Source organism: Pseudomonas cerasi, from assembly GCF_027983475.1.
In the GTDB taxonomy this organism is placed as follows: domain Bacteria; phylum Pseudomonadota; class Gammaproteobacteria; order Pseudomonadales; family Pseudomonadaceae; genus Aquipseudomonas; species Aquipseudomonas cerasi.
The window spans coordinates 1433056-1548398 of the sequence record NZ_JAQJVM010000001.1; the positions used below are offsets into that span (position 1 = coordinate 1433056).

General features: G+C 59.8%; 103 protein-coding genes and 3 pseudogenes (2 of these 106 only partly in view). 65 read left to right on the plus strand and 41 right to left on the minus strand.

Annotated elements, in window-relative coordinates; translation table 11 throughout:
- From PI739_RS06160 to PI739_RS06195, 8 genes are all read right to left on the minus strand, one after another.
- A protein-coding gene (locus PI739_RS06160) for a 2Fe-2S iron-sulfur cluster-binding protein (protein WP_058396789.1) crosses the window boundary here: on the minus strand, positions 1 to 387 show its 5' end (the start). The gene continues 2520 nt to the left of window position 1, outside the view; 387 of the gene's 2907 nt are visible here — the first part of the coding sequence; its start codon is at positions 385 to 387; the stop codon falls past the left edge of the window.
- Positions 384 to 689: a sarcosine oxidase subunit delta gene (locus PI739_RS06165; RefSeq protein ID WP_003367099.1), complete on the minus strand. Its 306-nt coding sequence runs from the start codon at positions 687 to 689 to the stop codon at positions 384 to 386. Before PI739_RS06165 ends, PI739_RS06160 begins: the two co-directional genes overlap by 4 nt.
- A 13-nt stretch (positions 690 to 702) precedes the next feature.
- Positions 703 to 1944, minus strand: coding sequence for an FAD-dependent oxidoreductase (locus tag PI739_RS06170; protein WP_248680618.1), 1242 nt, complete (start codon positions 1942 to 1944; stop codon positions 703 to 705).
- Complete coding sequence (gene folD, locus PI739_RS06175) at positions 1926 to 2828, minus strand: bifunctional methylenetetrahydrofolate dehydrogenase/methenyltetrahydrofolate cyclohydrolase FolD (protein ID WP_271351565.1); 903 nt, start codon at positions 2826 to 2828, stop codon at positions 1926 to 1928. The genes PI739_RS06170 and folD overlap by 19 nt, the downstream gene beginning before the upstream one ends.
- On the minus strand, positions 2825 to 3691 hold the full coding sequence (purU, locus tag PI739_RS06180) for a formyltetrahydrofolate deformylase (RefSeq protein ID WP_003407853.1): 867 nt from the start codon (positions 3689 to 3691) through the stop codon (positions 2825 to 2827). Before purU ends, folD begins: the two co-directional genes overlap by 4 nt.
- Positions 3692 to 3987: 296 nt before the next feature.
- Positions 3988 to 4443 (minus strand): hypothetical protein, encoded by a 456-nt coding sequence (locus PI739_RS06185; RefSeq protein WP_024663487.1) that lies wholly within the window; start codon positions 4441 to 4443, stop codon positions 3988 to 3990.
- A 361-nt stretch (positions 4444 to 4804) separates the two neighbouring features.
- Positions 4805 to 5533 carry a DUF4198 domain-containing protein gene (locus PI739_RS06190; RefSeq protein WP_003367111.1) on the minus strand — a complete coding sequence of 243 codons (729 nt, stop codon included), beginning with the start codon at positions 5531 to 5533 and terminating at the stop codon, positions 4805 to 4807.
- A 53-nt stretch (positions 5534 to 5586) separates the two neighbouring features.
- Positions 5587 to 7698: a TonB-dependent siderophore receptor gene (locus PI739_RS06195; protein WP_003432952.1), complete on the minus strand. Its 2112-nt coding sequence runs from the start codon at positions 7696 to 7698 to the stop codon at positions 5587 to 5589.
- Positions 7699 to 7937: 239 nt separating this feature from the next.
- On the opposite strand from PI739_RS06195, the gene PI739_RS06200 reads away from it, so the two are divergent.
- Entirely contained in the window at positions 7938 to 8687 is a 750-nt protein-coding gene (locus tag PI739_RS06200; protein WP_003432950.1) for a carbon-nitrogen hydrolase family protein, read from the plus strand.
- 6 nt (positions 8688 to 8693) lie between these two features.
- Here PI739_RS06200 and PI739_RS06205 read toward each other — a convergent pair whose 3' ends face one another.
- The 3 genes from PI739_RS06205 to PI739_RS06215 all read right to left on the minus strand — a co-directional run bounded on the left by PI739_RS06205 (position 8694) and on the right by PI739_RS06215 (position 10609).
- Positions 8694 to 9947 carry an MFS transporter gene (locus PI739_RS06205; protein ID WP_003432948.1) on the minus strand — a complete coding sequence of 418 codons (1254 nt, stop codon included), beginning with the start codon at positions 9945 to 9947 and terminating at the stop codon, positions 8694 to 8696.
- A 105-nt stretch (positions 9948 to 10052) separates the two neighbouring features.
- The gene (locus tag PI739_RS06210) at positions 10053 to 10235 is read right to left on the minus strand and encodes a DUF1289 domain-containing protein (RefSeq protein WP_003315517.1); all 183 of its coding nucleotides are present in this window, start codon (positions 10233 to 10235) and stop codon (positions 10053 to 10055) included.
- A gap of 2 nt (positions 10236 to 10237) precedes the next feature.
- The gene (locus tag PI739_RS06215) at positions 10238 to 10609 is read right to left on the minus strand and encodes a hypothetical protein (protein ID WP_060707650.1); all 372 of its coding nucleotides are present in this window, start codon (positions 10607 to 10609) and stop codon (positions 10238 to 10240) included.
- Positions 10610 to 11112: 503 nt separating this feature from the next.
- Here PI739_RS06215 and PI739_RS06220 point away from each other — a divergent pair.
- The 8 genes and pseudogenes from PI739_RS06220 (at position 11113) to PI739_RS06250 (ending at position 17755) form a co-directional block, all read left to right on the plus strand.
- Positions 11113 to 11613 (plus strand): Hcp family type VI secretion system effector, encoded by a 501-nt coding sequence (locus PI739_RS06220; protein WP_271351567.1) that lies wholly within the window; start codon positions 11113 to 11115, stop codon positions 11611 to 11613.
- 133 nt (positions 11614 to 11746) lie between these two features.
- Positions 11747 to 12127 (plus strand): DUF2778 domain-containing protein, encoded by a 381-nt coding sequence (locus tag PI739_RS06225; protein ID WP_271351733.1) that lies wholly within the window; start codon positions 11747 to 11749, stop codon positions 12125 to 12127.
- Between the two features lie 34 nt (positions 12128 to 12161).
- On the plus strand, positions 12162 to 12473 hold the full coding sequence (locus PI739_RS06230) for a hypothetical protein (RefSeq protein ID WP_032631694.1): 312 nt from the start codon (positions 12162 to 12164) through the stop codon (positions 12471 to 12473).
- 115 nt (positions 12474 to 12588) lie between these two features.
- Positions 12589 to 13680, plus strand: coding sequence for an SMP-30/gluconolactonase/LRE family protein (locus tag PI739_RS06235; protein ID WP_003367125.1), 1092 nt, complete (start codon positions 12589 to 12591; stop codon positions 13678 to 13680).
- Positions 13681 to 13788: 108 nt separating this feature from the next.
- On the plus strand, positions 13789 to 14625 hold the full coding sequence (locus PI739_RS06240) for a DUF1206 domain-containing protein (protein WP_003423890.1): 837 nt from the start codon (positions 13789 to 13791) through the stop codon (positions 14623 to 14625).
- Positions 14626 to 15790: 1165 nt separating this feature from the next.
- A pseudogene (locus tag PI739_RS24825) lies at positions 15791 to 15961 on the plus strand (HAMP domain-containing protein); the annotation flags it as partial.
- A 96-nt stretch (positions 15962 to 16057) separates the two neighbouring features.
- Positions 16058 to 16816, plus strand: coding sequence for a methyl-accepting chemotaxis protein (locus tag PI739_RS24830; RefSeq protein ID WP_371857160.1), 759 nt, complete (start codon positions 16058 to 16060; stop codon positions 16814 to 16816).
- An 18-nt stretch (positions 16817 to 16834) separates the two neighbouring features.
- Positions 16835 to 17755 carry a substrate-binding domain-containing protein gene (locus PI739_RS06250; RefSeq protein ID WP_003367134.1) on the plus strand — a complete coding sequence of 307 codons (921 nt, stop codon included), beginning with the start codon at positions 16835 to 16837 and terminating at the stop codon, positions 17753 to 17755.
- A 97-nt stretch (positions 17756 to 17852) separates the two neighbouring features.
- Here PI739_RS06250 and PI739_RS06255 read toward each other — a convergent pair whose 3' ends face one another.
- Positions 17853 to 18797 carry a DNA/RNA non-specific endonuclease gene (locus PI739_RS06255; protein WP_003432935.1) on the minus strand — a complete coding sequence of 315 codons (945 nt, stop codon included), beginning with the start codon at positions 18795 to 18797 and terminating at the stop codon, positions 17853 to 17855.
- A 208-nt stretch (positions 18798 to 19005) separates the two neighbouring features.
- Here PI739_RS06255 and PI739_RS24835 point away from each other — a divergent pair.
- From PI739_RS24835 to PI739_RS06265, 3 genes and pseudogenes are all read left to right on the plus strand, one after another.
- Positions 19006 to 19761 (plus strand): annotated as a pseudogene (locus tag PI739_RS24835) (MCP four helix bundle domain-containing protein); the annotation flags it as partial.
- Positions 19762 to 19893: 132 nt separating this feature from the next.
- On the plus strand, positions 19894 to 20619 hold the full coding sequence (locus tag PI739_RS24840; RefSeq protein ID WP_371857161.1) for a methyl-accepting chemotaxis protein: 726 nt from the start codon (positions 19894 to 19896) through the stop codon (positions 20617 to 20619).
- Positions 20620 to 20780: 161 nt separating this feature from the next.
- Entirely contained in the window at positions 20781 to 22577 is a 1797-nt protein-coding gene (locus PI739_RS06265) for a methyl-accepting chemotaxis protein (protein WP_054081831.1), read from the plus strand.
- Positions 22578 to 22622: 45 nt separating this feature from the next.
- On the opposite strand, the gene PI739_RS06270 is transcribed toward PI739_RS06265, so the two are convergent.
- Positions 22623 to 22994 (minus strand): PH domain-containing protein, encoded by a 372-nt coding sequence (locus PI739_RS06270; RefSeq protein WP_003367147.1) that lies wholly within the window; start codon positions 22992 to 22994, stop codon positions 22623 to 22625.
- A gap of 205 nt (positions 22995 to 23199) precedes the next feature.
- Here PI739_RS06270 and PI739_RS06275 point away from each other — a divergent pair, with 205 nt between their 5' ends.
- A complete protein-coding gene (locus PI739_RS06275; protein WP_032609388.1) occupies positions 23200 to 23511 on the plus strand; it encodes a DUF6482 family protein in 312 nt (103 codons plus the stop codon).
- 6 nt (positions 23512 to 23517) lie between these two features.
- On the opposite strand, the gene PI739_RS06280 is transcribed toward PI739_RS06275, so the two are convergent.
- The 3 genes from PI739_RS06280 to PI739_RS06290 all read right to left on the minus strand — a co-directional run bounded on the left by PI739_RS06280 (position 23518) and on the right by PI739_RS06290 (position 26957).
- On the minus strand, positions 23518 to 23919 hold the full coding sequence (locus PI739_RS06280) for a RidA family protein (protein WP_003367150.1): 402 nt from the start codon (positions 23917 to 23919) through the stop codon (positions 23518 to 23520).
- Positions 23920 to 23982: 63 nt separating this feature from the next.
- Positions 23983 to 25959 carry a DNA topoisomerase III gene (locus tag PI739_RS06285; RefSeq protein ID WP_058416759.1) on the minus strand — a complete coding sequence of 659 codons (1977 nt, stop codon included), beginning with the start codon at positions 25957 to 25959 and terminating at the stop codon, positions 23983 to 23985.
- A 170-nt stretch (positions 25960 to 26129) separates the two neighbouring features.
- Positions 26130 to 26957 (minus strand): HDOD domain-containing protein, encoded by an 828-nt coding sequence (locus PI739_RS06290; RefSeq protein ID WP_271351734.1) that lies wholly within the window; start codon positions 26955 to 26957, stop codon positions 26130 to 26132.
- A 333-nt stretch (positions 26958 to 27290) separates the two neighbouring features.
- On the opposite strand from PI739_RS06290, the pseudogene PI739_RS24845 reads away from it, so the two are divergent.
- The 16 genes and pseudogenes from PI739_RS24845 to PI739_RS06365 all read left to right on the plus strand — a co-directional run.
- A pseudogene (locus PI739_RS24845) lies at positions 27291 to 28322 on the plus strand (HAMP domain-containing protein); the annotation flags it as partial.
- A gap of 93 nt (positions 28323 to 28415) precedes the next feature.
- Positions 28416 to 29180: a methyl-accepting chemotaxis protein gene (locus PI739_RS24850; protein ID WP_371124460.1), complete on the plus strand. Its 765-nt coding sequence runs from the start codon at positions 28416 to 28418 to the stop codon at positions 29178 to 29180.
- 241 nt (positions 29181 to 29421) lie between these two features.
- Positions 29422 to 30255, plus strand: coding sequence for a phosphonate ABC transporter ATP-binding protein (phnC, locus tag PI739_RS06300; protein ID WP_103735542.1), 834 nt, complete (start codon positions 29422 to 29424; stop codon positions 30253 to 30255).
- Between the two features lie 44 nt (positions 30256 to 30299).
- Positions 30300 to 31310 carry a phosphonate ABC transporter substrate-binding protein gene (phnD, locus tag PI739_RS06305; RefSeq protein ID WP_003432929.1) on the plus strand — a complete coding sequence of 337 codons (1011 nt, stop codon included), beginning with the start codon at positions 30300 to 30302 and terminating at the stop codon, positions 31308 to 31310.
- Positions 31311 to 31338: 28 nt separating this feature from the next.
- Positions 31339 to 32127, plus strand: a complete 789-nt coding sequence (phnE, locus tag PI739_RS06310; RefSeq protein ID WP_003367163.1) for a phosphonate ABC transporter, permease protein PhnE — start codon at positions 31339 to 31341, stop codon at positions 32125 to 32127.
- 36 nt (positions 32128 to 32163) lie between these two features.
- A complete protein-coding gene (gene phnF, locus PI739_RS06315) occupies positions 32164 to 32913 on the plus strand; it encodes a phosphonate metabolism transcriptional regulator PhnF (protein WP_032609385.1) in 750 nt (249 codons plus the stop codon).
- 14 nt (positions 32914 to 32927) lie between these two features.
- Positions 32928 to 33392 carry a phosphonate C-P lyase system protein PhnG gene (gene phnG / locus PI739_RS06320; protein ID WP_003367168.1) on the plus strand — a complete coding sequence of 155 codons (465 nt, stop codon included), beginning with the start codon at positions 32928 to 32930 and terminating at the stop codon, positions 33390 to 33392.
- Positions 33392 to 33988, plus strand: coding sequence for a phosphonate C-P lyase system protein PhnH (gene phnH, locus PI739_RS06325; RefSeq protein WP_060707655.1), 597 nt, complete (start codon positions 33392 to 33394; stop codon positions 33986 to 33988). Before phnG ends, phnH begins: the two co-directional genes overlap by 1 nt.
- On the plus strand, positions 33988 to 35067 hold the full coding sequence (locus PI739_RS06330; RefSeq protein WP_003432923.1) for a carbon-phosphorus lyase complex subunit: 1080 nt from the start codon (positions 33988 to 33990) through the stop codon (positions 35065 to 35067). Before phnH ends, PI739_RS06330 begins: the two co-directional genes overlap by 1 nt.
- Before the next feature lie 11 nt (positions 35068 to 35078).
- Positions 35079 to 35951, plus strand: coding sequence for an alpha-D-ribose 1-methylphosphonate 5-phosphate C-P-lyase PhnJ (locus PI739_RS06335; protein WP_003432920.1), 873 nt, complete (start codon positions 35079 to 35081; stop codon positions 35949 to 35951).
- Positions 35948 to 36769: a phosphonate C-P lyase system protein PhnK gene (gene phnK / locus PI739_RS06340; protein WP_032609383.1), complete on the plus strand. Its 822-nt coding sequence runs from the start codon at positions 35948 to 35950 to the stop codon at positions 36767 to 36769. Before PI739_RS06335 ends, phnK begins: the two co-directional genes overlap by 4 nt.
- A 41-nt stretch (positions 36770 to 36810) precedes the next feature.
- Complete coding sequence (gene phnL / locus PI739_RS06345) at positions 36811 to 37527, plus strand: phosphonate C-P lyase system protein PhnL (protein ID WP_003367180.1); 717 nt, start codon at positions 36811 to 36813, stop codon at positions 37525 to 37527.
- Positions 37521 to 38666: an alpha-D-ribose 1-methylphosphonate 5-triphosphate diphosphatase gene (locus PI739_RS06350; RefSeq protein WP_003432916.1), complete on the plus strand. Its 1146-nt coding sequence runs from the start codon at positions 37521 to 37523 to the stop codon at positions 38664 to 38666. Before phnL ends, PI739_RS06350 begins: the two co-directional genes overlap by 7 nt.
- Positions 38666 to 39232, plus strand: a complete 567-nt coding sequence (gene phnN, locus PI739_RS06355; RefSeq protein ID WP_003367184.1) for a phosphonate metabolism protein/1,5-bisphosphokinase (PRPP-forming) PhnN — start codon at positions 38666 to 38668, stop codon at positions 39230 to 39232. The genes PI739_RS06350 and phnN overlap by 1 nt, the downstream gene beginning before the upstream one ends.
- Positions 39223 to 39972: a phosphonate metabolism protein PhnP gene (phnP, locus tag PI739_RS06360; protein WP_054081826.1), complete on the plus strand. Its 750-nt coding sequence runs from the start codon at positions 39223 to 39225 to the stop codon at positions 39970 to 39972. Before phnN ends, phnP begins: the two co-directional genes overlap by 10 nt.
- A gap of 207 nt (positions 39973 to 40179) precedes the next feature.
- Positions 40180 to 42555, plus strand: a complete 2376-nt coding sequence (locus PI739_RS06365) for a glucose/quinate/shikimate family membrane-bound PQQ-dependent dehydrogenase (protein ID WP_271351573.1) — start codon at positions 40180 to 40182, stop codon at positions 42553 to 42555.
- Positions 42556 to 42617: 62 nt separating this feature from the next.
- Here the strand turns inward: PI739_RS06365 and PI739_RS06370 are convergent, their stop codons facing one another.
- From PI739_RS06370 to PI739_RS06405, 8 genes are all read right to left on the minus strand, one after another.
- Positions 42618 to 44141, minus strand: coding sequence for an amidase (locus PI739_RS06370; protein WP_054081824.1), 1524 nt, complete (start codon positions 44139 to 44141; stop codon positions 42618 to 42620).
- 122 nt (positions 44142 to 44263) lie between these two features.
- Positions 44264 to 45415: a M20 family metallopeptidase gene (locus tag PI739_RS06375; RefSeq protein WP_271351574.1), complete on the minus strand. Its 1152-nt coding sequence runs from the start codon at positions 45413 to 45415 to the stop codon at positions 44264 to 44266.
- The gene (locus PI739_RS06380) at positions 45412 to 46839 is read right to left on the minus strand and encodes a M20 family metallopeptidase (protein ID WP_003367195.1); all 1428 of its coding nucleotides are present in this window, start codon (positions 46837 to 46839) and stop codon (positions 45412 to 45414) included. The genes PI739_RS06375 and PI739_RS06380 overlap by 4 nt, the downstream gene beginning before the upstream one ends.
- Entirely contained in the window at positions 46836 to 47858 is a 1023-nt protein-coding gene (locus PI739_RS06385; RefSeq protein WP_003367197.1) for an ABC transporter ATP-binding protein, read from the minus strand. The genes PI739_RS06380 and PI739_RS06385 overlap by 4 nt, the downstream gene beginning before the upstream one ends.
- Complete coding sequence (locus PI739_RS06390) at positions 47855 to 48856, minus strand: ABC transporter ATP-binding protein (protein WP_054081822.1); 1002 nt, start codon at positions 48854 to 48856, stop codon at positions 47855 to 47857. The genes PI739_RS06385 and PI739_RS06390 overlap by 4 nt, the downstream gene beginning before the upstream one ends.
- A gap of 16 nt (positions 48857 to 48872) precedes the next feature.
- Positions 48873 to 49781, minus strand: coding sequence for an ABC transporter permease (locus PI739_RS06395; protein ID WP_003367201.1), 909 nt, complete (start codon positions 49779 to 49781; stop codon positions 48873 to 48875).
- An 8-nt stretch (positions 49782 to 49789) separates the two neighbouring features.
- Positions 49790 to 50707 carry an ABC transporter permease gene (locus tag PI739_RS06400; protein WP_002553855.1) on the minus strand — a complete coding sequence of 306 codons (918 nt, stop codon included), beginning with the start codon at positions 50705 to 50707 and terminating at the stop codon, positions 49790 to 49792.
- Positions 50708 to 50809: 102 nt separating this feature from the next.
- Entirely contained in the window at positions 50810 to 52330 is a 1521-nt protein-coding gene (locus PI739_RS06405) for an ABC transporter substrate-binding protein (RefSeq protein ID WP_003367204.1), read from the minus strand.
- Between the two features lie 208 nt (positions 52331 to 52538).
- Between PI739_RS06405 and PI739_RS06410 the strand changes: the two genes are divergently transcribed.
- From PI739_RS06410 to PI739_RS06425, 4 genes are all read left to right on the plus strand, one after another.
- Positions 52539 to 53447, plus strand: coding sequence for a LysR substrate-binding domain-containing protein (locus tag PI739_RS06410; RefSeq protein WP_054081821.1), 909 nt, complete (start codon positions 52539 to 52541; stop codon positions 53445 to 53447).
- A 174-nt stretch (positions 53448 to 53621) separates the two neighbouring features.
- Positions 53622 to 54527 (plus strand): GTP cyclohydrolase FolE2, encoded by a 906-nt coding sequence (folE2, locus tag PI739_RS06415; RefSeq protein ID WP_054081820.1) that lies wholly within the window; start codon positions 53622 to 53624, stop codon positions 54525 to 54527.
- Positions 54528 to 54538: 11 nt separating this feature from the next.
- Entirely contained in the window at positions 54539 to 55099 is a 561-nt protein-coding gene (locus tag PI739_RS06420) for a gamma carbonic anhydrase family protein (protein WP_003367212.1), read from the plus strand.
- A gap of 51 nt (positions 55100 to 55150) precedes the next feature.
- Positions 55151 to 56317: an acetyltransferase domain-containing protein gene (locus PI739_RS06425; RefSeq protein ID WP_003432906.1), complete on the plus strand. Its 1167-nt coding sequence runs from the start codon at positions 55151 to 55153 to the stop codon at positions 56315 to 56317.
- 48 nt (positions 56318 to 56365) lie between these two features.
- Here PI739_RS06425 and PI739_RS06430 read toward each other — a convergent pair whose 3' ends face one another.
- Entirely contained in the window at positions 56366 to 56971 is a 606-nt protein-coding gene (locus tag PI739_RS06430) for a helix-turn-helix domain-containing protein (protein ID WP_003423969.1), read from the minus strand.
- A gap of 289 nt (positions 56972 to 57260) precedes the next feature.
- Between PI739_RS06430 and glnT the strand changes: the two genes are divergently transcribed.
- From glnT to PI739_RS06455, 5 genes are all read left to right on the plus strand, one after another.
- The gene (gene glnT, locus PI739_RS06435) at positions 57261 to 58595 is read left to right on the plus strand and encodes a type III glutamate--ammonia ligase (RefSeq protein ID WP_054081819.1); all 1335 of its coding nucleotides are present in this window, start codon (positions 57261 to 57263) and stop codon (positions 58593 to 58595) included.
- A gap of 117 nt (positions 58596 to 58712) precedes the next feature.
- Positions 58713 to 59633: a class II glutamine amidotransferase gene (locus tag PI739_RS06440; RefSeq protein WP_003319399.1), complete on the plus strand. Its 921-nt coding sequence runs from the start codon at positions 58713 to 58715 to the stop codon at positions 59631 to 59633.
- Positions 59630 to 60313 (plus strand): GltB/FmdC/FwdC-like GXGXG domain-containing protein, encoded by a 684-nt coding sequence (locus tag PI739_RS06445; protein ID WP_003432904.1) that lies wholly within the window; start codon positions 59630 to 59632, stop codon positions 60311 to 60313. The genes PI739_RS06440 and PI739_RS06445 overlap by 4 nt, the downstream gene beginning before the upstream one ends.
- A gap of 15 nt (positions 60314 to 60328) precedes the next feature.
- On the plus strand, positions 60329 to 61669 hold the full coding sequence (locus PI739_RS06450; protein ID WP_003367224.1) for an FMN-binding glutamate synthase family protein: 1341 nt from the start codon (positions 60329 to 60331) through the stop codon (positions 61667 to 61669).
- Between the two features lie 703 nt (positions 61670 to 62372).
- Positions 62373 to 63698: an ammonium transporter gene (locus tag PI739_RS06455; RefSeq protein ID WP_054081818.1), complete on the plus strand. Its 1326-nt coding sequence runs from the start codon at positions 62373 to 62375 to the stop codon at positions 63696 to 63698.
- Between the two features lie 291 nt (positions 63699 to 63989).
- Here the strand turns inward: PI739_RS06455 and PI739_RS06460 are convergent, their stop codons facing one another.
- Both PI739_RS06460 and PI739_RS06465 read right to left on the minus strand, forming a co-directional pair.
- The gene (locus PI739_RS06460; protein WP_054081817.1) at positions 63990 to 65027 is read right to left on the minus strand and encodes an LLM class flavin-dependent oxidoreductase; all 1038 of its coding nucleotides are present in this window, start codon (positions 65025 to 65027) and stop codon (positions 63990 to 63992) included.
- Positions 65028 to 65234: 207 nt separating this feature from the next.
- The gene (locus tag PI739_RS06465) at positions 65235 to 65570 is read right to left on the minus strand and encodes a hypothetical protein (RefSeq protein WP_054081816.1); all 336 of its coding nucleotides are present in this window, start codon (positions 65568 to 65570) and stop codon (positions 65235 to 65237) included.
- 323 nt (positions 65571 to 65893) lie between these two features.
- Between PI739_RS06465 and sfnG the strand changes: the two genes are divergently transcribed.
- Together sfnG and PI739_RS06475 are read left to right on the plus strand one after the other, a co-directional pair.
- On the plus strand, positions 65894 to 66994 hold the full coding sequence (gene sfnG / locus PI739_RS06470; protein WP_058416646.1) for a dimethylsulfone monooxygenase SfnG: 1101 nt from the start codon (positions 65894 to 65896) through the stop codon (positions 66992 to 66994).
- A 319-nt stretch (positions 66995 to 67313) separates the two neighbouring features.
- Positions 67314 to 68906 carry a sensor domain-containing diguanylate cyclase gene (locus PI739_RS06475; RefSeq protein ID WP_054081814.1) on the plus strand — a complete coding sequence of 531 codons (1593 nt, stop codon included), beginning with the start codon at positions 67314 to 67316 and terminating at the stop codon, positions 68904 to 68906.
- Between the two features lie 21 nt (positions 68907 to 68927).
- Here PI739_RS06475 and PI739_RS06480 read toward each other — a convergent pair whose 3' ends face one another.
- Both PI739_RS06480 and PI739_RS06485 read right to left on the minus strand, forming a co-directional pair.
- Complete coding sequence (locus PI739_RS06480; protein ID WP_054081813.1) at positions 68928 to 72071, minus strand: multidrug efflux RND transporter permease subunit; 3144 nt, start codon at positions 72069 to 72071, stop codon at positions 68928 to 68930.
- A gap of 33 nt (positions 72072 to 72104) precedes the next feature.
- Complete coding sequence (locus PI739_RS06485; protein ID WP_003367240.1) at positions 72105 to 73265, minus strand: efflux RND transporter periplasmic adaptor subunit; 1161 nt, start codon at positions 73263 to 73265, stop codon at positions 72105 to 72107.
- A 179-nt stretch (positions 73266 to 73444) separates the two neighbouring features.
- On the opposite strand from PI739_RS06485, the gene PI739_RS06490 reads away from it, so the two are divergent.
- On the plus strand, positions 73445 to 73999 hold the full coding sequence (locus PI739_RS06490) for a TetR/AcrR family transcriptional regulator (protein ID WP_003367243.1): 555 nt from the start codon (positions 73445 to 73447) through the stop codon (positions 73997 to 73999).
- A gap of 17 nt (positions 74000 to 74016) precedes the next feature.
- Here the strand turns inward: PI739_RS06490 and PI739_RS06495 are convergent, their stop codons facing one another.
- A complete protein-coding gene (locus PI739_RS06495) occupies positions 74017 to 76515 on the minus strand; it encodes a TonB-dependent receptor plug domain-containing protein (RefSeq protein ID WP_054081812.1) in 2499 nt (832 codons plus the stop codon).
- A 390-nt stretch (positions 76516 to 76905) separates the two neighbouring features.
- On the opposite strand from PI739_RS06495, the gene PI739_RS06500 reads away from it, so the two are divergent.
- From PI739_RS06500 to PI739_RS06540, 9 genes are all read left to right on the plus strand, one after another.
- The gene (locus PI739_RS06500) at positions 76906 to 77511 is read left to right on the plus strand and encodes an SCO family protein (RefSeq protein WP_003367246.1); all 606 of its coding nucleotides are present in this window, start codon (positions 76906 to 76908) and stop codon (positions 77509 to 77511) included.
- Positions 77505 to 77999, plus strand: coding sequence for a copper chaperone PCu(A)C (locus PI739_RS06505; protein WP_072364780.1), 495 nt, complete (start codon positions 77505 to 77507; stop codon positions 77997 to 77999). Before PI739_RS06500 ends, PI739_RS06505 begins: the two co-directional genes overlap by 7 nt.
- Before the next feature lie 393 nt (positions 78000 to 78392).
- Positions 78393 to 79226 carry an energy transducer TonB gene (locus PI739_RS06510; protein ID WP_054081810.1) on the plus strand — a complete coding sequence of 278 codons (834 nt, stop codon included), beginning with the start codon at positions 78393 to 78395 and terminating at the stop codon, positions 79224 to 79226.
- Between the two features lie 130 nt (positions 79227 to 79356).
- Positions 79357 to 80085 (plus strand): MotA/TolQ/ExbB proton channel family protein, encoded by a 729-nt coding sequence (locus tag PI739_RS06515; RefSeq protein ID WP_054081809.1) that lies wholly within the window; start codon positions 79357 to 79359, stop codon positions 80083 to 80085.
- Between the two features lies 1 nt (position 80086).
- Positions 80087 to 80488 (plus strand): ExbD/TolR family protein, encoded by a 402-nt coding sequence (locus PI739_RS06520; protein ID WP_003432892.1) that lies wholly within the window; start codon positions 80087 to 80089, stop codon positions 80486 to 80488.
- A 281-nt stretch (positions 80489 to 80769) separates the two neighbouring features.
- Positions 80770 to 83172, plus strand: coding sequence for a TonB-dependent receptor plug domain-containing protein (locus PI739_RS06525; RefSeq protein ID WP_054081808.1), 2403 nt, complete (start codon positions 80770 to 80772; stop codon positions 83170 to 83172).
- 594 nt (positions 83173 to 83766) lie between these two features.
- A complete protein-coding gene (locus tag PI739_RS06530; RefSeq protein WP_003367253.1) occupies positions 83767 to 84582 on the plus strand; it encodes a class II aldolase/adducin family protein in 816 nt (271 codons plus the stop codon).
- Between the two features lie 70 nt (positions 84583 to 84652).
- On the plus strand, positions 84653 to 85561 hold the full coding sequence (gene glsB / locus PI739_RS06535) for a glutaminase B (RefSeq protein ID WP_054081807.1): 909 nt from the start codon (positions 84653 to 84655) through the stop codon (positions 85559 to 85561).
- A gap of 87 nt (positions 85562 to 85648) precedes the next feature.
- Positions 85649 to 86719: a DUF1615 domain-containing protein gene (locus tag PI739_RS06540; protein ID WP_044308382.1), complete on the plus strand. Its 1071-nt coding sequence runs from the start codon at positions 85649 to 85651 to the stop codon at positions 86717 to 86719.
- 7 nt (positions 86720 to 86726) lie between these two features.
- Here PI739_RS06540 and PI739_RS06545 read toward each other — a convergent pair whose 3' ends face one another.
- Complete coding sequence (locus PI739_RS06545; protein WP_054081806.1) at positions 86727 to 87152, minus strand: DUF1810 domain-containing protein; 426 nt, start codon at positions 87150 to 87152, stop codon at positions 86727 to 86729.
- Between the two features lie 88 nt (positions 87153 to 87240).
- Here PI739_RS06545 and PI739_RS06550 point away from each other — a divergent pair, with 88 nt between their 5' ends.
- The 5 genes from PI739_RS06550 (at position 87241) to PI739_RS06570 (ending at position 93835) form a co-directional block, all read left to right on the plus strand.
- On the plus strand, positions 87241 to 89052 hold the full coding sequence (locus PI739_RS06550) for an ABC transporter ATP-binding protein (protein WP_003367258.1): 1812 nt from the start codon (positions 87241 to 87243) through the stop codon (positions 89050 to 89052).
- Positions 89053 to 89149: 97 nt separating this feature from the next.
- Positions 89150 to 90187 carry an NADP(H)-dependent aldo-keto reductase gene (locus tag PI739_RS06555; protein WP_003367259.1) on the plus strand — a complete coding sequence of 346 codons (1038 nt, stop codon included), beginning with the start codon at positions 89150 to 89152 and terminating at the stop codon, positions 90185 to 90187.
- 66 nt (positions 90188 to 90253) lie between these two features.
- Complete coding sequence (locus PI739_RS06560) at positions 90254 to 91054, plus strand: SDR family oxidoreductase (RefSeq protein WP_054081805.1); 801 nt, start codon at positions 90254 to 90256, stop codon at positions 91052 to 91054.
- Entirely contained in the window at positions 91047 to 92873 is a 1827-nt protein-coding gene (locus tag PI739_RS06565) for a glycoside hydrolase family 15 protein (protein WP_003367261.1), read from the plus strand. Before PI739_RS06560 ends, PI739_RS06565 begins: the two co-directional genes overlap by 8 nt.
- Before the next feature lie 737 nt (positions 92874 to 93610).
- Entirely contained in the window at positions 93611 to 93835 is a 225-nt protein-coding gene (locus PI739_RS06570; protein WP_054081804.1) for a DUF6555 family protein, read from the plus strand.
- 22 nt (positions 93836 to 93857) lie between these two features.
- Here PI739_RS06570 and PI739_RS06575 read toward each other — a convergent pair whose 3' ends face one another.
- Positions 93858 to 95276: an MFS transporter gene (locus PI739_RS06575; RefSeq protein ID WP_054081803.1), complete on the minus strand. Its 1419-nt coding sequence runs from the start codon at positions 95274 to 95276 to the stop codon at positions 93858 to 93860.
- Positions 95277 to 95591: 315 nt separating this feature from the next.
- Between PI739_RS06575 and PI739_RS06580 the strand changes: the two genes are divergently transcribed.
- A complete protein-coding gene (locus PI739_RS06580; protein WP_161420650.1) occupies positions 95592 to 96899 on the plus strand; it encodes an Nramp family divalent metal transporter in 1308 nt (435 codons plus the stop codon).
- A 61-nt stretch (positions 96900 to 96960) separates the two neighbouring features.
- Positions 96961 to 98412 (plus strand): MFS transporter, encoded by a 1452-nt coding sequence (locus tag PI739_RS06585; protein WP_003367265.1) that lies wholly within the window; start codon positions 96961 to 96963, stop codon positions 98410 to 98412.
- Positions 98413 to 98418: 6 nt separating this feature from the next.
- On the opposite strand, the gene PI739_RS06590 is transcribed toward PI739_RS06585, so the two are convergent.
- The 3 genes from PI739_RS06590 to PI739_RS06600 all read right to left on the minus strand — a co-directional run bounded on the left by PI739_RS06590 (position 98419) and on the right by PI739_RS06600 (position 99526).
- Positions 98419 to 98616, minus strand: a complete 198-nt coding sequence (locus PI739_RS06590; protein ID WP_003367267.1) for a hypothetical protein — start codon at positions 98614 to 98616, stop codon at positions 98419 to 98421.
- A 154-nt stretch (positions 98617 to 98770) separates the two neighbouring features.
- Positions 98771 to 98974 (minus strand): hypothetical protein, encoded by a 204-nt coding sequence (locus PI739_RS06595; RefSeq protein WP_003367271.1) that lies wholly within the window; start codon positions 98972 to 98974, stop codon positions 98771 to 98773.
- A 63-nt stretch (positions 98975 to 99037) separates the two neighbouring features.
- On the minus strand, positions 99038 to 99526 hold the full coding sequence (locus PI739_RS06600) for a DUF3828 domain-containing protein (RefSeq protein ID WP_003317876.1): 489 nt from the start codon (positions 99524 to 99526) through the stop codon (positions 99038 to 99040).
- 210 nt (positions 99527 to 99736) lie between these two features.
- Between PI739_RS06600 and PI739_RS06605 the strand changes: the two genes are divergently transcribed.
- Positions 99737 to 100321: a LysE family translocator gene (locus PI739_RS06605; protein ID WP_003367275.1), complete on the plus strand. Its 585-nt coding sequence runs from the start codon at positions 99737 to 99739 to the stop codon at positions 100319 to 100321.
- Positions 100322 to 100330: 9 nt separating this feature from the next.
- On the opposite strand, the gene PI739_RS06610 is transcribed toward PI739_RS06605, so the two are convergent.
- From PI739_RS06610 to PI739_RS06620, 3 genes are all read right to left on the minus strand, one after another.
- Positions 100331 to 101164, minus strand: a complete 834-nt coding sequence (locus PI739_RS06610) for an AraC family transcriptional regulator (RefSeq protein WP_003367277.1) — start codon at positions 101162 to 101164, stop codon at positions 100331 to 100333.
- A 168-nt stretch (positions 101165 to 101332) separates the two neighbouring features.
- Positions 101333 to 101641, minus strand: coding sequence for an RcnB family protein (locus tag PI739_RS06615; protein WP_003367279.1), 309 nt, complete (start codon positions 101639 to 101641; stop codon positions 101333 to 101335).
- A 97-nt stretch (positions 101642 to 101738) separates the two neighbouring features.
- On the minus strand, positions 101739 to 102596 hold the full coding sequence (locus PI739_RS06620; protein ID WP_054081802.1) for an SDR family oxidoreductase: 858 nt from the start codon (positions 102594 to 102596) through the stop codon (positions 101739 to 101741).
- An 88-nt stretch (positions 102597 to 102684) separates the two neighbouring features.
- Here PI739_RS06620 and PI739_RS06625 point away from each other — a divergent pair, with 88 nt between their 5' ends.
- The 7 genes from PI739_RS06625 (at position 102685) to PI739_RS06655 (ending at position 111606) form a co-directional block, all read left to right on the plus strand.
- The gene (locus PI739_RS06625) at positions 102685 to 103149 is read left to right on the plus strand and encodes a winged helix-turn-helix transcriptional regulator (protein ID WP_072364800.1); all 465 of its coding nucleotides are present in this window, start codon (positions 102685 to 102687) and stop codon (positions 103147 to 103149) included.
- Positions 103150 to 103287: 138 nt separating this feature from the next.
- Positions 103288 to 105177 (plus strand): penicillin-binding protein 2, encoded by a 1890-nt coding sequence (gene mrdA, locus PI739_RS06630; RefSeq protein WP_044308376.1) that lies wholly within the window; start codon positions 103288 to 103290, stop codon positions 105175 to 105177.
- Positions 105178 to 105333: 156 nt separating this feature from the next.
- A complete protein-coding gene (poxB, locus tag PI739_RS06635; RefSeq protein ID WP_054081800.1) occupies positions 105334 to 107052 on the plus strand; it encodes a ubiquinone-dependent pyruvate dehydrogenase in 1719 nt (572 codons plus the stop codon).
- A 372-nt stretch (positions 107053 to 107424) separates the two neighbouring features.
- Positions 107425 to 109386 carry a methyl-accepting chemotaxis protein gene (locus tag PI739_RS06640; RefSeq protein WP_054081799.1) on the plus strand — a complete coding sequence of 654 codons (1962 nt, stop codon included), beginning with the start codon at positions 107425 to 107427 and terminating at the stop codon, positions 109384 to 109386.
- Between the two features lie 618 nt (positions 109387 to 110004).
- Entirely contained in the window at positions 110005 to 110322 is a 318-nt protein-coding gene (locus PI739_RS06645) for a hypothetical protein (protein WP_003367294.1), read from the plus strand.
- Positions 110323 to 110536: 214 nt separating this feature from the next.
- Positions 110537 to 111055 (plus strand): chalcone isomerase family protein, encoded by a 519-nt coding sequence (locus tag PI739_RS06650; RefSeq protein WP_054081798.1) that lies wholly within the window; start codon positions 110537 to 110539, stop codon positions 111053 to 111055.
- A gap of 17 nt (positions 111056 to 111072) precedes the next feature.
- Entirely contained in the window at positions 111073 to 111606 is a 534-nt protein-coding gene (locus PI739_RS06655) for a DUF3833 domain-containing protein (protein ID WP_003367296.1), read from the plus strand.
- Between the two features lie 39 nt (positions 111607 to 111645).
- Here the strand turns inward: PI739_RS06655 and moaA are convergent, their stop codons facing one another.
- The 3 genes from moaA to PI739_RS06670 form a co-directional block, all read right to left on the minus strand.
- Entirely contained in the window at positions 111646 to 112644 is a 999-nt protein-coding gene (moaA, locus tag PI739_RS06660) for a GTP 3',8-cyclase MoaA (protein ID WP_003317890.1), read from the minus strand.
- Positions 112645 to 112909: 265 nt separating this feature from the next.
- The gene (locus tag PI739_RS06665) at positions 112910 to 114256 is read right to left on the minus strand and encodes a cation:proton antiporter (protein ID WP_054081797.1); all 1347 of its coding nucleotides are present in this window, start codon (positions 114254 to 114256) and stop codon (positions 112910 to 112912) included.
- A 149-nt stretch (positions 114257 to 114405) separates the two neighbouring features.
- On the minus strand, positions 114406 to 115343 hold the 3' portion of the coding sequence (locus PI739_RS06670) for an ABC transporter substrate-binding protein (RefSeq protein WP_003367301.1). 115 nt of this gene lie beyond the right edge of the window; the window shows 938 of its 1053 coding nt (coding positions 116-1053); its start codon lies off the right edge, out of view; the stop codon is at positions 114406 to 114408.

Here is a 115343-nt window from a genome sequence, read left to right on the forward strand (position 1 = left end):
GTAGAACGAGCGGTAATAGAAACCCACCGGCATGAACTTCGAGAACTTGCCCAGGTACGCGTCCCGGTCGTTGTCCAGCGAGCCGTTGAAGTTCTGGCCGGTGGCCTGCAAGCCTTCCTGCAGGGCAACGGTGTCGGCCATCACGTTGGGCTCGTGAGGCAACTGGATCAGGCTGTTGGCGTCCTGCCCGGCCATGGTCAGGGGGCCGCGCGGGCGATGGTACTTGAACGACCGCGAAAGCAGGAAGCGACCGTTGGCCAGCAGAGCACTGGCGATACTGTCGCCCTGCAGGCCCTGATAGGTTTTGCCATCGAAGCTGAACGTGAGCGGCCGGGTGCGATCGATCAGCAGGCCCATGGGCGCGGGCAGGCGGGCGGGGGTGGTCATCCTGCGATCTCCTTGGAGGCGAGGGGGGCGAAGTCGATACGTGCGGTAAACAGGTCGCGTGGGTCGAAGGTGCGGATGATCTCGTCGCTGCCGGTGTGGCGCTCGGCCAGGAACCAGTAGCTGGAGGGGTTGTGCATCCACCACTCGCACACCACGCCCAGTGTGTCTTCACTGTTGAACACGTAATCGGCCCACTCGCTGTCGCTGCAGGTTTGCGGGTCGGGCATGTGTTTGAATTCCCCGCCGTAGGTGAACTCGCTGATGTTGCGCGGCCCGTTGAGCGGGCAGGTCATGATTTTCATGTGTCGCTCTCCGTCAGTGGCTGGCCGCTGTTGCGCCCATTTCGTTGACTTGCTGGAAGGTTGAGAAGCGTTCGAGCGCGAATGGCCTGATCAACTCGGGCACCTTGCCGCCGCTGGCCACCAGTTCTGCCATGGTCTTGCCGCAGATCGGCGTGGCCTTGAAGCCCCAGGTGCCCCAGCCCGCATCGAGGTAGTAGTTCCTGACGGGGGAAAGGCCCATGATCGGGCTGTAGTCCGGGGTCATGTCGGTGATCCCGGCCCATTGGCGCATCAGTTTGGCGTTGGCCAGAAACGGAAACATCTCGATGGCGTGGGCCAGCAGGCTTTCCTTGAGGTCCAGCGTCGAGCGGCTGTTGAACAACGGGTACGGATCAGAACCGCCGCCAAACACCACTTCGCCACGGCTGGTCTGCTGCACATAGCAGTGCAGGGCGGACGAACTCACCAGCGGGTCGAGAAAGGGTTTGAAAGGTTGAGTGACCATCGCCTGCAGCGGGAAGGTCTGGATCGGCGAGCGAATCCCGGCCTTCTTCATCATCTGCGAACTCATGCCCGCCACCGCCTGTACGGCGCAGCCGCACTGGAGGGTGCCGCGATTGGTCTTCACCGCAGTGATGGTGCCGTTCTCGATCACCAGTTCCTGCACTTCGGTCAGTTGATGAATCTCCACACCGCGCTTGGCCGCCTGCTTGGCGTAGCCCCAGGCAACCGCATCATGCCGGGCGGTGCCGCCGTCGATGTGCCACAGGCCGGCGAGCACCGGCAGATGACCGGGGTCCAGATTGAGGCTCGGCACCAGTTTGCGGATCTGCTGGCGGTCGATCATCTCGGTGCGGCCGCCGAAATGCTTGTTGACCTCGGCGCGCTGGCGGAACGAACGGACCGTGGCATCGGTATGCGCGAGGGTCAGTTGGCCGCGCTCGGAGTACATAATGTTGAAGTCGAACTCGTTGGACAGGCCCTGAAACATCTTCACCGACTCGGCATAGAACTTCACACCTTCGCTGGTCAGGTAATTGGAGCGGATCACCGCCGTGTTGCGCGCCGTGTTGCCGCCGCCCAGGTAACCTTTTTCCAACACGGCGATATTGGTGATGCCGTGGTATTTCGACAGGTAGTAGGCGGTGGCCAGGCCATGCCCGCCGCCGCCGATGATCACCACGTCGTAGGAGGACTTCAGTTCCTTCGGCGCAGGCAGATCTACCTCGACCGGGTACTCCGAACTGAGCCCGTATTTCAACAGGTTGAAAGGCATACGGCCTCCGATTGGCTGCGTTGCGCGTGGGCCTGCTGCCGGGCAGCAGTCACGGTGTTTTTCATCAGAAAAGCGATGGTCATCGGTCCGACCCCGCCGGGAACGGGCGTGATCGCAGAGGCGACTTCGATGGCGCTGTCGAAGTCCACATCGCCCACCAGGCGGCTACGGCCGTGGTCGTCGATGCGGTTGATACCGACATCGATCACCACCGCGCCGCGCTTGAGCCAGCTGGCATCTATCAGGCGCGGGCGGCCAACCGCTGCCACGACGATGTCGGCCAACTGACACAAGGCCCTGGCATCATTACTGCGCGAATGCACCACCGTCACCGAGCAGTGCGCTTGCAGCAGCAGGGCGGCCATGGGTTTGCCGACGATGTTGGAACGACCGATTACCACCGCATGCTTGCCGCTCAGATCGCCGCAGGTTTCTTCGAGCAAGTGCAGGCAGCCGCTGGGGGTGCAGGGCGTCAATACGTTGCGCCCCTGGCTCAGACCACCGACGTTTTCACTGTGAAAGCCGTCTACGTCCTTGCCCGGATCGATAGCCTGCAGGACGCGGTTTTCTTCTATGTGAGCGGGTAAGGGCAGTTGCAGGAGAATGCCGTGTACCGTGTTGTCGGCATTCAATTCGGCAATCAGCGCCAGTAAGCGGGCCTGGCTGCTGTCGGCCGGCAGGCGGTGTTCCAGCGAGCGAATGCCGGCTTCCTCGGCACGCAGGATCTTGTTGCGTACGTAAACCTCACTGGCCGCGTCATTACCGACCAGAATGACCGCCAGTGCCGGTTCGATGCCTTCGACCTTCAAGGTGTTCACATCGTGTCTGAACTGTTGCAGAACGCGAGCGGCGGCGGCCTTGCCGTCGATGATGTGTGCGCTCATCGGAACACCACCGTTCGATCCGTGTTGAGAAACACGCGGTGCTCCAGGTGATATTTGACGGCCCGCGACAGCGCGATGGTTTCGTTATTGCGTCCCGCCGCGACCAGGTCGGCAGGCAGGTAGACGTGATCGACGCGCTGCACTTCCTGCTCGATGATCGGACCTTCGTCCAGGTCACTGGTGACGTAGTGCGCGGTGGCACCGATCAGCTTCACACCGCGCTCGTAAGCCTGATGGTAGGGCTTGGCGCCTTTGAAACCCGGTAGAAACGAGTGATGGATATTGATCGCCCGGCCAGCCAGTTGCTGGCACAGGTCGTCGGAGAGAATCTGCATGTAGCGCGCCAGTACTACTAGCTCGGTGCCGGTTTCATCGACCACCTTCATCAGTGCGGCTTCCTGCGCGGCCTTGGTTTCTCGGGTCACGGGCAGGTAGATGAAGCGAATCCCCTCACGTTCGGCCATCGGTCGCAGGTCAAGATGATTGGACACGATGGCCGTGATGGTCATGTCCATTTCGCCCTTGTGGTAGCGGTACAGCAGGTCGGTCAGGCAGTGATCGAACTTGCTGACCATCAGCAGCACACGCATCGGCCGGCGCGTGTCGTGTAGCTCCCACTGCATGGCAAAGTCGCTGGCAACGGCGTCGAAGCCGGCTTTCAACTGCTGGATGTCGCCCTCATGACCATCGTTGAAGCGAAACACTGCACGCATGAAAAAAGTGCCGCTGTACTCATCGTCGAACTGGGCCATTTCACCGATGTAGCAGCTGTTGCCAGCCAGGTAGGAAGTCACCGCCGCGACAATCCCGGAGGTCGCCGGGCAGCTGATCTTCAGGATGAAATGGTTCTTCTCGTGTTGCATGGCGTGTCCTCTGAAGGGTAGCGGCAGTTTGGCGCAGGGCGAAAAAGGTCAGGTGCAGAGGTTTTTCGTCGATGAATAAAATTCTCTACAGGAATTTAATATTCTTGAAGGCTGTTTTATAGGCGAAAGGAAATCCAGCGTCCAGAGGTTTCTGGAAACTTTGTTTACTAAAGGGAATATTGCAGGTTTCTTGCGGGGGGGGCGGGATCGCCGGATTTCACTGTAGTGGCAAGCTGCTATTCCGGCGGAGCGTTGCGCCCGCTGGAAATATTCACGGCCCGGTCAATGCGTGACGCCTATTTCATCCCGATCAGGCCCTTGGCCTGGCTACGGCTATCGGAGTCCATATTATTGGACGACATCGCGTTATTCAGCGCGCTCATGGCTTGGGACAACGCTGATTGCATGCTCCTGATGGTGGACGTCAAAAGCTCTCTCTGCCGTTTCTTCTCATCTTCCGACAGGGTCTTGTCGTTCAGCAGTTCCATCAATTCCTGGTTCTTTTCAGCGATCTTATCCTGAAGCTTGCGGATGTTTTTCAAGACTTCCTTGACGTCCTCAGGCAGGCCGGACCGATCAATGTCCGCGTTCCTTTCACTTTCGAGTTTTTCCTGACCTTCCTTCGAGATCTGAACCTTAACAGCGGCAGGTGTAACACTGGATACTGCGGAGCTTTCTGTCACCGAAGCTGGCGTTGAGCTCACGACTTGAATATTCATGATCGGAGGGGTGTCGAAAGGTGCGATTTTCATTGAGGTTCCGGTCCCGGAGGATTTGTGGAGTCTTGTTTAGTACGCCTATCGGCCTGCAACAGCGGACCTTTAGATTGATGTATCTATTTTGTACAAAATTGTATATTCGCGCACGCATTCCATGGTCAGGCTCTTGGGTTGAACCTGACTGCCTGACCAAGGCTTCGACGATGTTTGCTGTGACTTGACCGAACTCGGCCACTCATTGAAGCCGCAGCTGGAAATGCTGTCCGCATGGGCAAGCATCAACAGGCAGGCAATCGAGCAGGCACGCGCAAAGTGCGATCAGCAAGGTTCTCCGGCAACGTCGGCCGAAGATACCTTGCGTGGCTGAGTAGAAGTTATTTGCTACTGCGCGTCATCAGTCGTGATGCGCTTCACCAACAAACGTCAGCGAGGTAAACAAGCCGCGTTCAGCGATGTCGGCGTTGTCCTTGACCGGCAGCGTGACTTCGGCGGCGATGATATTCAGCCCCTCGTTACGCACGATGACGCTGGCCAGACCTTGTGCATCGGTTTCGGCGCTGACGACATCCGGTGCACTGCGGTAATCGCCGATCAGTTTGATGCCGGCGGCGGGTTTGCCGTCGATCAGTACGCGCACCGGCAGTGGTTTGCCTGCGCCGACTTTCAAAGGGTCGGTCTGCGGCACGATCACGAAATTCAACTTGTTGAACGCTGGCAGGTGCGCGCCTTCGGCGTAAATGGCCACGCTGTATTTGAAGGTGTGGATGGAGTCGGTGCCATTGGGTACTTTGCTGCGACCTTCATTGACCCATCGCTTCTCGGCGTCGCGCGTCCACATGCCGTTATCCAGCGCAACGCTCATGACCGCAGGCGGCTTGAGCGGCACCAGACGCGCGTGGTCTTCAAGGCGTTGTACCGTCACCGGGATCATTTTGCCCTGCAGGTCGTAGGCCCACGCCCCGCTGACTTTCTGCGCCTTGAAAGCGTTGTCTTCGGCGCCATGACCGTAGACCACTTCGATATTGCCGCGACGCTGTTCGGTCCACAGACCGTGCGCATTGACGTGGCTGGCGAACAAAGCGCCGAGCAGGCCCAGGGCCAGGAAAGGTTTGTTTGAAAGCATGATGCGTCCTTGTTGTTGGGAGCGGGGTGTATTGAATCGAATTGTCATGAGCGTCAGAGGCTGAGGGTCAGGCTCACCGTAACGTTGCGCGGTTCGCCAGGCGCGACCCAGTAATTGCTGTAGGAGCGCTCGTAGTATTTTTCATCGAAAATGTTGTTCAGGTTCAGACCCACCGTGACGTTCTCGCTGGCTTTGTAATGCGCCAGCAGGTCTACGGTCTGGTAGGCCGGCAACTCGAAGTCAGCGCCCGACTGCCCAGAGCGGTCGCCGACGTAGGTATACGCCGCGCCCACGTCCGAGCCGCGCAACGCGCCTTCCTGGAACTCATAGACGCCCAGCAGGCTGCCGCTGTGTTTGGCGACACCGAGGATGCGACTGCCGGTGGGGATGGTCTGGTCGCCCTTGGTCACTTCGGCGTCAATGTAGGCGAAGGCACCGATGACCCGAATGGCTTCGCTGACCTGCCCGGTCAATTGCAGATCCAAGCCCTGGCTGCGAGCCTTGCCCACCGCACGATTGGTGTCGGTGCCAGGATCAAGGGCGAGAACGTTTTCCTTCTCGATATGAAAGGCGGCGAGGGTCGTGCTCAGGCGATCGTCGAACAGTTCGCTCTTGATCCCGACTTCATAGCCGACGCCTTCTTCCGGGTCGAAGGTTTTGCCGGCGGCATCCAGGCCATTGTTGGGCTTGAACGAGGTGGACGCGTTGGCGAACAGACCGACTTGCGGTGTGAGTTGATAAAGCAACCCGGCGCGGTGAGTGAAAGCGTCCTGGCGCTGCCCGGAGGTGGCGTTGGTGGTGAAGTCATCGACCTGCTGATCGAAGTGCTCGTAGCGTGCCCCGATCATGCCGCGCAGCTTGTCGGTAAAGACAATCTGGTCCTGCAGGTTCAGCGCGCGGCTTTCGACATGCTCGTAAAAATCAGTACCGGAGCGTGCGCCGGCGGGTTTCGGTTGGCCGTAGACCGGGTTGTAGATGTCGATGGCGTAGGGGCTGCCGGCGATGGTCGTGACGCGCTCGTTCTTGCGATAGTTCTCGTACTCGGTGCCGATCAGCACTTCGTGCTCGACTCCCATACCATCGAAACGACCGCGTAATTCCAACTGAGTGATGCTGTCATGCCAGTTGTTGTCGCGCTCCCGATAACGCCGATTGACCGTGTGCCCGTCGGCATTCAACGGGCGCGCCTCGCTGGCAAAACCCGACATCTCGCCCTGTTTGTAATGGCTGGCCAGACGCAGTGACCAGATATCGTTGAGCTGGTGGTCCAACGCGAACTGGACCATGTTGTTGTCGTTATCGATGTCATCGTCCGGCTCACCGAGGAAGGTCGAGCGAGACACGCCGCTCCAGGTGTTGTTGGGGGCGACCACGCCCCGGTCGAAAGTCGATGTGTGGCGCACGAATTCGGTTTCCACCAGCAGACGGGTGTCTGGGTTCAGTTGCCAACTGAAGGACGGGGCGACAAACACCCGTTTGCTTTCTACATGGTCACGAAAGCTGTTGTTGTCTTCGACGGCCAGATTGACCCGCGAGAGCAGATTGCCTTCTTCATCCAGCGGGGTGTTGACGTCCAGCGCGGTGCGATAGCGATCCCAACTGCCTGCGCTGGTCTGCAAGGTGGTAAAGGCTTCACGCTGGGGTTTCTTGGTGACGATATTGACCGTGCCGCCCGGATCGCCACGCCCGTACAGGCTGGCGGCGGGGCCTTTCAGCACTTCGATACGCTCGATATTTGCGGCATCCGGCGTGGCAGGGTAGCCGCGGTTGGCGCTGAAGCCGTCCTTGTAAAATTCGGAAGTGGTAAAGCCCCGGATGCTGTACTCGTAAAGCGTCAGACCGCCGAAGTTGTTCTGCTTCGACACGCCGCCGGCGAAATCCAGCGCACGCTCGACGCTGTTGCTGCCAAGGTCCTTGAGCACCGAGGCAGGCACCACGCTGATCGACTGCGGGATATCCGCGATGGCGGTATCGGTTTTGGTGGCCGTGGCCGAGCGGGTAGCGCGATAGCCCTGGACCGGGCTGGTCGCCGTCTCGTACTGATAGTCGGACGTGACGTTGACGCTTTCCAGTTCTATGGTCTGCGGGCTTTCCTCCGCGTAACCCGTATTGCCCAAAACGCCGATTGCCAAGCCTGCCAGAGACGCGATTCTACGAGACGACATGTGAGACTTCCTGATGATAATAGATACAATATAACATCTCTGTTGAGAATTATTGTTGTTTGTTGCTGGGGATGTAACATCGGGCTGATCAGTAGGGGGGGCGATCCTTGCAACTCAGCGCTCAGGTGGGGGACTACGTCGTACAACTTCGCTGGGCCTTGAAAATGTAATATGCGTCAACCCGGCTATTGAGGTCGGCGAACCTCTCGCCTGTGATTCCTGTGTGCTCTGGAGAGCCAATGACGTTTCCAATACTCGCCGCTGCCCAATTCTGCTCTGCACGGGGAGCTATCGAGCACAACCTCTCCGGGCACCTGGCGTTCATGCAACGGGCAGCTGAACAGGGCGCCACTTACCTGCTGTTTCCAGAGTTGTCACTCACAGGCTACGAACCGGATCTGGCTCGCGAACTCGCCCTGCTTGCCGACGATGTGCGTCTGGCGCCGCTCGCGGCACTGGCGGTGAGGTTGCGATTGACGACCACCCTTGGCGTGCCGCTCAAGGGGCCGGACGATAGCGTCCTGATTGGCGCATTGACCTTCACCGCTGCGGGCGATGTCATCGCCTATGCCAAGCAATACCTGCATCCCGGTGAAGACGCGGTGTTTAGCGCAGGCAATGCGGACTGCTATCTGCCACTTGGTCAGCAGCGGATCGGTCTGTGCGTGTGTGCAGACTTTGCCCACGCCGAGCATGCGCGCCGCCTGGCGCAAGGCGGAGCCTGGCTGTACGCAGCCAGTGTGCTGATCTCGCCGGGAGGCTATGAATACGACGCCGGACTGCTTTCGGGGCATGCCCGCCGCCACTCGCTGCCGGTGTTGATGGCCAATCATGGAGGGCCGACTGGCGGCTGGCAGTCGGCGGGGCGCAGTGGTCTGTGGGACGAGGAAGGGCGTTGGGTCGGCGGGATGGAAGGTGAAGGAGGTGGTCTGGTAGTCGCGACCCGCCAGCGCGAGGGCTGGCAGGTCAGGGCGGTTACGCTGGAGTAGGACGTTTCACGCGCCCACGGCAGTGTCCGGCTTGAGCCCGGGTTCGTTATGCGAGCGCGAAAGGGTCTCTGGCACGGCCAGCCACAACAGGCAGAACGCTACCGCTGCCACACCGGCAAGGGTCAGAAATGCCGCGCTGTAACCTGCCGCATGCACGACAAAACCCGCCAGGCTATTGCTCAGCGCTGCACCCAGCCCGAACAGCGTGGACAGCGCACCCAGACTCACGTTGAAACGCCCGCTGCCTTGAGTGAGGTCCTTGACCATCAATGGGAACAGGGCACCGAACAGGCCCGCACCGATGCCGTCGAGCATCTGCACCGCTACCAGCCAATAGGGATCATCGGAGAGGGTGTAAAGCACACCGCGAATCGGCAAGAACAGAAAACCGGCCAGCAGTAGCGGCTTGCGCCCCCAGACATCCGCTTTCATACCTACCAGCAGCGCGGCTGGCACCATCACCAGTTGGGCCGCGACGATGCACGCTGAAGTGAGCGGTGTCGCCATTTGCATGTTGATCTGTGACAGCTTCTGACTCACCAGCGGCAGCATCGCTGCGTTGGCCAGATGAAACAGGGCGCAGCAGATACCAAACATCAGCAGCGGCTTGTTGCTCAACAGTGCAGAAAGCCCCGACGGCTGATGACCACTGACGTCGTGACTGGCGTCGAAGCCCCGAGCCACGTCGTGATCGATGGCGTCTGCGGAAACGAAGCTGACCGCGACAATACTCGCCAGCGCCATCGCGGCCATCAGGTAAAACACCGCAATAGGGCCGAATAGATAGGCGAAGCCGCCAGCCAGAAGGGCTGCGCAGGCGTTACCAGCGTGGTTGAACGTTTCGTTGCGTCCGGTACGGCGGGTAAACGCTTTTGGCCCGGTGATGCCCAGCGAAATGGCCGCGATGGCCGGTGCAAATACCGAGGCCGCAATGCTGCTCAACGCCTGGGTCAGGGCGACAATGGAAAAGGACGAGGTAAACGGCAGAATCACGCAACTCAGCGTCACCAACAAGGCCGCCACACCAATCATGGCGCGCTTGTAGGGCGTACGGTCGATCAGCGCCCCGGCAGGTGTCTGGGTCAGCAGCCCGGCAATGCCGGCGATGGTCATCACCACACCGATGCTGGCCGGGTCCCATTTGTGCACTGCCAGCAGGTAGATCGCCAGATACGGGCCCAGGCCATCGCGCACATCGGCAAGGAAGAAATTCAGGCTGTCCAGTGAAAGGGTGTTGCGGCGATCTGCATGACTGACCAAGAGTGAAGTTCCTGTAATTCGTCCGACTCCAGGCAACCGAGTCACGGGTAATACTGACCCGGGCCGTTTTAAAGAAGTTTCCGCACCGAAGATGAAATTTAGGCTTCAAATGCTCTTTTTCTGCAGGCTTTTCAGTCGCTGGGTCGCGCGTTGCACGGCAGCCATTTTTTCTGGCCGCTTCATGCGCTTCCACTTGCGGATATCGTCCTTGGTACGCCCGCAGCTCACACACAGATCGCCGCTGAGCTGGCATACGGAAATGCACGGGTTTTCGATGTCCTTGGCCATGTTCAACCTCGTCTGGCGTATTTGCGTTTGATGCGCTGCTGCCAGTCGCCCGCGTTCTCGCGCAGGCACTGCTCTTCGCAGTCGACATGCACATGAGCCGCTGGATTCGACAGGCTGACCTGTGCATCGTCAAGTGCCTCTACCGTAAGACCGATCATCCGCTCGCCCAACCCGCGCTCCAGTGCAGCGTTCTTGTCAGCCAGCGTGTCAAACACCCATACCACCTGCAGGCTGGCCGGGAACGCCGCGTAATCGACTTCATGAGTCAGCCAGCAAAAACCGGGCATTTCGGCCTTGGCGGTCTCGCAGGCGTGCGTCAGTGCGCTCACCAGACGCCGATCTGTCTGGGCCTGTTCGCGTTTGCAGGATGGCATGGGGGACCTTGGAGTGTAGAGAGAAAGATGGTCACGATACCTGATTGCTGGTTTTGCTTACAGTTTGAGGTAATCAAGAACGTGAAAGCTGTGCTTCGAGTTGGCCTGCAAATCAGGTTAAGCACATAATTATAAGGTCTTGTTTATTTTTAAATGTTTCAGTATGACTTATCCTTCATGGTCTTCAGATAAAGACGATAGCGTTAACATGTGCCGTTCGGGCATCCTTGTGTGCCTTGACTTATTGCTTGTCGAGCTGGCGACGTTTTAATATCGGCTAAGGAGTATTCAGTGATGGTTTTTCATAAAGGTGTGTTTGGCGCATTATTTGTAGGTGTCAACACTTGATATGCTAGTGGCGCTGTTAATGATTCAGTGTTGAGTTGTAAGCTCTGCGAGAATTTCTCTTGAATTCTCTTGGGTGAGTTATAGGAAAAAAGTTTTCAGCCTAAAAAAATCAGTTACTATAAGTCTTTTGTTAAATGTACACAGGGAGTGGTGCTATGGCGTTTGATACTTATATGCAGATCGAAGGTATTCCTGGCGAATCTCTTGACGCTGTATTTAAAGATTGGATAGAGCTTTCGGATTTTGATGTTGGTGCAAGCCAGTCAGCGTCGGCGACGACAACAAGCGCTGGCGGGGCAAGCAGCGGGCGAGCCAGTATGAGCGATTTCTTTTTCCGTAAAGCTGTTGATAAATCTACCCCAAAGCTCCATGAGGCTTGCTGCAGTGGTAAGCATTTCAAAGAGGTCACTATCGCTGTAAATCGTGCAGGTACGGAAAAAATAAAATATCTAGAGATAAAGCTTGAAGAGGTGATAATTTCTTCGGTATCTCTGAATGGTAATGGCTCGATTGAAAGTGGTTTTCCAACTGAAACAGTGCGCCTTAATTATGGGTGCATAAAAATGCTCTATACCCAGCAGAAGCGATCCGATGGTCAAGGCGGCGGACAAGTAGCGGGTGGTTGGGATGGTGTAAAAAGTAGAGTCTACGCCTAGTTTTGCCAAAGAAGGGTGTTATATGTCGGAAAATACCAATAATCCTAATGTTGCATATTGCAGCTTTTCATTAAATAGTGAATCCGTGAGCACCTTACGTTGTGGCCAAGCTAGCTATGAAGCGTTCTCGGGTATGGGGGCTCCAATTGTTAACAATCCTCAATATCAGTCTGTTCAGGGGAAAGGTGCAATTCCAACTGGGCGATATTTTATTGTTGATCGGCAAAGTGGGGGCAGGTTCGGTTGGGTTAGAGAGCCGTTACAAGACTTTTTGGCTGGCACAGACAGAGGAGAGTGGTTTGGTCTCTACAGAGATGACGGGGAAGTTGATGATCAGACAACTGTTGATAATATACGGCGTGGCGCGTTTAGGCTCCACCCCGTCGGGCCGCGTGGTGTAAGCGAAGGCTGCGTTACTCTTAACTCTCAGATTGGTTTCGATGAGCTTAAGAAGTATCTTCGCAGCCAGAGGGGGCGGTTATTGACGGAACGAATCTCAAGTACTATGGGATAATAGATGTGGTCGATGCTGGCGATAAGAATTCCAAATGAAGAAGATAATAAAACTCATCGTAGTGGGTATTTTGGTTTTGCTACTGGCTACGCTGCTCACTAAGTGGGTTGTCGCTTTAGGCTTTATTGGCTGGCTTCTTGGAACTGAAACAGGCCTCGATATGTATGCTTCAGCAGTGAGTGCGCTAGGCATAATCGGTGGCGAGGATGGAGAGTTCCTGATTCTTGCCTTAATGGTATTCGTAATGCTGGTTCCATCGGCGTTTCTTGTATGCGCTGCAGCTAAAAGGCTTCATACGTTCAGAGCAGAACGGCAGTCAGCAGCTAATAAGAGAGCTGGCAGATAATACGCAGTGCTGCCTGATCTCACACGGCTATCATTCAAGCCATGCAGCGTTATCTTGTAGGATGACGTTCGGCCGCAAGGCCGGCGCCATTCCAAAAATAACAAGGAGACGCATGATGGATTTCTCAACCTCAAGCCCCGCTCTGGAGCCAAGCCGTCGGAGCTTTCTGAAAAAATCGCTGGCCGTTTCAGCAACCGTTGCCGCCATCGGCGCATTGCCGCGTCTTTCCAGCGCTCAGCCGCTGACCCAGCGCTATCCCGACCCGTTGGTCCGTGTGCTGGATGACAGCTTTACCGACATACGAATATTCAATGCCAGCGTCGAGAAGCTGGCCAGCGGCATGCGCTGGGCCGAAGGGCCGGTGTGGATCGGAGACGGTCGCTACTTGCTGGTCAGCGATATCGCCAACAATCGCATCATGCGCTGGGACGAGGTAACGGGCGAGCTGTCGGTGTACCGCGAGCACTCGAACTTTTCCAATGGCATGTGCCGCGACCGTCAGGGCCGGTTGCTGGTTTGTGAGGGGTCGAGCACCACCACCGAAGGGCGGCGGGTGACGCGTACCGAGTACAACGGGCGTATCACCGTGCTGGCCGACAGCTTCGAGGGCAAACCTTTCAATTCGCCCAACGACATCGCCTGCAAACGTGATGGTTCTATCTGGTTCACCGACCCTACCTTTCAGGCCGAAAGCAACTATGAAGGTCAAAAGGTCAAGCAGGAGCAACCCTTCGGCGTCTATCGCATAGACCCCTCGAACGGCAAGGTCTCCAGGGTTATCGATGATCTGGCCGGTCCGAATGGTCTGTGCTTTTCGCCGGACGAGAAAACCTTGTATGTGGTCGAAGGGCGGGCCAAACCCAATGGCCTTATCTGGGCTATAGCGGTCAAGGAAGATGGCACGCTGGGCGAACGGCGCAAGCACATCGAAGGTCTGGACTACGCGGCCATCGACGGCATCAAGTGCGACGAAAGCGGCAATCTGTGGTGCGGCTGGGGCGGCAATGGTGACCCCAAGGCGGATATGGAGAAACTCGACGGCGTGCGCGTGTTCAACCCTCAAGGCAAGGCCATCGGCCACATCAGCCTGCCCGAACGCTGCGCCAACATCTGCTTCGGCGGGCGAGAGGGTAATCGGCTGTTCATGGCCAGCAGCCATTCGCTTTATTCGGTGTTCGTCAACGCGCGCGGTGCCACGTTTGCCTGACGGTGTGTGACCCGATGACGGCGCCTGGCATGACGCGTCGTCAATCGGGTCGAACCCCCCGGGCTGTGCCCGGTCTGTTCCTGTAATCACTTTCAGGGATAGTTAATTATGTCGGCGCAACGCGGCCTTGTTCTACTTGCACGGGGCGGTTATGCCGCCCGTGGTGTTGTTTATCTGATTATCGGTCTGTTCGCGGTACTGGCGGCGCAAGGCTCATCGCAGCCTGCCGACAGCCACAGCAGTCTTGAAGCGCTGTTGAGCCAGCCATTCGGCGGTGTTCTGGTCGGGGTGGTGATCGTCGGCCTGCTGGCGTTTGCAGCATGGCGTGTCTTGCAGGCTACCCGGGACGTTGATCATCATGGCCGCGAATTCAAAGGGCTGGTGATTCGCGGTGGTCTGTTGGTGGGCGGCTTTACGTACGGCGCACTGGCGTTCTTCGCCCTTGGCCTGCTGGTCAGTGGGCTGAAGAGCTCCGGTGGCTCATCGGACGGTGGTCAGGCCAAGGACCTGCTGGCAGCCATTCTGTCCTGGGATCACTCCAATCTGCTGGTCTACGTGGTCGCCCTGGTGCCCTTGGGGTTGGGCATTGTGCACATCATCAAGGGCTACAAGGCTTCCTTCGAGAAGTATTTCGAGGCCGACGAGGACGTCATGAAGTACGTGCGTCCGGTATCGCGCTTCGGCTTGATCGCCCGGGGCGTGGCATTCATTGAAATTGCCGTGTTACTGGCGGTAAGCGGTTCCAGTTATCAGGCCATGCACCCGCCGGGCATGAAGGACGCGCTCAACGGTTTGCAGGATTTGCCCGCAGGTGGCCTGGTATTGCTGATTGTGGCGCTCGGGCTGATTGCGTTTTCGGTATACAGCTTCGCGCAGGCGGCCTGGCGCCGGATCAATATGGACGTGCCTGATGCGCCGGAAGCCGTGGCGCGTCATTTCCGCTGATCACCATATTTGATAGAGGACTGCTTGACGTCTCAGGTCAGGCAGTCCTTTTTAGTGGCTCCTGCCAGTAAAAAAACGTGACCTACTTCTCAAGTCGCCCTTGGCGCAGCCGACATTCTCTTTAGCGCTCCGATCATTTTCCGGACTGACGTTCTCGACGCGGGCCCGGATCAGATTCAGCGCAATAAAAATAAAGAGGATAGCCATGACCATTCTTCAGCGAGTGATCGGTGGATTTGCTGTGCTGGTAGTACTGCTGCTTGCCATGGCAGGTATCAGCTATCAAAGCACCCATTCCATAAGCGATCGGATAAGCGTCATCACAGGGCAGTCCGCACCCTTGAGCAGGGCGGCGAGCGAGCTTTACGTGCATGTGCTGCGCGCCAATCAGGCACTGCTCGGGATCCTGGTCAGCAATGATCCCAGACAGATCGACGATGGCAAACAGCCCTTCAACGACAGCATGGCTCGGTTCAATCAGCTGCTGGACAGCACGCCTGCCTATATTGGCGATCGTTCCGAACTGCGCGACAACCTGAACCAGCAGCGCCAACTGAGTGCTGCCTATGCCGAGCAGGCGCAGACGCTGATTGCCAGCCATCGACAGCACGTTCTGCAGACAATTCAGAGCCGAGTGTTGCAGGGCTACAGCAACAGTCAGGGCGCGCAACTGACCGGTTATCTTCGTGACTACATTGCCCGCGAGCGCAACGCCGGTTCCGCCGAAACTGTGGCAGCGGGGGAAAAGCTTTTACTGGAAGTCGGCAAATCCTACGAAGGTCTGGCTGCCCATGCCGCCACACCGAATATTCAGGCCTTGCAGCGCGTGCTCAACCTGCAGGATGAGGTGATAAGCACCCGCACACGGGAGCTCATCGCAGCCGACCCGCGTGCTGGCCGGATTGCCGGCGTGATGGTCAACCGCCTGCTTAATGATCTGACCGGCAGCGACGGCGTTTATCAGGCCTACAGGCAGGAAGCGGCGCTCGCCGAGCAGGTCGACAAACAGCGCCAGGCAGCGGAAACCCGTCTTCAGGCAACGCTGGACAAGATTGGCGAGTTCGGCAATCAGTCACTGGCGGTGGCCAATGAGGCCAAGGCCGGGGCGGATTCGACCATTGCCACCAGCCTTAGCCTGTTGCTGATCGCCTGCCTGCTGGCCGTCATGGCGGCAGCGATCATCGGCACATGGGTCGCCTTCAGCCTGCGTCGCCCTCTGGCGGCGTTTCGCGAGGTTTTGAAGACTCTCACCGGTGGCGACATGCGGGTACGTTTCGACGTTAGCCGTCGCGATGAGTTTGGTGAGTTGGGTGGTTATCTCAATGAATTCACCCAGTCGTTGCAACAGACGTTTCGTCAGTTGATCGGGTCGGCCGATACCCTGGCGCTGACCGCCAGCCAGAACGCGCAGATCAGTGAGCAGACGACCCGCGTGGTCGACCAGCAAAAGGATCGGCTCAACTCTGCCGCGTCAGCCATGAATGAAATGGAAAGCACGGTCGAGGAAGTGGCCCGTCGGGCTCAGGACACACGCGGCGCGGTGGACAGCACCAGTGAGCTGACCGGAAAGGTGCAAAAGCGTGTGGCTGAAACCATCGTCAACATTCGCCAGCAGGCTGAACAGGTCAACAAGGCGTCTGCGGTGACCGACGAATTGCAGAAATACGGGCAGAACATCGACGGTATCGTCGACGCCATTCGCACCATTGCCGAACAGACCAACCTGCTGGCGCTCAACGCAGCCATCGAAGCGGCGCGGGCTGGCGAGCAGGGCAGGGGCTTTGCGGTGGTGGCCGATGAGGTGCGCTCGCTGGCCAGTCGCACACAGACCTCCACCAGCGAGATCCAGGAAATGATCGGCCAGATGCAGAGCAAGATCCATTCGGCGGTAGAGGTGATGAACGAAAGCCAGATCCAGTCCGACCATTGCGTAACACTGGCCTCCGGCGCTGATCAATTGCTGGTGGAAATGGGCGAGGCGGTGGATACGATTCGCGACATGAACATTCAGATCGCTGCGGCCACCGAGCAGCAAAGCGCAACGGTGCAGGAGACCAGTCGCATGGTCACGCACATCAACGATTCTGCCCAGCAGGCCGCCGACGGTGCCGAGCAATCGGCAATCAGCAGTCAGGATCTGTCGAAAATGGCCAGGGATCAGCGCGAGCTGCTCCATCATTTCAGCGTTTAACGCCCCGGGAGTCAGAACATGAAACAGTGGTTATCGATTTCCCTGAGTGCGAGCCTGCTGTTCGCTGGCCTGGCGCAGGCAGCAACGCCGCTGATCGGTGTAGGCATGGCCAAATACAACGACAATTTCCAGACCATCCTGCGCCACGGCGTGGAGAAACAGGTAGCCCTGCTGGACGCCGACATTTTCATGGAAAACGGCCAGGACGACGTGGAGCTGCAGATGCGGCAGTTTCGCAATCTGGTGAACTCGAAAGTCGATGCCATCGTGGTCGCGATGGTGAGTGGCAAAAGTGCGCCGGAAATGATGCGTCTGGCCAATGAAGCCAAGGTTCCGCTGGTATTCGTCAACCGTAATCCGGAACCTGCCAAATGGCCTGCGCTGACGGCGTTCGTCGGCTCTGACGAACTGGAGTCCGGCACCCTGCAGATGGAAGAGCTGGCCCGCCGCGCCAATTACAAGGGCAATGTGGTGATTCTGGTCGGCGACCCGAGCAACAAATCATCGGTCATGCGCACCGAGGACGTGGAGAAGGTGGTCGCCAAGTACCCGGACATGAAGGTCGTGCAGAAGAAAATCGGCAACTGGGAGCGCAGTCAGGCTGCGACCATCGTGATTGAATGGGTCAAGCAGGGCGTGGACTTCTCCATCGTCGCCGCCAACAATGACGAAATGGCCATTGGGGCAATCATGGGGCTGGAAAAAACCGGCAAAAAGGCGGGTGATTATCTGGTGGGCGGGATCGATGGCACCCCGGACGGTTTGAAGCTGATGGCCGAAGGCAAGATGGCGGTGAGCGTGTTCCAGGATGCGCTCGGGCAGGCCAACGGCGCAGTGGATGCCGCGATGCGCATGGCGCGCGGCGAAACCCTGGCGTCCCCGGTCATCTGGGTGCCGTTCAGGCTTATTACTCCGGAAAACCGTCAGCAGTTCGAGTAGTGTGCAGGTTGCAAACGTGTGGCGCTGTGCGTCACACGTTTGTGTCCTTGCTGCACACTCGGGATCGAACGTGGAGTAGGCCGCGCTTACCGGCAAGTCAGACCCGAATATCCTGTGGTCCGCGGATCTGGGCTTCGATGCGTGTGCCGGTCAGGCGCTCTTCGTTGGAGAAGCCGTCGTAGCTGGACAGATCGCCAAAACGGATGCCGGTGAGTTGCTCGATCTGCGCCACGCTGCGTTGCCAGGTTTTGAGCGGGCCGAACATGATGTCCAGCTTACCCAGCTCGCGGGTCTGGTCAATCATATAGGCGCTGGCCGAAGGCTTGCCGTCATCGCCGAGAAACGCCACGACTTTCCAGAATGCCGAAGGGATTTTGACATTGCGGTAGCTGCGGTCGTCGTCGCGCAGCACGGGGCCGGTAAACACCGTTACCCGTGACTTCCAGCGTCGTGTGTTGTCGAGAATGTAGTCCTCCAGCTCCAGCCAGGTCTTCTGATTGAACGCACCCATCTGCGGCGAGCAGTTGGTGAAGTGGAAGGTATCGCTGTTGGCAACTTCGGCTTCCTTGCCCCAGTTAGGGTCCTGACGCCGAACCAGATGGCCGCGATCCAGCAGGTTGTCGGCGTACACACTTTCGCCAATCTGCGCCTCGGCGGGCAGGCGGCCGTCAAATGCCCAGGAATCCTTGCTGCGTTTGACCTCTACGCTGTTGGCACCATCAATGTTGACGCCGACATACAGCGCCAGACGCCGACTGCGCGACATGGTGATGGAAAAGTGCGTGTAATCGAGGCGATTACCGGTGTTCTTCAAAGGGTAGACATCAGGCGCAAGTTCTTCGTCGGTGGTCGGCCAGGGCACGATGAAATCACCAAGGAAGTTCTCGGCGTAGCCGGTGCGTTTTTTCAAGTCGCTTGCCGGTGTAGTGCGTGGTGCGGCCAACGCCTGAGGTTCCAGCAGCGTGGTAGTCGACGTCAGCGGTTTGAGGTCGGCAAGGCGGGGCCGGTAGGCGAGATCGATGGCGAACTTCTTGTCAGGCACGGTGCTGGCTCCTGTGTGTGGATTGAATGTCCTCAGTTCACCATAGACGCGTTACAGAGCGGCGTCAGGCCTGACGTTCAACGTGATCGTCTGCGGATTCGGCAATATCCGTTAAATAAGCTTAAGTATCTGGCAACGTGCGTCGATAAGCTCTTGAATAAGAGCAATCCGCAGCTCGCGTTATTTCATTGACCGGAGGGGCTACAGGATGTCGATAAAACTACGTCTGTTCTTGCTGATAGGCACCAGTGTGCTGACCGTCATGATCATCAGCCTGGTCAACTACCTGGGTAATACGCGCATGGAGGCGGCGATGCTCGACAGTGAAGTCAGCATGGCTGCACTGGGCAATCACCTCGAAGCCGACATGATGCACGATGCGCTGCGCGCCGATGTGCTGTCAGCGATGCTGTTCGGCCTGGGCAAGAGCAACAGTACGCGCGACGAAGTGCAGGCATCCCTCAAAGAGCATGCCGCGCTGTTTCGCAAGGTCGTGGGCGATAACCTGCAATTGCCGCTCACTGATGCCATCAAGGCAGAGCTGAGCAGGATAAAGCCAAGCCTCGACGCTTATATCAGCGCAGGCGAGCGAATTGTCGGGCTGGCCATCGACAGCCCGGACCGCGCGCAGCAAGAACTGGGTACTTTTTCCAGTGCCTTCACGCAGTTGGAGGGGCAGATGTCGAGCTTGAGTGACCTGATCGAGGACAACGCCAAAGCCAGCGGCGAACGCACCCGTCAGACCACTCTTAGTGCCAATGTCACCTTGTTAGTCGTGCTTTCGATCAGTATTTTGCTGCTGCTGGTGCAGGGGCATTGGGTGACGCGCAGCATCATGATCCCGCTCGCGTCCGCCAGCCGTATTGCCGACAGTATTGCCCATGGCAACCTGCGCGAACCCATCGCCGAGTCAAGTGGCCGTGACGAAGCCAGCATGCTGATTCGCAGCCTGGCGATCATGCAGCGTGACCTGCGCAGCATGATCGAAGTGGTGCGCAGCAATGCCAATGACGTCAGTGGCATGAGCCGTCAGCTCAGCAGTGGTTGCCATGAGGTGGCCGACAGCAGCCGGCAACAGAGTTCAGCAGCCGGCACCATGTCGGCGGCGACCAGCGAGATGACCGCAAGCATTGAAGAAATCACCCGACATGCGGGGCAGGCACTGGATATGGCCAGTCAGGCAGAATCCTTGGCCAAGAACGGCGGTAAGGTGATCCATCAGGTGGTCAGTGACATGGACAGCATTGCCCGTTCGGCACAGCAGTCGGCTCAGGTGATCCGCACGCTGGACAAGGATTCGGAAGGCATCTTCAATATTATTCAGGTCATCAAGGGCATTGCCGACCAGACCAACCTGTTGGCGCTCAACGCGGCCATCGAAGCTGCCCGCGCTGGCGAGCAGGGCCGTGGTTTTGCCGTGGTGGCCGACGAGGTGCGCAGCCTGGCAGGGCGCACCAGTGCTTCCACTCAGGAAATAACCACCATGGTCGCGCGCATTCAGCAGAGCACCCGCGAGGCGGTTACCAGCATGGAAGCCGGCGTGGCCCAGGTCGACAAGGGCATGGCGGTCACCGCTGAAGTGGAGCGTGCGATCAGCGATATCCTGGATGCCACATTGAGCACCACGCAGTTGGTCAATGACATCACCCGTACCATTGGCGAGCAGAGCCTGGCCAGCAACGAAATCGCCCATCAGGTAGAAATGATTGCCAGCATGTCCGAGGGCAATAGCCGTGTCATCGGCCAGACAGCCAGTACCACTGATGAACTGTCGTTGATGGCCGGGCAGCTTTCACAATCGGTTGATCGCTTTCAACTGTGATATCAAATTGCCCAGCTCTGCAGTACTCTGCGGCGCGAAAAGCGCCGCGAGCTGTGTGGTCGAAGTTTTCCGCCTCCGCTGAAGGCGAACGCATTAAAGCTTTGGTCGCGACAGACGTTAACCATCGCATGAGAATCACCCTTGTACCCAGGAGCAGGAAAATGCAGACGTTAAAGGCTTTGTACGAGTCAGTTGAAAAGCAGTTTTTCAACACGCTGACCAAGAAGCTATCAAGCCTTTTCCTGCTGGTCCTGGTCAGCGCCTTTCTGTATTGGGTGGCGCTGAACATTCGTTCCGATATCATGCTGCAATTGCGCGGCACGCAAACGGACCCTGCCGCGCTGGGCGTGATCCAGAGTCAGCTCGATCTGCTGAGCAACGCAATTCTGCTGAGCACCCTGTTCACGCTGGTCATGGTCAGCTTCATGGTGTGGTATTTCCGCCACCTGATCGTGCGTCCGGTGATGTCCATGACTCGCGCGCTCGAAGAGGTCGCCAGTGGCGAAGGTGATCTATCAAGGGATCTGCCGCTGCTCACCCATGATGAAATTCGCGGGCTGGCCAGTACCTGCAATCTCTTTCTGGCCAAACAGCGCGAGATCATCAGCAGCATTCAGGGGCTGACTGTGCAGATCGCCGTCGAGTCGGCGCGTTCGCTGAAGAACATCAGTGACTCCAGCGACAGCGCGACCGATCAGGCACGCTTCGCCAGAGAAGTGATGGACCAGAGCAATATGGCAGTGGGCAGCATCGAGGATGTTTCGCAGCAGACCCAGGGTATTTCCAGCACCACTGCGCAGAATCTGAGCATGGCACGCGACTCTTACGCCGAACTGCTTGAGGTGACCGGCAATATCAGCCAGATATCCACCAGTCTCAACGAGTTCGGTGGGCTGGTCTCCGGCCTGAATGAGCGTTCATCAAGCATCAAGTCGATTGTCGGGCTGATTCAGCAGATTTCTTCGCAAACCAACCTGCTGGCGCTCAATGCGGCCATCGAAGCGGCGCGGGCGGGGGAGAGTGGTCGAGGTTTTGCGGTGGTGGCCGACGAGGTGCGCACGCTGGCGCAAAACGTCAGCAAAGCCACTGACGACATCTCGCGCAACATCGATGCGATGCTTCAGGAAGTCAGTTCCACACACGAACAGACCATCCAGATCAGCCACAGCGCCCGTGAAACCCAACTGGTGGTGGAGCGCGCATCCGGCCATTTCGAGAGCATGATCGGCGATTTCGAGTCGACCAACGACAAGCTCGCCGACATCGCTGCACACATTCAGCAGTTCGCCTCTACCAACACGGGGATCAATGAACGGGTAACGCGGATCTATTCCGATAGCCAGGCCATCGATCAGCGCATGCAGCACTCCGCAACGGCCACTCGGGATCTTTCCAGTGTGGCTGAGCAGGTGCAGGCGCTGCTGGGGCGTTTCGTGCTTGGGCATGGCGAACTGGATGCGGCGATCACTCGCGCCAGTCAGTGCCGTGACATTCTGCAAGTACGCCTGGCCGAGCTGCACAAACAGGGCGTCAATCTGTTCGATCAGAGTTACAAGCTGATTCCGGGCACAGACCCCAAACAATACACCACCGGTTACACCGAGCGTTTTGCGCAAGTCTGCCAGGAAGAATGCGACAAGCTGACCAAGGGCACACGCGGCGGCAAGGTCACCTTCATCGTCGACAGCAAAGGCTATTGCCCGGTCAACAACAGTTGGGTATCGCAAAAGCCTACCGGCAACCGCGAAGTCGATCTGCCGGTGTGCCGCAACAAACGCATGTTCTCCGACCCGATTGGTCTGCGCGCCGCAGGCAACAAGCAGCGTTTTCTGTTGCAGACTTATTTGCGCGATACCGGGGAGATCATGACCGAAATCGATGTGCCGTTCTTTTTCGAGGGGCGCCACTGGGGCAACTTGCGGATGGGCTTCGACGCAGCGCTGCTGTTGGGCAAGTGACCCAAGATGCCAGGGCCTGCGCCATGCGCAGGCTGATGGCGTTTTTCAGCCCAGAAGGTGTTGGGAGATGTACCTGGATATCTGAACGATTGAGGTCTTGCCGGTGAATTCGAATTTTACCTTGCCGACCGCCGAGAAGTAGATTTCCAGTTCAGAGTCCAGGTCGAACGTACCCGACGTCTCGACCGACCACGCCACGATGTTCTTGTACGGCAAGGAGGTGAAGTCCTTCTTGCTGCCTGTCAGCCCCTGGACGTTGACCGCAATGATGCGTTTGCTCGTGAACACTACGCCATCACGCATGGACTTGTAGGCATCGATAACCTCTTCGCCGTCGAGCAGCAGGTCCTTGACCCGGTCCGCGTATTCGTCATTCTGTTTGAGTTTGAAGAAGCCCTTGTTGTTGAAGTCGATCATCTGTCTATCCTTGAATATCTGTTCGGGGGGGTACGCGACGTGCGCAGCCAGGTGTCCGAAGCCGCCGCAGAATAACATCGCTCAACCTGTCTCATGTATTTGCGACATGGATATTCAGGCTGGCCGTCCCCCAAACGACTGAACGTTTGCGCCAATAAAAGCTCCATTTTCAAGCGGCGCTGATTTCCAGAACGCCACCGGAGGTGTGACTTTGAACATTCAAGACCTGACCAAACATGTAAAGGATCAAACGGTTCGTGAACTCGATCTGATCTCCATGGAAGGCGGTTCCTACGTGCTGCACGCAAAGCTCGAGGGCAAGTCTGTGCCAGTGGAAGATTCGAGCGGAAAAACCCTGCACGTTGCTTCGGTGGAAGAGGCGCGCAAGGTGCTGTCTTCGGTCTCTGACGTAAAACTGTTCATGACCCAGGCCGTGGCGCATGACGAAATGGTCGGTCTGGACGATGTTCAGGCACAAACTTCGCGGCACGAGATACCCCTGCGCTCGAGTCTGTGATGTCGATCAGGCGTTGTTGCGCCTGATCGCAACGCACTTGATTTCGAGCAGCAACCCGGGGTGCGCCAGTTCGGCAACGCCGATGCAGGTCCAGGCGCACTGGCCACGCGGGAATATGCGGTTTTTTACTTCACGAAAGACCGCCATGTGTTCGCTCATGGCGACATGGTAAGTCGTCATGTCGACTATATCCTCGAAGGTGCAACCGCCCTCGGCGAGCACCGTGCGCAGATTCTCCCAGCAGGCGATGAACTGAGCCTCCGGGTTGAGGATGACTTCCATATCCCGCGTACGCCCCACCTGGCCCGCGCAGTACAGGGTATCCCCAACCCTGACCGCAGGTGCATAGCCTGCACGGTCCATGATCGACTGCATGGTGGACGGAATGATGAGCTCTCGGTCTGACATGTTGTAACACCTGTTCGTAACGCTTGAATGTGCAATGGCTGATCTGGTTATCGCTGTTCCGGCCTACGCCTTGGCGGCCGGTCTGGCAGCGCGCCGCGGCTTTTTCGCCGCAGTATCCGTCGTGGCGGTGGAGGTCTTGGCGGGCCGTTTAGTGGTCTTGCGTTTTTTCTTCCAGGGCGGTGTAACGCCTGCCGGGCTGGCTGGTCCGCTGATACTCATACGCATGCCGACGCAACGGCTGACCTGTTTGCTCATCCACGCCGCCTGTTTGGCGACGAACTCTTCAAGGCTCATTTCGCCGCTCTGGACCATGTCCAGCGCCTGTTCCCAGATGGCGGTGGTGCCCGGATCGGCGATGGCACGGGGCACGGCGTCGATCAGGCTGAAGGCTGCCGGTGCTGCGCACAGCGACTTGCCTTGCTTGGTCAGGTAGCCACGGTCCAGCAGGCCTTGAATGATCCCGGCGCGGGTGGCTTCGGTGCCAATGCCGGTGGTGTCCTTGAGCTTCTGTTTGAGCAGCGGGTCTTCCACCAGTCTGGCGACGTTCTTCATTGCCTTGATCAGGTCTCCCTCGGTGAACGGCTTGGGCGGCTGGGTCCAGAGGTCCTTGAGGATGACCTCGGCGACCGCACACTCGCAGCCCTGAAACAATGCCGGCAACGGCTGCGGGGCAGGCGCTTCGCGACCCTTGACCGGGGCCAGCGCTTCGGGCATCGCACGCTTCCAGCCTGGCTCGACAATCTGTTTGCCCACCGCACGCAGCGCGTGGCCTGCACAGTCGAAGTCAGCCTGGGTGCGATCGAATTCGTGGTTGGGCAGAAACTGCGCGAGGTAACGCGCCCTGATCAGGGTATACACCGCTCGCGGTTTGCCGGTCAGACGTTCTACGCCGCGCACCGCCGCGGTGGGAATGATGCCGTGGTGGGCTGTCACTTTGCTGTCATTCCAGGCCCGTGATCGACGTTGTGGGTCGAGGTGCGGCGACAGGCCTGCCAGCGCAGGGTCGGCCTTGCACAGCGCCGCGATAATGCCTGCGGCCTCACCATGCTGACTGTTCGGCAGGTACCCGCAATCGCTGCGCGGATAGGTGATGACCTTGTGGGTTTCATACAGGGACTGGGCGATGTCGAGGGTTTCCTGCGCGCCGAGCCCGAGCTTCTTCGAACAGATTTCCTGCAGGGTGCCCAGGTCAAACGGCAAAGGCGCCGCTTCGCGAATGCGCTCGGTGCGCAGCTTGACCAGTCGTGCGCTGGCCGCGCCGCGCATGTCGTGCGCAGCCTTTTGCGCAAGCGCCTGGTTCAGGCAACGGTCCTGGTCGTCGCAGGCATCCGATGGTGCGCGCCACTGGGCGATGAACGCCTGATTGTCATGCAGCAGCCTGACGTCGATAGCCCAGTAGGGCGCCGGGACGAAGTTGGCGATGCTGCGATCACGGTCTACCACCAGTCGCAGGGTCGGGGTTTGTACCCGACCTACTGGCAACACGCCCTGATAACCGGATTGTCGACCCAGCAGTGTAAACAGGCGACTCATGTTCATGCCGATCAGCCAGTCGGCGCGTGATCGACCCAGCGCCGAGTGATACAGGCTGAACGTATCGGCACCGGGCTTGAGCGCCGCCAGCGCCTTGCGGATCGAGGCGTCATCCAGTGCCGACAGCCACAAACGCTGAATCGGCCCGCGATAGCGACAGTGCTCGATCAGTTCGCGGGCGATCATTTCGCCCTCACGGTCGGCGTCGGTGGCTATCACCAGTTCCCGGGCTTCACCCAGCAGCCGCTTGACTGCCTTGAACTGGCTGGCGGTTCTGGGCTTGACCAGCATTTTCCATTTTTCCGGCACGATGGGCAGGTCTTCCAGTACCCAGCGTTTGTAACGTGCATCGTAGGCGTCGGGCGGGGCGGTTTCCAGCAGGTGGCCGATGCACCAGGTGACCGTCGCATTGGCACCCACCCAGCAGCCGTCGCCACGCCGGGTTGCGCCGAGCGCAGCCGCAATGTCTTTGGCCTGGGAAGGTTTTTCGCAGAGAAACAGCCGCATGACTACCGTCGTCGATTACCGGTGCAAGGGCTGCAAGGATGAACGTTGAATGCGTAGCGGGCAAGGTTTATCTGTATGGATATACAGATAAACGCGCTATACGGCCTCAAAAATGGACCGCCTGACGCCATGCCCGCATACGCTGGTCAGCCTGGAGAATTGCTTTTGGTTCAGTTCAGTAATTCGGAGAACGCCTTGTCTGCTTCCAGCACCGCCGGCAACCCGGCAAACAGCGCGTCCAGATCGATGCCTTCCATCAGCGGACCGCCTGACGCCTGCTGCGCCCGAGGTGTCGCGCCGCCGTGGGCCTCCAGCGCATCCGAAATGGTAATGGCCTGGGCGACGATCCTCGGCAGCGATGCGTCAGCCGGAGCCCTCATCGGCGTTGCCTGATAGGCGATAGCCTGTTGAATAACCTTGGGTAAATGCCAGCGACTGGCCAGCTCTGCACCGACTTCCGGGTAGCTGAAACCCAGTTGCAGGGTTTCGCTGGCCGCACGTCCTGGCGTCCCGGCTTTGGCGGCGTTGTTCAGGCGTTCGGCAACATCGGGCGCGCCGGTCTGGATCAGCAACTCACCGATGTTATGCATCACCCCGCAGGTAAAGGCTATTTCAGGGTCGGCGCCCGTCTGTTTCGCCAGCATCCGGCAGATTCCTGCTACCTGAAAGCTTTTCAGCCAGAACCCCTTGAGATCAAAACTCGGCCCGGCCTTGAATGCACCGGTCACTGCCGAGGCCATCACCAGCGTACGCAGCGTATTGAAACCCAGGCGCATGGCCGCGTCTTCGATACTCGAGGATTCCCTTGAGCCGCGAAAGCGCGCCGAGTTGGCCAGACGCAATACCTTGGCCGCAATCACCGGGTCTTTCTCTATATTGCGCGCAATGCTTTCCAGGTTCGAAGAGGGATTGTCAAATTGCAGCATCAGATCCTGAGCCACTTTGGGAATACTCGGGAGGCTATGCAAACCGTCAAAAAGTTGCTCGATACTTGGCATGGCGAGACCATCCTGTGCAGGGCGGGGGATGATTTCAACCATAGCCAGTTTTTCCTGTTCTGCACGCTTGAGTGTCGATTGTGGGAAGGGCGTCTCGACCTGCGACGAAAAAAATAATCAAGGACTCGTGGATCGCGCCGATATGGCGATACAAGCGTCTCTGTGAGGTTTCGATACTCGGACCTGCCTGGTGATTGACGCCGTGGCAGACGTATCGGCTCCGGTTGCTGAACGGCCTGTGGGTTGTAATGTGAAATAGACGGCACTGTTGTGAAGTTTGATTGGCGATCCAGAGATCGTCCTTATTGGTTTTTTGCCGTGGAAGTAACCGCTATGAAAAGTCTGGGTTTCAGCAAAAAGATTCTTCTCGCCGCTGCATTGATTGTGGTCGTGGCGTTCAGTGTATTCATTGTCGTCAATGACTATCGACAGCGTCAGTCGCTCAAATCCAGCGTCAAGTCCGAGTTGCAACAACTGGGTACGCTCACCACGCAGAACATTCAAACCTGGCTGGAAAGCCGCATGCAATTGCTGCAATCGATGTCGCAGCAAATCGCCGCGGATGGCAAGGAACTGCCCCAGTTGCAACGCGCCATCGGCCTGCCTGCCTACAGTGACAGTTTTCAGCTGAGCTACTTTGGCAGCACCGATGGCGTGATGTTCTCGGTGCCGTCGGCCAATCGCCCATCTGACTACGATCCGCGTGCACGTGGCTGGTACAAGGCGGCACAGAATGCCCCCGGCACCATTGTGACCGAACCCTACATCGCGGCATCTTCCGGCAAGCTGGTCATGACCATGGCCACACCGGTCAAGTTCCAGAATCAGTTCGTGGGCGTGGCCGGTGCCGATATCGCTCTGGACAACGTCACCAAGATCATCAACTCGCTGAACTTCGATGGCCATGGTTATGCGTTTCTGGTCAGCGCCGACGGCAAGATTCTGGTGCACCCGGACAGCAAGCTGGTGCTCAAGAACATCAGTGAAGCCTACCCGACCAATACGCCGAAAATTGCTGCCGGGGTGAGTGAAATCGACTCCGGTAAAAAGCCCGAGATCATTTCCTTCACGCCCGTTCAAGGTGTCTCGACGGCCAACTGGTACGTGGCACTGGTACTGGAGCAGGATTCCGCCTACGCCATGTTGACCGAGTTCCGTACCTCGGCCATCACTGCGATGGTGGTTGTGGTGATGGTGATCATCCTGTTGCTGGGCCTGTTGATCCGGGTGTTGATGCAACCCCTGCATCAGATGGGCCGCGCGATGCGTGATATCGCCGATGGCGAGGGCGATCTGACCAAGCGTCTGGCCATCACTTCGCAGGATGAATTCGGCGCACTGGCCGAGTCGTTCAACCATTTTGTCGAACGTATCCATACCTCGATCCGCGAAGTGGCTTCGACTGCCGCGCAATTGGGCGAGGTTGCCACCCGGGTGGTCAAGGTTTCCAACGCGTCGATGGGCAACTCCGACCAGCAGGCCAATCGCACTGAAAGCGTGGCAGCGGCGATCAACGAATTGGGTGCCGCTGCCCAGGAAATCGCCCAGAATGCGGCGCGCACCTCGCAGCAGTCGAGCGATGCGAGCGGCCTGGCCAGCGACGGTCAGAACGTTGTGCAGCAGACTATCAAGGCGATGAACGAGCTGTCCGGCAAGATCAGCGAGTCGTGCGTGAACATCGAAAGCCTGAATGGCAAGACCGCCAACATCGGGCAGATTCTTGAAGTGATCACCAGCATTTCCCAGCAGACCAACCTGCTGGCGCTCAACGCCGCCATCGAAGCGGCGCGTGCCGGTGAAGCAGGGCGCGGGTTTGCGGTAGTGGCCGACGAGGTGCGCAACCTGGCGCACCGCACTCAGGATTCTGCCCAGCAAGTACAGACCATGATCGAAGAGCTGCAGGTCGGCGCTCGCGAAGCAGTGACCAACATGACCGAGAGCCAGCGTCAGAGCGAGGACAGCGTCGGCATCGCCAATCTGGCCGGCGAGCGTCTGAGCAGCGTGACCCGCCGCATCGAAGAGATCAACGGCATGAACCAGTCGGTCGCGGCGGCAACTGAAGAGCAGACCTCGGTGGTCGAGTCGATCAATGTCGACATCACTCACATCAACACCCTCAACCAGCTGGGCGTCGACAACCTGCGCCAGACCCTGGATGCCTGCAACTCGCTGGAAGAGCAGGCTGCGCGTCTGCAGCAGCTGGTGGGCAGCTTCAGGATCTGATCCGGCTGCGTTTGCGCCGCTCCGCAGTACCGGGAGCGGCTGCCTGGGCTTCTTTCAGTCCCAATGCTTCAGCGTGGCAATGCAGCGGATGAGGGTCCCACCGCTGTCCGTTGCCACACGATGGGTGACAAACTGTTATCACTTGGTCACTCGCGGTTCATGACGCTGCAACAACACAGGTTCAGTTTGGTTGACAACCAAATGCGACCTGTCCCGGGTCGTGCACAGACCGAGAAGCCTCATGAACGAAGCCATTCATGTACAAGGCCTGAACAAGACCTTTTCCCACAAAAGCGCTCTCATTGATCTCGCGTTGTCTATACAACCTGGTGAGATGGTCGCGCTGATTGGCGCTTCCGGTTCGGGCAAGTCAACGCTGCTTCGGCATCTCGCCGGTCTGGCGTGCTGTGATCGCAGCAATGGCGGTCAGGTTCAGGTATTGGGCCGCGAGGTTCAGTCCTCCGGCCGCCTCAACAGCCAGGTGCGACGTCTGCGCGCCGATATCGGTTATATCTTCCAGCAATTCAATCTGGTCAGTCGCCTCAGCGTTCTGGACAACGTCCTGCTCGGTTGTCTGGGGCGCATGCCACGCTGGCGCGGCAGTCTGGCGCTGTTCAACAACGAGGAAAAACAGCGTGCAATGGCCGCGCTGGAAAGGGTCGGGCTGGCGGACCTTGCCGCGCAACGGGCTTCGACCCTGTCCGGCGGGCAGCAGCAGCGGGTAGCGATTGCCCGCGCCTTGACCCAGCGCGCCGAAGTGATCCTCGCCGATGAACCGATTGCCTCACTGGACCCGGAATCGGCCCGCCGCGTTATGGAAATCCTCGCCGACATCAACCGCCGCGACGGCAAGACGGTCGTGGTGACCCTGCATCAGGTCGATTATGCCGTGCGCTATTGCCCGCGTGCGGTGGCGCTCAAATCCGGGCGTATTCATTTTGATGGCCTGGCGCAGGAGCTCAGCAAACAGTTCCTCAACGACCTCTACGGTGCAGACGCGGACGCGAGTCTGATGATCACCGAACGAAGCCGGCGCGTGCGGCAAAAAGCCAGCCTGACGCTGGCCAAGGTCTGACGTCCTTTCAACATCCCCCACCTGACATTTTCCGGAGAGCCTGCATGTTCAAGCGTATCGGTCGTCTTCTCGCCTCTGCCGCCTTGCTGACTGCCTGCGCGTTGGGCACCGTCCAGGCCGCAGAAGAAAAAGCCATCAATTTCGGCATCATGTCCACCGAGTCTTCGCAAAACCTGAAAAGTATCTGGCAGCCGTTCCTCGATGACATGAGCCGCAAGACCGGTCTCAAGGTCAATGCCACCTTCGCTTCGGACTACGCCGGCCTTATTCAGGGCATGCGCTTCAACAAGGTGGACGTGGCCTGGCTGGGCAACAAGGCGGCGATGGAAGCGGTGGACCGCTCCAACGGCGAGATCTTTGCCCAGACCTCCGCCGCCAACGGTGACGCGGGTTACTGGAGCCTGCTGATCGTGCGCAAGGACAGCCCGATCAATAGCGTCGAAGACATGCTCAAGAATGCCAAGAGCCTGACCTTCGGCAACGGCGACCCGAACTCCACCTCGGGCTATCTGGTGCCAGGTTATTACGTGTTTGCGAAAAGCCACGTCGATGCGTCCACTGCCTTCAAGCGCACCTTGAACTCCAGTCATGAAGTCAACGCCCTGAGTGTTGCCAAGGGGCAGCTGGACGTTGCGACCTTCAATACCGAAAGCTGGGATCGCCTGGCTGTGACCCAACCCGACAAGGTCGAGCAACTCAAGGTGATCTGGAAATCGCCGCTGATCCCGGCCGACCCGATTGTCTGGAGCAAGGCGCTGTCGGACCAGGACAAGGCAAAGATTCGTGAGTTCTTCACCAGTTATGGCAATACCGATGAAGAGAAAACCGTCCTGAAGAACATGCAGATGGGCAAGTTTCTCAAGTCCAGCGATGACCAATTGCTGCCCATCCGCCAGCTCGAACTGTTCAAGCAGCGCACCGAAGTGGCTGCCAGCACCACGCTGGACGCCCAGGAGAAAACTGCCCGTCTCAAGGATATCGATGCCAGCCTGAGCAAGTTGCAGGAGCGTATCACTGAGCTGAACCAGAAAACCGCAGGCAGCTCCGCAGGTTGAGCCAGCCGTTCACGATCAGGAGTTCGTCATGACCACTCACGTTGCCTACGCCCAGGTTGCAGGCAAACCCAACTGGTCCCGTTATCTGGGCTGGGGCCTGTTGCTCGCTGCACTGGCCTGGGCCTGGCAGGGCGCAGAAATGAACCCGATGGCACTGGTTCGCGACTCGTCGAACATGGCCACATTCGCCGCCGATTTCTTCCCTCCGGACTTCCGTGAGTGGCGCAGCTACCTCAAGGAAATGCTGGTGACTATCCAGATCGCCCTTTGGGGTACGACGCTGGCGATTGTCTGCTCGATACCGTTGGGCATCCTGTGCGCCGAGAACATCACGCCGTGGTGGATTCATCTGCCGCTGCGGCGCTGCATGGACGCTTTTCGTTCGATCAACGAGATGGTGTTCGCGATGCTGTTTGTGGTCGCCGTCGGGCTGGGGCCGTTCGCCGGGGTGCTGGCACTGTGGATCAGCACCACCGGGGTCCTCGCCAAACTGTTCGCCGAAGCTGTCGAAGCCATAGAGCCCGGACCGGTCGAAGGGGTGCGCGCCACCGGTGCCAGCGCCTTGCAGGAAGTCATCTACGGGGTCATTCCGCAGGTCATGCCGCTGTGGATCTCCTATGCTCTATACCGGTTCGAATCCAATGTGCGCTCGGCAACCGTGGTCGGGATGGTCGGCGCAGGGGGCATCGGGGTTATCCTCTGGGAAAACATTCGCGCCTTTGCGTTCGTCCAGACCAGCGCCGTGCTGCTGGTGATCATCGTTGTGGTAAGCGTCATCGACATCATGTCGCAGCGCCTGCGCAAGCAATTCATCTGACAGAAGAGGGGTGTTCAATGAACACTTTTTTTAACCATGCAGTTGTCTAGACAAGCTGAGCCGATGTACCTGGAACTGGCCGAGACGCTGCGTGACGAGCTGGCCACGTACCTGCCTGGCGATTACCTGCCCGCCGAGTTTCAGCTGGCCGAACGCTTCAGCGTCAACCGCCACACGATTCGCCGTGCTGTCGACGAACTGGTCCGCGAGGGCAGTGTGCTGCGCCGCCAGGGCAAGGGCACTCAGGTACTGGAACGCCCGTTGATCTACCCGATGCAGGCCGAAAGCGCCTATAGCAAGTCGCTGTCGGCGCAGGGCATTGGGGTCGAGGCGGTGCTGCTGGTGCGCCGCGAATGCCTCGCCAGCCAGGAAGATGCGCTGCATCTGGGGCTGGCTGAGCATGCGCCACTGATTGAACTGCAGACCTTGCGCAAGCTGGACGGGCAGGCCGTGAGTCTGATCTGCCATCGCTATAGCGCCCGTTACAGCGAGTTGCTGGCTGAGTATCAGGGCGGCTCGGTGCGCCAGTACCTGGCCGAGCGCGAGTTGCCGTTGAGCCGTGCACAGAGCCTGATCGGTGCCCGCTTGCCGTCCCGCGGAGAGGCCGGGTTGCTGCTGATGCCCCGACACATGCCTGCGCTGACGGTGTTGACGGTTTCGTGTGACCGGTCGGGGCGGCCCGTAGAGCTTTCACGCTCGGTCAGCCGTTCAGACCGCTTCCAGTACCAAGTGGCATTCAACCCGATTGCCGACAGCCAGATGGCTGGCCACCCAACGACGGACTGACCCCGAGGTGTTCCATGCAAGCATCCCCTGAAACAGCCGCACGTCAGCACTGGATGGGCGTCTTGGCACGTGCCCATGTCGATGAGCCGAGTCGCGAGCGATTGCAGCGTCACGAAGCGGCGTTGCGCGACACCGATTACCAGATGATCCGCGCTCCGGAAATCGGCATGACCCTGGTGCGGGGCCGTATGGGCGGCACCGGTTCAGCTTTCAACCTCGGCGAAATGAGTGTGACGCGGTGTGTGGTGCGTCTGGCCGATGGTCGCACCGGCTACAGCTATCTGGCCGGACGCGACAAGCGCCACGCCGAACTGGCGGCTCTGGCCGACGCGCATTTGCAGGGCGCGCAGCAGGCCTGGTGGCTGTCCGAACTGATCGAGCCGCTGGCGCGTGCGCAAGCCGAGCGTCGGGCGCGCAAGGACGCGGAGGCCGCTGCCACCAAAGTCGAATTCTTTACCCTGGTCCGAGGAGAAGACTGATGAATGCCGTCCTTTTGCAACCTGCCTTCACCGATCCGGTACTGGACGCCCAGCGCAGTTTTCGCGTCGCCCTCAAGGCGTTGTCCGGGCCGGGCGTGATTCAGACGCTGCCCACCGCGCACCAACCGCCGGCCTTGCAGGGCCTGGACAGTGCAACCCATGCCCTGTGCCTGGCGTTGCTGGACCTGGACACGCCAGTGTGGCTGGCACCGGCATTTGATACCCCGGCGATTCGCGCAAACATTGCCTTTCATTGCGGCAGCCCGATTGTCACTGACCGGCACGCGGCCCGCTTCGCGTTGCTTGATGCATCGACTGCTCTGCAACTGCACGATTTCGATACCGGCAATGATCGCTACCCGGATCAATCCTGCACCTTGCTGATCCAGCTGCCTGACCTGGAAGGCGGGCGGATGCTTGCCTGGAGCGGTCCCGGCATCGAGCGACACCATTCGGTGGCGCTGCCGCTGGATGAAGGTTTCTGGGCCGCACGTGAAGCACGTAATGTCTTCCCTTGCGGGCTGGATGTGTTCTTTGTCTCGGGCAATCGACTGCTCGGCTTGCCACGCAGCACCCGCGTGCAGGAGTGTGCCTGATGTACGTCGCGGTCAAGGGTGGCGAACAGGCCATCGATAACGCTCACCGTCTGCTGGCCAGCAGGCGTCGTGGCGACACCGGCATTGCCGAACTCGACGTCGAGCAGGTCCGCCAGCAACTGCCGCTGGCGGTCGCGCGGGTCATGAGCGAGGGTTCGCTGTACGACCCGCAACTGGCTGCGCTGGCGATCAAGCAATCGGCGGGCGATCTGATCGAAGCGATCTTCCTGCTGCGCGCCTATCGCACCACGCTGACGCGCTTCTGCGCCAGCCTGCCCATCGACACCTCGAACATGCAGCTCAACCGTCGCCTGTCGGCCACGTTCAAGGACGTCCCCGGCGGTCAATTGCTGGGGCCGACCTTCGACTACACCCACCGCCTGCTGGATTTCACCTTGCTGGCCGAAGGCGAGCACCCGGGCCCGGAAGTTACCCCGCACGCCACCCTTGAGCCCTGTCCGCGAGTGCTCGGGTTGCTGGCCAAGGAGGGTCTTATGAAGCCCGAAGTCGACGACGGTGAGCGCGTGGCGGACATCACCCGCGAACCGCTGGAGTATCCGTCCAATCGTGCCCAGCGCCTGCAGGCGCTGGCGCGTGGCGATGAGGGGTTCCTGCTGGCGCTGGGTTATTCGACCCAGCGCGGTTATGGCCGCAATCACCCGTTCGCCGGGGAAATCCGCATCGGCGAGGTGGAAGTCTGGATCGAACCTGAAGAACTGGGCTTCCCGATTGCGATTGGTGACATCGAAGTCACCGAATGCGAGATGGTCAATCAGTTCGTCGGCTCGGCCAGCGAACCCGCGCAGTTTACCCGGGGTTACGGCCTTGCCTTCGGCAACGCGGAGCGCAAGGCGATGGGCATGGCGCTGGTGGACCGCTCGCTGCGCGCCGAGGAATTCAACGAAGAAGTCCGCTCACCGGCCCAGCAGGAAGAGTTCGTCCTGGCGCATTGCGACAACGTCGAAGCGGCGGGTTTCGTCTCGCACCTCAAGCTGCCGCATTACGTCGATTTCCAGTCCGAACTGGAGTTGATCCGCAAGCTGCGCAAGTCTGCACCGAAACCGGGGAGCGACCAATGAGTAATGCACCGATGAACACCGCACAGCAAAGGCCTGCACGGGATGAGGCCTACAACTTCGCTTATCTGGACGAGCAGACCAAACGCATGATTCGTCGCGCCTTGCTCAAGGCGGTGGCGATCCCCGGTTATCAGGTGCCGTTTGGCGGGCGCGAAATGCCGCTGCCGTATGGCTGGGGCACTGGCGGGATGCAGCTGACCGCTGCGATCCTGGGCGCTGATGATGTGCTCAAGGTCATCGATCAGGGCGCTGACGACACCACCAACGCTGTCTCGATCAGGCGTTTCTTTGCCCGCACGGCCGGCATAGCTACCACCGAGCGCACGCCTGAGGCGACCGTCATCCAGACCCGTCACCGGATCCCGGAAACGCCGCTGCAGGCCGATCAGATCATGGTCTATCAGGTGCCGATTCCCGAGCCGCTGCGTTTCATCGAGCCCTCGGAAACCGAGACCCGGACCATGCACGCGCTGGATGATTATGGCGTTATGCACGTCAAACTCTACGAGGACATCGCCACCTTCGGCCATATCGCCACCAGTTACGCCTACCCGGTGATGGTCGATGAACGCTACGTGATGGACCCGTCGCCGATTCCCAAATTCGATAACCCCAAGCTGCACATGAGCCCGGCATTGATGCTCTTCGGTGCGGGGCGCGAAAAGCGTCTGTACGCCGTGCCGCCGTATACGCAGGTAGTAAGCCTGGACTTTGAAGATCACCCGTTCGAGGTGCAGCGCTGGGAGCAGTGCTGTGCGATTTGCGGCAGTCATGATTCCTTTCTCGACGAGCTGATTCTCGACGATGCCGGGACGCAGAGCTTTGTCTGCTCCGACACCGATTACTGCGCCCAGCGCGTCAAACAGCAGGAGAACGACCGATGATCAGTGCACGTTCATTGGACGCGGCGGGCGGGCGCCTTCCTGACGCGGTGCAGCCGCTGCTCAAGGTACGCGGCCTGACTCGCCTGTACGGTGTGCAGAAGGGCTGTCAGGACGTCAGTTTCGATCTGTACCCCGGCGAAGTGCTGGGCATCGTTGGCGAGTCCGGCTCGGGGAAATCCACGCTGCTCTCGCTGTTGAGCGGACGTTGCCCGCCGGACCGCGGCAGCATCGACTATCGCAGCAAGGCGGGCGACTGGTTCGACCTGTACAGCGCCAGTGAGGCGCAGCGGCGCACCTTGCTGCGCACCGAGTGGGGTTTTGTCGAACAGAACCCGCGCGATGGCCTGCGCATGGGCGTGTCGGCCGGCGCCAATATCGGCGAGCGTCTGATGGCGCAGGGGGTACGTAATTATCAGCAGTTGCGGGGTGCCGCGCTGGACTGGCTGACCCAGGTGGAGATCGATCCGCAGCGCATCGACGACCTGCCGCGGACCTTTTCCGGCGGCATGCAGCAGCGCCTGCAAATCGCCCGCAATCTGGTCTCCAGCCCCAGACTGGTGTTCATGGACGAACCCACCGGCGGGCTCGACGTATCGGTGCAGGCCCGCTTGCTCGACTTGTTGCGCGGCCTGGTGCGGGAGCTGGATCTGGCCGTGGTCATCGTTACCCACGATCTGGCGGTCGCGCGGCTGCTCGCCGACCGGTTGATGGTCATGCGTCGCTCGGAAGTGGTCGAAAGCGGCCTGACTGACCAGATTCTCGATGACCCGCAACACCCGTATTCGCAACTGTTGGTGTCCTCGGTATTGCAGCCATGAGTCGCACTGTCCGAACAGCCTGTACAGATGAGGTGAGCCCGATGACAACCTTGATCGAGGTCCGTGACCTGTCGAAAACCTTCACCCTGCATCAGCACAACGGCGTGGTCCTCAATGTGCTGCGCGGCCTGAATTTCTCGGTGCGCGCCGGCGAATGCCTGGTGCTCAGCGGGCAATCCGGCGCGGGCAAGAGCACGCTGCTGCGCACCCTGTATGGCAACTACCTGCCTGCCGCCGGCAGCATTCGCGTGCAGCATGAAGGCGAGTGGACCGAGCTGGTCGGCGCAACCCCGCGCCAGGTGCTTGAGGTGCGGCGCAAAACGCTCGGCTACGTCAGCCAGTTCCTGCGCGTGATTCCGCGTGTGTCCAGCCTGGACGTGGTCATGGAACCGGCTCTGGCGCGCGGCTGGTCCCGTGAGCAGGCGCAGGAGCGCGCGCAACTGCTGCTGGGGCGGCTGAATATTCCGCAGCGCCTGTGGCCGTTGGCGCCCAGCACGTTTTCCGGTGGCGAACAGCAGCGCATCAACATTGCGCGCGCGTTCATGGTGCCGTGGCCGGTGCTGCTCCTCGACGAACCGACTGCGTCATTGGACGACGCCAATCGCCGGGTGGTGCTGGAACTGGTCGACGAGGCCAAACAGGCCGGTGCCGCCCTGATCGGTATCTTCCATGACCGCGACGCCCGTGACGCTGTCGCCAATCGTCAACTCGACATGACCCCGGTGGACCTTACCGCCAAGGAGTTGCTGCAATGCTGAATGAACAGGTTTTCAGTAACGCCCGCGTGGTGACGGCCGAGCAGGTATTCACCGGCACTGTGGTGGTCCGTGACGGCCTGATTGCCGAGGTCGAGAGTGGATGCAGCCAGTTGAGTCAGGCCCAGGACATGCAGGGCGATTACCTGCTGCCGGGGCTGGTGGAATTGCACACCGACAACCTGGAAAAGCACCTGTCGCCGCGTCCGGGTGTCGACTGGCCGTCGATGTCGGCGGTGATCAGCCATGATGCGCAAATCGTCGCGGCGGGCATCACCACGGTGTTCGACGCGCTGTCGATCGGCGACATCAACCCCAAAGGCAAGCGCATGCAGCAATTGCCCGCCATGCTACAGGCGATTGCCGACGCCAATGCGGCAGGCCTGACTCGCGCCGAGCACGTGTTGCACCTGCGCTGCGAGGTCAGTCACCCGGACACCTTGAGCGTGTTTCGCGATCTGGTGGACCAGCCACTGGTGCAACTGGTCTCGGTGATGGACCACGCGCCCGGCCAGCGTCAGTTTGCCCTGGAGTCCAAGTACCGTGAGTACTACATGGGCAAGTACCACATGAACAATGAGGAAATGGACCGTTTCATCGTTGAACAGGTGGCCAACTCCAACGAGTACGCCGACCGTTACCGGCGTGCGATTGTCGAACTGTGCCTGGCGCGCGGCCTGTCGATTGCCAGTCACGACGATGCAACCATGGCGCATGTCGAGGAGTCGGCAGGTTTCGGCATGAACATCGCCGAGTTCCCGACCACGCTCGAAGCGGCCCGTGGCTGTCGGCAACTGGGCATGAGCGTGTTGATGGGCGCACCGAACATCGTGCGCGGCGGCTCGCACTCCGGTAACGTGGCGGCAGCATCGCTGGCCCGTGACGGGTTGCTGGATATTCTGTCCAGCGATTACTACCCGGCCAGCCTGTTGCAGTCTGCATTCATGCTCGCCGCTCAGGACAACGCATGTGACCTGCCGCAGGCGATCAACATGGTCAGTCGTACGCCGGCCGTGGCTGCCGGGTTGGCGGATCGTGGTGAAATACGTGTGGGGCTGCGCGCTGATCTGATCCAGGCGCGTGATCATGCCGGCCTGCCGGTTATCGACAGGGTCTGGCGACAAGGCAAGAGGGTGTTTTGATGGTTGGCAGGTTGATCTATCTCATCGGGCCGTCCGGATCAGGCAAGGACAGCCTGCTGGACGCGGCCCGGGATACCCTGGCGCAACGTGATTGCCGGGTCGTTCGGCGGGTGATCACCCGTTCCGCCGAAGCGGTGGGCGAGGCAGCCCAGGCGGTGACCGTCGAGCAGTTCGAGCAGATGCGCGAGCGAGGCGCGTTCGCCTTGAGCTGGCAGGCCAATGGTCTTCACTACGGCATTCCCGTCGAGATCGATCAGTGGCTGCTGGAAGGCCATGACGTCCTTATCAACGGCTCCAGGGCGCATCTGCAAAAGGCGCAGGCGCGCTATCCCACGCTGCTGGCGGTGTTGCTGACCGTCAATCAGGAGGTGTTACGCAAGCGCCTGCTGGCGCGCAACCGGGAAAGCTTCGCGGAAATCGAGGAGCGCCTTGCGCGCAACTCGCGCTTTGCCGGAGATTTGCTGGCGAGCAATCCGCAGGTTTTCCCGCTGGATAATTCCGCTGATCTGCAACACACCGTTGCCACGCTGCTCGGCTTGCTCGACAAGCGTCACGCATGCGCCTGACCCTGTTGGGCACCGGTGACGCCCGACAGGTGCCGGTCTACGGTTGTCAGTGCGTGGCGTGTGCTGCCGCGCGGGCCGACCATGATCTGCGCCGCTTGCCGTGCAGCGCGCTGATCGAGTGCGCCGACCAACGCTGGTTGATCGACAGCGGCCTGACCGACCTCACCGAGCGTTTCCCACCGCGCAGCCTGAGCGGGATTCTGCAGACGCACTATCACGCCGACCATGCGCAGGGGCTGTTGCACCTGCGCTGGGGCCAGGGGCTGGTGATTCCGGTCCACGGCCCGGCGGATCCGGAAGGCCTGGCCGACCTCTACAAACACCCCGGTATTCTGGATTTCAGCCAGCCATTCGCGGCCTTCGAACGCCGTGCACTGGGTGCGTTGCAGGTCACAGCGCTGCCACTGGCGCACTCAAAACCTACGTTCGGTTACCTGTTCGAAGGCGACGGGCAACGTTTTGCCTACCTGACCGACACCGTCGGCTTGCCCGACGACACCTGCGAGTATCTGCAACGTGCACCGCTGGACCTGCTGGTACTCGACTGCTCGATGCCTCCACAGCCTCAGCCGCCGCGTAATCACAACGACTTGACGTTAGCGCTGCAAACCATCGAGTGTCTGCGACCGGGCAGGGCGGTGCTGACGCATGTCGGCCATACGCTGGATGCGTGGTTGATGGGGCGAGCGGGGCAACTGCCTGATCAAGTGTTCGTCGGTCAGGACAGGATGATCCTGTAAGACGCTGGCGCGAAAATTCTGTTCGCTGATCGCCCGCAATCCATCGCGCCAGACGCCTCGCGGCTTTGCCCGGTCCTGTCAGTAACCTGAGTCTGCCTGATGTCGCTCGGCCATGACTTTATCCATGCCTGGCAGGCTGCGACAATTTGTCTTAATGAACCGTTTAGTACATTCTGCGCGCCTGTGAAAATCCGACAGGTTTGAAAAATGACAAATGCGCAAAATACAGGGGCAGCCGGCAGGTTCCTGCTGCCTGGACTGGGTGGGTTGATCGCCTTGATCGGACTCGGGCTGGCAGGTGGCGGTGGCTATCTGGTAGCGCTTGGCGGCAGTTGGTTCTTCCTGCTGATGGGCCTGGCGATGCTGGTCAGTGGTGCACTGATCGCCGCCCGCAAGCCCAAAGGTGCGTTACTGTATGGCGTTGCCCTGATACTGACCGCCATCTGGGCTGTCTGGGATGCAGGCCTGCATTACTGGCCGCTGGTTTCCCGAGTACTGACCTTCGCCGTCATCGGCCTGGTGGTGGCACTGATCTATCCGACACTGGTTCGCGCCTCGGGTGCTCAGGCAGGCCGCGGTGCCTATGGCCTCGCCGGTCTGTTGGCCATTGGTGTTGTAGCGACCATCGGTTATATGTTCGTCCCGAGCCATGTGGTCAGCGCCGCCAGCATGCCTGATGTGATTCCGGTGGCTCCGGGCTCCGAGCAGAAGAACTGGGCGCACTGGGGCAATACCCCGGCAGGCAATCGCTTTGCCGCTTTGGATCAGATCAACAAAAGCAACGTCGACAAGCTGCAGGTTGCCTGGACCTTTCATACCGGCGACATCCCGCAAAGTACCGGGGCCGGCGCAGAGGACCAGAACACCCCGCTGCAAATCGGCGACACGGTTTACACCTGCACCGCTTACGGCAAGGTCTTCGCACTCGATGCAGATACCGGCACACAGCGCTGGAAGTTCGATCCTCAGGGCAGTGCGCCCAACTGGCAACGTTGCCGAGGCTTGGGCTACTTCGCGGCACCTGTAGCCGAAGCAGCGACAGCCAATGCACCAGCACCATCAGGCGCATGCGTCGCGCGCGTGTTCCTGCCGACTGGCGACGCGCGTCTGATCGCACTCGACGCCAAGACGGGCGAGACCTGCAAGGACTTCGGCAGTCAAGGCGTGGTTGACCTGAAAACCGACATGGGCGAAGTCAAGGAGGGCTACTACCAGCAAACCTCGACGCCATTGGTGGCGGGCAATGTAGTGGTTGTCGGTGGTCGTGTTGCCGACAACTTCTCTACCGGTGAGCCACCGGGCGTAGTACGCGCCTACGACGTGCACACGGGTGAGTTGGTCTGGGCGTGGGATCCGGGTAATCCGAATACCACCAAACGTCCGCCCGCAGGCGAAACCTATACCCGTGGCACGCCTAACGTCTGGTCGGCCATGTCCTACGATGACAAGCTTGGCCTGATCTACCTGCCGACCGGTAACGCAACACCCGACTTCTTCGGCGGGACGCGTACCGAGCAGGATGACAAGTGGTCCTCGTCAGTCGTGGCGGTGGACGTCAAGACCGGTCAGGTGCGCTGGAGCTTCCAGATGACTCACCACGATCTGTGGGACTTCGACATTCCGGCGCAGCCGTTGCTGTATGACATCCCGGACGGCAAGGGCGGTGCCCAGCCGGCACTGGCACAAGTCACCAAGCAGGGCGAGATCTTCCTGCTCAACCGCGAAACCGGCGTGCCGATCTCGCGGGTCGAGGAACGCGCTGTGCCGCAAGGTAACGTGCCGGGCGAACGCTATTCGCCTACCCAGCCGTTCTCGGTGGACATGCCGTCGATCGGCAACCAGACCTTGAAAGAGTCGGACATGTGGGGCGCCACGGCATTCGACCAGTTGATGTGCCGGATCGCCTTCAAAGGCATGCGTCACGAGGGTGTCTACACGCCACCGGGGCTCGACCCGGCGTTGCAGTTCCCCGGTTCGCTGGGTGGCATGAACTGGGGGAGTGTCTCGGTTGACCCGACCAACAGCTACATGTTCGTCAATGACATGCGCCTGGGCCTGGCCAACTACATGATCCCGCGCGACAAGATCGCCGCCGGTGCCAGCGGTATCGAAATGGGCGTCGTGCCACAGACCGGCACTCCTTTCGGGGCCATGCGTCAGCGTTTCCTGTCTGCCGTCGGCATCCCTTGCCAGGCACCGCCGTTCGGCACCATGTCGGCAATTGACCTGAAAACCAAAAAATTGATGTGGCAGGTTCCGGTCGGCACCGTGAAAGACACAGGCCCGATGGGCATCCGCATGGGCCTGCCGATTCCGATTGGCATGCCGACGCTGGGCGCTTCGTTGTCCACCCAGTCGGGCTTGCTGTTCTTCGCCGGTACTCAGGACTTCTACCTGCGTGCCTTCGACAGCGGCAACGGCAATGAAATCTGGAAGGCCCGTCTGCCAGTCGGCAGCCAGTCAGGCCCGATGACCTACGTGTCGCCCAAGACCGGCAGGCAGTACATACTGCTCACCGCAGGCGGCGCCCGCCAATCGCCGGATCGTGGCGATTACGTGATTGCCTACGCGTTACCCAAGTAACGCATGTCACCTCTGAGGGGCAGATGCTGCCCCTCAGCCTTGTTTATCTTGCTGCGCCGCTTTCACATCGCACCAATCTCCGGCTTGCCCGTTCTCGATCCGCCGTAAACCGGCGGATGCGTGACGATGTGCGTCAGGTCGACCGCCGAGGCCAGCAGTTTCTGTAGGTCCGGGCGTGGGCGAGACAAGCGTGGGTCATTCGCCGTCGCCTGTTCAAGCGCTTCGGCGCAGGCGAGCAGTTTTGCGTCGCCGCGGAACCCGCCGATCACCTGCAGCCCGAACGGCATGCCGTTGTGGTCGGTGCCGCAGGGCAGGGACAGCGCGGGGTTGGTGGTCAGGGTGATGGTGTAGCACAGCGCCAGCCAGCGATAGTAATTGTCCAGAGGCACGCCGTTGACTTCGCGCAGGTACAGCTCGCTCCAGGGGAAGGGCGAGACTGGCGTGGTGGGCGCGAGGATCAGGTCGTAGTGCTCGAATTGTTTCTGGAAGCCGCGAAAGATCCGGCTTTGCTCGCCATGCGCCTTGACGCAGTCCTGCAGTGACATCGCGGCACCCATGTCGAAATTGGCGCGGGTGTTGGGCCCCAGTGCATCAGGATCGCGGTCGTGAGCGTCCTGCAGCCCGGCGACGAACGCTTCGGCGCGCAGTACGTCGAAGGTGCGATGGGCGCTGGTCAGGTTCAGGTCGATGGCTTCGCAGGACTTGAACAGAGATTTCAGGGCGCTGATCTTTTCCCGAAAGACGGCACGGATTTTGTCATCCACAGCACACGTGCCGAAGTCTTCGCTGTAGCCAACGCGCAGCTGGCTGAGGTCGATCGGGCGCGGTGCGAACTCGTCGGCGGCGATGGCATAACTCAACGGATCGGACTGCCCCAACCCGGCGCTGGCGCGCAGTTGCAGCAGGGTATCGGCAACGTTGCGACCCATCGGGCCTACCACTGAAATCGGTGTCCAGCCAAGCTTCTTGCGTTCGCTCGGTACCAGCCCTGGTGAGGGACGCAGGCCGACGATACCGCACAGCGCGGCGGGAATGCGCAGCGAACCGCCGGTGTCCGAGCCGCTGCACAACGGCACCATGTCGACGGCCAGTGCGGCGGCGGATCCACCCGAGGAGCCGCCGGCGTTCAGTTCAGGATTGAACGGGTTACCGGTCGCGCCCCACACCACATTGCGGGTATTGGCACCTGCGCCCAGTTCCGGAACATTGGTCTTGCCGACCACGATTGCCCCGGCAGCACGCAGGCGTGCGACGAACAGGTTGTCCTGCGCGGGAATGTTGTCGCGAAACAGTTGCGAGCCGTAGGTGGTGAGTACCCCGGCGGTTTCTTCCAGGTCCTTGATGCCGATTGGCAGGCCATGCAGCAGCCCCAGTGGCTTGCCCTGCAGGACGGCATGTTCGGCCAGCAGTGCCTCGTCGCGGGCGCGCTCGAAACAGGTCGCGGCGAAGGCATTGAGCTTCGGGTTCAGACTTTCAATCCGCTCGATACAGGCGTCCAGCAATTCCACCGGAGAGAGCTGTTTATTGCCGATCAGCGCACGCAGTTCGGTGGCGGATTTACCGAGCAGCTCGGACGAATTTTGCATGGAGTGTTCTCCCGAATGTCATCGTTCCGCACGCTCCGCGTGGGAATGCATTTCGTGACGCTCTGCATCACACATTTGCGTCGCGCCTCTTTTTCCAGATTGGGCGCACGTGGGCAGTCTCTTCAAACATCCCCCAACGCCAGTATCGTCCCGACCAGCGCCTGGCCTCTGGGCACCAGGGTGTTCAGTTCCAGGTACTCGCGGTCGGTGTGAACCTTGCCGCCCACCGGGCCGAGGCCGCACAGGGTCGGGATCCCCAGGCTGGCGGTAAAACCCGAGTCGGCGCAGCCCCCGGTGAATTCGCCCTCCACGTTGAACCCCAGTTCCTGCGCAAGACCTTGATAAATACCCAGCAGTTCAGTGCTGTGCCGGGCTTCCATCGGCAGGAAGGTCGTGGCTTCCAGCAGTCTGGCTGACGTGCCGGGCAGTTCCTCTTCGGCGACGATCGCTTGCACGGCTGCAAGTATTTCCTCCCATTGCCGAAGCTCGACAAAACGCACATCGAGCTTCGCCGTGGCGCTGGGCGCTACCGTGTTGCTGGAGGTACCGCCAGAGATCAGCCCGACATTGGTGGTGATGCCCGCTGCATAATCAGTCAACGCATGCAACTTGATTACCTTGTGCGCCAGCGCCTGAATGGCACTGGCGCCGTCGGCATGATTGACCCCGGAATGCGCCGCACGGCCGCTGACTTCGATAATCAGCGTGGCACCGCCTTTGCGCGCGCTGACCACATTGCCACTGGCGCGTCCCGGTTCGGGGTTAAGCACCGCGCGCGCCTGGCGGGCGTAGTGTTCGATGTGAGTGCGAGCGCTGGCGGAGCCGATTTCCTCGTCGCCGGTATACAGAATCTGCACCGGGAACGGCAGCGGGCCTGCGCGCTTCAAGGCCTTCAGCGCAAAGCAGTTGAGCACCAGTCCGCCTTTCATATCTGCCACGCCAGGGCCGTAGGCCAACTCACTGTCTTTTGTGTAGCCGCGTGTTGTGGTTGTGCCCTTGGGGAATACGGTGTCGCGATGACCCAGCAACAACACTGGTTTGCCGGGGCCACCGGGCAATTCAGCCAGCAGCACATCGCCGAAACCCTCGACCGGGATACGCTCTACGCTGATTCCGTCAGCCTGCAATTGTGCGCAGAGCAGGTCACCGACTACGTCGACGCCGACCTTGTCGTAACTGTTGGAATCGGTATCGACCAGGCGCTGCAGCAGCGCTTCCATCGCCTCATATTGCTCGGCCAGCCACGCGGTGGCGTGCAGTTGTGCCTCATTCATTCACTCAGCTCCTGTGCCCGCTGCTCCCGGGTCAGTCGTGCGCCGTCCGTGCCCAGGTCCCAGAACAGTCCGGCCATGATTTGCAGGCTCTCCTTGACCACCGGAGCCAGCAAGTGCTCGTCAGGTGCATGCTGCGAGCACGCCGGGTATGAGTGTGGCACCCAGACCGTCGGCAGGCCCAGCACTTCAGCGAATACGTCATTGGGCAGCGAACCGCCCAGATTGGGCAGCAGCGCGGGTTTCTTGCCCGTGGTGGTGGCCAGCGAATCCAGCGCCCAGCCGACCCACGGGCTGTCCGGTGACAGGCGCGTGGCGTGCATCACGTCCATGCGCGTCTGTCTGACCTCGACACGATCAAAGCCATGGGCATCCAGGTGCGCGCGCACCGCGGGGATGAACGCGTTGTAATCACTGTCGACCACAAAGCGAATGTGACACAACGCGTGAGCCTTGCCGGGAATGGCGTGTACCGGGGCGTCCGGGTTGCCGGTCTTGAAGGCGAGCACGTCGAGGGTGTTCCAGCCGAAGACCTTTTCGCTGAGCGACAGCGCCGGGTTGCCCCAGTCGGCGTCGATGTCCGGATCGCCAGGGCCGCCGCCGACCTCGATATCCGCCAATGCGGCCTTCACCGCGTCGGGGATGGCCTTGGGCATGAGCCCCGCGACTTTCACCCGGCCATGCTCATCGACCATGCTCGCGATGGCATTGGCCAGAATGATCCCCGGGTTGGCCAGCAGACCGCCCCAATTGCCGGAATGGTGCGCGCCTTCGCGCAGGTTCACCGTCAGCTCGAAGTTGAACACCCCGCGCGAGCCGAGAAACAGGGTAGGGCGTGCCGCTGCGAGGCGCGGGCCATCGGAGGCGATGAAGATGTCGGCGGCGAGTTCTTCTGCGTGCGCCTGGCAGAACGCGCTCAGGCCGGGGGAGCCATCTTCCTCGCCCATTTCCAGAAGCAGTTTGACGTTGAAACCCAGCTTGCCGTCGCGCGCCTTGAGGGTCTGCTCCAGTGCCGTCAGGTTGATCAGGTGCTGGCCCTTGTTGTCGGCGGTGCCACGTCCGTACCAGCGCTCGCCACGTTCGATCACCTGCCACGGCGACAGGCCTGTCTGCCATTGCGCGTCATAGCCGCGAACCACGTCACCGTGGCCGTAACTGAGCAGCGTTGGCAGTTCAGGGGCTTCGATGCGCGTGGCGATCATCAGCGGGCCGCGTCCGGCGACCGGGTTGTCATGCACGGTAACGCTGAAACCCAGACGCTCGACATGCGGGGTGATGAACTCATGAAGATAACGATACAGCTCGGGCAGGCTTTCGGCCTCTTGGCTCTGGGTCGGGTAGGCAACGCTTTTGCCGAGCAGGGCGAAAAACGCGCCGTTGTCGAACTGTTCAGTGACGTTTTCGATGGCGTGCGAACGGCTACTCATGAGGGCATCTGCTCCAGAGGTTTTGAGGTGTCGTGCAGGTGGCAGCGAACGGTTCCGCCTTCGATGCGGCCAATGGCCGGGGCTTTTTCCTTGCACTGGGGCATGCAGGCCGGGCAGCGCGGATGAAAGGCGCAGCCGGACGGCGGCGACATGGGATTGGGAAAGGCCCCGTGCAAACCCAGATCGGGAATGCCCAAGTGCGGGTCCGGGGTGAGCACCGAGTCCAGCAACGCCTGGGTGTAGGGATGGCCAGGCCGGGCGAACAATGATTCGCGGCTGCGCTCTTCGACGATCCGCCCCAGGTACATGACCGCCACGCGGTCGGCCAGATGTTCGATGACGGCCAGGTTATGGCTGATCAGCAGGTAAGTCAGGCCGAATTCCTGTTTGAGGTCCTGCAACAGATTGAGAATCTGCGCCTGCACTGAAACGTCCAGCGCCGAAGTCGGCTCGTCGCAGATCAATACATCCGGGCGCATCACCAGCGCCCGGGCAATCGCCACGCGCTGGCGCTGGCCACCGGAAAGCTGGCTCGGGTAACTGTCGATCACGCGCTTGGGCAAGCCGACCACGTCCATCATCGCTTCGGCGCGCTGGCGACGTTCGGCCGGGGTGCCGATGCCATGCACGATCAGCGGCAGCGTGACGATCTCGCGCAGGGTCTTGCGCGGGTTGAGTGACGAGTAGGGGTCCTGAAAGATCGGCTGAATGCGCCGCGCCATCTCCTTGCGGTCGGTACCGGCGAGGTGCTTGCCGTTGACCAGTACGTCGCCACTGCTGGGCGCAAGCAGCCCCAGCAGCATCTTCGCCAGGGTACTTTTACCGCAGCCCGATTCGCCGACCAGCCCGAGTGTTTCGCCACGCATCAGACGCAGCGACACGCCATCGACGGCTTTGAGCGTGGCATTGGGTTTGAAAAAGCCACGGCTGATGCTGAATTCGCGGCGTATATCGCACAGCTCCAGCGCGATGTCTTTCTTGACGCTGGCAGTCGGGACCTGTTTCACGGCGGTATTCATGACGGTACGCCCTCACGGTGAAACACAGGTTCGGCACCCGCTGCGGCAAACAGGCAGCGAGTCATATGGTTGTGGCTATTGATCGGCGGGACGTCGTCGGCACAGGCGGGGATCGCTTGCGGGCAGCGATTGCGAAATGCGCAGCCGTGTTGTTCGCCGACCAGGCTGGGCACCAGCCCCGGAATCGACCCCAGCGGCTGACCCGGTTGAGTGCGTCCGGGGATCGGTATGCTCGCCAGCAAGCCGCGGGTATAGGGGTGTTGCGGGTTCTCGAACAACTCGATGGCCGGGGCGGTTTCGACGATCTGTCCGGCGTACATCACCGCAACCCGGTCGGCGATACGTGCCACCAGCCCCAGGTCGTGGGTGATGAAGATCACGGCCAGACCCAGCTCCTTCTGAATGTCGCGGATCAGGCGCAGGATCTGTGCCTGAATGGTCACGTCCAGCGCAGTGGTCGGTTCGTCGGCGATGATCACGTCCGGTTCGCACATCAGGGCCATGGCGATGATTACCCGCTGGCGCAGGCCGCCCGACAGTTGATGCGGGTACTGACGCAGGCGCTCGCCCGCATTGCTGATCCCGACTTTCTCAAGCATCTGCGCGGCGCGCTGCAGGGCCTCCTTGCGGGACACCTTGCGGTGTCGGATAAGCACTTCGCTGAGCTGATCGCCGATGCTGTAGGCCGGGTTCAGCGAGGTCATCGGCTCCTGAAAGATCATCGCCAGGCGGTTGCCGCGCAGGTCGCACATCTGCCGCTCGCTCTGGGTCAGCATGTCGATGCCGTCCAGGCTCAGTGTCGTTGCGGTACGCCGGGCCTTACGCGGCAGCAGGTCCATGAGTGCCAGCGAAGTCAGGGATTTGCCGCAGCCGGACTCGCCGACGATGCACAGCATTTCGCCGCGCTCGACCTGAAAGTCCAGGCCGCGCACTGCGTGGAGCGTGTCTTGGCCGAGAGGAATCTCGACACGCAGGTTTTCAACATGCAACAGCGCCATGTGCGTATCTCCTCTGTCAGTTGCGCCCGTCGGGCAGGATCAGGTCGCGCAGGCCGTCACCGACCAGATTGATGCCCAGCACCAGCACCATCAGGGCGACGCCGGGAATGGCGATGACCCAAGGGGAAAAGAACATGTACGGTTTGCCCTCGGCGATCATCAGCCCCCATGAAGGAATGGGCGGCTGCACGCCGACCCCGAGAAACGACAGTGCCGACTCGAGGAGGATCGCGTGAGCCATTTCCAGGGTAGCGACAACGATCAGCGCGCCGACCAGATTGGGCAGGATTTCGCTGGCCAGAATGCGCAGCGTCGAGCAGCCCAGGGCCTGGGCCGAGGCGACGTATTCAGCGTCGCGAATCTGCTGCACGGCAGCGCGCACCACCACGGCAAAGCGGTCCCAGAGCAGGCAGCCAAGCAGCACGATCACCACTTTCAGCGAGCCACCGATCAGCGACGCGGAGGCCAGCGCGATCATCACCACCGGCATCGCCAGGCGGGTGGTGATCAGGTAGCTGATCACCGCGTCGGTCTTGCCGCCGAAGTAGCCGGCCAGCAGGCCCATGATGGTGCCGATAACGCCGGAAATCAGCGCCGCCGAGAAGCCGATGAACAGTGAGATGCGTGCGCCGTATAGCAGTCGCGACAGGTAATCGCGGCCCAGTTTGTCGGTGCCCAGCACGTAGTCCCAGGTGCCGTTGGCCATCCAGACAGGCGGTTTCATGCGCAGCATCACGTCCTGCGCATAAGGGTCGTAGGGGGCCAGCCAGGGCGCGAACAGGGCGCCGAGCAGGATAATCAGCAGCAATACTGCGCCGATGGCGAAGCCGCGATGCGCGAAGCTGCTGCGTAATGTGCGCCAGACGCTGCGCGCCGGAGGCTGGTAATCGTTGATCAGCAGCGGCGATGAGGTGGTTGTGCTCATGGGGCCTCCTATTTCACGCGGATGCGCGGGTCGAGCAGTGCGTTGAGCACGTCGGCCAGCAGGGTGAGGACGATGTAGATCACCGCGATCAACAGCACGACCGCCTGCACCACCGGAAAGTCGTCACGGGCAATCGCGTCCCAGGCCAACTGGCCAATGCCCTGCAGCGAGAAAACCGTCTCGATGACCACCGAGCCGCCGAGCATGAAACCGAATTCCACCGCGGCGAGGGCCACCACCGGAATCAGCGCGTTGCGCAGCGCATGCTTGAACAGCACGGTGGCGGGGCGCAGGCCCTTGGCCCGCGCGGTGCGGATGTAATCGGAGTTGAGCACGTCGAGCATGCCCGCACGGGTCAGGCGCATAATCGCGGGCGTGGCGTAGTAACCGAGGGCGATGGCCGGCATCACGAAGTGCGCCCAGGTCGAATTGCCCGACACCGGCAGCCATTTCAGGGTGACCGAAAACACCACGATCAACATCAGCGCGAACCAGAAACTGGGCATGGCCTGACCCAGTACCGCGATGCTCAGTGCCAGGCGATCGATCCACGTGTCGCGTTTCACGGCGGCCAGCACACCCAGCGGAATGGCGATCAGCAGCGCAATACTCAGGGCCATTGCGCCCAGCCCGAGGGTGATCGACAGGCGCGAGGCGATCAGGTTGTAAACCGACTCCTGGAAGAAGAACGAGTCGCCCAGATCAAGACGCACCACGTCGGCCAGCCATTCGAAATACTGCGTAACCAACGGCTTGTTGAGGCCGTACTGCACCCGGATCTGTTCGATCTGCTCGCTGGTGGCTTCCGGCCCGCCGATGGCAGTGGCCAGATCGCCGGACAGGTGCAGCAGGGAAAAGCTGATCACCGACACGGTAATCGCTACGCACAGGGCAATGCCCAGGCGGCGCAAGAGAAATCCGAACATGGCAAGTGACCTTGTGTTCAGGGAATGACGGGGTGGCTGACCCAACTGCGAGGCGCGTCATGCGCCTCACAGCCAGGCTTGCCGACGGTCTTGGTCAGGCGCTTATTTCCAGCTCGACAGCACGAAGCGCGGCAACTCGTCCGGGTAAGGCTTGAAGTTCAGGTCCGAGACATAGGCGTAGTTCATCGAGTAGTTGAACAACGGCGCCCAGTAGGCCTGCTCGCTGATGCGTTGCAACGCCTTGCGGTAGTTGTCCTTGCGCACCTGCGGGTCCAGCGCGTTGTCGGCGGTCTGCAGCCAGCCCTGGACTTGCGGGTCCTTGATGTTGTCGTCGGGATTGCCCTTGAACCAGGTGCCGGCCGACGCCGAGGTATCGAGGATCGAGAACGAGCCCCACGCCTGGAACGACATCGGTACCTTGCCGCCACGCTGCTGATCACGCAGAGCAGCGTACTTCAGGTAACGCAGCTTGGCGTTGATGCCCACGGCGCGCAGGTTACCGATGATGGCCTCCACGTAATCGCGGTCACGGTAGGCGAAGATTTCGGTTTCAAAGCCGTTCGGGTAGCCGGCTTCGGCGAGCAGTGCCTTGGCCTTTGCCGGGTCGTAGTTGTAGACCGTGGCTGCGCTGGTGTCGCAACCGAATTGGCCAGGGTAGCAGGCGACCTGCAACGGCTTGCTCTCGCCGCCGACCAGTTGCGAGGCCAGACCGTCACGGTTGATCGCGTGGTTGATCGCCTGGCGCACCTTCAGGTGTTTCATCGGCGAATCGGCGCTGGAGGTGCCGCGCGCATCCAGAATCAGAAAACCTATACGCATGGTCGCGCCGCTGGTGACCACCAGATTGGGCATGGCTTTGAGGTTTTCCGCCTGATCCGGCGCAACCCGCCAGGTCCAGTCGACGCCGCCGGTCATCAGCTCGGCCAGACGCGTTTCGGCATCGGCGATCACCCGGAAGTTGATGTGACCGATCTTCGGTTGACCCTGTGGGCTGTCCTTGAAGTAGTCCGGGTTCTTGTCCATTTTCACGCCTTCGCCGGTGGCGATGGCCGTCACCTTGTAAGGCCCGGTGCCGATCGGTTTACGGCTGAAGCCTGCCAGCCCGACTTCTTCGAAGTATTTTTTCGGGAACATCGGTACGGCGTTGGAGAGGTATTCCAGCGCAGGCGGGAAAGGCTTTTTCAGGTGCAGACGAACGCTGTAGTCGCCCAGCTTTTCGGCGCTCTTGATCCAGTCGACATTTTGTACCGTGACCACCTTGGACTCTGGAGACACCACATAATTGAGGGTGAACACCACGTCATCTGCGGTGAACGGGTCGCCGTTGTGAAACTTCACGCCCTGGCGCAGCTGGAAATCGATGGTCGTATCGTCGACCTGTTTCCAGCTGGTGGCGAGCATCGGCTGGTACTCGCCATTGTCCGGGTTGCGGTAGACCAGGTTGTCCCAAATCAGGCGACCGAGGATCACGCCTTCGCGCAAATCGTTGTGATAGGGGCTGATGTTTTCCGGTTCGCTGTCGGAGGCGTAGACCAGTGTGTCGTCGGCCTTGCCGGCCAGGACGGAGAAACTGCTGAACAGGCTCAATAGCGCGATGCTGCGAGCGAAACCCTTGATTCCCATGCCGTCGTCTCCAAAAGGCAAAGTGGATGTATCAAAGGGCAGTGGGTCGCAAATGCGAGAAGAGGGAGAAACAACGAGGCCGCAGTGTTCTTTTGATTGGGTTTTTTTGGTGAGTTGCGCCTCGACATGACTCTAGGCAAAGCGTATCAATGCCACAAGCACAATATTTCGAACCTTTCATTGCTGAAAAGGCAACGCAGGAGCAGTCATGCAACTCTATGGCGTACAGTCCACGGCCTTGCGCTACTTCCTCGAAGTGGCGCGGTGTGGATCGATCAGCGAAGCCTCGATCCGCCTCAATGTCGCGTCTTCGGCGGTCAGTCGACAGATCAGCAAACTGGAGCGGGAGCTGGACGCAGTGCTCTTTGAGCGCCAGGCGCGCGGCATGATGCTCAGCGAGGCGGGCGTTCGCCTGGCGGCCTACGCGCGCAAATCACAGCTTGAGGCCGAGCAGGTGGTGCTGGAAATCACCGAGCTGCAAGGCTTGCAGCGTGGGCATGTGCGCATCGCATGCTCGGAGGGCTTTGCCCTGGATTTTCTGCCGCAGTGCATTGCGCGTTTTCGGCGGCAGTATCAGGGTATCCATTTCTCGATGGAGGTCTGTGCTCCGGCGCAGGCCACCGAGCGGGTGCGCTCGGGCGACGCTGACCTGTGCCTGACCTTCAGCCTGACGCCGCAGAACGAGATCAAGGTCGAGCACATCCACAGCGGCGCGATCTGCGCGGTGGTCAGTCATAACCATCCGCTGGCCGCACGCAAGGAGGTTACGCTGGCTGAGTTGCAGCCTTACGCCATCGCCCTGACCAATACCGACACGACCTTGCGCCAGTTGTTTGATATCTGCTGCGGCGTGCAGGGCCTGCTGTTCGACCCGGTGCTGACCAGCAACTACATCGGCGCCTTGCTGCGGTTTGTTCGGGAGGAGGGCGGAATCAGCCTGTCCAGCGAAATGACCCTGGATAAACGCGCCCATGAGAAACAGCTCAAATCGCTGCCGATCAGCGACGATGGCATGAAGGCACGGCGTATCGAGTTGCAAAGCATGGCCGGGCGCAACCTGCCCGCAGCAGTCACTGCCTTCCGGGATTTTCTGATTGAGGAGCTGGCAAAGACCTGAGCCGCTGGCGGTGTTACGTGGGCGCCGTGCGGGCTGAGTAACGTTTGGTTGATGAAGTTAACAATCATGATGTTATAGTGTAACGAATTTATGGCCGTGCACTGTACGGCTGTGAACCGCCAACATCAGGCTTCGCCCGCGTGGTGAAGTTCGCCAAAGAGACGAACGACGCACATGAACAAACCTCTCCCGGATGTTGCCCTGACGGAAATTTCCCCGGCGCTGGTTTCACTCGACTGGGTCGGCATGCAAGGTGTGGAAGTGCCGATCAGACTGGCTGAAGCGGGCATCCGTCATCCTGTTCACGCGCATGTCGATCTGCAGGTCGATCTGGCTGACCCGAGCGTCAAGGGTATCCACATGTCGCGACTCTATCGGCTGCTCGACGGCTACGCCGAGCATCAGATCGTCAGCCCCTATACGTTGTCGGCCTTGCTGGAAGCCATGGTCGAGAGCCACCTCGACTGCCACTCCAGTCATGCCCGACTGATGCTGAGCTTCAATCTGCTGTGCCGCCGCCCGGCGTTGATTACCGAAGGGCTCAGCGGCTGGAAATCCTACCCCGTGAAGCTCGATGCCACCTGGCATGCCGGTCGGCTGTGCCTCGACAGTTCGGTGGATATCACCTACTCCTCCACCTGCCCGTGCTCGGCTGCATTGTCTCGCCAATTGCTGGAAGAGGCATTCGCAGCGCGCTTCGGCAGGCAGTCGTTTGTCGATCCGATGCAGGTCGCGAGCTGGCTGCGCGAGAACGCATCGTTTGCCACGCCGCACAGCCAGCGCAGCGTTGCGACGGTGCAGGTGCGGGTGGCGGACCAGGCGACCGAGCTGGGCCTGATGACGCTGATCGATCTTGTCGAACAGGCGTTGGGCACCCCGGTGCAAACCGCGGTCAAGCGTGCCGACGAGCAGGCCTTCGCGCGGCTCAACGGCCAGAACCTGATGTACGTCGAAGACGCTGCGCGCAAGGTCCAGCAAGCACTTGAAGGCCGCTATGCAGCTTCCAGCGTCAGTGTCCGCCACTTCGAAAGCCTGCATCCGCACGATGCCGCTGCCCAGACTTCCAACTACCTGTCCTGAGGTTTCATTCCGTGATCCGTAAAAATCCTTCCGGCCATCTGCCGGTCATTGCCGAGTCCGCCTACATCGATAAAACCGCGATCATCTGCGGCAAGGTGATCATCAAGGACAACGTATTTGTCGGCCCCTACGCCGTGATCCGCGCCGACGAAGTCGATGCCACCGGGGACATGGAGCCGATCGTCATCGGGGCCAATTCCAACATTCAGGACGGCGTGGTAATCCATTCGAAATCAGGTGCTGCTGTCACCATCGGCGAGTTCACCTCGATAGCCCACCGTTCCATCGTGCACGGACCTTGCATGGTCGGAGATCGCGTGTTCATCGGTTTCAATAGCGTGTTGTTCAATTGCCAGGTCGGCAACGGCAGCGTGGTCAGGCACAACTCGGTGGTCGATGGTCGCGATTTGCCGGAGCACTTTTACGTGCCGTCCACCACCCGGATCGGGCCGGGTACTGACCTTTCGCAATTTCCACCGGTGAGCATTTCGGCTTCGGAATTTTCCGAAGATGTGGCGCACACCAACATTGATCTGGTGCGCGGCTACAAGGCGCTTCAGAACGAGTTCTGACCCAGGACACCCTTGACTCATTGCACTTCCGCCCACGGATCTGGATCTTTCATGACAACAGCTGTTCACTCAACCCGGGCACCCGCATCACGGCTGCGCTCGATCGATGCTCTGCGCGGGCTGATCATTCTTTTCATGTTGCTGGACCATGTCCGCGAAACGTTCTTCATGCACCACCAGGTCATCGACCCGATGGACGTCACGACCACCGCGCCGGAGCTGTTTTTCAGCCGGACGCTGGCGCATTTGTGTGCGCCACTGTTCGTCCTGCTGACCGGGCTTTCGGCGTTTCTCTACGGCGAGAAACATCAGGGCAAAAGCGACGTTTCGGCGTTCCTGCTCAAGCGCGGACTGTTTCTGATTGCGCTGGAATTCACGCTGGTGAGCTTTGCCTGGACCTTCCAGTTCCCGCCAACCATCATCTACCTGCAAGTGATCTGGGCCATCGGCCTGAGCATGGTCGCGCTGTCGTTGATGGTATTTCTGCCGCGCTGGGCGCTGGTGGTCATCGGTGTGGTGATCATTGCCGGGCATAACCTGCTGGACACGGTGCATTTCGGTGTCGAGTCGGCCATGCACGTGCCGTGGGCGGTCCTGCACGACCGTGGCTGGATCGAGGCTTCCGATAACCTGCGCTTGCGCACGTCGTATCCGTTGTTGCCGTGGATCGGCATCATCGCCCTGGGCTACGCCGCAGGCCCCTGGTTCTCAAGCAGCTACGACGCGGCGAAACGCCGTGCGAATCTGTGGAAGTGTGGGGCAGGGGCACTGCTGGGCTTCGTGGTCCTGCGCCTGATCAACGGCTACGGTGAAAAACCGTGGAGCGTCGGCGACAGCGGCATACAGACGGTCATGAGCTTCTTCAACATCACCAAATACCCGCCCTCGCTGCTGTTCATCTGCCTGACGCTGGGGATTGGTCTGCTGATCCTCATCGCCTTCGAACGCAGTCAGGAGAAAAGCGGGTTAAGGCCGCTGGTGGTGCTCGGTTCGGCGCCGATGTTTTTCTACCTGCTGCACCTTTACGTGCTGAAAGTCCTGTACCTGATTGCCTTGGCGATCTGGGGCACCAATCAGGGCACGTACTTCGGTTTCGACCACATGTGGGGAGTCTGGCTGACCTCGGTGGTACTGGCCGTTCTGCTGTTCCCGGCGGTGCGCTGGTTCGCCGCGCTCAAGGCCCGTCGTCGGGATATCAGCTGGCTGAAATACTTCTAGTCCCCGCAACAGCGGTACGCCTGCTGGCGTACCGCGTCTCGCCTGGCGTCAATCTCCGTGCGCCCCGTAATTCATGATCGACAGCAGTTTGATCGGCACCTGCACCAGTTGCTCGGGGCCATGGGGGATGTCGCCGTCGAAGGTCAGACTGTCACCGGCCTGCATCGGATACAACTGGTTGCCGTGGCGGTAGATCAGCTCGCCTTCCAGCAGGTGCAGAAACTCCGTACCTGGGTGTGAAAAGGTCGGAAACTCTTCGCTGGCATCGTCCATCGTCACCATGTACGCCTCGAAACTCTTCTTCGGCCCACGGGTATGGTTGAGCAGGTGATAGGTGTGGCCTTTCTCGGTGCCGCGCCTCACCACTTCGAGTCCTTCATCGGCCTTCACCAGCAAGGCACTGCTGCCTTGCTGGTCGTACTGGCTGAACAGTTTGGACATGGGCATGCCCAGCACGTCGCACAGGCGGCTGAGGTTGTCGAGGCTGGTCGAGACCTGCGCGTTCTCGATCTTGCTCAGCATGCCCTGGCTGATGCCGGCGATGCGCGCCACGTCGGCGAGCTTCAGTTCCTGAGCCTGGCGCTGACGCTTGATCTGAATGCCCAGGTACTGCTCGAGCTTCAATTTCGGATGAGGGTCGGTCGGCATATTCATCGGCTTTGCACAGTTTCCGTTCAATAATTTTTATTTCGCACTGGGAATGTGCGTTTTGAAGCAGCCTTGGTCTGGCCGAGTCGCAGATTATTCCCAGAGGGAAAACGAGTTTCCCATATAAACAGCCGAATTACCCCTCCCGAGTCACTTCGTTTAACTGGCATACCAAACTGGCAAGCGCCTTGCATTCCTAAAGGGAAAGTAACTTTCCTGTTCGGAATATATCCCGAGAGGCAGTGAACAGCGGTCCTTCCCTGAAACGTTTTGCTTTTGCCAGGAGACACGTCCCATGTTGCCACCCGAAACACAGCGTCTGATCGAACAGCACGGCATCAAGTACGTACTGGCTCAGTTCGTCGACATTCATGGTTCGGCCAAGACCAAATCCGTTCCTGTGACAGGTCTGGAAATGGTTGCAGAGGACGGCGCCGGTTTTGCCGGTTTCGCGATCTGCGGCATGGGCATGGAGCCTCACGGGCCAGACTTCATGGCCAAGGGCGATCTGTCGTCGCTGACACCCGTGCCGTGGCAGCCGGGCTATGGACGTGTGGTGTGCATCGGCCATGTGGATGGCAAGCCCTGGCCCTATGACAGCCGCTACGTGCTGCAGCGGCAGGTCGAACGCCTCAGTCAGCGTGGCTGGACCCTCAATACCGGCCTGGAGCCCGAGTTCAGCCTGTTCAAGCGCGATGTCACCGGCAGCCTGCAGATGGTCGATGCCAGCGATAACCTCGACAAGCCCTGCTACGACTACAAGGGGCTGTCGCGCTCTCGCGAGTTTCTCGAGCGCTTGACCGAGGCACTGCAGCCGGTGGGTTTCGACATCTATCAGATCGATCACGAAGACGCCAACGGCCAGTTCGAGATCAATTACACCTACAGCGAGGCCATGGAGTCGGCTGACCGTTTCACCTTCTTCCGCATGGCCGCCGGAGAGATCGCCAATGACATGGGCATGATCTGCTCGTTCATGCCCAAGCCCGACCCCAAGCGTGCCGGCAATGGCATGCACTTTCACCTGTCGATCGCCAGTGCCAGCAACAAGAACCTGTTCCACGATGCCAGTGACCCGAGTGGCATGGGGTTGTCGAAGCTGGCCTATCACTTCGCTGCGGGCCTGCTGGCTCATGGGCCTGCGCTGTGTGCCTTTGCCGCGCCCACGGTCAACTCCTACAAACGCCTGGTGGTTGGCAATTCACTTTCGGGCGCCACCTGGGCCCCGGCTTTCATTGCCTTTGGTGCCAACAACCGCTCGGCGATGGTACGCGTGCCCTATGGCCGCCTGGAGTTTCGTCTGCCCGACGCCGGGTGCAATCCGTATCTGGTCAGTGCCGCAATCATTGCCGCAGGGCTGGACGGCATCGACCGGCAACTGGAGATCGATCACGTCTGCAACGAGAACCTCTACACACTGAGCCTCGAAGAGATTGCCGCACGGGGCATCAAGACCCTGCCGCAGTCGCTCAACGAAGCCTGCGATGCATTGCAGGCCGATCCGTTGTTTGGCGAAGTGCTGGGCAGCGAGATTGTCGATGAATTCATCCGCCTCAAGCGCATGGAGTGGGTGGAATACAGCCGCCACGTGAGCGATTGGGAAGTGAAGCGCTATATCGAGTTTTTCTAGCTGCACGTTTCAGGCTTCAGGCTGCAAGAAGAAGCTGGATTGCGGCGAATTTGATTTTTCTGTCTATGCGGTTGGCTTGCAGCGTGAAGCTTGCCGCTCCCGAACAAGGTGAGGCTTATGTGCGGAATCGTTGGTTTGTATCTGAAAAACCCGGCGCTGGAGTCGCAACTCGGCAAGTTGTTCGAGCCGATGCTCGAAGCCATGACCGACCGCGGACCGGACAGTGCCGGGTTCGCCATCTATGGCGATGAAGTGGCGCAGGGCTGGGTCAAGCTGACCTTGCAGGCCACTACCGAACAGTATGATTTCACGGCGTTGATCGCGGCGCTGCAAGACAGGTTGAGCGCGCCTCTGGACTGGTTTCAGAACGCCAGCGCCGTGGTCTTGAAGATTCAGGCCGAAGAAGCCCCGGTGCGTGCCGCGCTGGCGGAACTGGCACCGAGCGTGCGCATCATGAGTGCCGGGCAGAGCATCGAGATCCTCAAGGGCATGGGCCTGCCGCGGGAGATTTCCGAACGCTTCGGTCTGGCGTCCATGAAAGGCAGTCACATCATCGGCCATACGCGCATGGCCACCGAAAGCGCCGTGACCATGGAGGGCAGTCATCCATTTTCCACGGGCTCCGACCTGTGCCTGGTGCACAACGGCTCGTTGTCCAATCACTTTCGTCTGCGCCAGAACCTGCGCCGCGAAGGCATTCACTTCGAGACCGACAACGACACCGAAGTGGCGGCGGGGTATCTGGCCTGGCGTCTGCAACAGGGCGACAGCCTGAAACAGGCGCTCGACAAGTCGCTCGAAGACCTTGATGGCTTCTTTACCTTCGCCATCGGCACACGCAATGGCTTTGCGGTGATTCGCGACCCGATCGCCTGCAAACCGGCGATCCTTGCCGAAACCGATGACTACGTCGCCATGGCTTCGGAATATCAGGCGCTGTCCAGCCTGCCGGGGATCGAAAACGCCAGGGTCTGGGAACCGGTCCCGGCCACCATGTACATCTGGGAACGCGAGCCAGCCGAGGGAGCACGTCCATGAAAACCGTCGATCTTTCCAACGCCACCGTGCGTGATCTCAATCAGGCCCTGCACGACCAGGTCAAGGAATTGCAGGACCGCGAATGGCTGGTCACGCATCCCGATGGCGCACACAACCTGGCGGTCGGCGTCAACGAAGCCATCTCCATCGATATCCAGGGCCACGCGGGTTACTACTGCGCGGGGATGAACCAGAAAGCGTCGATCACTGTGCACGGCAACGTCGGCGTCGGCTGCGCGGAAAACATGATGTCCGGCGCTGTGCGGGTCAAGGGCAGCGCCTCGCAGGCGGCCGGTGCGACGGCACATGGCGGCTTGCTGGTGATTGAAGGCGATGCCGGAGCGCGTTGCGGTATTTCCATGAAAGGTATCGACATTGTGGTCGGCGGCAGCATCGGCCACATGAGCTGCTTCATGGGCCAGGCCGGTCGGCTGGTGGTCTGTGGCGACGCCGGTGATGCGCTGGGCGACTCGTTGTATGAAACGCGGATCTACGTCAAAGGCAAGGTCGAGTCACTGGGCTCTGACTGCATCGCCAAGGAGATGCGTGAAGAGCATCTGCAGGAGCTGCAGGAGTTGCTCAATCGCGCTGGCTTCAACGAGAAGGCAGCGGATTTCAAACGCTACGGCTCGGCCCGTCAGCTTTACAACTTCAAAGTCGATAACGCCTCCGCGTACTGATTCAGGAGCATTACCATGAGCGACCCCATCAGCCACAAACCTGCTCCAGTCCTGCGCGAATCGGCCACCTTCGATCGCCTGACCATTCAGGAAATCCAGCGCGCTGCGGAAACCGGCATCTACGACATTCGCGGTGGCGGCACCAAGCGCAAGCTGCCGCACTTCGACGACCTGTTGCTGCTCGGCGCCAGCGTGTCGCGCTACCCGCTGGAAGGCTACCGCGAGAAGTGCGGGACCGACGTGGTGCTCGGCAATCGTTTTGCCAAGAAGCCGTTGTACCTGAAAATTCCTGTAACCATTGCAGGCATGAGCTTCGGCGCGTTGTCGGCCAACGCCAAGGAAGCACTGGGCCGTGGCGCAACCATCGCGGGAACCAGCACCACCACCGGCGACGGCGGCATGACCCCGGAAGAGCGTGGCCAGTCGCAGCATCTGGTCTATCAGTACCTGCCATCGCGTTATGGCATGAACCCGGACGATCTGCGCAAGGCCGATGCCATCGAAATCGTGCTGGGGCAGGGCGCCAAACCGGGCGGCGGTGGCATGTTGCTGGGCATGAAAGTCACCGAGCGTGTGGCCGGCATGCGTACCTTACCGGTCGGCGTCGATCAGCGCTCGGCATGCCGTCACCCGGACTGGACCGGCCCGGACGATCTGGCGATCAAGATTGCCGAGATTCGCGAGATCACCGACTGGGAAAAGCCGATCTACGTGAAGATCGGTGCCAGTCGTCCCTACTACGACGTGAAACTGGCCGTGAAAGCCGGCGCCGACGTGATCGTGCTCGACGGCATGCAGGGCGGTACGGCAGCGACTCAGGAAGTGTTCATCGAACACGTCGGCATCCCGATTCTGCCTGCCATCCCGCAAGCCGTGCAGGCGCTGCAGGAGATGGGCATGCATCGCAAGGTGCAGTTGATCGTCTCCGGCGGCATCCGCAACGGCGCCGACGTGGCCAAGGCCATGGCGCTGGGTGCCGACGCAGTGGCGATCGGCACGGCGGCGCTGATAGCGCTGGGCGACAACCATCCGCGGCTCGACGAAGAACTGAGAAAGATCGGCTCGGCAGCGGGTTACTACGACGACTGGCAGAACGGCCGTGACCCGGCGGGCATCACCACCCAGGACCCGGAACTGTCCAAACGTCTCGACCCGGTCGAAGGCGGTCGGCGTCTGGCCAACTACCTGCGCGTACTCGTCCTCGAAGCCCAGACCATGGCCCGCGCGTGCGGTAAATCACACCTGCACAACCTCGACCCGGAAGATCTGGTGGCACTGACCGTCGAATCAGCCGCCATGGCCCGAGTGCCCCTGGCCGGGACATCGTGGATTCCGGGGTCTGGCTCTGGGTACTGACGCCATAACGGGCTTTTCGACCGCGATGGCACCGACTGACGCCATAACGTGCTTTTCGATCACGATGGCACAGACGACGCAGAGTGCGACGTAAGTGACGGCTGAGTCCTGGCGCTGATCCGGGGGTAGCCTGGCATGACGCCAGGCTAGCCGCACCGGGCCCAGGCTGTGTAAAAACTACTGCGCTTGGCAATACTGCGTTAAAAACAGGCGAAAAATGCTCATTTAGAACACCTAGAGTCGGTCGCGATCCCGGCCGTTTTCGCCTGTTTTTGCCTTGTCTTACCTTCGCACGTGACGTTTTTACACACCTTGGGCCATGGATGGCCCGTTGCGGCGCCCCTCGAATCAGTGACAGGGCGAAGGAACCCGACGAAGTCGGGCCGGAAACAGGAGCGAAGGGATTTGCCTACTTCGGCCCCATCAAAGTAGGTCGCCGAGGGGCGAAAAGGTGACTCAAGTCGAGCCTGAATCTCACTGAGTCGCAGAACTGTGTGACGCGGAGCGTCACGAAATGCATTACCACCCGGAGCGTGGCAACGAGAACCTTGGTGGTTAAACCCCGCTTTCGGGCTCATCGGACTTATATATAACGCCATTCGCGCAACGAGAACTTGACCCACAAGAGGCCGAAGAGCCTCGCCTGTCCCAATGAACCTCTTTGCTGCCAGACACTTTCCATTCATTTGCGGGAGCTTTGAACATGGTCAATCGTCTACACGGCAAATCCCTTACAGCTTTACTCGCGCTCGGCGCCTTTGCTCCGATTGCGCAGGCAGCTGACGCCCCCGTACTGAACACCGGCAGCACGGCCTGGATGGTCACCGCAGCCGTGCTGGTGCTGTTCATGTGCCTTCCGGGGCTGGCACTGTTTTACGGTGGGCTGGTACGGGCCAAGAACATGCTCTCGCTGTTCACCCAGTGTTTCGGCATTGCCGGAGTGGTAGGCGTGCTGTGGGTCATCTATGGCTACAGCATGGTGGTGGACACCAGCAACATGGTCGAAGGGCAAGTGAGTTTCAATAGTTTCGTGGGCGGTCTGAGTCGTGCGTTTCTGGCCGGCATGACGCCCGACAGCCTGGTCGGCGACATCCCTGAAGGGGTATTCGTGACCTTTCAGATGACCTTTGCGATCATCACTCCGGCGCTGATTGCCGGGGCCTTCGCCGAACGCATGAAGTTCTCTGCGGCGTTGCTGTTCATGGCTCTGTGGTTCACCCTGGTGTATGCGCCTGTCGCGCATATGGTCTGGGGTGGCGCAGGCGCCTTGATGCACAACTGGGGCGTGCTGGACTTCGCCGGCGGCACCGCAGTGCACATCAACGCCGGTGTCGCCGCACTGGCGGCATGCCTGGTACTGGGCAAGCGCAAGGGTTATCAGAACGCCCCGATGCCGGCGCACAACCTGAGCCTGGCCATGGCCGGCGCGGCGATGCTCTGGGTCGGCTGGTTCGGTTTCAACATCGGTTCCGGTGGCGGCCTGAACGGCACCTCCGGTATCGTCATGCTCAACACGCAAGTGGGGGCGTGCGCCGGGATACTCGGTTGGATGTTCACCGAGTGGTTCAAGGTCGGCAAGCCCAGCGCCTTGGGTCTGGCAAGCGGCGCATTGGCGGGCCTGGTCGGCATCACCCCGGCGTGTGCCTACGTCGGAGTCGGCGGAGCACTGGCCATCGGCGTGCTGTGCGGAGTGTTCTGCTACCTGAGTGTGACTGTGCTGAAGAAACGCCTGGGCTATGACGACAGCCTCGACGTCTTCGGCCTGCACGGCATCGGCGGCATGATCGGAGCAGTACTGACCGGCGTGTTCTGCGTACCCTCACTGGGCGGTCTGGTGCCCGATGTCAGCATGGGCGCCCAAGTAATTGCCCAGATCAAAGGCGTGCTGTTCACCACGGTCTACTGCTTCGCGGTCAGCTGGGTCATCCTTAAGGCCGTGCAGGCACTGATCGGCCTGCGCGCGCATGAGTCAGTGGAGGAAATGGGTCTGGACCTGGCCGAGCATAACGAGCGGGCCTACAACCATTGAGAAGGCTGTCGGATCAGTGTCAGGGCGAGGGAACCCGACGACGTCGGGCCGGAAACGGAGCTGCGTGTTTTGCCTGCTTTGGTCCATCAAAGCAGGTCGCCGAGGGGAGAAAAGGTGACCTGAGTCGACCGCCAATCCACCTGACAAAGAGAGACCGCTGTGTGACGCAGAGCGTCACGAACTGCATGCCAACGCGGAGCATTGGCACGATAAACAGTTGGATTTGCGCATAACGTTGAGCGCAGAGCGTGGGGACGATAATCAATACAGCCTGGAGACCTCGCGCTCAGCTCAACGAAACACCGGCACCACGTGCTTGATGAACAGCTCAAGCGACTTTTTCTTCTCGGCGTGCGGCAGGCTGTTGTCGCACCAGAAGCTGAACTCGTCGACACCTAACTCTTGATAATGACGAATGCGCGGAATGATCTCCTCAGGAGTACCGATCATGGTGTTCTTGCGGATATTCTCCAGCTCGAACTCCGGACGGTCCTTGAACTTCTCTTCCGGGCTGGGGGCCAGAAAACCGTTGACCGGCGTCTGTTTATTGCCGAACCATGCGTCGAAAGTGCGGTAGAACTTCGCGATGGCAGTGGCGCCCACTTTCCAGCCTTCAGGATCGTCTGCGGCATGCACATGCGTGTGGCGCAGTACCATCAATTGCGGGCGGGGCACGTCGGGATTGTTGGCCAGCGCGGCTGCGAACTTGTTCTTCAGGTCGACAACTTCTTCGTCACCCTTCATCAACGGGGTGACCATCACGTTACAGCCGTTCTGCACGGCGAAATTGTGCGAGTCAGGGTCGCGCGCAGCGATCCACATCGGCGGCGTGTTGATCGGCTTGGGCACGGAAGTCGAGGTCGGGAATTTCCAGATATCGCCGTCGTGGGCGTAGTCACCCTGCCACAGCGCACGTACCACCGGGACCATTTCACGCAACGCCTTGCCGCCTTCGGAGGCCGGCATGCCACCGGCCATGCGGTCGAACTCCACTTGATAGGCGCCGCGTGCCAGGCCGACTTCCATACGCCCGTTACTGATCACGTCCAGCAGCGCGCATTCACCCGCGACCCGCAATGGGTGCCAGAACGGCGCAATGATGGTGCCGGCGCCCAGATGAATCTGTGTGGTCCTGGCCGCCAGATACGCCAGCAACGGCATCGGGCTTGGCGAGATGGTGTATTCCATCGCGTGGTGTTCGCCTATCCAGACTGTGCTGAAGCCGCCTTGCTCGGCCGTCAGCGTCAGCTCGGTCAGGTCCTCGAACAGCTGGCGATGACTGACACTTTCATCCCAGCGCTCCATGTGCACGAACAACGAAAACTTCATGACACTTACCTCGCTTAAATCCTGGCGCCTGCACCGGCGTGATGAGTTATTGTTGTCTGATGGTATACCGTAATACTTTCGGTGCAAGTGTTTTTTGCGGTGCTGCTCCCTGCTGTAAAACCCAACGGCAGAAACGAAAAAAGCGCCTCATGGGAGGCGCTTTCGGATGTCGCATATTCAGCCGGAGCAGGATTGATCAGGTCAGAATCAACTGCAGGCCTCGGATTCGATGTAGTCGGCCGTGGAGTCGCGAATCACCGGTCCCATGCCACTCACGGCCTTTGCCTGTTCCATGATTTCCAGCGTGGAACCGGTGCCGACCAGGTTCACCGTGTGGTTGGCGCAGTTATAGACCCGCTTGAAGTAGATCACCCCGAGCATGCCTTCACGCCGGGTGATCACCACGCGTTCCTTTGCGCTGCCGCTTTTCTCTACCAGTGCGTGCTTGCCGGTTGGATCATGAGGTATGGATATGCTTTTGCCTTCGGCATGCGCCGAAAGGGCAGGGATCATCAGGGCCAGAAAACAGGCATGCAATTTCATCGGTGCTCCTGCAGATGAATGCGGTTTCATTGGATCCAAAATTTACCCCAGCCATGCGATTCTGGATAGCAGGGCGAGCTGCCTCTCGTCGGCTTGTTTTCAGCGAATCACGTCCTGCGCATGGTCAGGAAATCCGCAAAGCTGTTGCTCCGCCAACAGCAGTTCCACACCCTGGCTTGACACGGACAGTTGGCGCTGCAAGTCAGCTGTCGCAACGCTTTGATATGCCAGTGTTTTATTAAATGGCACGGTTGCTGCTCTGTGGATGTGCAGGCCCTTGTGCTTAATGCGCTCGGAAAGCTTGCAGCCAGAGGAGTACCGATATGAGCCAATCGTCCATAAAATTTGCGTACTGGGTACCCAACGTCAGCGGTGGGCTGGTAGTCAGCAAGATCGAACAGCGCACCAGCTGGACCATCGACTACAACCGCAAGCTGGCGCAGATCGCTGAGCAGTCCGGTTTCGACTACGCGCTGACGCAAATTCGCTTTACCGCCGGTTATGGCGCCGAATTCCAGCATGAATCCGTAGCCTTCAGCCATGCGCTACTCGCGGCCACCGAGAAGCTCAAGGTCATTGCCGCGATATTGCCCGGGCCATGGACCCCGTCGGTGGCCGCCAAGCAACTGGCGACCATCGATCAGCTCACCGCCGGGCGCGTGGCGGTCAATATCGTCAGCGGCTGGTTCAAGGGCGAGTTTCAGGCTATCGGAGAGCCCTGGCTGGAGCATGATGAACGTTATCGCCGCTCCGAGGAGTTCATCCGCGCCCTCAAGGGGATCTGGACCACCGACAACTTCACCTTCAAGGGGGATTTCTATCGCTTCCATGATTACACCCTCAAGCCCAAGCCGATCCAGCGTCCTCACCCGGAAATCTTTCAGGGCGGCAGCTCGCGGGCCGCACGTGATATGGCGGCGCGGGTGTCGGACTGGTATTTCACCAACGGCAATACCGTCGAAGGCATCAAGGCCCAGGTCGATGACATCCGAGCCAAGGCTGCCGCGAACGGGCATTCGGTGAAGATCGGTGTGAATGCTTTCATCATTGCCAGGGATACCGAAGAAGAGGCGCGTGCCGTGCTGGCCGAAATCGTCGACAAGGCAGATCCGGAAGCCGTCAACGCCTTTGGTGATGCCGCGAAGCAGGCGGGCAAGGCCAGTCCGGAAGGCGAGGGCAACTGGGCCAAATCCACCTTTCAGGATCTGGTGCAGTACAACGATGGCTTCAAGACCAACCTGATTGGCACACCGCGGCAGATTGCCGAGCGCATCGTCGAACTCAAGTCCGTTGGCGTAGACCTGGTGCTTTCAGCGTTCCTGCATTTCCAGGAAGAAGTCGCCTATTTCGGCCAGCACGTATTGCCTCTGGTACGCGAACTGGAAGCCGCTGCACAACGCAAGCCTGTCGCCGAGACGGCTTGACCCCCGCCAATAACGACAACCCGCCATGCCCTTGTAAGCCGGCCGCGCTTACAGCCCTCCATAAAATCAGGCGCCACTGTGATCCAGTGTGCGCCTGCTTTCGTATGTTCATCCCCGATCAACCCATAGACAGCTGTACGTGGCATTATGATGCCACTCACTGGCATGCTTTTATCGATGCCAGGCCTTCCAGGTATGGCCGAGCACTTGCCGACAATGGCAGTTAGTAGCGAAAGGATTGTCGATGGCCCCTGAGCAATCAGGTCCGGTTTTCAGAAAAACCAGATGCACTGGTTCTCACCTGTTGTGGAGGCAAGTTTTGAAACGCGACCTTCGGCTTGCGTCATGGCTGATCTTCGTAGTGTGCGCCTGCGTGGTGATGTTGATGGCCTGGCAAGCATGGACCGCACGCCGCAACACCCTGGAAAACATCCAGACCAGCACGATCAATCTGGCTGGAGCGCTAAGCACCTACACGGATGGCATTTTCAAGCAAAGCGAGCTGATGCTGATCGGCCTGACGGAGCGTGTCGAAAAGGACGGCGTCGGGCCTGAACAGATCGAGCGTCTCAGGTGGGTCATTGCGCGTGAAATGGGCGCGCTGCCGCAGATCGATACCGTGTCGCTGTACAACGCCGACGGGATTTGCATCTTCTCGAGCAATCCCAGGGTTATCGGCATCAACAGCGCGCAGCGCGAGTTCTTTCAGCACCACCTGAAGATGCCTGACAAAGCCCCTTACATCGGTCCGACGATTCGCAGCCGTGCCTCCGGCGAATGGGTCATATCGGTCAGCAGACGCATCAATAATCCCGACGCGAGTTTTGCCGGGCTGATGGTCGCCACCATCGGTGTCGACCACCTGTTGAAGTTCTATTCGGACATCAAGGTCGGGCAAACCGGCATTATCAGTTTGACGTCGACCGCCGGGCAATTGCGGGTGCGCTATCCCCATCTGGAGCAGGAGATCGGTCGCGATCTGTCATCGACGCCCATTTTCAGGTCGGAACGCGGCCGAGTGTCAGGTACCGCCCAGTTCGTTTCCAGGATTGACGGTGTTGCGCGTTTTTATGCGTTCAAACGCAGTGATGTCTACCCGATCGTCACCGTGGTTGCGCTGGGTCAGAAAGAAGCCATGCTCGACTGGCTGGGCCAGACCAAACAGTCCATTCTGGTCATGCTGGTGCTGCTCGGACTGGTGATCGGACTCGGCGTTCGTCTGATTGGGCACATTCACAGCCGCATACGCGCAGAAGACCAGTTGCTCGATTCACAGGCAGCCCTGATCCAGCTCAACCAGCACCTGGAGTTGATTGCCTCCGAAGACAAGCTGACCGGGCTGGCCAATCGCAGACGTTTCGATCAGTTTCTGGAAGTCGAATTCAAGCGCGCCAGACGCGAGCGCAGCCTGCTGTCGCTGATTTTGATCGATGCTGATCATTTCAAACGCTACAACGATCATTACGGCCACCTGGCCGGTGACGAATGCCTGATTGCGCTGGCCCGAGTGGTCGAGCAGTTCATTCGTCGTCCCAGCGACGTCGCCGCCCGTTATGGCGGTGAAGAGATCGCCGTGGTGTTGCCAGGTACTGACGAGTCGAACGCTCGCCAGGTGGCCGAGAACATCCTGCAGGCCATCCGTGACGAGCAGATCGAGCATCCCGCCAGCCCGTTTGGCATCGTGACGATCAGCCTCGGTGTCGCGACATTCGTCGGCACCGATCGCCAACTCGATCAGCGTGGCCTGATTGAGCTTGCCGACCGCGCGTTGTATGCCGCCAAGTCGCAGGGTCGCAACCGGGTGAATGTGGCGTCGGAAATCGCGACCGGCACATTACCGGCCTGGACCCGCGTCAAGTCCTCTATGGACGCGCAAGCCGACACGGAGCCAAGGTCGGGCCAGCGGGATTGATACCCGCTGGCCGCTTGCTGCCTATCGCTTCTCCGTCAGTTGCTGATCGTCGGTAATCTGTTGCGCATGCGGTTTGCGGCGCAGCACGGTCAACACCCAGAAAAAGAATATAGGCACCAGAACCACGCCCAGCAGCGTCGCGCTGAGCATGCCGCCGATGACGCCAGTGCCGATGGCGCGCTGGCTTGCAGCGCCTGCGCCGGTGGCCAGGGTCAGCGGCACCACGCCAAGGATGAAGGCCAGCGAAGTCATGACAATTGGCCGAAAGCGCAGCCGTGCAGCCTGAAGTGCCGCGTCGCGCAGGGAATGGCCCTGATCCCAGAGTTCCTTGGCGAACTCGACGATGAGAATCGCGTTTTTCGCGGCCAGCCCGATGATGGTGATCAGGCCGACTTTGAAATACACATCATTGGGCATGCCGACGGCCGTCACGGCCAGCACGGAGCCCAGCGCGCCGACGGGAACGATCAGCATCACCACCAGCGGGATTGCCCAGCTCTCATACAACGCGACCAGCAGCAGGAACACCACCAGCAGCGCCAGGCCGAACAGTCCGACCGCCTGGCCGCTGGCGACTCTTTCCTGATAGGAGAGGCCGGTCCATTCGTAACCGATGCCTTGCGGCAGCCCGGAAACGATCCGTTCGATTTCCGCCATGGCCTCACCGGTACTGACGCCCGGTGCTGCATCACCGGAAATCCTGAATGCGGGGTAGCCGTTGTAGCGGGCGATCTGCACCGGGCCTTGTTCCCAGTGCGTCGAAACGAAGGCGCCCAGCGGCACCAGCGTGCCGCTGCTATTGGGTACGTAGAGCTTGAGCACGCTTTCCGGGGTCATTCGCGAACTTTGTTCGGCCTGCACGACCACGCGCTGTTGACGTCCGGCATTGGCGAAGTCGCTGATTACCGAGGAACCGAAGGCGGTGGACAGCGCATTGCTGATCGATTCGAAACTCACGCCTAGCGCCCGGGCCTTTTCGCGGTCGATGTTCAGGCGCAATTGCGGCGCTTCGGCCAGACCTTCCATCATCGCGTAGAGAATCTTCGGGTTGCCGTTGGCCTCGCCGAGCAGCTTGTCGCGTGCCGCCAGCAGGGCTTCGCGGCCCAGGCCTGCTCGGTCCTGCAGGCGCAGCGAGAAGCCGCCCGAGGTGCCCAGGCCGTCGATAGGCGGTGGCGTCACCGCCATCACCGTGCCGTCGCCGAGCCCTGCAAAATGCCGGTTGAATGCCGCCGCTTCCTCAGCCGCCGACTGGCCCTTGCCGCGCTCCGACCAGTCCTTCAGGGTCGGGAACGCAAGACCGGCGTTTTCACCCATGCCCGAGAAGCTGAACCCCAGCAGCATGGTTACCGCACCCGTGGCTTCGCGGGACAGCATGTAGTTCTCGAGCAATTGCGCGGTGAGGTCGGTACGCGACCGGGTGGCGCCGGGAGGCAGTTGCACGTCGATGATCAGATAGCCCTGATCTTCAACGGGCACAAAGGACTCCGGCAGGCGCAGGTAGAAAAAGCCCAGCAGACCGACGATACCGAGGTACAGCAGCATGTAGCGGCCGGCCCGCTTGATCATGCTTGAGCTGACGCGCTCGTAACGGTCGGTGAACGTGCCGAACAGGCGATTGAAACCACCGAAGAAACCACGCTTTTCATGGTGCCCGGCCGGGATCGGCTTGAGCAGCGTGGCACACAGCGCCGGGGTGAACGTCAGGGCCAGGAAACCTGAAAACAGAATCGACACGGCCAGCGACAGCGAGAACTGCTGGTAGATGACCCCGACCGAGCCGCCCATGAACGCCAGTGGCAGAAACACAGCGGCCAGGACCAGCGTGATGCCGAAAATCGCCCCGGAAACCTGCTGCATCGCCTTGACCGTTGCGGCGGCGGGAGAGAGGCCTTCTTCAGCCATGATCCGCTCGACGTTTTCCACGACCACAATGGCGTCGTCGACCAGAATACCGATGGCCAGCACCATGCCGAACATGGTCATCATGTTCACCGAGAAGCCCATCAGGTACATGATCGCCAGCGTTCCCGCCAGACACACCGGGACCACGATGGTCGGTATCAGCGTGTAACGGATGTTCTGCAGAAACAGGAACATCACCAGAAACACCAGGATCATGGCTTCGATGAGGGTGTAGATCACCTTGTCGATGGCCACGTCGACGAAGCGCGAGGTGTCGTACGGTATCGAAAACCCGACGCCTTCCGGGAAATTGACCGACAGCTCGGTGAGCCGCTGCTCGACGGCTCTGGCCGTCTGGATCGCGTTGGCGCCCGGCGACAGCTGTACGGCACCGGCGACGGCACGTTGCCCGTTCAGGCGTGATTCGAAGCTGTAATCCTGGCTGCCGACCGCTACACGCGCCACATCGGACAGGTGCACCGCAGAGCCGTCTTCGTTGGCACGCAGAACGATGCGCCCGAACTCTTCCGGGTTGTCCAAAGTGCCCTTTACCGCCAGGGTGGCCGTCAATTCCTGCAGTGACGAGGCCGGGCTGCTGCCGAAGCTGCCTGCCGGAACCTGCACGTTCTGCGCCCGAATCGCAGCATTCACGTCATCGATGGACAACCCCAAGCCCACCAGCTTCTGCGGATCGATCCATACCCGCATCGCGGCTTCGGCAGCGAAGAATTGCAGCCTGCCGACACCGTTCACCCGGCTGATTTCGTTATTGACGTTGCGTGCCGCGTAGTCGGCCAGCGCGACGGTATCCTTGTTGGCCGCGCCGTCCTTGTAGTTCAGGGTGTAGATCAATAGAAAACCGGAGCTGGCCTGTTCGACCTGCAGGCCCTGGCTGAGGACCGTCTGCGGCAAGCGAGCTTCGGCTTTCTTGATACGGTTCTGGACTTCGACCTGAGCCAGGTCCGGGTTGGTGCCCGGCACGAACGTGACGTTGATTTCCGCGCTGCCAGTCGAGTTGCTGGTCGACTCGTAATACAGCATCCCTTTGGCGCCGTTCAGTTCGTCCTCGATAACGCTGGTCACCGAATCGACCAGCACCTTCGCGGATGCGCCGGGGTAGGTGGCGGTGATGGTGATCTGCGGTGGCGCCACGTCCGGGTACTGCGCCACAGGCAGGGACGGCAGAGCCATCAACCCGGCGAGCAGGATGAACAGGGCAAGTACCCAGGCGAAGTTGGGGCGCTTGATAAAGAAGAGAGACATTGACAGTGATCCTCGGTCGCGCTGAAGGCGGCTTTATTGCGCCTTGGCCTGCGGTTGGGCGGATGGCGATTTGCGCGCGACCTTGTCGCCGGCGCTGAGCCCGGTCATATTGCCGACAATGACCTGTTCGTCTGCCTTCAGGCCTTCGGTGATCTGCCAGCGCGAATCCTGCATCGCCCCGGTTTTGACTGGACGCGCTTCGACCGTGCCGTCCTGGGTAATCACCAGCACGCGTGCCGCACCGTCGCCGGAGCGCTGAACGGCGCGCTGCGGGACAAGAATGGCGTTGCTGTCGACGCGCTGCGGTGTGCGCACCCGCACATACATACCGGGCAGCAGCACGCCCTTGGGATTGGCAAAGCGGGCGCGCAACGACACTTGGCCGGTGGTCCGGTCTACTGCGACATCGGTAAACAGCAGGGTGCCGGTGCTCGTGTAATCGGTGCCGTCGACACTCAGTGATAACGCGTCTTCGCCGCCCTTGGGCAAGCGGCCTTCCTGTATCGCTGCGCGCATCTGCAAGGCCTCGGCAGCCGGCTGGGTAAAGTCGGCGTAGACCGGGTCGAGTTGTTGAATGGTTGCCAGCAGCGTGGTTTCGCCCTGACCGACCAGCGCGCCCTCGGTCACCATCGCGCGGCCGATGCGGCCTGAAATCGGCGCCTTGACGGTGGCATAGCCCAGGTTCAGCCTGGCCGTTTCGACATCAGCCTGAGCCGACTTTTTAGCGGCGATTGCGTTTTGCAGTGCAGAGCGGGCGGTGTCGAAAGTCTGGCGGCTGACCGCTTCAATTTCCACCAGCGACTCGTAACGTTTGACCGTGGCCTGAGTCTCGAACAGCGTGGCTTCAGTGCGGGCCAGATCTCCCTGCGCCTTGGACAGCGCAGCCTTGAACGGCGCCGGATCGATCTGGAACAGCACTGCGCCGGCTTTCACATCGGCGCCTTCCTCGAAGTTGCGGCTCAGCACGATGCCGGCCACCCGCGCGCGAACCTGCGCCACACGCACCGGTTCGATACGGCCGGGCAGTTCGTCAACGACCGTGAACGATTCGGCGTTGACGGTAATGGCTTCCACCTCTTTGGGCGCTTTCGATGCCGCGTGATCCTGCTGCTGTTTCTGCTCGCACCCGGCCAGACCCAACGCTGCCAGCAGGGCTACTGCAGGCATCACACGCCAATCGCTGAAACTACTCATCGTTCACCCGGCCGCAGCCCATCAGATGCTAAAGCCGCGAATGATCCACTCTGAAAGACGGTGAGTCAATATTGACTCACATGAGCCTTTAGTGACTAATTGTGTATGTGCTTTGAGAACCCGGTAAGGTTTCTGCACAATGCGCCGCCTGCCACTTATACGAGTTGAATACGTACCCAATGGAATTACCTGCTGCTGACGACAAATTTCTGAAGGCCCTGGCCGTTGCGCTGGTCGACCACTCCAACGGTACGCTCAAGGATATTGCTCAGGCGGCCGGCGTCAGCAAGGCGACGCTCAACCGCTTTTGCGGCACTCGCGCCAACCTCGTGGAATTGCTGCTCAATCATGCCTCGGACCTGATGAATCAGATGGTCGCCGACGCGGATCTGCAGACTGCTCCGCCGCTGGAAGCGCTTCAGCGGCTGGTCGACAACCACCTCATGCACCGCGAAATGCTGGTCTTTCTGGTGTTTCAGTGGCGTCCGGATTCGCTCGACGAAAGCAGCGGAGGGCGCCGCTGGTTGCCTTACTCCGACGCCCTTGATGCATTTTTCCTGCGTGGTCAGCGTGAAGGCCTGTTCCGGATCGACGTCGGTGCCGCCGTCCTGACCGAAATGTTCGCTGCGCTGCTCTCCGGGATGGTCGACGCCGAACGCCGTGGCCGTGTGGCACGCGCCGGTATGGGCGCGTTGGTGACCCAGTTCTTCCTGCACGGAGCGGCGGCACGATAGGCAGTTCTGTGCAGACGTCAGAAATCGTAGGCAATCTTGCTGTACCAGAAGCCACCGCCCGGATAGAACGGCGAGTTGCCGTACAGGTTGAGTCCGACGGCGGAGGGGATCGCGTTTTTGTCCGGGCGCACATCGAAGATATTGGTGCCGCCAACACTGAGGGTGATGTTGTCGTAGAGGGTGTAGGACACCTCCAGGTCAGTGATCCACTTGGCACCGAAACTGCGGTCGCCGCTTTCCAGTTGCTGGAGCGTCTTGACCTTGCCATAACGAGTGGTTTGCAGGTTCACGCCCAAATCCCCCAGCGTCCATTTGCCGCCCAGCACCCATTTGGTTTTCGGTTGCGCATCGGTCAGATCGCCTTCGCGGGCCCGGCCGACCCAGGTCAGGCTGCCACCGGGGTTACTGCCCAGCCCCTGCAGGGCTGCCGGTGCATCCTTGACGTCGATGATGACGGTCTTGTTGTAATTGAACCCGGCGCTCCAGCGCACATCACCCCATGCGCCGTACTGACTGGAGTGGTCGATAACGATATCCAGGCCGCGCGTGCGCGTGTCGAAGGCATTGGCGTAATACGAGGTCCAGGTGCTGGTGTCCACGCCCTGTGCGGCAAGAATCGGTGCAAGCGCCGGCCCGTACAGGCTTTCGGTTCGGGCGATGCGATCGGCAATCTCGATCCAGTAGGCGTCCGCCGTCAGGCTGGTGCGAGGTGCCGGTTGCCAGGTCACGCCAAACCCCAGGTTGCGCGATTTTTCCGGGTCCAGGCTGGTTGCGCCAAGCGCCTGGGCCAGCGCCGAGTTGACCGGCGCAATGCGCGTCACGGCGGGAACAATGGTGCCGTCTGGCGCAGCACCGACCCTGTTGTCGGAGATGCTGTAGCCGATCTGGGTCAGTGAAGGTGCACGAAAGCCGGTGCCGACGGTGCCGCGCGCGGCGAAGGTGTCAGTGAATTCGTAGCGCGAGTTGAGCTTGGCGCTGACCGTGTTGCCCGAGTCATCATCGAAATGCTCGGCGCGCAGGGCCAGATCGACGAACAGCGGTTCTATCGGGGTGATACCGAAATCGACGTAGGCTGCGTAGTTGTTGCGTTGCAGGCTGGTCGTATCCTGCGGCGAGATGACCGCTGCGGCCTGGGCGGCAATCGACGCCAGTTGCCCGGTCAGCGGGTTGGCCTGACCGTTGGGCAGGGTGGCCGGAAAACGATAGCCGCCGACCTGATAGGCCTGCGCGTCACCGGAAAAAGTCTGGAAATGCTCCCAGCGATGTTCAAGGCCTGCAGAAACTTGCAGCGGTACGCCAAACAGTCCGTCGAATGCGCGGGTAATGTCGATATTGTTGACCCACTGTTCGAATCGATAGGTCGCCAGATCATCGAATGAAGTCGGGGAGGCTGGGCCCAGCGACGGGTTGATGGTCCTATCGCTGTACTGATGATTGTTATTGCGCCCGTACGTGGTGCTCAGGTCCCAGTTCCAGCCCAGTGCTTCACCCTTGCCGCCAATCAGATACTGGTAGTCGGTGTCGTCCAGATTGTTCAACGGGTAATAGCCATCGGCAAACAACTCGGGAATGTTGGCGTTGCCGTTGGGGTAGCGGAAGTAGTTGTTGATGATGGCGTCACGCTGCCCATAGGTGCCGTAGGAGTACAGTGTGGTCTGATCATCCAGCGGCAGTTCGGCGTTGTAGGCCAGGTTGAACGCCTTGATCTGCGGATCCCCGTTCTTGACCCCGACCCGGTCCCAGCTCGCCTCCCGAGAATCGCCGGGAAAGTAAGCGTTATTGGTGGCTTTTTCGTTCCAGCTGGCATCGCCACGCTTGCGGGCGTCGGCCGAAAGATGCAGAAAGCCGCCGTCACCCAGTTCGAAGCCGGTGTCCCCTTCGAATTTGGTCACTTCGCCTTCGCCGCTGTACAGCTTGCCATAAGTCACCCCCAGATGACCGCCCTCGGCGCCGGACTTCAGAATCACGTTGATCACCCCGGCAATCGCGTCCGAGCCGTATTGCGCGGCGGCGCTGTCCTTGAGGACCTCGATACGCTCCACCGCACTGATGGGGATCATGTCGATGTCCACCGAGTTTGCGCCGCTGCTGTCGGTCGAGCCGTTGGCAGGCAGAGCACTGTTGTGACGGCGTTTGCCGTTGACCAGCACCAGCGTGTAGGCCGGTGCCAGACTGCGGTTGGACAGGGGGCGGATGGTCGAGTTATAGCCTGCGACGTTGGTGCCGTAGTTGAACGATGGCAGCAGTTTGGCGATGGCTTCGGTCAGGTCGGCGCGACCGGTTTTCAGTAACTGATCGCTGGTCACGATATCAATCGGGGCCGGGCTTTTAGTCACCGTGCGCTGAGCGCCGCGAATGCCGGTGGAAATTACCGTAACCTTTTCCAGACGTGCCTCCTCGTCGGTCGCTTCCTCGGCAGCCTGAGCCGGATTCATCAGACCGAGGCCGACAAGCGCGATGCTTTTGATCAACGGGTTGTGCAGGGCAAGACGAGGGGCGTTAGCGAATAAGGCCATAGCGAAGTGATCCTTGGATGCTGAAAAATCCTGGGCACCTCCACACGGCAAGGGTCGGTTTGCTGGCGAATATAGAGTTATGAAACGGACCTGTGAAAGGCCTTTTGGCTATATGCTAATTATTAATTTATGGAATTATATTTTAAATGTTGATGCGTTATTTGCATTTAATGCTTTGCGTGTCGACCGCTGCAAGGGAGGCTGTTGGAAAGGTTGCAACGCCTGTGCTGTTTTGTCGCACGACGTATGGCAGCCCATGAGCGCGACGTTTGCGCGTCTGCTCATGGCTTGATACAGGATTGGCGGTATTCCCCATTGTCCTTGAGTGGTAAATTCGCCGCCTTTGAATTTGTCTGAACCCACGCGCCTTATCCTCAGGGGACGCAAGACATGACGCAACATCTGACACGCCGCGAGGTGGTCACTGGCCTCTCATTGCTGAGCCTTGGCCTGTTGACCGGCTGCGGCAGCTCCAATGCGTTGCCGTTCAAGCATGGCAAGGACATGAGCAACGAGATTGTCGGCCGCAACTTCCGGCTCAAGGATTCGCAAGGCAACGTCAAGACCTTGTCCAGCTTTCGCGGCCTGATGCCGATGATCTTCTTCGGTTTCACCCAGTGCCCGGCCATCTGCCCCACGGCGCTGGCGCGGGCTGCTCAAATCAGGAAGCTGATGGGCGAGGAGGGCAAGACGCTGCAGGTGGTGTTCATTACCCTGGACCCGGAGCGCGACACGCCCGAAGTGATTGACGCCTATGTGAAGGCCTTCGATCCGACGTTCGTCGCACTGTCCGGCACGCTTGAAGAAACGGCGGCAACGGCGAAGGAGTTCGGCGTATTCTTCGAGAAGGTCCCACTGGGTGACACCTACACGATCTCGCACACCGCGACCAGTTACGTCTACGACACCCGCGGTGTATTGCGCCTGGGGTTGTCGCACCGGCTGTCCGCTCAACAATGCACTGAAGATCTGCTCACTTTGATGGAAGTATGCTGATGACCGTTTTGATTCGTAACGTTGCAAAGCCGCTGCTGCTGAGCCTTTCGCTGTTGGGCCTGAGCGCTCAGGCCCTGGCGGAAACACACGTCGATGATGCCTGGGTTCGCGCCACCGTGCCGGGCCAGTCCGCCACGGGTGCGTTCATGCGTATCACCTCGGACACGGACAGCAAGCTGGTCGACGTTGCTTCACCCGTTGCGAAAACCGTGCAGATCCATGAGATGAGCATGAAAGGCGACGTGATGAGCATGCAGCGCGTCAACTCGGTCGACCTGCCGGCCGGCAAACCGGTGATGCTCGATTCCGACGGCTACCACGTGATGTTCATGGGCCTGGCTGCCCAGGTCAAAGAAGGCGATCAGGTGCCTCTGACCCTGACCGTAGAAGACGCCAAGGGCGCGAAGCAATCGATCCAGGTCACTGCGGTCGCCAAGTCATTGACCAGCGACGAGCACAGCAGCCACGGCGATCACAGCGGCCATTGAGGCTTGCAGCATCGGACGCGGGGCACTCGTCGTTATAAACCGGCCTTGTGGGAGCGAGCTTGCTCGCGAGGAGGCCGGCACAGCCCCCCAGCAAACAGGGTGCTCGATGCATCGGCAAGAGAGTGATCTACATGACGCCTATCGTTCCTCACGCTCCAGCGTGGGAATGCCTTTCGTGACGCTCCGCGTCACAACTCTGTGCCTCACTGCACGTTCAAAAGCGAACCCGGAACGTCCGCCTCCTATATGCATTTAGGATCTAACCGGCGAACCAAATATTCTTTTCAGGAACAAGCTTTTTTCGGCGATGATTGCCTCGCCATATCGGCCTGAGGAAGGTGACTGATACCAACAGAACCTGGATTTTTATCATGAAAATGCAGGAGTGTATCAATGGGCAATGTCCAGACCGCAGCCAGTGCACATGATGTGCCTTGGCGCCAGACGCCGAGTGGCGACCTGGTCGATCTGGGGCGTCCTTTCCGTGCGCCACTGGCGTTATCGCGGCTGCAACGTACCCCCAAGCCCATTCTCGGGCGGCGCGAAGCCATTTTGCTCGGTGCGCTGGCGCTGGTATTTCATGGCGCAGTCATCTACTGGCTGAGCCAGAACCCGACGCCGACACTGCCAGTGGTGCCACCTGAAATTCCGCCGATGACCATCGAGTTTTCCCAGCCTGCGCCACCGGTTGTGGAAACACCGCCGCCACCGCCCGAGCCTGTCGTGCAGCCGGTGGTCGAACCGCCGCCTCCGGTCGAGGACGAACTGGCCGTCAAGCCACCACCGCCAAAACCGATTCCCAAGCCCAAGCCACAACCGCCCAAACCGGTGGTCAAGCCGGTCGTGAAACCAGTAGCCAAGCCGGTTGAGCAGCCCCCCGCGCCTCCAGTGCCTGCAGCCCCTGTCGCTGCGCCTGCGCCACCCGCTCCGCCGGCACCAAAGCCGGTAACCCCGGCCTCGGCCAGCGCGGGCTACCTGCGCAACCCGGCCCCGGAATACCCATCGCTGGCCATGCGTCGCGGTTGGGAAGGCACTGTGCTGTTGCGCGTACATGTATTGGCCAGCGGCAAGCCCGGCGAGATTCAGATACAGAAGAGCAGTGGTCGCGACCAGCTTGACGATGCCGCGCTGGCGGCGGTGAAACGCTGGAGTTTCGTTCCGGCCAGGCAGGGCGATGTAGCCCAGGATGGCTGGGTCAGCGTGCCCATTGATTTCAGGATCAAATAAGGATTCAAGATCAAATAACGTTTCAAGACCAAACCCGGCTATTCGATTGACCTGGCGAGCTACCTGAACCAAAGGCGCATCGCGACACACCCCATGCCTTGTTCAGACTTTGTTCAGAGAGAGCTGCGCCATGAACCTGATTGCTTCGCCTTTTGAATCCATCGAACACGCGGTCATCTGGCTGCTGGTCATTTTTTCCGTCGCTACCTGGGGCCTGGCCCTGCTCAAGGGCGTGCAGTTTTCGCGCCTTAAGTCTCAGGATCGCAAGTTCCACAAACAGTTCTGGGCCGCATCGAGCCTGGATTCCGCCGCTCAGCTGGCCCAGGAGCAACCGGGCGCTGCCGCTCGGGTCGCCCTGGCCGGTTACGCCGCCATTCAGGTGCCGGATGGCGCGCAGGCCAATGACCTCAGTCAGTCCATCAACCATCAGGACCGCCTTGAGCGCGCCTTGCGTCAGCAGATCGTCCGCGAGCGGCGCTCGCTGGAAACCGGTCTGGCCATCCTCGCCAGCATCGGCAGCACTTCGCCTTTCATCGGTTTGTTCGGTACGGTCTGGGGCATCATGTCAGCCCTCAAGGGCATCAGTGCGGCCGGTTCGGCAAGCCTGGAAACGGTAGCCGGGCCGATCGGCGCGGCGCTGGTGGCAACCGGCGTCGGCATTGCCGTCGCAGTGCCTGCAGTGCTGGTCTACAACTACTTTCTGCGACGCCTGAAACTGACCGCTGCCGATCTGGATGACTTCGCCCATGACTTCTACAGCCTGGCGCAGAAGAGCGCCTTCCGTGTGCTGCTGCATCCGGTATTGAAGTCGGGCACTGCGGGCGCGCACGTCGGGCAGAACGTGAAGGAGGCCTCCTGAGATGGCTTTTTCCACACAAGACACCGATGAAGTACTGAGCGAGATCAATGTCACGCCGCTGGTAGACGTGATGTTGGTGCTGCTGGTGGTGTTCATCGTCACCGCGCCGCTATTGACCAACTCAATTCCGATCAACCTGCCCAAGACCGAATCGGTCGCTCCGGTGGAGCAGAAAGACCCATTGGTGGTGAGTATCGACGGGCAGGGCAAGCTGTTCATCAACAAGGACGAAATCCAGCCGGACTTGCTGGAAACCAACCTGAAGGCGGCCAAGGAAAAGGCGCCTGACGTACGCGTGCAATTGCAGGCGGACAATGGCGTCAACTACGGGGAAGTCGCGCGCGCCATGGCCTCCATCGAGCGTGCCGGGATTACCAAATTGTCGGTGATCACTGCCAGGTAACAGATTTATACCACCTACAGCGTCAACGGTTTTGGGCCGCATCCTCAGGCAGGTGCGGCCTTTTTTTGTCGGCATCGCAGGCATTTTTCAGTACTGACACAAATGCAGATTCTTATTCGTTATTGATATTTAAATATTTAAATCAATTTCATTAAGCTATAACGCATCGGGCCACCGGAACATCAATCAGACACCGTAATGATCGCCACCGTCCGCCGCACGGATCGCTCGTTGTAACCAGAGCAGAGTTTCTGGATCAGGGATTTTCAAGGGGTAGTGGTATGGGGTATTTCAAACGCAGTGTAGTGGCCTCGGCGATTTTTTCAGCCAATTTGCTGAGCGTCACGGGCATCAGTGCAAGTGCATTCGGCGCAGAAGCGACATATGAGCAAAACACTCAGGGCGCGTCCACCCTGGGTACAGTGATCGTCACCGGCACCCGTGCGCAGGAGCGTACCGCCAGCGCCTCTCTTTCGCCCATCGATGTGATATCCGGTGACAGCCTGCGCAGTTCCGGCTCCAGCGAACTGGGTACCGTGCTGGCACGTTTGATCCCTTCGATCAATTTCCCCCGGCCGAGCCTGGTGGACGGTGCGGAGCTGACGCGTCCGGCGCAACTGCGCGGCCTGTCGCCGGATCAAGTGCTGGTGCTGGTCAATGGCAAGCGCCGCCACACATCTGCTTTCGTCAATCTGGGCGGGGCGGTCGGACGTGGTTCGGCACCTGCCGACCTGAATGCCATTCCGCTGTCGGCCATCGACCATATCGAAGTCCTGCGCGACGGTGCGTCGGCACGTTACGGGTCCGACGCCATCGCCGGGGTGATCAACATCATTCTCAAGAGCGCGGACCATGGCGGGTCGATTTCCAGCCAGTACGGCCAATACAAGAAGGGCGACGGTATCCAGCGTCAGGTGTCGGGCAATACCGGTTTTGCCTTGGGCGACAATGGCGCGTTCAACCTTTCCGGTGAAGGGGTCAACAACGACTACACCAACCGCGCCGGTGACGACTTTCGAGCGTCCAGTATCGGGTCCACCACTTACGGTCAGCAGGTGTTCCGCCAGGGTGAGCCGCAGACGCATGAGGGCAAGCTGCAGTACAACGCTGAATACAGCTTCAATGACGCGGCGGAGTTCTACAGTTTCGGGGGCTACAGCAAGCGGCGTGGCGAAACCGCCGCGTTCTATCGGCCGAGCAATGCTTCAAATAACATTGCGGCGATTTATCCCAACGGCTATCTGCCGCTGATCAACGGCACGCTCGAAGACACCTCGCTGGTCGCTGGCCTGCGGGGAGAGCTGGCGTATGACTGGCACTACGACGTGTCCGCCAACTATGGCAAAAACGCTTATGAGCTGCGCACCAAAACCATCAACACCTCATTGGGACTGAACACGCCGCGTTCCTTCTACAACGGCACGCTGACCAATGATCAGAAGCAACTGAGCCTCGACCTTTCCAGAGAATTCAATGCAGCGTGGTTGCCTTATCCGGTATCGGTTGCGTTTGGCGCGGAATACATGCGTCAGGGCTATCAGATCGAGGCAGGGCAGGCGGAGTCGTATTTCCAGACCGGCAGTTCCGGGCTGGGCGGTTTCCGCGCGGCGGATGCAGGCAGTTACTCGCGGCATAACTTCGCACAGTACCTGGACCTGGAAACCAATCTGACCGAAAAGCTCGGTGTGTCGGCTGCCGTCCGCCACGAGGACTACAGCGATTTCGGGTCCAATGTCAGCGGTTCGCTTTCAGCGCGCTACGATTTCACTCCGCAGGTGGCCTTGCGAGGCAGCGTATCGACAGGCTTCCGCGCGCCTTCGCTGGCGCAACAGAACTTTACCTTCACGTCGTCGCAACTGATTGGCAACACCATCCAGGAAGCGGGCACGTTTCCGGCTGGCAGTAACGTTGCACAACTGTTGGGTGCCGAAGACCTCAAGCCGGAAAAGTCCCGCAACTACAGCCTGGGCCTGGTACTCCAGCCGCTGGACAGCCTGACCGTGACTGCCGACGTCTACCGCATCGACATTCAGGACCGTATCTCGCTGTCCTCCAATCTGGTGCTCAATAACACCGCCATCAATTACCTGCGCAGTAATGGCGTAGGCGATATCAACTACACCAGTGCCCGCTATTTCACCAACGCCACGGACACCAGCACCGATGGCGTCGATCTGGTCGCCAATTACCGCTACCAGTTCGACAACGGTGTGCGCTGGAACAGCACGGTGGGTTACAACTACAACCACACCAAAGTCACCGACGTGAAGGCCAACCCGGCGATTCTCGATCAGTTGGGAGTGAATCTGGTGCGGGTAGATCGCAGGGAGCGCATCGGTTTGCTGGGTGACACCACGCCACAACACAAACTGACACTGGGCAATGACCTGACGTTCGGCAATTGGGCGCTGCACTCCAACCTGGTCCGCTACGGCGAGTTCACCAGCTATCAGGCCGACAAGCTCAACGACCAGACCTTCAGCGCCGCCTGGCTGCTGGACCTGGCGGTCGACTACAAACTCAAGAGCTGGGTCTTCACCCTGGGCGGCGACAACGTCACCGACAAATACCCGGAAAAGCTCAACGACTTCTCCTCCAGCGGCGGCAACCTGGCCTACAGCACATTCTCTCCCTACGGGTACAGCGGCGCTTATTACTACGGCAAGGTGACGTATAACTGGTAGCGCGATTTGCCGCTGACTGTCGTTCCAATACGTTGCGTTTGCATAAAGCTCGTGATGCTGCAACACGACGCTATGCCTTGCTCCTGGGCACTGCACATAAACGAAAGCGCTTTTTTGGCGCGATGGCACTGACGACGCAAATTGCGACGTCAGTGACAGGGCGAAGGAACCCGACGAAGTCGGGCCGGAAACGGAGCCAGGGGCCTTTGTCACTTTGGCCCCATCAAAGTGACTCGCCGAGTGGCGAAAAGGTGACCTGAGTCGAACCTCAATCTACCTGACATCAAAAAACCGCTGTGTGACGCGGAGCGTCGGCCGCTGTGACGCGACTGATACGGAGCAGAAATCTTGCGGTATTGGACATGCGATGCTCCATGGGGGTTACCAATGCTGGAGCATATCGCTATATAAAAATTTATTTAAATAGCTTTTAGGAACATTAATAGATCCTCGTGGACACATGCAAACCCGGTAGCAGGACAGACTTTAATATTCTCATTTTTTATAATTAGCTTAGAAGTAAATGTGATTTTTAATTGAATCCCCATGCGCCTAGTCTTGCTGATCAGTCAGCAGTCATCCAGGAGCAATACCATGAGCAACGTCAGCGCTTTGCCAGCCCACTCAGGTACGACGCCGTCGGGTAGCGGCAGCGTGCGCGACAGAGTGTCGCCGGAGGAATGGGAAGTCCGGGTCAAGCTGGCGGCGGCCTATCGTCTGGCGGCGCTCAAGCGCTGGACCGATCATATCTATACGCATTTCTCGGCACGCGTGCCGGGCCCCGACGAGCACTTTCTGATAAACGCGTTCGGGCTGCTGTTCGATGAAATCACCGCGTCCAACCTGGTCAAGGTCGATATTGACGGGACGATTGTCGATGACCCCACCGGGCTGGGTATCAACTACGCCGGTTACGTGATCCACAGCGCCATTCATGCTGCGCGCCACGACCTGCAAGCGGTGCTGCACACCCACACCCGTGACGGTATCGCCGTGTCGGCCCAAAAGGACGGGCTGCTGCCTATCTCTCAGCACTCGATTGCCTTCTCCGGCCGGGTGGCTTACCACGGCTATGAAGGCATTGCGCTGGACTTGAGTGAACGCGAACGGCTGGTCGCCGACCTGGGTGACAAAAGCGTGATGATCCTGCGCAACCATGGGTTGCTGACCGGCGGGGTGAGTGTCGAGCATGCGTTCCAGCAGCTTCATGCCCTTGAGTACGCCTGCAATATTCAGATTGCAGCGCAGTCGGCGGGTAACGCCGAACTGGTGTTCCCGCCACGCGAGGTCATTGCCAGGGTGGAGCAGCAGGCAAAGGCCATCAAGGACGGGCATGCGCCGGGTGTCGCACGGCACTGGAATGCCCTGATTCGCGAGCTGGAGCGTAACGACACCGACTACAAGACCTGAGCCTGCAACGCAATGATGCGAGGCGCTTGAGGTTGGTGTAGTGTGCGCAGCCAAAACAAGGGGCGCACACATGCAAGACCTGCTGAACGAAATCCTCGATGAAGTAAGACCTTTGCTTGGCCAGGGCAAGGTAGCCGATTACATCCCGGCACTGGGCGAGGTCCGGCCAGATCAGCTGGGCATCGCGGTGTACGGCAACGATGGTCAGGTGTTCAGCGCCGGTGACGCCGAAACAGCGTTTTCGATACAGAGCATTTCCAAGGTGTTCAGCCTGGTACAAGCCATCGGCCACTCGGGCGAGGATATCTGGCAGCGCCTCGGACACGAGCCTTCCGGCCAACCGTTCAACTCGCTGGTGCAACTGGAATTCGAGCAGGGCAGGCCGCGCAACCCGTTCATCAATGCCGGTGCGCTGGTGATCTGCGACATCAACCAGGCGCGGTTTGCAGCACCGTCACTGTCAATGCGCGACTTCGTTCGACGCCTGTGCGGCAATCGGGCGATCACCTCCGACTCCAAAGTCGCTGACTCCGAATACCAGCACCGTTCGCGCAATGCTGCGGCGGCCTATCTGATGAAATCCTTCGATAATTTTCACGGCGATGTGGAAGACGTGCTGCGCAGCTACTTTCATCATTGTGCGCTGAGCATGAACTGCATCGACCTGGCCAAGGCGTTCGGGTTTCTGGCCCATCAGGGCTTTTGCGCGCACAGCGGCGAGCAGGTCCTTACGGCGCGACAGGCCACCCAGGTCAACTCGATCATGGCCACCAGCGGCCTGTACGACGAAGCCGGCAATTTCGCCTATCGCGTAGGCCTGCCGGGCAAGAGCGGGGTAGGCGGTGGTATCGTTGCGATCGTGCCCGAACGTGCTTCGGTCTGTGTATGGTCCCCGGAGTTGAACGCAGCGGGCAATTCCCTTGTCGGTATGGCTGCGCTGGAGAAACTCAGCGCGCGGGTCGACTGGTCGGTCTTTTGAGATAAAAAGCCTTCTGAAGTGAACAGCGCGTCGAAGCGCGAACCAGACAGGAGTCATGGATTGAATCGAAGGCTATGCAAATCGCTCCTGCTGAGCGTCGGGCTGCTGGTATTGGCAGGCTGTGGCACGCAGCGCGTCGAGGAACCCGAACTGACGCCTGAACAGGCGCGTGCGCAGATCGTGCGTCTGATGCCTGCCAATGTGACGGATCGCCAGGCGTGGGCTACGGATATTCATGCCGCGTTTGCTGCGCAGAAGATCCCGCTGACCACCGAAAACCTGTGTTCGGTGATGGCCGTTACCGAGCAGGAGTCGACCTTTCAGGTCGATCCTGCGGTGCCGGACATGGGCCGCATCGCCCGCGCCGAAATCAACCGCCGCGCGGCGCGGCTGCACATTCCCAATGCGCTGATCGCCACCGCATTGCGCGTGCGCTCGCCGGACGGCAAGACTTACGGCAAACGCCTCGATTCTGCGCGCACCGAGAAAGACCTCAGCGCGATCTTCGATGATTTCATCGGCATGGTGCCGCTGGGGCAGACGTTGTTCGGCAACTTCAATCCGGTCAAGACTGGCGGGCCGATGCAGGTCAGCATCGCCTTTGCCGAGAAACACGCCGAGGATTACCCCTACACGGTCGATGGTTCGATTCGTCGCGAAGTCTTCACCCGCCGTGGCGGCATGTACTTCGGTATTGCCCACCTGCTGGGCTATCCGGTCAACTACACCCAGTCGCTGTACCGTTTTGCCGACTTCAATGCCGGCTGGTACGCAAGCCGCAATGCTGCCTTCCAGAATGCCGTGAGTCGGGCGACCGGCATCGAGCTGGCGCTGGATGGCGATCTGATCCGCTTTGACTCCACCTCGCCGGGCTCCACCGAGCTTGCGGTGCGCACCCTTGGCGATCGACTGGGCATGAACAAGTCGCAGATATGGAGCCAGCTCAAGCAGGGCGACACGCTGGAATTCGAGGAGACCGACCTGTACAGCAAGGTCTTTGCACTGGCGGACAGGGCAGCTGGCAAACCGTTGCCCAGAGCGATCCTGCCCGGCATCACCCTGAAAAGCCCGAAAATCACCCGTAACCTCACTACCGCCTGGTTTGCCGAGCGCGTCGACGACCGACGTGAGCGTTGCGTACAGCGCGCACCGAAGTGAGTTTGAATCAACGTGACAGGAGTTTCATCGTCATCGCATCCCGCTTGCCCTCGAAAAACGTATCCAGCACCTTCTGAAACACAGGTCGCTCAGGCGCTGCGATGCTGAACAGGGTCATGCTCGAATGCAGTTTCATGTCATCAGGCGAACTGAAGATCTGTCCTGCCGAACGTTCTACCTGAGGAGCAATGATGCCGGCGCACTGTTCCAGACGCGGGCCCAATACAGGATGTTGCAGGTAAGCCCGGGCCTCGTCGAGATCGGTGATTGCGTAGTGTCGCGCCGTGTCGCTGCGCCCCAGCCCTTGGATCTGCGGGAACACGAACCACATCCAGTGGGAGCGTTTCTGCCCGGCTTCGAGTTCTGTCAATACCTGCTGGAACAGCGGTTGCTGGGCATCGACAAAGCGTTGCAGGTTGTAAGCATCTTTCATGATGAGTTTCCTGTTTTTCAACGAACCTGTGGTCGTATGATGGCCGCCCGAGATGGGGGTTCGACCTGTCTGAAGAGTTTTTAAGCGTATGCCGGTTTTCAAGCGTTTCATTTCGTTCATGCACCAGGCCTTGCGCGCGATGCATCTGGTCTGGACTACTTCCCGAGCGCTGTCCATCGGCCTGATCGTCGCCACGCTGATCGCCGGCTTGCTGCCGGCGCTGGCCGCCTGGTTAGGCCAGCGCATCGTCGATGCGGTGGTCGCTGCGATGCAGTTGCACGCCAGCGCAGGCGAAGCACCGTTATGGCCGGTGTTGCGCTATGTGTTGTTCGAAGCCGGTGTGCTGGCTCTGCTCGCGGCAGCACAGCGCGGGCTTTCCGTGCAGCAGGCGTTGCTGCGCGTGCTGCTGGGGCAGAAGGTCAATACCCTGATTCTGGAGAAGGCCCAGACCCTGTCGCTGTCGCAGTTCGAAGACTCGGAGTTTTACGACAAGCTCGTGCGCGTCCGGCGTGAAGCCTCGACACGGCCGCTGGCACTGGTGACCAAATCCCTGGGATTGCTGCAAAACCTCATTTCGCTGATCAGCTTTGCCGTACTGCTGGTGCATTTCTCGCCCTGGGCGTTGCTGATTCTGGTGCTCGGCGCATTGCCGGTGTTCTTTGCCGAGGCGCATTTTTCCGGCGACGCGTTCCGCCTGTTTACCCGGCGTGCTCCGGAAACCCGTCGGCAGAACTACATCGAAACACTGCTCTCCCACGAGGGCTACATCAAAGAGGTCAAGCTGTTCGGCTTCGCGCCGCTGCTGCTCAAGCGTTACCGCGACACCTTCGAGCGTCTGTATGCCGAAGACCGGCGCCTGACGGTGCGCCGTGATGGTTGGGGCTTCCTGCTCGGCCTGCTCGGCACGGCTGCGTTTTACCTGGCCTACGCCTGGGTGGTGGTCGATGCGGTGCACGGGCGGATCACCCTGGGGCAGATGACCATGTACCTGGTGCTGTTCAAGCAGGGGCAGGCCGCAGTAAGCAGCAGTCTCAGCGCCATCAGTGGTTTATACGAGGACGGGCTGTATCTGGCCGACCTGTATGTCTACCTCGGTCAGCCGGTTACACCGTCTGCCGGCAGCCTGACCGTGGGCGCGCAGCCCGGTGATGGCATGCGCTTCGAGAACGTCAGTTTCACTTATCCGGGGACCAGCCGTCCGGCACTGGAAAACATCGATCTGCACTTGGCGCCGGGGCGCAGCGTCGCCCTGGTGGGCGAGAACGGCTCGGGAAAAACCACCCTGATCAAGCTGCTGACGCGTCTTTACCAACCTGATCAAGGCCGCATTCTGCTGGACGGCAGCGACCTGCAGGAGTGGGATGAAGACGCCTTGCGCTCGCGCATCGGCGTGATTTTTCAGGACTTCATTCGCTATCAGTTTCTGGTCGGCGAGAACCTCGGCGTTGGCGACACTCAGGCCTTCCATGATGAAGGCCGTTGGCGCGAAGCGGCGGCGCAGGGCATGGCCGCGCAGTTCATCGAACAGCTCGACAAAGGCTACGCCACACAATTGGGTCGCTGGTTTGCGGGAGGCCAGGAGCTGTCCGGCGGGCAATGGCAGAAAATCGCGTTGTCACGCGCTTACATGCGCCGCGACGCCGATATCCTGATTCTCGACGAGCCGACTGCCGCGCTGGACGCAGGCGCAGAAGCGGCAGTATTCGAGCATTTTCGCGAGTACGCCAAAGGGCGCATGACGCTACTCATATCGCATCGGTTTTCCAGCGTGCGCAACGCCGAACACATTGTGGTGCTGGAGCACGGGCGGGTGCTGGAACGCGGTGATCATGACAGCCTGATCGCCACCGCAGGGCGCTACGCCGCGCTGTTCGATCTGCAGGCGCAGGGTTATCGCTAGGTGAAACCGGATAAAAAGTGTTGCAGTGAATGACCAGTCGGCGTTTTATGGGAGCCCTGTTTCAGGCTGTATCTTTTTGAATCAAACGGAGACATCGATGCAATTTCGTAAATTGGGCAAAACCGATCTGTCGGTCAGCGCGATCTGTCTGGGCACCATGACCTGGGGCGAGCAGAACACCCAGGATGAAGCATTCGAACAGATTCGTATGGCCAAGGATGCCAAGGTCAACTTCCTCGACACCGCAGAAATGTACCCGGTGCCGCCGCGTGGCGAGACCTACACCAAGACCGAAAGCATCATCGGCGAGTACTTCAAGAAGTACGGCGACCGCAACGACTGGGTACTGGCCAGCAAGGTCGCCGGTCCAGGTCGTATGGATCATATCCGCGATGGCAATCCGCGCCTCGACCGCAAGAACATCACTGCGGCGCTGGAAGCCAGCCTCAAGCGCCTTAATACCGATTACCTGGACCTGTACCAGTTGCACTGGCCGGATCGCAAGACCAACTTCTTCGGCGTACTCGGTTACACCCACGACCCGGATGATCAGGCTGTCGAAATCGAAGAGACTCTGTCGGTACTGGGCGATCTGGTCAAGGCGGGCAAGATTCGCCACTTCGGCCTCTCCAACGAAACGCCATGGGGCACTCAGCGTTTTCTGCACCTTGCCGAAACCCTCGATCTGCCACGTGCCGTCTCGATCCAGAACCCCTACAACCTGCTTAACCGCACGTTTGAAGTCGGTCTGGCGGAAATCGCCATTCGCGAACAGATCGGCCTGCTGGCGTACTCGCCACTGGCGTTCGGTGTGCTGGCGGGCAAGTACCTGGATGGCGCACGTCCGGCCGATGGCCGTCTGACCCTGTTCGAGCGTTTTCAGCGCTACAACAATCCGCAGGCCGTCACGGCTACAGCCAGGTACGTCGCGCTGGCCCGCGAGCATGGTCTGGATCCTTCGCAGATGGCGCTGGCCTACGTGACCAGTCGGCCGTTCGTGACCAGCAACATCATTGGCGCCACGAAACTCGATCAACTGAAGATCAATCTGGAGAGCATCGACGTCACGCTGTCCGATGAAGTCATCGCCGGTATCGAGGCCATTCACACCTCGCAGCCAAACCCCGCGCCATAACCTGCACTGAACTTAATTTCAGCCTCGCCAGTCAGCACTAATACGCTTACTCCGAGGCTGAAATTGATGCACATCTCACTCAAGCAACAAGTCGCAATCGTTACCGGCGCCAGTTCCGGTCTGGGCGCAGGTGCCGCGCGCGCGCTGGCAGAGGCCGGTGCCGCCGTCGTGATCAACTACAACTCCAAGCCTGAACCTGCCGAGAAGCTGGCCGAAGAGATTCGCGCGGCCGGGGGCAAGGCGCTGGCTGTGGGTGCCGACGTTTCGAAAGAAGAAGACGTCGAGCGGCTGTTTGCACAGACCATCGAACATTTCGGCGCCGTGGATATTCTGGTCGCCAATTCCGGCTTGCAGAAGGACGCGTCGATGGTCGACATGACGCTGGAAGACTGGAATACCGTCATTAACGTCAACCTGACCGGGCAGTTTCTCTGCGCCCGCGCTGCATTGCGCCAGTTCATCAAGCAGGGCATGCGCCCCGGTGTGTCGCGGGCAATGGGCAAGATCATTCACATGAGTTCAGTGCACCAGTTGATTCCATGGGCCGGGCACGTCAATTACGCAGCGTCCAAGGGCGGCGTCGACCTGTTGATGCGCAGCATCGCTCAGGAAGTCGGCGAGCTTAAAATTCGCGTCAACAGTGTTGCCCCAGGTGCCATCCGTACGCCGATCAATGCCGATGCACGCAAGGGCGACGCCGAGAAGGAAATGCTCAAGCTGATCCCTTATGGTCGTATAGGCGAGCCGGAAGATGTCGCCAATGCTGTGCTCTGGCTGGCTTCCGATGCCTCGGATTATGTGCATGGCACCACCCTGTTCATCGACGGGGGCATGACCCTCTATCCGGAGTTCCGAGGCAATGGCTGATTTTTCCGCAGAGGCGCAAAACCGTATCGAGGATCACGGCATCATCGGCGACATGCGCAGTGCTGCCCTGATCGCCGACACCGGCAGTATCGATTTCTGTTGCTGGCCGGACTTCGACAGCCCGTCGATTTTCACCGCGTTGCTGGACACGCCCGACGCCGGGATCTTTCAGCTGGCGCCCGATCTGCCTGACGCCAGGCGGCTGCAAATCTACCTGCCGGACACCAACGTCCTGCAAACCCGCTGGATTTCCGAGGACGCGGTGGTGGAAGTCACCGACCTGATGCCGATCGGCGAGGACAAGGACGATCTGCCGCGCATCGTGCGCCGCGTTCAGGTGCGCTTTGGCCAAGCCACGCTGCGCATGCGCTGCCGAGTGCGCATGGATTACAGCCGCGCCGACACCACCGCGCGGGTCGAGGGTGAGGACATCTGTTTCGAAGCCGCCGGGCAACCGGGCATGCGCCTGTCGGCGGCGACGCCGTTGCGTCTCGAGCAGCACGACGCCGTGGCCGAATTTCATATGCACAAGGGCCAGACCATCGAGTTCATCCTTGGCGGAATTGACGATCCGAACGTTGCTGCGGGCAAATGCTCGCGCTATTTCGATGACACCTTGAAGTTCTGGCGGCGCTGGTCCGGGCAATCGCAATACACCGGGCGCTGGCGTGAAATGGTCACCCGTTCGGCGTTGGCGCTCAAGCTGCTGACCTCGCGCAAGCACGGCGGCATTGTCGCGGCCGCGACGTTCGGGCTGCCGGAAACCGAGGGCGGCGAACGTAACTGGGATTACCGTTACACCTGGATACGTGACGCGTCGTTCACCGTGTATGCGTTCATGCGCCTGGGGTACACCGATGAAGCCAATGCCTTCATGAGCTGGGTGCGTGGGCGACTGGATGACTGCTGCGAACAGACCGAGAAACTCGGCATTCTCTATGCGCTGGATGGCCACGCCGAGCTGCCGGAAGATAATCTCGATCACTTGTCCGGCTACGGCGGTGCGCAGCCGGTACGCATCGGCAACGAAGCGTACAAGCAGGTTCAGCTGGATATCTACGGTGAGCTGATGGATGCCGTGTACCTGGCCAACAAGTACGGCGACGCCATCTCGCACGACGGTTGGCAACATGTGGTGCGTCAGGTCGACTATGTGTGCGAGCACTGGAACGACAGGGACGTGGGCATCTGGGAAATGCGCGGCGGCGATCAGCACTTCCTGCACTCCCGGCTTATGTGCTGGGTAGCGCTGGACCGGGCACTGCGTCTTGCCTTCAAGCGTTCACTGTCGGGGCCGTTCGAGCGTTGGACCAAGGTGCGCGAGGAGATCCACAACGATATCTGGGAGAACTTCTGGAACGACGACCTGGGGCACTTCGTGCAGCACAAGGGCAGTCGCAATCTGGACGCCTCGATGTTGCTGATGCCGTTGGTGCGCTTCGTCGGTGCCAATGATCCCAAATGGCTTGCGACGCTGGATGCCATCGAGGCCGCGCTGGTGCGTGACGGAATGGTGTTCCGTTACCGCAACGACGACGATCATGATGATGGCCTGGCAGGTGAGGAGGGCGCCTTCGTGGCTTGCTCGTTCTGGTACGTCGAATGCCTGGCTCGCGCCGGTCGGGTCGAACAGGCGCACTTGGAGTTCGAGCAGTTGCTGCGTTACGCCAATCCGTTGGGCTTGTACGCCGAAGAGTTCGACGCGCATGCTCATCATCTGGGCAATACGCCACAGGCCTTGAGCCATCTGGCGTTGATCAGTGCGGCCAGTTTTCTGGACCGCAAACTGGGCGGCGGGCAGGCGCTTTGGCAGCCCTGAAAAGGTACAGAAACGCATCAATCACAAGCGGCTCCACGTTGTCGCAATGAATAATGCCACCGGCTGTTCTTTCGGCCGGTGGTTTTGAAACGATGGCCGATATTGACTACTTGAATCATGAGCTAAACGCTATCAACCCATCAGCCGCGCCGAGGGCGTTATACCATTCGGTTGTCTGACACTTTCTACGCTGCGACAAGTATTGATTCATGGTTCAATCAAATAACCGGATCGCGCGGTACAACTTCAACGTTATCAGCCATGCGCGGCGCGAAGGGCCGGTAGTTAAGCAGTGATTCTGTCTGCCGAAGGCCGCTCCTGGATTAGTTGGGCCCCCGCGAGCTTCGGCAGCGTTATCTGGATACTCTGCAGGCCTTCGCCAACTTCGCGGCGGCGACGGTGATGGCGGGTTGGCGCCCCGTGAACTCATCTGCCAGCGTGCAGCTCACCAGCGTGTGCGGCAGGAGATCGTACTGGTCGACAACTGGCCGGCGCGCCGCTACCCACTGCAACGTCCGTGCTTCAGGGGATCCTGGAAGCGCCGGTGTGTGGAAGTCACGCGCGAGTTATGTGCCGACAGGGCCAATCCCAAACGACTTGCCAGGCGGTTGGGGATCCACAGATATAGCCAAAAGAAGAGTTCATTGGTCGCAGACATCAAAAAAATAATGAATTTCTTCGCCACGAATAGAGTCACCTATACTTCAAGCCACTGCTGAAAAAGGATCAGACTTTCAATGGCACTTCCAAAGCATTACCGCATTGATTATCTGCTGAATGGTTCGTTCAAGAGCTTTTATATACGAACCGAGAATATGGATAACGCTGAAGCATGGCACTACGCAAGTGTCGATGCAGGTCTCGCACGCATACCGAAATATCGACTGGAGAAGGTCGCTCGGGTATCGAAACCCTATGCCGAGCACTTTGGTGTCACCAATGTTGAGTGGGCTCAGGCCTGAACCCACTCAACCCTGCACCCTGTCATCGGTGAGCGATCTGCTCCAGCGCAAGATTGCGTGTGCGTGGCCCGAATCGGCCGATGGTGACGATCACGATCAACATGCTGCCGACGATGAAGGCCAGCACGCCCGGCGTGCCGAAGTGGTCTAGAAATATCCCGATCAGCAGGCTGCTGAACACCGTTGACAGTCGGCTGAACGAGTAGCAGAAGCCTACCGCGCGGGCGCGGATGTTGGTCGGGAACAGCTCACCCTGATACGAGTGGTAGCTGAAGCTCAGCCATGCGTTGCAGAACGTGATCATGATCCCGCAGAAAATCAGTCCTGCCGCGCTGGTCTGAAAGGCGAACAGGCTGCCAAAAATCATCGCCCCCAACGCCGAACCGACGATTTGCCATTTGTTTTCGAAGCGGTTGGCAAATTTCACGAACAGCAGCGGCCCCAGCGGATAAGCCAGCGTGATCACGAACGCATACCCCAGGCTGTGAGTAACGCTCAGGCCCTGACCCGAGAGCAGGGCAGGCAGCCAGTTGCCGAAGCCAAAGAAGCCGATGGCCTGGAACACATGAAACACAATCAGCATCAGCGCGCGGCGCCGATAGGGTGGCTGCCACATGTCGGCAAATCGGCCGTTGCCTGACAGCGCTACGTTTTCCGGTTCAGGCTCATCCAGTGGTTTGCCGTGGTCCTTGATGCAGCGTGCCTCAATGCCGTCCATGATTCGCTCGGCTTCATCGAAGCGTCCCTTCTGCGCCAGCCAGCGCGGCGATTCCGGCAGCGCCGAGCGCAGCCACCAGACAAACAGGGCGAAGACTGCACTGCTGATCACTACCCAACGCCAGCCGGAAAAACCGAAAGGGTCCTGGGGCACCAGCCACCACGACATCAGCGCGACGCTGGGGACTGACAAAAACTGAATGAAGAAGGCAAAGGCGAATGCCGAACTGCGGATGCGCTTGGGCACCAGTTCCGACAGGTAAGTGTCGATGGTGACCAGCTCGACCCCCAGGCCGATACCCACGACGAAGCGCATGCCTATCACGCCCAGCGCAGAGGTTTGCAGGCCCATGATTACGGTGGCCACGGTGTACCAGATCAGCGCGAAGGTAAAGATCGCGCGGCGTCCGTAACGATCGGCAATCGGGCTGACGAGGCTGGCACCGAAGAACAGCCCCAGAAAGGTCGCCGAGGCGAAGGCCGCCTGATCGGAGAAACCAAACAGACCCTGGCTTCCTGTGGCGAAGATCCCGTCGCGGATCAGGCCGGGACTGATGTACGCGGTCTGGAACAGGTCGTAAAGCTCGAAAAAACCGGCGAGAGACAGCAGGGCGACCAGTCGCCAGATAGTCGCGACCGCAGGCAGTCGGTCAATGCGCGCCGAGATATACGCTGCCCGCAACGGCTCGTTCGCGGCTGTCTCGGCATGAGGTAATGAGGTCATGGATGGCCATCCTGAGTTCTTGTTAAGGCCTGAATACTACTCCTTACAATTTGTAATCATTGGTCTTTTAATGCGGTTATTAAGGTTTAAAAGATGAAAAATTGTTTATCGGATCAATTTTTCGATTTTTTATATCGGATCCATTAAAGCGCTGGAATTACGTGGAAGTGAGAACGGCGCAGTGATGACCTAGTCAGGCAGAGAGGCAGGCGAAAAACAGCAGGCATGACGCCAGCAATGATGTATCAACATGTGTCGTAAAACCTTAGGATGATGCCTTAACTTTCTGCATTCCGGGTTCCCGTGACGTACAAACTGCCCACTACTGCCACCGCTCCTTTCTGCCCCTCGGCGACTACCGACAGTGTGGCCATTCCGCCGAACGCGTCCTTGCTGCGCAAGATGATGCTGTTCGTCGGGCCTGGCCTGCTGGTTTCCATCGGCTACATGGACCCTGGCAACTGGGCGACAGCCATCGAGGCCGGGTCGCGCTTCGGCTACTCACTGCTGTTCGTGGTGGTGCTGGCCAGCCTCTCGGGAATGGTCTTGCAAAACCTCTGTTCGCGGTTGGGCATCGCTACCGGCCGTGATCTGGCGCAGCTGTCGGCCGCCCGCTACAGCCGTAAGGTCGCCAAGGGCCAGTGGCTGCTGGCGGAGTTGTCGATCATCGCCACCGATCTGGCGGAAGTGCTGGGGGCAGCGTTGGCGTTTCATCTGTTGCTCGGCGTCTCCATCACCACCGGTGTGGCGCTGACCGCCTTCGATACGCTGATCGTGTTGGCCTTGCAGGGCGCCAATTTTCGCCGTCTGGAGGCCATCGTGCTGGGGCTGATTGCAACCATCGCCAGTTGCTTCGCCGTCGAGCTGTTTCTGATCAAGCCGTTCTGGCCGGACGTCGTCGCGGGTCTGAAGCCGAGTTGGGATGTATTGAGCAGCCAGGAGCCGCTGTACATCGCCATCGGCATTCTGGGCGCCACCGTCATGCCGCATAACCTTTACCTGCATTCGTCTGTGGTGCAGACGCGGGTCAACGGTTCGGACCAGGCCAGCAAGGCCAGCGCCATTCGCTATGCGCGTCTCGACACCATCGGTTCGCTGAGCCTGGCACTGCTGATCAATGCGGCGATTCTGATCCTCGCTGCTGCCGCTTTTCACAAGACCGGGCATACCGAGGTGGTCGAGATTCAGGACGCCTATCACCTGCTCGATCCGCTGGTAGGTGGCGCGATCGCCAGCGTGCTGTTCGGTATCGCGCTGCTGGCGGCAGGGCAAAGCTCGACATTTACCGGCACGATTGCCGGGCAAGTGGTGCTCGAAGGTTTTCTGCAGGCAAAGATTCCGTGCTGGCAGCGGCGCTTGATCACGCGGGCGCTGGCACTGATTCCGGCGCTGATCGGTGTGATCTGGCTGGGTGACAGCTCGGTGGGGCAGATGCTGGTGCTCAGCCAGGTTGTGCTGAGCCTGCAGCTGCCATTCGCGCTCTGGCCGCTGATTCGCTTTACCAGCGACCCACAACTGATGGGGCCGTTCGTCAACAGCCGGCTGGTGACAACGGCTGCCTGGGGTCTGTTCGGGCTGATCTCGGCGGCCAATCTTACATTGCTGTGGTTCTGGATCAGCTGAACTTGAGCGGCGGCAGCGACTCTCAAGCCTGACACCAATGTCAGCCGTCAGGTAGCCGGACATGAGCACACCGAGCGACAAGGGCAGCGTCTTCGAAACCGATTTGCCCGCCCGACTGGACCGACTGCCCTGGGGGCGGTTTCACACCTTGCTGGTCGTGGCGCTGGGCATCACCTGGCTGCTTGACGGCCTGGAAGTCACCCTTGCAGGGTCGGTAGCCGGCGCCTTGAAAGCCAGCCCGGCGCTCAATCTCACCAATAGCGACATTGGCCTGGCGGGCGCTGCGTACATTGCCGGTGCCGTGTTGGGCGCGTTGTTCTTTGGCTGGCTGGCGGACCGTCTTGGGCGCCGCAAGCTGTTCTTCATCACCTTGCTGCTGTATGTCGGTGCGACGGCCGCTACGGCGTTCTCCTTCAGCGTATGGAGCTTCATGTTGTTCCGCTTTCTGACCGGTATGGGCATCGGTGGCGAGTACACGGCAATCAACTCGACCATTCAGGAATTTACCCCGGCCCGCTACCGGGGCTGGGTCGACCTGACCATCAACGGCACGTTCTGGCTGGGTGCCGCGCTCGGTGCGATTGGCTCGATTGTCTTGCTCGACCCCCTGTGGATCGGGGCCGAGCTGGGCTGGCGCCTGTGTTTCGGCATTGGTGCGGTATTGGGTCTGCTGGTTCTGCTGATGCGACTGTGGCTGCCGGAAAGCCCGCGCTGGCTGTTGATACACGGCCAGGCTGAACAGGCGAAGCAGATCGTCGAGCAGATAGAAGCCGACTTACAGCGCCAGGGGCATGTATTGCCCGCCGTAGCAGGCAAGCCCCTGCGCCTGCACGCACGAGACCACACGCCGCTGGGCGAGGTCGCCAGGACGTTGCTGGTGACGTTTCGTCAGCGTTCGCTGGTAGGCCTGACGCTGCTCACCGCCCAGGCGTTTTTCTACAACGCGATCTTTTTCACCTACGCCCTGGTGCTGACCGACTTCTATGGCGTGCCGGCCGAGCGCGTCGGCTGGTACGTGCTGCCGCTGGCGCTGGGTAATTTCTGCGGTCCGCTGCTGCTGGGCAGACTGTTTGACGTGATTGGCCGGCGGGTGATGATCAGCCTCACTTATGGCCTGTCGGGCGTACTGCTGGCAATCAGTGGCTACCTGTTCCAGCAAGGTGTGCTGGACGTGACCCAGCAGGCCATTGCGTGGATGGTGATTTTCTTCTTTGCGTCGGCAGCGGCCAGCTCGGCCTACCTGACAGTGGCGGAAACCTTTCCACTGGAAATCCGTGCGTTGGCAATCGCAGTGTTCTACGCGTTCGGTACGGGGCTGGGCGGTATGATTGGCCCGACCCTGTTTGGGGAGTTGATTGAAACAGGTGAGCGCAGCAATGTGTTGATCGGTTATCTGATCGGCGCCGGGCTGATGTTGCTGGCGGCGCTGGTGCAGGCGATATGGGGTGCGGCTGCCGAGCGCAAGTCTCTGGAGGACGTAGCGAGACCGCTGTCGCAGGCCGGGGACAACTAGTGGCGGTTAACGGAACACACCGCGAAGGCCATCTACGGATGCACGCAGGCCGATGATCCGCTCACTGACTTCTTGCGCTTCATGTGCACGGGAGGTTCGCTCGAGGTAGAGGAGATGCCCGGCGAGGTTGGCCGAAACTCGCTCTAGCTCGTCGGCGGTGCGCCTGACGTAGGCCTGGATGTCTTGCATTTGTTCGATCTGCACGGATGGTGCCCTTATAGGTCGCATCCGAGCGCACTAAATGAACGGGTGGCTATCATCAATCCACCCAACCGAGTTGTCGGCGGCAAGGTCGGCTTTCTTTAATGCCGCAGATAAATAAACAGGCCAATCATTTTTTCGCATCGTGCCGATCAGCCTAATCATCTTCCTGATCATCGTGTTCCGAATAGGAATCCAGCAACTCGGCCAGTGCCAGCGTGCGGTCCAGTCCACTGCGCGTGGACATGATTTCGGCTACCGCCTGCGTGGCGGCGACTCTGGCGGCTTCGCGTTCGGCATCGGTGTTATTGGGCGTGGCGGCCTGCGCAGCCTCAATAATCGATTGCTCAAAGGTATTCATGGTGCTCGCTCGTGAAATTCAAGTGCCTGTGATACCGAGAATGGCGGATTGTTTCAAGGCCGATCAATCACCTTCGTAGGGAAATTCCTCTAGGCTCTGCATCAAGGCAACGCCCTGTGGCCCCTGAAGGTTCTCCAGCACCCAGCAACTGTTGGCATTTTTTGCCAGCAGCAGGCGTGTCGTCTGGCTGGCGACCGGCTGTTGAGGGGCATCCTTGTAACCCAGGTTATAGGTCATTTCGACCACCGCCTGCTTGTCCGAGTTGGACACCAGCTTCCAGTCGATCGGCTTTTGCACATCACCGTCCTGCGCATCGGTCCACGGGTTGGCACTGACGGCGCATTGATCGCCGTTCTGGCACGCCCAGTCCTTCTTGAGCAGGCTCAGCAGAGGTTTGGACAAATAATCAGCGCTGCCTTTGCCGTTCAGATAAAAATCCTGGTGCTTCTCGTAGATCCAGCGCGCCGTGTCGACCGGGGTCGCAGCCGGGCAGGCCGCATGGGCAGTGGTTGAAAGCAGGCAAGCGAAGGCAATGGCGACGGTTCTGGACATGGAGCGGGCTCGCAGAAAAGGTGGCAGTGAGAGTGACAGGCACATGACAGTGCATTTGTAAGCCAAGTGGACAAAAAAGCAATGGTTTTGGTCACGCATCAGAGGGTCGGGCAGGCTGAACCGAATTGAGGGTAATTTCATTCAATACGCGGTTCGCTGCCGTCACTACCTTGATCCGGTCATTTCCGATCGTATTCAAGGGGGTTTTCCATGAGTCTGCTGATTTCCATGGCCGCGTTTGCACTGGCTTCTTCCATCACTCCCGGGCCGGTCAACATCGTGGCGCTGAGTGCCGGTGCACGCTATGGCGTCAGACCAGCCATGCGCCATGTGTTGGGTGCCACGCTGGGCTTTACCCTTTTGTTGCTGCTCATCGGTTTTGGCCTGCATGAAACCTTGCAGCAATGGCCCTTTCTGACCCGAATCATTCAGTGGTCCGGCGTGATATTTCTGCTGTACATGGCGTTTCGACTAGCCATCGACAGTGGACAACTGAACATGAGCGAGCAGGGCGCTGGTCCTTCGCTGGTGCACGGAGCAATCATGCAGTGGCTCAACCCCAAAGCCTGGCTGGCTTCGATAGCCGGCATGGGAGTTTTTGTCGCCAACGGCGAGGCTGCCTTGATCTGGCAATTCGCAGGAATCTACTGCGTGGTGTGCTATCTGTCGCTGGGCTGCTGGGTCTTTGCCGGAAGCTTTCTTGGGCATTGCTTGCGCAGCGCGGCAAGTGTGCGCGTCTTCAACCGCATCATGGCGCTACTACTGGCTGGCTGCGCGGTATATCTGCTGATCTGACCCGTGTCATCACAGCCGATACTGCCCTGGCGTTGCTGCCAGATGCTTTTTGAACTCACGTTGAAAGTGCGCCTGATCGGCAAAGCCTGCCTCCTGAGCAACATCGGCGATCATCTTGCCGCTTTTCAGCTGTCTGCGGGCATGCTGGATCCGCCGATTGAGCAGGTAGGCATGCGGAGTCAGATGATAGCGCTGTTCGAACGAGCGAATCAGGTAGGACGCCGAGAGATTGGCTGCGGCACAAATGTCGGAAAGCCTGATGGGCCGGGTGAAATTGTCGTTGATGTATTCGGCGGCTCGGGCAACGCGAGGTGATGGTGGGCGGGGCCGTGCCGGTGCCGTGCCGAGTGACTCCAGCATCAGGGTAAAGAAGGCCACGGCTGAGCAGTGTTTTTGCAGCGTATCGATTCTCGTATCAGTCAGCGTCTGGAACAGCGCAGTCAATGCAGCGAACAGGATCGAATCATCGCTGTGCGTATGGGGCAATGGTTGAAAACCGTGCCCGGCATTCAACCCCGTTTCGCCCTGAATGTCGCCCAGCCAGCCGCTGTCCACATAGAGCATCAGATACGACCAGGCCTGGTCATTGATCGGGTTGCAGGCATGCACGTCGCCCGGATTCATCAACACTACAGTGCCTGACGTGACGCACTGTGAGGTCTTTTCATGCACATAGGTGCTCTGTCCGGCAGTGATCGCGCCGACGGAAAAGATTTCATGCGAGTGAGGCGCGTAACAGACCCGTCGGCCATCCTCTACAGAACGGGCTTCGATGAACGAAAGGTGCTCATCGCGCCAGAAAAAAGGGGTTGCGGTCGATTTGCTGGGTTCGTTGCGGTTCATGCTGATATCCCGTCGGCAGAGCGACGAGAGTACCGGATGCTGAGCGATATTGGCCATCGCTCATGCGATGTTGGCCTGTCGAGACGAGCTCTGCGCTGACATGCACTGAATGGCGCCCTGCGGCGCTCGGACATGTTCACGCAGAGCGCTGGCGAAGCAGGCTGCGCCTTACTTCTTGACCGGCACGATGTCCATGATCTGGCCATTGACCTTCTGGAAACGCACGTACTTGTCGTTAATCTTTACCCATTCGCTTTCCTTGGCGGGTGTTTCCAGGCCTTTGCTTTTCCAGTCCTTCACTTCCAGGTCGCTGCGACGATATTTTTCCGGAACGCGGGAGCCTACTTCCAGCTCATGGACGTTGTCCTTGGATTCGGTGACTTTCGGGTCCGCCGTCTCTGCCGCGTGAACGGGCAGGGTGACGGCGGAAAAGCAGCCGAGCAAGGTCATGCAGGCGATCAACGATTTGCTGTTCATGTGAAGACTCCCAGTCTTTGGTATCAGGCGATGGCTTAATGCCTCGTAATAACTCGGACCTTCACCATGGCAAATCATTCGATCGGGTTTGCTGTGCTCAGCCTTTCAGTGCCTCGGCGATGGTTGCCGAGAGCGGGGTGGTCGGGCGGCCGATCAGCGCGCTCAACTGGCGACTGTCATCGAACAGGGCGCCCTTGGCAGCAGCGGCATCGGAATCTGCCAGCAACCGGGCCACGAAGTCAGGCAGGCCTGCCTGGATAAGCGCGGCTTCGAATTCGGCCTGTGGCAGGTTGACGTAAGGCAGGGACTTGCCGCTCTGCGTCGACAACTGCGCTGCAAATTCGGACAGCGTGTAGGACTCGTCGCCTGCCAGCTCATACACCTTACCAGCCTGTGTCGTTTCCGATGTCAGCAGCACTGCGGCCGCCTCGGCGTAATCCAGACGCGAAGCAGAGCTGATACGACCCTCGTCGGCACTGCCCATGACCGCGCCATGGGTCAGTGCGCCCGGAATGCCTGCGGTGTAGTTTTCGGTGTACCAGCCATTGCGCAGCAACACGAACGGCAGGCCGCTGGCGCTCAGGTACTCTTCGGTTTCGCTGTGCTCCCTGGCCAGGCTCAATGCCGAGGTCTTGGCACGCAGAACGCTGGTGTAGGCCAGCAGCTTGACCCCGGCGCGCTTGGCCGCATCAATCACCGCCTTGTGCTGCGGCAGGCGCTGACCCACTTCGCTGGAGGAAATCAGCAGCACTTTGTCGGCACCGGCAAATGCACTGTCGAGTGTCGCAGGCTGTGAATAGTCGGCCTGACGAACCTGAGTACCCTGCCTGGACAGATCGGCGGCCTTTTCCGGACTGCGCACGGCGGCGATGATTTGCGAAGCGGGTACGCGGCTGAGCAACTGTTCAATGACGAGGCGGCCAAGCTGGCCTGTGGCACCGGTGACAACGATCATGGAATGATTCCTTGAATCAGGTTGAAAGGAAGCGCCAGCATAGTCATGATGCTTACCTTTAGTAAGTACGTACAAAAAGGTAAGTGTCATGAGCGAATCCGCTTCGCAATCAAGTACCCGGCAATCAGGTGTTATGCAGCAAGGCTTCCCGCCGGAAGCGGCCGAGACGCTATTGGCGCTGGTCCGTCAGGGCCAGGTGCTGGCCACTGACTGTCCTTCGCGGGTGGTGCTCAATCATGTCTGCAGCCGTTGGGGCGTGCTGGTGCTGGTGGTGTTGCGGGGTGGCATGCATCGCTTCAGCGAAGTACGCCGCAAGATCGGCGGGGTAAGCGAGAAAATGCTCGCGCAAACGCTTCAACATCTGGAGCATGATGGTTTCGTCAGCCGCAAGTCGTTGCCGATAGTGCCTCCGCATGTTCAGTACCGCTTGACCCCAATGGGCGAAGAGGTCGCCTTGCAGGTTGAAACCCTCGTCACCTGGATCGAGACCAATCTGCCGCGCATCATGCAGGCCCGCGAAGCGTCGAATACGCTGCAGATCACGCCCGAATGAGTCTTTTCTGACAGATTTTTCATCCTGTGATTGTCGGCTTGATCGCCTGTAATCAGCCGCTTCTTGGTATGGTGCGCGCCGAAATCTTTATATACACGTTTAGTTGCGCCGTTTGCCCTTCACCGAGAAGCTGTAGAAATGCCCAATCCAATTCCCCTGAAAGACCACGAAAAAGAGACGCGGCTGGTCAATCAGCGCCTGATTGCCTGCGCGGTGCTGGTCGGCCTGCTGGCTGCCTGTCTGGTCGCGCGCATGTATTTCCTGCAAGTCACCGAGTTCGACTATCACTCGACCATTTCCGAAAACAACCGTGTTCACGTGCTGCCGATCCCGCCCGAGCGCGGTTTGATCTTTGACCGCAATGGCGAAGTGCTTGCCGACAATCGCCCCAGTTTCAACCTGACCCTGACCCGTGAACGCGCCGGCGACTGGCACAAGGTGATCGACGAACTGATGACCCTGCTGGAATTGCCCGACGAAGACCGGATTCTGTTCGACAAAGAACTGAAGCAGGTCCGTCATCCGTTCGAACCGGCAACATTGCTCTATGAACTCACCGAAGAGCAGATCGCTATTCTGGCGGTCAATCAGTACCTGCTGCCGGGCGTGGACGTGGCGGCGCAGTTCGTTCGCCATTACCCGTTGGGCGCCCATTTCGCGCATTCGATCGGCTACGTCGGCCGCATCAACGAAAAGGAAGCGGCCCATCTCGATAACGAGTATCGCGGCACGCAGTCCATCGGCAAGACCGGCGTCGAGCGCTTCTACGAGTCTGAGCTGCACGGCCACGTAGGCTATGAAGAGGTCGAAACCAACGCCCAGGGCCGCGTGCTGCGCGTGCTGAAACACACTGACCCGGTGCCGGGCAAGAACATTACCCTCACGCTGGACGCGCATTTGCAGGCCGCGGCGGAAAACGCGCTGGGTGATCGACGCGGCTCCGTGGTTGCACTGGACCCGGAAACCGGTGACGTGCTGGCGATGGTCAGCAAGCCAAGCTTCGACCCCAACCTGTTCGTCACCGGCATCAGCTTCAAACAGTATGCGGCGCTGCGCGATTCCATTGACCGGCCACTGTTCAACCGAGTGCTGCGTGGCCTGTACGCACCGGGCTCGACAGTCAAGCCGGAAGTGGCGATTGCCGGTCTCGACAGCGGTGTGATGACCGCCTCGACAAAGGTCTTCGATCCCGGCTACTTCCAGTTGCCGGACTTCGACCACAAATACCGTAACTGGAATCACAGTGGCGATGGCTGGGTGGACATGGACACGGCGATCATGCGTTCCAATGACACCTATTTCTACACGGTGGCGCACAAGCTCGGCATCGACCGCCTGCACGACTACATGACCATGTTCGGTATCGGCCAGAAGGTGTCGCTGGACATGTTCGAGGAGTCTGCAGGGCTTATGCCGTCCCGCGAATGGAAGCGGGCCACGCGTCGCCAGGCATGGTTCCCCGGCGAAACGGTGATTCTCGGCATTGGCCAGGGCTACATGCAGGTCACGCCGTTGCAACTGGCTCAGGCCACTTCACTGATTGCCAGCAAGGGTGTCTGGCATCGACCGCATCTGGCGATGGAAGTCGGTGATAAGGCACCTGTCGACGAGCATCCGATGCCAAATATCGTGTTGCGCGATCCCAATGAATGGAATCAGGTCAATACCGGCATGCAGATGGTCATGCACGATCCCCGCGGCATTGCGCGGGATGCGGCCAAGGGCGCTCAGTACCGCATCGCCGGCAAAAGTGGTACGGCGCAGGTGGTGGCGATCAAGCAGGGTGAGCGCTATAACCGTCTGAAGACCCTTGAGCGTAACCGCGACAACGCCTTGTTCGTCGGTTTCGCGCCGGCCGACCATCCGAAAATCGTCGTGTCGGTGACCATCGAGAACGGCGAGGCGGGTGGCCGGGTAGCAGGCCCCGTGGTGCGGGAGATTCTCGATGCCTGGCTGCTGGACAGCGAGGGCAAGCTCAAGCCTGAGTACGCCACACCCACCAAGGCGCCGGGCAACCCGCACGCCTGATCAGCGTTTTAAAACGCTTGCCGAACGACCGAGCCCTGAACAGGGCTCAGGTTTTCTGAACTGTCGAGAATGCATCGGGTCGACCACAACAGGCGTGGCAGAGCGCTGCGCGCGTTTTACCGAACTCATTATCATTGCCTCGACAAGGAACCCGGAATGTCCAAGACCATTGCCGACCATCTCGCGCAAACCCTCGCAGCGGCGGGTGTTTCGCACATCTGGGGGGTGTCCGGAGACAGCCTCAACGGCCTGACCGACAGCTTGGAACGCACCGATTCGATTCGCTGGATGCACACCCGTCATGAAGAAGTCGCAGCCTTTGCTGCCGGTGCGCAGGCGGCGTCCAGCGGCAAGCTGGCGGTCTGCGCCGGCAGCTGCGGACCGGGCAACCTGCACCTGATCAATGGCCTGTACGACTGCCATCGCAACCGGGTGCCGGTTCTGGCAATTGCTGCGCATATTCCGTCTTCGGAAATCGGTCTGGATTATTTTCAGGAAACCCATCCGCAGGAGCTGTTCAAGGAGTGCAGCCACTTCGTCGAACTGGTCAGCAACCCCGAGCAGTTCCCGCGTGTGCTGGAACGTGCCATGCGTGCTGCGATCAGTCAGAAAGGTGTGGCGGTAATCGTCTTGCCGGGCGACGTGGCGCTCAGCGCTGCGCCGGATGTCGCGGCAAAATGGATCGAGGCTACAGCGCCCAACGTGGTGCCTGCCGAAAACGATCTGCAGTCGATGGCCGACATGCTCAACGATTCCAAAGCCGTCACACTCCTGTGCGGTGCGGGTTGCGAGGGTGCCCACGAGCAGGTTCTGGCGTTGGCGGATACGCTGGGCGCGCCGATCGTTCACGCATTGCGCGGCAAGCAGCATGTCGAATACGACAATCCCTTCGACGTCGGCATGACCGGCCTGATCGGCTTCAGCTCCGGCTACCACGCCATGCTGTCCTGCGACACGCTGGTGATTCTCGGCAGCAGCTTCCCCTATCGGAATTTCTACCCCGAAAAAGCCGACATCATCCAGATCGATCTCGATCCGACCCAGCTAGGGCGTCGCACGCCGGTGGCGCTGGGTCTGGTGGGCGGGGTGCGGGAAACCCTGGAGGCGCTTCAGCCAAAGCTCAGGCCGCACACCGATCGCCGTTTCCTCGACAAGGCCCTGAAGCACTACGCCAAGGCCCGTGAGGAACTGGACGAACTGGCCACCCCGACGCCAGATGGTACGCCGATTCATCCGCAGTACCTCACTCGACTGGTCGACGAGCAGGCGGATGCCGATGCGATCTTTACCGTCGACGTCGGTACGCCGACGCTGTGGGCTGCACGCTATCTGCACATGAATGGCAGGCGCAGTCTGCTCGGCTCGTTCAACCACGGCTCGATGGCCAACGCTTTGCCACAAGCTCTGGGGGCCAAGGCTGAACATCCGGATCGTCAGGTCGTAGCCTTGTGTGGCGACGGCGGTCTGTCCATGTTGCTGGGCGACTTGCTCAGCATTCGTCAGTTGAACCTGCCTATCAAGATGGTGGTGTTCAACAACAGCTCGCTGGGCTTCGTCGACATGGAAATGAAAGCCAGCGGCTACGTGCCGCATGGCACTGACCTGCATGAAACCAACTTCGCCGGGATTGCCCTGGGCGCAGGCATTCTGGGCCTGCGTGTCGAGAACGCCGAAGAGTTGCCTGCCGCCTTGCGCAAGGCGTTCGATCATCCCGGTCCGGTGCTGATCGACGTTGTCACTGCCAAGCAGGAGCTGGGCATCCCACCGAAAATCAAGCTGGCCCAGGCCAAGGGCTTCAGCCTGTACATGATGCGCGCGATCATGAGCGGGCGCGGCAGTGAAGTGCTGGAGCTGGCGAAAACCAACCTGCGTTAATCAGTTATAAAAAACGTATGGGTTGAATAGAAAAAAGTTGCAACTTCTATCCATCGAGATTGTCTTCGCCGTTACAGGTGACACTCTCGGTGGATTTATATTTCTCTTCTCATCATAACCGCCCAAGGCGGTCATTTCTTTGTGGATCCAAACTTCTTGCACCCTGTGCTTTATTGAGTTCGCTGTTTGAACTAACAAATTCAAATAGTGGGTAAAGCTTCCCGGAAGACAGCCGAGACAGTGATACGGAAGCAAGATCGGCTACGGCAGGCTGATTACCGAACAGTCCCTGGCGAAAAAAAACGTCGACGCTACAGAACGTTACGCCCTGGATATTCTTTATAGAAAAGTCTGCACGTCATGAGGTCTGCAATGCTTAGAAATGCTCCTTTGAGTATGAAACTGCTGCTTATTTTAATATTCCCCCTATTGGGCTTCCTTGCCTTTGCAGGTTTGTTCGTCGCTGACAAAAGTGAAAACCTCGGTGATATGAGGCGCGCAGTGACAGCCACCAGCGCCGCACAGAAAGTGAGTGACGTAGTCACCACTCTCCAGCGCGAACGTGGCGCCAGCGGCGTATTTCTGGGTAGCGGCGGCAAGTCCATGCAGGACAAGCTGAAGACGTTTCGTCAGGAAACCGACAAGGCTATAAGTGAGATGCGCGCCCAGTCCACCGACGGTATTCCCGGACCTGATAAGGTCAACCGCGCATTCGAGGAGCTGATCGCTCTGCGCCTCAAGGTGGACTCACTCGGGATCAACAATACAGAATCCGGTACGCGCTTCACCGACATCATCAAGACACTCATCGGCTTCTCTTACTCAATGGAATCGAGTATCGAGGATCCGGAAATATTGCGCGGCCTGAGCTCGCTCAATCAGTTCGTGGATATGAAGGAACGTGCCGGTCGCGAGCGTGTATTGCTTGGTCTGGCATTCAACCAGAACCGGTTTGACGCCGCACTGTTATCGCGCTTCAGTCGCAACCTGGGCGAGTTCTCGGGGTATTTCGAAGCGTTCCAGCGCTGGTCACCTGAAGCCTTCAAAACCAAACTCAATGCCGTTTTGCAGCAACCAGGATCGCTCGAAGTGGCCCGCTTGCAACGCCTGGGCTTCGATACTCCGCTGGGTGACCCGCTCAACGTCAAGCCGGAAGACTGGTTCAACCTTGCGACCGTGCGTATCGACATGATGGCGCAGGTGGAGGCAGAGCTTGGCCAGAACGTCGTCGGCCTGGCAATGGATGCGCGCAGCTCCGCTCAAAGCAGCCTGTACGTGGCGGTTGCCATTGTCGTCCTGATGCTGATCGTCGTTCTGTGGCTGGCGTCGGTGATCATCCGTAACATCAAGGTTGCGGTGGTCGATGTGAACCGCACGCTGATGGCACTTTCCACACGTGATCTGACCGCCCGGACCCGTTATGTCGGCAAGGACGAGTTCGGCGAGATCTCGCGCAATCTGGACAACATGGCGCAACAGATCAGTGAGGTCATCCGCGACATCGGCAGCGCCACGGCACAGGTTGCCACCGCCGCCGAGCAGTCTTCCGCAGTGGCGTTGCAAACCAATCAGAACGTGGCGCAACAACGCCAGGGCACTGATCAGGTCGCCACTGCCATCAGCGAGATGAGTGCCACTGTGAAGGATGTAGCACGCAGCACCACTGACGCGGCCGAGATGTCGCAGCGCGTCAACAACAGCACCCTGCAGGGCAAGACCGAAATCGACAACACCATCGGCCTGATTCAGGGGCTCTCGGTGCAGGCAGAAGAGACTTCACGGATCATTGACGAGCTCAAGGGCGAGAGCAACTCGATCTCCTCGGTGCTCGATGTCATTCGTGGCGTCGCTGACCAGACCAACCTGCTGGCGCTCAACGCAGCCATTGAGGCTGCACGTGCCGGCGAGCAGGGGCGTGGTTTCGCGGTGGTTGCCGACGAAGTGCGCAATCTGGCCAAGAAGACTCAGGACTCTACCGTCAGCATCCAGAAAATGATCGCCAACCTGCAGTCCGGCTCGGAACGCGCTGCCGCGTCGATGCAGGAAACCCTGGGCAAGGCGCAGGAGGGTGCCAGCAACGTCGTGCGCGCTGGTGAACTGCTGGAAGAGATCGCAGAAGGCATCGCGACCATCAGCGACCGCAACATTCAGGTCGCTTCGGCCGCTGAAGAGCAAAGCTTGGTGGCCGAAGAGATCCACCGCAACGTCGACGACATCAACTCGCTGGTCATCCAGGTCAGTGCCGGTGCCGAGCAGACCGCCGTCACCAGTCGCGAACTTGCGCGTCTGGCGGAGCAGCAGCAGGGGCTGGTGGGTCGCTTCAAGGTGAGCTGACAGTCAGCTGTTTGTGTGTTGTGAAAAGGCCTGGAAGCGAACGCTTTCAGGCCTTTTTGCTGGTCTTCAGAGGCCGTCGTGCCGATGTCCCTGACCACCCTTGATAACCTGTACCCCCATGACCATTCAGTCACCTTTTTACGTAACCCCACGTCCCTCATACGATTATGTAGTGATAAAAAATAATCACTACATAATCGTTGACGTGCCCATTTTCCTTTTGCATTATGCAGCTGTCTCCCCGATCGGGAGCGCTGCAAAAGGTGTGATGAACAGGCTCGGCAAGCCGTCGAGATGTTCCCGGATGTAGGCTGCCCACAAGGCAGATTGATGGAGCTGAACTGGCATTTGTCGTCGATAAGGGCGAGAAGCTGGCGAAATGTCCTCATGATGCTTGTAACGGATCGATTGCCGATCCTGGGCCGGGTCTTTGGGTTTCGTGACTTCTTCTCTCTACGCTGATGCCGCTGTGTAGCGGCTCTTCATCAAGGCTACCTGCATGTCCTTGAGGGCTGGAACGGTATTCGACGCACACTCAATCGTGTGCATTGCTGAAGTTCTGGCGCATGAACTTGATGTATCAATTATTGAACAGTCTACGAGCGAAGGGGCATCAACATGAATATCAACACACAACCGACTATTGATGAACTGGCTCGTCTGTTTGCGGCGTGCAAAGACACGCTGGATAATCATATCGCCTGGGTGGCCGAGTCGGGTGAAGTTCGCGTCGACGCCATGTCGCCGTTCACGCAAGAGCACGAGTTTCGTGATGCGCACCCGCAACTGCGCGCATCCCTGAAGATGTTCCGTCGTGGCCAGGGTTATGTCGGCAAGAAAGCCGCTGCCGATCGTGCCTATATGGAGAACACGCTGCAGGCGTTGAAAGGTGAGTGGCAGAAGACTCGTCGGCAGGCGCACTCGCAGGTTGCCTGAGTAGGGCATCGCAGGTCCTGAAGCCTGTTCCCGATACTGATCGGGAACAGGCTTTTTGGTTTTCGTCACCGGGACGGCGAGGGCCTACAGGTTGTACAAAGCGTTTTTGGTGGTATAGATTCCGGCCATGAGTCAGCGATTCTGACTCTTCTCACTCGCTGCCTGTGGTGACTGTCACGGCAGTGCCTGCACATGACATAAACAGAGGTTGCCGATGCGTGCGCCACGATGGTTATGGTTGGTGATGTTGCTCAGCGCTGGCGCTTCGGCGGATTGGCGTGAGGCATTGCCCAATGCTCAGGTCGTCGGTGGCGGTGACCTCAGTCTGTTCGGTTTTCGCATCTATACGGCCAGGTTGCTAAGCCCCGCCAAGCCCTTCGTCGCGGATGCACCGCTGGCTCTCGAGCTGACCTACCACCGCGACATTGACCGGGAAGACCTCGTCGATGCCAGTATCGATGAGATCAAGCGTATTTCCGGTGCGAAGGTGAACGAACAGCAACTGACTGAATGGCGCCAGCAGATGAACCAGTCATTTGTCGACGTCCAGCCGGGCATGAAGATTACCGGTGTGTACCTGCCTGGCCGCGAAGCGCGGTTTTATGTTGGCGACAAGCTCCAGCATGTGGTGCCCGACAGCCAGTTCGCCAAGGCTTTCTTTTCCATCTGGCTTGACCCGAAAACCCGTAACCCGGAGCTTCGCGAGCAGTTGCTCGGCAGTACCGGCTCATGACCCATCAAGGAGGGCGCATGCTGAGAAAGTGGATGTTGATGTTGTGTGCAGGGCTTGTACTGAGCGGCTGCGGCGGTGTGCCGGTAACCCGTTACAGTCAGGAAGAGCCCAAGCTCGATCTGAGACAGTACTTCACCGGGCGTGTCGAGGCCTGGGGAATGTTTCAAAAGCGCTCCGGTGAAGTCACCAAGCGCTTTACCGTGGTGATCGACGGGCACAGTGAAGGCGAAGTGCTGGTCATGCACGAGGCCTTCAGCTACAGCGATGGCACCAAACAGGTCCGGGAGTGGCGCTTGCGTCCCGATGGTCCGGGGCGCTGGAAGGGCACGGCAGGTGACGTGGTTGGCGAGGCCTATGGCGAAGTGTCAGGCAACAGCTTCCACTGGAACTATGTGCTCAGGTTGCCGGTGGATGGCACCGAGTATGACGTGAGCCTGGATGACTGGATGTACCTGATCGACAAGCAGACCATGGCCAATCGTTCGTCGATGACCAAGCTGGGTGTCGAAGTCGGGCAGATCACCTTGTTCTTTCGCAAGGCTGGTAAATAAATAACGCCTCATATGAGGCGTCATCCTTCAGGGCGGCTGTCAGCCGCCCGTCATATTCATGAAGCGCACCACCTGCACGCCATCGTCGTGGGTGAAGTTGTGGCTCCACGGCTTGAGCTGCATGGCGTCGATGATGGCTTTTTCCAGCTTTTCCGGCTGGCCGGGATTGGCGCGCAATACCGCCTTCAAATCCACGGAATGCTCGTTGCCCAGGCACAGCAGCAAGCGACCTTCGACGGTCATGCGCACGCGATTGCAGGTGCCGCAGAAGTTGTGGCTGTGCGGCGAGATGAAGCCGATGCGAATGCCCGGTGCCTCGGCCAGGCGCCAGTAGCGCGATGGCCCTTGAGTCGAGTCAGTGGAAGGCACCAGGGTGTAACGTTCGGCAATGCGTTCGCGCACCTGATCGCTGGAGTAGAAGGATTCGGCGCGGCTGTGTTCGCTGATGATGCCCAGCGGCATTTCTTCGATAAACGAAACGTCCAGGTTGCGATCGATGGCGAACGCCAGCAGGTCGTTGATCTCATCATCGTTGCGACCATGCATCACCACGCAGTTGAGCTTGGTGTGCACAAAACCGGCGGCGTTGGCGGCATCGATGCCGGCAATCACCTTGTGCAGATCGCCTGTGCGGGTCAGCTCGCGGAAACGCTGTGGATCGAGGCTGTCCAGGCTGATGTTCAGGCGCGTGACGCCGGCCTTGAACAGCGGGGCAGCCAGTTTGTCCAGCTGCGAACCGTTGGTGGTCATGCACAATTCACGCAGGCCGGGCAGGGCGGCGATCTTCTCGCAAAGCCCGACCACACCTGCGCGTACCAGCGGTTCACCACCGGTCAGACGAATCTTGCGCGTGCCCAGTGCCACGAAGCGCTCGGCCACCTGGAGGATCTCTTCCAGCGACAGAATCTGTTGTCGAGGCAGAAACGTCATCTCTTCGGCCATGCAGTACACGCAGCGAAAATCGCAGCGGTCGGTGACCGACATGCGCAGATAATCGACCTTACGTGCAAAGCGGTCCATCAGGACGGGTTCTGACATTTCACCTTCTAAATAATCGAGTGGGCTGTATTACCGGGTTTGGAGGCCAGTGCGTGACAAGGGTTCAGCCAATTTGCAGAGTGCCGGTTTCTGGCCTGATTGCAGGCTGGCAAAGTGCCTTGTGCGTATAAACATAGTAGCCGCACGCATTGCGGTTTGCACTGGCCGGATGACGCCACGCTAACCGAGTCGAAATGCCGCAGTCCAATTGCTTGTTCCAATACGCTCATCGACACGCTCTATGGCGCTTTGCCTTGATGACTGATCAAGCAGGCCTGGCGGCGGAACTGCGCTCGTAACGCTCCAGCAAAGGCTGGATACTGATGCCGTGTACCAGAATGCTCAGGGCGACGACCGAGAGGGTCATGCCAACGACGACGTGGCCGACATCGTGTGCCAGACCATGCGACAAGGCAAAACACAGGTAATAAAGACTGCCGATCCCACGAATACCGAACCAGCCAACCAGTGCTTTTTGTCGGACATTGAGCAGGCGACGACTCACCAGCAACCAGACGCTGGCAGGACGAATCACGCAGAACAGCGCGATACCCAGGCCAATGGCTCGCCAGTCCCAGTACATCGCCAGCGCCGCGCCCAGCAGGGTGATCAGCAGGACTTCCATGGCGCGCTCCACCAGACTACCGAACGCCAGCATATCGCCCATCATCACGCCGGCAGCCAGTTGCGAGTCGCTCATGTCGTCGACCTGCGCGACCGTGCCCTGCTCGAGGGAGGACGTCATATGCCCGAGGACCGGCTGCGCGACGTGCTCGGACGGCAGCTCTGACCGCGTGACACGTACCTCAGCCTGACGCAGCCCGAATCCGGCGGCAAATACCGAAAGAAAGCCAAAGGCACCCACGCTTTGCGCAACGACATAAGCCAGGGCGATCAGTGCCAGCGCCAGAAAGTCATTGGGCGAGGTGGTGCTGTCGGCGTTCTTGATGCGCAGAAAGATCATCAGATGGCCGACCCCGCGGCCCATCCCGTAACCAATCAACAGACCGGCCGGCACCGCCCAGATCAAATCCTTGATCAGCCATCCCTGGACCCAGTCGCCCATCGCGCCCCCGGAACTCAGGTACAGCAAGGCAAAAATCACGAATGGAAACGCGGTTCCGTCGTTGAGGCCCGCTTCGCCGGACAGGCCGAAGCGCAGGCGGTCCTGATCCCGGGCATTGTTGACCTGGACCATCCCGGCCAGTACCGGGTCCGTCGGCGACAGCATCGCGCCGAGCAACAAAGACACGCCCCAGTCCAGGCCAATGATGTAGTGCCCCGCGACCGTCACGCCAGCGATGGTCGCCAGCATCACCGGCCCGGCCAGCCAATAGGCTGAATGCCAGGCTTTGCCGCGCAAGGGCAGGCGCAACTTGATGCCCGTACCGAACAGCGAAAACAGCACCGCCACTTCGGTCAGGCGTTCCAGCCACTCGTAGGATTTCTCGAAATCCAGATCGACGATATCCAGGCCCATCGGGCCGATGCCGAAGCCGAATCCCAGGCACACGGCCGATGTGGTCACAGGCATCCAGCGCAGGTAAGAGGAAGTGAGCGCCAATAGCATCAACAGCACGCCAAGCACGCCCATGCAGACAATAAAACTCATAGAGAAAGAACCACCGTCAAAATGCGCCCGAAGCAGAGGGCGTAACGGTGGGACTCCCGTGCACGGTAATAAGTTGAAATAATTTGCCGGATGGCAATCAGCATGCGTCTTTTACGCACGGCGATGCCTTTCGGCGTCGCCGTGGACCTCTAGCGCTCGATGCTGCGGCTCCAGCGTGCGTTCCACTCGGGACGGATCTGATTGACCTGATCCCAGTCGATGGTCACCGCCGTTTCCAGGTACTTCTCCATGGCCTCGACCTGACTGCGTGTCTTGTCAGTGGTCGGGGTTTTCGGGTTCGACGGGATCTGGTCACCGAACTCCAGCGCAGGCGCCTGTGCTTCTGGTGTCAGCAGGTAGGCCGCCAGCTTCTGGGCCAGCTCCGGCTGGTTGTTATTGGCTATCGCACATTCAGCCACGTTCAACACCACGCCGCCTTCCTTGGGCGATGCATATTCCACCGGTACACCCTTGATCTTCAGCGCGGTGACCTGGGTGGGTGTCAGCGGGAACAGGGCGGCTTCGTCGGTCTGCACCATTTCCGAGATCTTGGCCGAGCTGGCGATGTATTCCAGTACGTTCGGGCCGATGGTCTTCGGCCAGGCCTTGAAGCCGGGTTCGACGTCTTTCTCGCTGCCGCCCTGGATACGGTTGAACATCAGAAAGCCATGCAGGCCGAAGGTCGAGGAGGCCAGTGACTGGAACACCACCTTGTCCTTGAAACGTTTATCGGCCAGGTCCATCCACGAGGTGGGCGCGCTCCAGCCCTGCTCCTTGAACATCCGTGTGTTGTAGGCCAGGCCGGTCACGCCCAGGCTGACGGCTGCTGCCTGTTCCTTGATTTTGGCCTTGGCAGGCAGGTCGGCCAGACTGGCGCTGGGCTGCAGCGTGTCGCACAGGCCCATGGAAATAGCCCGATACATGATGCCGTCGTCGAGAAAGATGACGTGCATCTGCGGGTTGTCCTTACTCGCCTGAACCTTGGCGAGGATGTCGGCCGATGTGCCAGGCACGATCACCACCTTGACGTTGTTGGCCTTCTCGAAAGCCGGCAGCACCTGATCGGCATAAAGGCGCTCCATGGTCC

Excerpts from the sequence above, each read along its gene's own strand:
- PI739_RS06365 (WP_271351573.1), top strand. The coding sequence starts at position 40,180 with ATGACAAATGCGCAAAATACAGGGGCAGCCGGCAGGTTCCTGCTGCCT.
- PI739_RS06505 (WP_072364780.1), top strand. The coding sequence starts at position 77,505 with ATGCTGATGACCGTTTTGATTCGTAACGTTGCAAAGCCGCTGCTGCTG.
- mrdA (WP_044308376.1), top strand. The coding sequence starts at position 103,288 with ATGCCCAATCCAATTCCCCTGAAAGACCACGAAAAAGAGACGCGGCTG.
- PI739_RS06440 (WP_003319399.1), top strand. The coding sequence starts at position 58,713 with ATGTGCGGAATCGTTGGTTTGTATCTGAAAAACCCGGCGCTGGAGTCG.
- phnN (WP_003367184.1), top strand. The coding sequence starts at position 38,666 with ATGGTTGGCAGGTTGATCTATCTCATCGGGCCGTCCGGATCAGGCAAG.
- PI739_RS06190 (WP_003367111.1), bottom strand. The coding sequence starts at position 5,533 with ATGCTTTCAAACAAACCTTTCCTGGCCCTGGGCCTGCTCGGCGCTTTG.
- PI739_RS06290 (WP_271351734.1), bottom strand. The coding sequence starts at position 26,957 with ATGCCAAGTATCGAGCAACTTTTTGACGGTTTGCATAGCCTCCCGAGT.
- PI739_RS06625 (WP_072364800.1), top strand. The coding sequence starts at position 102,685 with ATGAGCGAATCCGCTTCGCAATCAAGTACCCGGCAATCAGGTGTTATG.
- PI739_RS06480 (WP_054081813.1), bottom strand. The coding sequence starts at position 72,071 with ATGTCTCTCTTCTTTATCAAGCGCCCCAACTTCGCCTGGGTACTTGCC.
- PI739_RS06330 (WP_003432923.1), top strand. The coding sequence starts at position 33,988 with ATGTACGTCGCGGTCAAGGGTGGCGAACAGGCCATCGATAACGCTCAC.
- PI739_RS06335 (WP_003432920.1), top strand. The coding sequence starts at position 35,079 with ATGAACACCGCACAGCAAAGGCCTGCACGGGATGAGGCCTACAACTTC.
- PI739_RS06235 (WP_003367125.1), top strand. The coding sequence starts at position 12,589 with ATGGATTTCTCAACCTCAAGCCCCGCTCTGGAGCCAAGCCGTCGGAGC.
- PI739_RS06655 (WP_003367296.1), top strand. The coding sequence starts at position 111,073 with ATGCTGAGAAAGTGGATGTTGATGTTGTGTGCAGGGCTTGTACTGAGC.
- PI739_RS06370 (WP_054081824.1), bottom strand. The coding sequence starts at position 44,141 with ATGCAAAATTCGTCCGAGCTGCTCGGTAAATCCGCCACCGAACTGCGT.
- PI739_RS06170 (WP_248680618.1), bottom strand. The coding sequence starts at position 1,944 with ATGCCTTTCAACCTGTTGAAATACGGGCTCAGTTCGGAGTACCCGGTC.
- PI739_RS06445 (WP_003432904.1), top strand. The coding sequence starts at position 59,630 with ATGAAAACCGTCGATCTTTCCAACGCCACCGTGCGTGATCTCAATCAG.
- PI739_RS06230 (WP_032631694.1), top strand. The coding sequence starts at position 12,162 with ATGAAGAAGATAATAAAACTCATCGTAGTGGGTATTTTGGTTTTGCTA.
- PI739_RS06615 (WP_003367279.1), bottom strand. The coding sequence starts at position 101,641 with ATGAACAGCAAATCGTTGATCGCCTGCATGACCTTGCTCGGCTGCTTT.
- phnF (WP_032609385.1), top strand. The coding sequence starts at position 32,164 with ATGCAGTTGTCTAGACAAGCTGAGCCGATGTACCTGGAACTGGCCGAG.
- PI739_RS06380 (WP_003367195.1), bottom strand. The coding sequence starts at position 46,839 with ATGAGTAGCCGTTCGCACGCCATCGAAAACGTCACTGAACAGTTCGAC.
- PI739_RS06545 (WP_054081806.1), bottom strand. The coding sequence starts at position 87,152 with ATGAAAGATGCTTACAACCTGCAACGCTTTGTCGATGCCCAGCAACCG.
- PI739_RS06250 (WP_003367134.1), top strand. The coding sequence starts at position 16,835 with ATGAAACAGTGGTTATCGATTTCCCTGAGTGCGAGCCTGCTGTTCGCT.
- purU (WP_003407853.1), bottom strand. The coding sequence starts at position 3,691 with ATGCAACACGAGAAGAACCATTTCATCCTGAAGATCAGCTGCCCGGCG.
- PI739_RS06285 (WP_058416759.1), bottom strand. The coding sequence starts at position 25,959 with ATGCGGCTGTTTCTCTGCGAAAAACCTTCCCAGGCCAAAGACATTGCG.
- PI739_RS06515 (WP_054081809.1), top strand. The coding sequence starts at position 79,357 with ATGAACCTGATTGCTTCGCCTTTTGAATCCATCGAACACGCGGTCATC.
- folE2 (WP_054081820.1), top strand. The coding sequence starts at position 53,622 with ATGAACAAACCTCTCCCGGATGTTGCCCTGACGGAAATTTCCCCGGCG.
- PI739_RS06225 (WP_271351733.1), top strand. The coding sequence starts at position 11,747 with ATGGGGGCTCCAATTGTTAACAATCCTCAATATCAGTCTGTTCAGGGG.
- PI739_RS06465 (WP_054081816.1), bottom strand. The coding sequence starts at position 65,570 with ATGAAATTGCATGCCTGTTTTCTGGCCCTGATGATCCCTGCCCTTTCG.
- phnP (WP_054081826.1), top strand. The coding sequence starts at position 39,223 with ATGCGCCTGACCCTGTTGGGCACCGGTGACGCCCGACAGGTGCCGGTC.
- phnH (WP_060707655.1), top strand. The coding sequence starts at position 33,392 with ATGAATGCCGTCCTTTTGCAACCTGCCTTCACCGATCCGGTACTGGAC.
- PI739_RS06430 (WP_003423969.1), bottom strand. The coding sequence starts at position 56,971 with ATGAATATGCCGACCGACCCTCATCCGAAATTGAAGCTCGAGCAGTAC.
- glsB (WP_054081807.1), top strand. The coding sequence starts at position 84,653 with ATGCAAGACCTGCTGAACGAAATCCTCGATGAAGTAAGACCTTTGCTT.
- PI739_RS06395 (WP_003367201.1), bottom strand. The coding sequence starts at position 49,781 with ATGAGCACAACCACCTCATCGCCGCTGCTGATCAACGATTACCAGCCT.
- PI739_RS06565 (WP_003367261.1), top strand. The coding sequence starts at position 91,047 with ATGGCTGATTTTTCCGCAGAGGCGCAAAACCGTATCGAGGATCACGGC.
- PI739_RS06530 (WP_003367253.1), top strand. The coding sequence starts at position 83,767 with ATGAGCAACGTCAGCGCTTTGCCAGCCCACTCAGGTACGACGCCGTCG.
- sfnG (WP_058416646.1), top strand. The coding sequence starts at position 65,894 with ATGAGCCAATCGTCCATAAAATTTGCGTACTGGGTACCCAACGTCAGC.
- PI739_RS06650 (WP_054081798.1), top strand. The coding sequence starts at position 110,537 with ATGCGTGCGCCACGATGGTTATGGTTGGTGATGTTGCTCAGCGCTGGC.
- PI739_RS24840 (WP_371857161.1), top strand. The coding sequence starts at position 19,894 with ATGTCGGCGGCGACCAGCGAGATGACCGCAAGCATTGAAGAAATCACC.
- PI739_RS06525 (WP_054081808.1), top strand. The coding sequence starts at position 80,770 with ATGGGGTATTTCAAACGCAGTGTAGTGGCCTCGGCGATTTTTTCAGCC.
- PI739_RS06510 (WP_054081810.1), top strand. The coding sequence starts at position 78,393 with ATGGGCAATGTCCAGACCGCAGCCAGTGCACATGATGTGCCTTGGCGC.
- PI739_RS06495 (WP_054081812.1), bottom strand. The coding sequence starts at position 76,515 with ATGGCCTTATTCGCTAACGCCCCTCGTCTTGCCCTGCACAACCCGTTG.
- phnG (WP_003367168.1), top strand. The coding sequence starts at position 32,928 with ATGCAAGCATCCCCTGAAACAGCCGCACGTCAGCACTGGATGGGCGTC.
- PI739_RS06595 (WP_003367271.1), bottom strand. The coding sequence starts at position 98,974 with ATGAATACCTTTGAGCAATCGATTATTGAGGCTGCGCAGGCCGCCACG.
- phnL (WP_003367180.1), top strand. The coding sequence starts at position 36,811 with ATGACAACCTTGATCGAGGTCCGTGACCTGTCGAAAACCTTCACCCTG.
- PI739_RS06375 (WP_271351574.1), bottom strand. The coding sequence starts at position 45,415 with ATGAATGAGGCACAACTGCACGCCACCGCGTGGCTGGCCGAGCAATAT.
- phnC (WP_103735542.1), top strand. The coding sequence starts at position 29,422 with ATGAACGAAGCCATTCATGTACAAGGCCTGAACAAGACCTTTTCCCAC.
- PI739_RS06575 (WP_054081803.1), bottom strand. The coding sequence starts at position 95,276 with ATGACCTCATTACCTCATGCCGAGACAGCCGCGAACGAGCCGTTGCGG.
- phnD (WP_003432929.1), top strand. The coding sequence starts at position 30,300 with ATGTTCAAGCGTATCGGTCGTCTTCTCGCCTCTGCCGCCTTGCTGACT.
- PI739_RS06390 (WP_054081822.1), bottom strand. The coding sequence starts at position 48,856 with ATGGCGCTGTTGCATGTTGAAAACCTGCGTGTCGAGATTCCTCTCGGC.
- PI739_RS06460 (WP_054081817.1), bottom strand. The coding sequence starts at position 65,027 with ATGAAGTTTTCGTTGTTCGTGCACATGGAGCGCTGGGATGAAAGTGTC.
- phnE (WP_003367163.1), top strand. The coding sequence starts at position 31,339 with ATGACCACTCACGTTGCCTACGCCCAGGTTGCAGGCAAACCCAACTGG.
- moaA (WP_003317890.1), bottom strand. The coding sequence starts at position 112,644 with ATGTCAGAACCCGTCCTGATGGACCGCTTTGCACGTAAGGTCGATTAT.
- PI739_RS06195 (WP_003432952.1), bottom strand. The coding sequence starts at position 7,698 with ATGTCGTCTCGTAGAATCGCGTCTCTGGCAGGCTTGGCAATCGGCGTT.
- PI739_RS06645 (WP_003367294.1), top strand. The coding sequence starts at position 110,005 with ATGAATATCAACACACAACCGACTATTGATGAACTGGCTCGTCTGTTT.
- PI739_RS06600 (WP_003317876.1), bottom strand. The coding sequence starts at position 99,526 with ATGTCCAGAACCGTCGCCATTGCCTTCGCTTGCCTGCTTTCAACCACT.
- PI739_RS06550 (WP_003367258.1), top strand. The coding sequence starts at position 87,241 with ATGCCGGTTTTCAAGCGTTTCATTTCGTTCATGCACCAGGCCTTGCGC.
- PI739_RS06400 (WP_002553855.1), bottom strand. The coding sequence starts at position 50,707 with ATGTTCGGATTTCTCTTGCGCCGCCTGGGCATTGCCCTGTGCGTAGCG.
- PI739_RS06240 (WP_003423890.1), top strand. The coding sequence starts at position 13,789 with ATGTCGGCGCAACGCGGCCTTGTTCTACTTGCACGGGGCGGTTATGCC.
- PI739_RS06210 (WP_003315517.1), bottom strand. The coding sequence starts at position 10,235 with ATGGCCAAGGACATCGAAAACCCGTGCATTTCCGTATGCCAGCTCAGC.
- PI739_RS06270 (WP_003367147.1), bottom strand. The coding sequence starts at position 22,994 with ATGATCGACTTCAACAACAAGGGCTTCTTCAAACTCAAACAGAATGAC.
- PI739_RS06405 (WP_003367204.1), bottom strand. The coding sequence starts at position 52,330 with ATGGGAATCAAGGGTTTCGCTCGCAGCATCGCGCTATTGAGCCTGTTC.
- PI739_RS06220 (WP_271351567.1), top strand. The coding sequence starts at position 11,113 with ATGGCGTTTGATACTTATATGCAGATCGAAGGTATTCCTGGCGAATCT.
- PI739_RS06620 (WP_054081802.1), bottom strand. The coding sequence starts at position 102,596 with ATGATCGTTGTCACCGGTGCCACAGGCCAGCTTGGCCGCCTCGTCATT.
- PI739_RS06520 (WP_003432892.1), top strand. The coding sequence starts at position 80,087 with ATGGCTTTTTCCACACAAGACACCGATGAAGTACTGAGCGAGATCAAT.
- PI739_RS06410 (WP_054081821.1), top strand. The coding sequence starts at position 52,539 with ATGCAACTCTATGGCGTACAGTCCACGGCCTTGCGCTACTTCCTCGAA.
- PI739_RS06555 (WP_003367259.1), top strand. The coding sequence starts at position 89,150 with ATGCAATTTCGTAAATTGGGCAAAACCGATCTGTCGGTCAGCGCGATC.
- PI739_RS06385 (WP_003367197.1), bottom strand. The coding sequence starts at position 47,858 with ATGAATACCGCCGTGAAACAGGTCCCGACTGCCAGCGTCAAGAAAGAC.
- PI739_RS06485 (WP_003367240.1), bottom strand. The coding sequence starts at position 73,265 with ATGAGTAGTTTCAGCGATTGGCGTGTGATGCCTGCAGTAGCCCTGCTG.
- PI739_RS06200 (WP_003432950.1), top strand. The coding sequence starts at position 7,938 with ATGACGTTTCCAATACTCGCCGCTGCCCAATTCTGCTCTGCACGGGGA.
- folD (WP_271351565.1), bottom strand. The coding sequence starts at position 2,828 with ATGAGCGCACACATCATCGACGGCAAGGCCGCCGCCGCTCGCGTTCTG.
- PI739_RS06560 (WP_054081805.1), top strand. The coding sequence starts at position 90,254 with ATGCACATCTCACTCAAGCAACAAGTCGCAATCGTTACCGGCGCCAGT.
- PI739_RS06610 (WP_003367277.1), bottom strand. The coding sequence starts at position 101,164 with ATGAACCGCAACGAACCCAGCAAATCGACCGCAACCCCTTTTTTCTGG.
- PI739_RS06640 (WP_054081799.1), top strand. The coding sequence starts at position 107,425 with ATGCTTAGAAATGCTCCTTTGAGTATGAAACTGCTGCTTATTTTAATA.
- PI739_RS06425 (WP_003432906.1), top strand. The coding sequence starts at position 55,151 with ATGACAACAGCTGTTCACTCAACCCGGGCACCCGCATCACGGCTGCGC.
- PI739_RS06165 (WP_003367099.1), bottom strand. The coding sequence starts at position 689 with ATGAAAATCATGACCTGCCCGCTCAACGGGCCGCGCAACATCAGCGAG.
- PI739_RS06605 (WP_003367275.1), top strand. The coding sequence starts at position 99,737 with ATGAGTCTGCTGATTTCCATGGCCGCGTTTGCACTGGCTTCTTCCATC.
- PI739_RS06450 (WP_003367224.1), top strand. The coding sequence starts at position 60,329 with ATGAGCGACCCCATCAGCCACAAACCTGCTCCAGTCCTGCGCGAATCG.
- PI739_RS06280 (WP_003367150.1), bottom strand. The coding sequence starts at position 23,919 with ATGTCAGACCGAGAGCTCATCATTCCGTCCACCATGCAGTCGATCATG.
- PI739_RS24850 (WP_371124460.1), top strand. The coding sequence starts at position 28,416 with ATGGGCAACTCCGACCAGCAGGCCAATCGCACTGAAAGCGTGGCAGCG.
- PI739_RS06350 (WP_003432916.1), top strand. The coding sequence starts at position 37,521 with ATGCTGAATGAACAGGTTTTCAGTAACGCCCGCGTGGTGACGGCCGAG.
- PI739_RS06185 (WP_024663487.1), bottom strand. The coding sequence starts at position 4,443 with ATGAAAATCGCACCTTTCGACACCCCTCCGATCATGAATATTCAAGTC.
- PI739_RS06490 (WP_003367243.1), top strand. The coding sequence starts at position 73,445 with ATGGAATTACCTGCTGCTGACGACAAATTTCTGAAGGCCCTGGCCGTT.
- PI739_RS06265 (WP_054081831.1), top strand. The coding sequence starts at position 20,781 with ATGCAGACGTTAAAGGCTTTGTACGAGTCAGTTGAAAAGCAGTTTTTC.
- PI739_RS06500 (WP_003367246.1), top strand. The coding sequence starts at position 76,906 with ATGACGCAACATCTGACACGCCGCGAGGTGGTCACTGGCCTCTCATTG.
- poxB (WP_054081800.1), top strand. The coding sequence starts at position 105,334 with ATGTCCAAGACCATTGCCGACCATCTCGCGCAAACCCTCGCAGCGGCG.
- PI739_RS06665 (WP_054081797.1), bottom strand. The coding sequence starts at position 114,256 with ATGAGTTTTATTGTCTGCATGGGCGTGCTTGGCGTGCTGTTGATGCTA.
- PI739_RS06570 (WP_054081804.1), top strand. The coding sequence starts at position 93,611 with ATGGCACTTCCAAAGCATTACCGCATTGATTATCTGCTGAATGGTTCG.
- PI739_RS06455 (WP_054081818.1), top strand. The coding sequence starts at position 62,373 with ATGGTCAATCGTCTACACGGCAAATCCCTTACAGCTTTACTCGCGCTC.
- PI739_RS06585 (WP_003367265.1), top strand. The coding sequence starts at position 96,961 with ATGAGCACACCGAGCGACAAGGGCAGCGTCTTCGAAACCGATTTGCCC.
- glnT (WP_054081819.1), top strand. The coding sequence starts at position 57,261 with ATGTTGCCACCCGAAACACAGCGTCTGATCGAACAGCACGGCATCAAG.
- PI739_RS06215 (WP_060707650.1), bottom strand. The coding sequence starts at position 10,609 with ATGCCATCCTGCAAACGCGAACAGGCCCAGACAGATCGGCGTCTGGTG.
- phnK (WP_032609383.1), top strand. The coding sequence starts at position 35,948 with ATGATCAGTGCACGTTCATTGGACGCGGCGGGCGGGCGCCTTCCTGAC.